This is a genomic window from Pseudomonas sp. P5_109 (assembly GCF_034009455.1).
In the GTDB taxonomy this organism is placed as follows: Bacteria; Pseudomonadota; Gammaproteobacteria; order Pseudomonadales; family Pseudomonadaceae; genus Aquipseudomonas.
In genome coordinates this window covers 117,501-232,843 of record NZ_CP125380.1, presented here as the reverse complement: position 1 = coordinate 232,843, position 115,343 = coordinate 117,501, and the positions used below count along the sequence as shown (strand labels likewise).

Below are 115,343 nucleotides of genomic sequence, written 5' to 3'. Positions count from 1 at the left end.
CTCAGCCGTTGAAGGCTTCTCCCAAAGATTGATCCCGCCCTCCTGGGCAAACCGGTCAATCTCCGCCAGTTCTTCTGCACTGAAGCTCAGGTTCTTCAACGCCCCGACGTTCTCGATGATCTGCTCCGGCCGGCTCGCGCCGATCAGTGCCGAGGTCACCCGAGGATCGCGCAGGGTCCAGGCCAGCGCCAGTTGCGCCAGGCTCTGGCCACGGCGCTTGGCGATTTCGTTGAGTGCCCGCACCTGGGCGATGTTGGCCTCGGACAAGTGCGACGCCTGCAACGAACCACCACCCGGTCGATTGACCCGCGCATCCGCCGGCACGCCGTTGAGGTACTTGTCGGTCAGCAGCCCCTGCGCCAGCGGTGTGAAGGCAATCACGCCGGTGCCGAGTTCGTCGGTGGTATCCAGCAGGTCTTTTTCCACCCAGCGATTGAGCAGGTTGTAGGCCGGCTGATGAATCAGCAACGGCACTTTCCATTCTTTGAGCAATGCCGCCATTTCCCGGGTTTTCACCCCGGAATAGGACGAGATGCCGATGTACAACGCCTTGCCCTGCTGCACTGCTGTGGCAAGTGCGCTGGCGGTTTCTTCCAGTGGCGTGTCCGGATCGAAACGGTGGGAGTAGAAGATGTCGACGTAGTCCACGCCCAGGCGTTGCAGGCTCTGGTCGAGGCTGGCCAGCACGTACTTGCGCGAACCGCCGCCCTGACCGTAAGGGCCGGGCCACATGTCCCAACCGGCCTTGCTGGAAATGATCAATTCGTCGCGGTACTGCTTGAAGTCTTCGCGCAGCAAACGGCCGAAGTTGATCTCGGCGCTGCCGTACGGTGGGCCATAGTTGTTGGCCAGGTCGAAATGGTTGATGCCCTGGTCGAACGCCGTGCGCAGCAATGCGCGCTGGGTATCGATCGGCGTGCTGTCGCCAAAGTTGTGCCACAGGCCCAACGACAGCGCCGGCAGCACCAGCCCGCTGCGGCCCACGCGGCGGTAAGGGATGGAGTCGTAGCGGTTTTCGGCAGCGGTGTAAGTCATCGAATCCTCTCTTGTCGGTCTTGAATCTGGTATCGACTGCTTCGCCAGTCGCCCAGCATACGCCCGGACAGAGGCCAAAAAACCCGGGATTCGACTAAATGCTGAAACGTTTCACAAAAATTTGATCGGTGCGCGGAATTCAACAAATCAACGATAGGCTTGCGTGATCAGGCACGGCAGGAACAAAGTCGCAAAAGCAACGAAGAGGCGACACCGATCGCAGGGATGGAGTAAGCCATGCATACCACAATCATCATCACCTTCGGCCTGGTCCTGCTCGCGATGATGCTGTTCATCGGCGAGAAAATCGGCTTCAGCCGTCAGACCCTCACCTACAGTTTCGTGATCCTGTGGCTGGCGTTGACGGTGATCAACGGCGCCATCGGCATCGTGTCCGCCGGTCAATCGCTGAGTACGGAACTGGGGATAGGCACGATGGTGTTCAGCATTCCGGTGGCGGCGCTGGTGTTGTTCATGGTGCTGAGCGCCGAGAACTGAAAAGCCCCGGCGCCCTGCCCGCGATCAACGCACCAGATGCAGGAACTGCATGTGCCGTTCGTACTGGTCGAGGATGTCGTTGATGATCTGCTCCTTGGTGTAGCCCACCAGATCGTAGTCCTGACTGCCCTCGCTCAAGTGCACTTCGGCCCGGTAGTAACGGCGATTGTTGAGCTGCTTGGAACCCATGCCGCCACGGGCAAACGATGGCGTGAAATAACCGCGCATCTGCACCTGATAAACAAACGGATGTTGATCACCGTGACCGATTTCCAGGCTGACGCTGTCATGGGCCGGGTCCGGGTGCAGGGCCACGTGCAAGCCCTTTTCGCGGAACACCGCAGACACTTCGTCAATCGCCGGGCGCACCGTGGTGTCGAGGAAACGATAAACCTCATCCCGCGACGGGAAATGCACGGCCTGACTCAAGCGTTGCCGCCAACCGCCGCGCCGTGATCCGGACACCGGCGCCAGGGAATGCATCTGTGCAATCTGCTTCTGCGATTCCAGATAAAACGCCTTGTGCAGCCCCCACATCATCAACAACAGAATCAGCGAGAACGGCAGCGAGGTCAGCACCACCGCCGACTTCAACGCATCGATGCTGCCGGAGAACAGCAGCGCGCTGGTCACCAGCGCAGTCATTGCGCCCCAGAACACTCGCAGCCATTTCGGCCCGTCTTCATCGGGATTGCCGCCCTTGGCGGACAGCGTCGAGAGCACCACGGTGCCGGAGTCGGCAGAGGTGACGAAGAACACGAAGCTGATGAACACCGTGACCGCGATCACGGTTTTGCTCCACGGGTAGGTTTCCAGCAGCAGGTAGAGCGTCATCGACGGGTTGTCGATGGCCGACATGCCAAGCGCGCTCATGCCGTGATTGAGTACCTGGTCGATGGCGCTGTTGCCGAAGATCGACATCCACGCCAGGGTGAAGCCGAGCGGAATCAGCAGCACGCCGAAGACGAATTCGCGGATGGTGCGGCCACGGGAAATCCGTGCGATGAACAAGCCCACGAACGGCGACCATGCGATCCACCATGCCCAGTAGAACACCGTCCAGCCGCCCAGCCAGTCGCTGGGTTTGTCGTAGGCGTACAGGTCGAAACTCTTCATCGGCAAGGCGCCGAGGTAATCGCCGAGGTTCTGGATCAGGGTATTGAGCAAGTGCTGGGTAGGGCCTGCGAACAGCACGAACAGCAACAGCGCGCAGGCCAGCAGCATGTTGATGTCGGACATGACCCGCACGCCCTTGTCGACGCCGGATACGGCAACGATGATCGCCGCACCCATCATCAAGGTGATCAGGCCGACCTGAATCCATTGGGTGTGGGCGATGCCGAACAGGTAGTCCAGGCCCGAGTTGAGGTGCAACACGCCGAAACCCATGTCGGCACCGAGGCCGAACACCGTGGCGATGATGCCGAAGCCGTCCACCGCGTAACCGATGGGACCATTGATGCGCTTGCCGATCAGCGGATACAGCGCCGAGCGCAGGGCCAGTGGCAGGTTATGCCGGTAGGCAAAGTAGGCCAGCGCCATGCCGACAAAGGCGAACACGCCCCAGCCATGCAGGCCCCAGTGCAGAAACAGAATCTGCATCGCCTGGCGCGCCGCATCCGCCGTCCCGGCCTCGCCTTGGGGCGGTTGCAGCATGTGGGTCAGGGGCTCGGACACGCAGAAGAAAAACAGGGTGATGCTGATCCCGGCGGCGAACAGCATGCCGGCCCAGGACAGATAACTGAATTCGGGCTCGTCGTGGTCGGCACCGAGTTTGATCTTGCCGTAGCCAGACAAGGCGGTGACCACCACGAAGACCAGATACAGGGTCATCGCCAGCAGGTAATACCAGCCGACCGTATTGGCCGCCCAGTTTTGCGCCGCCAGCAACCAGGCACCGGCCTGCTCGGGCATGGCGATGACAACGACACCAAACAACAGAATGAAACTCGCCGAGAACCAGAACACTGGCGGATTCATGCGGACCAGACCGCTTGGAGGGATGGACGATGCACTCATGTACGGTGCACCTCGAAGGGGAAAAACGTGGCTGTAGAAATCGGACTCAGCAAAGGCAAGCCTCCTGTTGTGAGCGGGCAGCGAACCACCGGTTTAACTTGAATGAACGTTCAAGTTAAACATGGATAGGGGGCTAAGGACTAATCGCAGGGCTCGGCGGTACTGGTTGTACGCTAGCTCAAGGGAGGAAATTTGGTGGATATAAAAGCTTCGCGAGCAAGCCCGCTCCCACAGGGGAACGCATTCCAATGTGGGAGCGGGCTTGCTCGCGAAGAGGCCAGTACAGTCAGCGAAGAGTCAGAAACCTACTTCTGAGCCCCATCATCATGCTGCAGGTTCGCCTGGGTCAGGTTACTGCCCGCCGGCACGCTGCGGGTCAGCCAGACGTTGCCGCCGATGGTCGAGCCCTGGCCGATGGTGATCCGCCCCAGAATCGTCGCACCGGCATAAATCACCACGTCATCCTCGACAATCGGATGCCGCGGCTGGCCTTTCTGCAACTGACCGTCTTCGTCCGCCGGGAAGCGCTTGGCACCCAGGGTCACCGCCTGATAAATCCGCACGCGCTCGCCGATGATCGCCGTCTCGCCAATCACCACACCTGTACCGTGGTCGATGAAGAAACTGCGGCCAATCTGCGCGCCGGGGTGGATGTCGATGCCGGTGGCCGAGTGGGCGATTTCCGCACTGATCCGCGCCAGCAACGGCAGCCCGGCGCGGTACAAATGGTGGGCCAGGCGATGATGAATCACCGCCAGAATCCCCGGGTAGCACAACAGCACTTCATCGACACTACGCGCCGCCGGGTCACCGTGATAAGCCGCCAACACGTCGGTGTCCAACAGGCTGCGCAACCCCGGCAGGGCGAGGGCGAAGTCTTGAATGATCTGGATGGTCTTGGCTTCGACCTCGGTCTCGGCCTGGGCACTGTGGCGCGCGGCGTAGCGCAACTCGAGTCGCGCCTGGGCCAACAGCGCGTTCAGCGCCACATCCAGGGTATGGCCGACGTAGAAGTCTTCGCTCTCCTCGCGCAGGTCAACCGGCCCCAGGCGCATCGGGAACAGTGCGCCGCACAAGGCTTCGAGAATCTCCGCCATCGCCGCCCGGGAGGGCAGCTCGCGACCGCCCTGCTCGGTACTGGCACGGCCATTTTGTACACGCCACTGTTCACGTGCCGTGCGCAGCTGGCTGACGATGCTCTGCAATTGCCAATGGCTGGAACGCTCACTCACGGTAAAAAACTCCTCACGGGCGACCGGACTGTCTGGCCGCACTGACGGCGATTACTTTACGGCAAGGGTCGCGAGGCAAATTAAGAACCAATAGTGCTGTACTCAGTACGATTAGCTATAAGCGATTGGCGGTTGCCCAGGCTTTGGGGCGTGCCTATAGTCCTGAGATCTTCAACGGCCAGTACGGACCCATGATCAAACAACAGCTCGCCCGCTTTAACCGCCTCGACCTGCTCGGTCAGCCAACCGCCCTGGAAAAACTCGAACGCCTGTCGACCTGGCTGGGCCGAGACCTGTACGTCAAGCGCGATGACCTGACGCCGCTGGCGATGGGCGGCAACAAGCTGCGCAAACTCGAGTACCTGGCCGCCGATGCGCTGGCCCAGGGCGCCGACACCTTGATTACCGCCGGCGCGTTGCAATCGAACCATGTGCGCCAGACCGCGGCCATTGCGGCCAAACTGGGCTTGGGCTGCGTAGCCCTTCTGGAAAACCCCCTCGGCACCAATGACAGCAACTACACCGGCAACGGCAACCGACTACTGCTCGACTTGTTCGATGCCAAGGTCGAACTGGTGGAAAACCTCGACAACGCCGACGAGCAATTGCAAGCCCTGGCCAGCCGTCTGCGCAGTAACGGCAAGAAGCCGTACGTGGTACCGATCGGTGGCTCCAATGCGCTGGGCGCCCTGGGCTATGTGCGCGCCGGGCTGGAACTGGCCGAGCAGATCAAGGACACCGGCCTGACCTTCGCCGCCGTGGTTTTGGCCTCGGGCAGCGCCGGTACCCACAGCGGTCTGGCACTGGCCTTGAGTGAAGCACTGCCGGATCTGCCAGTTATCGGCGTGACGGTTTCGCGCAGCGATGAAGACCAGCGACCGAAAGTTCAAGGCCTGGCCGAACGCACCGCCGAGTTGCTGGGTGTGAGCCTGCCGGATGCATTCAAAGTCGAGTTGTGGGATGAATATTTCGCCCCGCGCTATGGCGAACCGAATGCCGGGACACTGGCGGCGGTGAAGCTGCTGGCGGGTCAGGAAGGCTTGCTGCTGGACCCGGTCTACACTGGCAAGGCCATGGCAGGATTGCTGGACGGGATCGGGCGTCAGCGTTTCGACGAAGGCCCGATTATCTTCCTGCACACCGGCGGGGCTCCGGCGTTGTTTGCCTATAAGGATTATCTGACTGGCTGACGCACTTTTTGTGGAGCGGGGCTTTTGTGGCGAGGGGGCTTGCCCCCGTTGGGGTGCGAAGCGCCCCTGAAACCTGCAACTGTGTAGTTTCAGAATTTACGACTGCTGCGCAGCCGAGCGGGGGCAAGCCCCCTCGCCACAAAGGATCGCATGCATATTCCGTAATTGCATAACAAACAGAATATTTATTATTTTCCTATCTAACGACGCCATCTTATAGTCACGCCGCAGGCGAATTTGCAGCGAGACGCATAAGCTGCATTAGGGCAGGATATCGCAGTCGTCCGAATCCCGAATTTGCCAACTTTCCTTAAGCGTCTTCCATAAGAAAACACAGGGGCTTGTCATGAATTTTTCCGCACTACGTCGCAATCTGCTGGTGGGCTCGCTGGGCCTGGCACTGAGCGCTGGCCTGATTGGCCAAGCCGTTGCCGGTGAGCAACTGCAAAAGATCAAAGACGCCGGCGTGATCAACGTCGGCCTGGAAGGCACCTACCCACCGTTCAGTTTCGTCGACGCCGACGGCAAACTGGCCGGCTTCGAAGTCGAATTCTCCGAAGCCCTGGCCAAAGAGCTGGGCGTGAAGGTCAAGCTGCAACCGACCAAATGGGACGGCATCCTCGCTGCCCTGGAATCCAAGCGCCTGGACGCAGTGATCAACCAGGTGACCATCTCCGAAGAGCGCAAGAAGAAGTATGACTTCTCCGAGCCCTACACCGTTTCCGGGATTCAGGCGCTGGTGCTGACGAAGAAGGCCGCCGAGCTGAACATCAAGTCCGCCGCTGACCTGTCTGGCAAGAAAGTCGGCGTAGGCCTGGGCACCAACTACGAAGAGTGGGTCAAGGCCAATGTGCCGACCGCTGACATCCGCACCTACGAGGATGATCCGACCAAGTTCCAGGACCTGCGTGTCGGCCGTATCGACGCCATCCTGATCGACCGCCTGGCCGCGCTGGAATACGCCAAGAAAGCCAAGGACACCACCGCCGCCGGTGATGCGTTCTCCCGTCAGGAAGCCGGCATTGCCCTGCGCAAAGGCGAGCCTGAACTGCTGGCCGCGGTGAACAAGGCAATCGACAAGCTGCGCGCCGATGGCACCCTGAAAAAGCTCTCGGAAAAATACTTCAACGCTGACGTCACTCAATAATGGAAGAAGCTTTTCAACTCGCGCTGGACTCCGCGCCCTTTCTGCTCAAGGGCGCGTACTACACGGTGATCCTCAGCCTGGGCGGGATGTTCTTCGGCCTGGTGATGGGGTTCGGCCTGGCGCTGATGCGCCTGTCGCGCTTCAAACTGGTGAGCTGGATCGCCCGCATCTACGTGTCGTTCTTTCGCGGCACGCCGTTGCTGGTGCAACTGTTCGTGATCTATTACGGCTTGCCGCAATTGGGTCTGGAACTTGATCCGCTGCCGGCGGCCTTGATCGGCTTCTCGCTGAACATGGCCGCCTATGCCTGTGAAATCCTGCGTGCCGCGATCAGTTCCATCGAGCGCGGCCAGTGGGAAGCCGCTGCCAGTATCGGCATGACCCGCGCGCAAACCCTGCGCCGGGCCATCCTGCCGCAGGCGATGCGCACCGCATTGCCGCCGCTGGGCAACAGCTTCATTTCACTGGTCAAGGACACCGCGCTGGCCGCCACCATCCAGGTGCCGGAACTGTTCCGCCAGGCGCAATTGATCACCGCACGAACCTTCGAAATCTTCACCATGTATCTTGCCGCCGCACTGATCTACTGGATCCTGGCCACGGTGCTGTCGCACCTGCAGAACCAGCTGGAAGCGCGGGTCAATCGGCACGACCAGGAGTCCTGACCCAATGATTGTCGTGGAAAAACTGACAAAGCAGTTCAAGGGTCAAGTCGTGCTCAACGGCATCGATCTTGAGGTCAAGGAAGGCGAGGTGGTGGCGATCATCGGCCCCAGCGGTTCGGGCAAGACCACCTTCCTGCGTTGCCTGAATTTCCTGGAAGAACCCACCAGCGGCCGGATCAAGGTCGGCGATATCGAAATCGATACCAGCCGCCCCCTGAACCAGCAACAGAGCCTGGTGCGCCGTTTGCGCCAGCATGTGGGTTTCGTCTTCCAGAACTTCAACCTGTTCCCCCATCGCACGGCGCTGGAAAACGTCATCGAAGGCCCGATCGTGGTCAAGAAGACTCCACACGCCGACGCCGTTGCCTTGGGTAAAAAGCTCTTGGCCAAGGTTGGCCTGGCAGGCAAGGAGGATGCTTACCCACGTCGCCTCTCCGGAGGCCAGCAACAGCGCGTGGCGATTGCCCGGGCGCTGGCGATGGAACCGGAAGTGATCCTGTTCGACGAACCAACCTCGGCCCTCGACCCGGAGTTGGTGGGTGAGGTGCTGGCGACCATTCGCGGCCTGGCCGAAGAGAAGCGCACCATGGTGATCGTCACCCACGAAATGGGTTTTGCCCGGGACGTGGCCAACCGGGTGGTGTTTTTCGACAAAGGCGTGATCGTCGAGCAAGGCGAAGCGAAGGCGTTGTTTGCCAACCCGAAAGAAGAACGGACCAAACAGTTCCTGAGCAAATTCCTGAATAACGCTCATAACTAACAACCTGCGCAACAACGGCAAACTTCCAAGGATGGAAGTTACCCCACCATCAAAACACCCCTCATTAGTACCAAACTAAATTTTTCCGTTCGACATGCCTATCTTGTACGCACGCGCGCTACATATATATGCATCACAACAATTAAACAGCGCTAATCGAATCAGATCATCCGTCGCAGAGCGGAGCCGAAGACTTGCGCAAACCAGCCAGTATCACTCGGCTTTGAGCAGATAAAGTCGACAAGCAGGCATGGTTTACTTACTTGAAGCCGTAGGAACTTTCTGAATAGCACAACACACCACCCACAACTAACAAATCCTGTTGACACTTGATCTCCTTAACTCTTATCTAGTCTCCAACCAGCGACATTCATCACGCTTCAATCATTATTTCAACTCAAACTAATGATTGAATTTTCTGTTCGAATTTAGTTTTTGATATTCCAGAAACGGACTTCGTTGCAAGACTTCAAGGAGACTTCATGAACAGCACCCCGAACAAATCCGGGCTTGCAGCCCCGACCCTGGCGCAATCCAACAAGACCGGCATCAACGTCACTTGCGCGGCGCACCTGCTGATCGACGTGGCGCCCTACCCCACGATGGACACCGGTGACCTGATCGAACTGTTCTGGGACAACTGCTACGTGGCCTCGCGCGTGCTGACGGCCAATGATGTCGGGCAATCGGTACAACTGCGTGTGCCTGAAAGTTTTGTCGCTAACGGGACTTCGCGCATTCACTACCGGGTCATGCAGGTTGGCCTGGGTCCGGCGATATCGGCCAGCCGCAACGTGCAGATCAAACTCGACTGTCCCGGCGGCCAACCCTCCGCGCTATGCGGCGATGAAAACCAGTGCCTGGCACCCGTGGGTTTACCCGACGCGATTCGCCGTCATGGGGTGAATCCGAATCAGATCAAACGCGGCGTTCCCTTGACCATCGAGCCGTACCTGAACATGGCCGTCGACGACGAAATCACCCTGCGTTGGGGGGATGTGCGCATGGATCTGCCACGGCTCAAGTCCGCCGATGTGGGCCAGCCGATCCAGGTCTGGATACCACCGGCCATCATTCTTGAAGCCGGCGAAGACCTGCGGCTGGAAGTGACGTACTGCATTCTCGACAGGGTGGGCAACAACTCCCGCTGGGCACCGGCCCGTACGCTGAAGATCGGATGTGCCAATCCTTATCTGAGAGTCCCCCCGAAGCAGTGTCTCAAAGCGGCTGAATCGCGCAAGCAATGAGCACCGCTTCTGGGCGAGGGGGCTTGCCCCCGTTCGGCTGCGCAGCAGTCGTAAATTCTGTAACCGTGGTTCATCTGAAACAACGCGGTGGCAGAAATGGGGGGCGCTGCGCACCCCAACGGGGGCAAGCCCCCTCGCCACAGGGATTGCGTTCCCCCCCGAGAACACCCTTCTATACATATTCCTAAAAGTTAGTTCATAAATTTTTTATACACGTTTAGGGTATATGCACCGGACCACCGGACATTCTTGTTTTCCTGCGCGGCCACAAGCGGCGCTTCCATGAGATGTGAGGTAGGTATGGTCCGGAACACAATCACCCCAGTGCAGATCGCCAGGGCATTGCGTGCAGCCAAGGAGCGGCACTGATGTCCAGTCTGGCAGATGCAATCGTCCAGAGTGACCTGGACATCGCCCCGTTGTTGTTGCCCGCACAAGTCTTGAGCAACGATGCCCAAGCCATCACGGCGGCCCACGAACTGGCGCAAGTCGCGCGCCTGCAAGCGGGCAAACGCGACCGGCAGCGCAAGCTCCCCTGGTCTGAAATCGAACAGTTCACCCGCAGCGGCCTGGGCAGCATTTCCATTCCCCGCGAGTACGGTGGCCCGCAGGTTTCGTTCGTCACCCTGGCCGAGGTCTTCGCGATCATTTCCGCCGCCGACCCGGCACTCGGGCAGATCCCGCAAAACCAGTTCGGCATTCTCAACCTGATACTCGGCAGCGCCACCGAAGCGCAGAAAAGACAACTGTTCAAAAGCGTCCTCGAGGGCTGGCGCATCGGCAATGCCGGACCGGAACGCGGCACCAAAAACACCCTGGAACTGAAGGCGCGCATCACCGCTGACGGCGTCCTCAACGGCCAGAAGTTCTATTCTACCGGTGCACTGTTCGCCCATTGGGTCGCGGTCAAAGCATTGAACGACGACGGCAAGCAAGTGCTGGCATTCATCCGTCGCGGCACGCCGGGATTGCGCATTGTCGACGACTGGTCCGGCTTTGGTCAGCGCACCACCGCCAGCGGCACGATTTTGCTCAACAACGTGCAGGTCGACTCCGAACTGGTTGTGGATAACTGGAAGATCAACGACACGCCGAACATCCAGGGTGCCGTCTCCCAGCTGATTCAAGCGGCCATCGACGCCGGTATCGCCCGAGGCGCCATCGACGACGCCATCGATTTCGTGAAAACCCGCGCCCGTCCATGGATCGACGCCAATGTCGAACGGGCCAGCGATGACCTGTACGTGATCGCCGACATCGGCAAGCTGAAAATCGAATTGCACGCCGCCGAAGCGTTGCTGCGCAAGGCCGGGCAGGTGCTCGATCAGGTCAATGCCGCGCCGCTCACCGCCGAGTCGGCCGCCCGTGCCTCGATTGCCGTCGCCGAAGCCAAAGTACTGACCACAGAGATTTCGTTGCAGGCCAGCGAAAAGCTCTTCGAACTGGCCGGCAGCCGCGCGACCCTCGCTGAATTCAACCTCGACCGCCACTGGCGCAACGCACGGGTGCACACCCTGCACGATCCGGTGCGCTGGAAGTACCACGCCATCGGCGCCTATCGCCTCAACGGCACGCTGCCTAATCGCCATTCCTGGATTTAACGACCAGACATCTGGAGAAGCATATGAGCATTTCTCACCCCGTCGCGGTCATTACCAGCGATGAGCAAGCCCTGATCATTGCCAGCGACCTGGCCGAAGACTTCAAACGCGACAGCGCCCTGCGCGACCGCGAGCGCCGTTTGCCGCACCCGGAACTGGAAGTGTTTTCCCGCTCGGGCCTGTGGGGCATCAGTGTGCCGAAAGAATACGGCGGCGCTGGTGTTTCCAACGTCACTTTGGCCAAGGTCATCGCCTTGATCGCTCAAGCCGACGGCTCGCTCGGGCAGATCCCCCAGAACCATTTCTACGCCCTCGAAGTGCTGCGCGTGAACGGCTCACACGAGCAGAAAAAACGTCTTTATGGCGAAGTACTGGCCGGCCAGCGCTTCGGTAATGCCCTCGCCGAACTCGGCACCAAAACCGCACACGATCGCGTCACCAGCCTGACTCGCGACGGCAGCGGCTATCGCATCAACGGTCGCAAGTTCTACGCCACGGGCGCGATCTATGCCCAGCGCATTCCCACCTCGGTGGTGGATGAAAATGGCGTGCAGCAACTGGCGTTCGTGCCGCGCGACAGCAAGGGCCTGAGCGTGATCGACGACTGGAGCGGCTTCGGTCAGCGCACCACCGGCAGCGGTTCGGTAGTGTTCGAAGACGTCTACGTCGCGGCCGAGGATGTCATCCCCTTTCAAAGTGCCTTCGAGCGTCCGACCCCGGTCGGCCCGCTGGCGCAGATTCTCCATGCCGCCATCGACACCGGTATCGCCCGCGCCGCCTATGAAGATGCGCTGCACTTCGTGCGCACGAAAACCCGGCCGTGGATCGACGCCACCCACGAAAAGGCCACGGACGACCCACTGACCCTCAAGAGCTTCGGCCACCTGAGCATTCGCCTGCACGCCGCCGAAGCGCTTCTGGATCGGGCCGGTGAGTACCTCGACAAGGCCCAGGCCGAGACGAATGCCGAGACCGTCGCGGCCGCATCGATTGCCGTCGCCGAAGCCCGCGCCCTGAGCACCGAAATTTCCCTGGCCGCCGGCAGCACGCTGTTCGAACTGGCCGGAAGCCAGGCGACCTTGATCGAACACGGCCTCGACCGCCACTGGCGCAACGCCCGGGTGCATACCCTGCACGACCCGGTGCGCTGGAAGTACCACGCCGTCGGCAATTACTACCTCAACGATGAAAACCCGCCACTGCGGGGGACCATTTGATGACCGCCGCGAAAAAGAAAATCCTGCTCAATGCCTTCAACATGAACTGCATCGGGCACATCAACCATGGCTTGTGGACGCACCCGCGCGACACGTCAACGCGCTACAACACAATCGAATACTGGACCGAACTGGCGCAGTTGCTGGAGCGCGGGCTGTTCGACGGCCTGTTCATCGCCGACATCGTCGGGGTCTACGACGTCTACCAGAACTCGGTGGACGTGCCGTTGAAAGAGTCGATCCAGTTGCCGGTCAATGATCCGCTTCTACTGGTATCCGCGATGGCTGCGGTGACGAAAAACCTCGGTTTCGGCCTGACCGCCAACCTCACCTACGAGGCGCCGTACCTGTTCGCCCGACGCCTGTCGACCCTGGATCACCTGAGCCGTGGCCGGGTCGGCTGGAACATCGTCACCGGCTATCTCGACAGCGCCGCCAAGGCCATGGGCCTGAACGAACAGGTCGAACATGACCGGCGCTACGACCAGGCCGACGAGTACCTGGAGGTGCTCTACAAACTTTTGGAAGGCAGCTGGGAAAACGGCGCGGTGTTGAACGATCCTCAGCAGCGGATCTACGCGCAGCCTGAGAAAGTGCACAAGGTCGAGCACAAGGGCGAGTTCTATCAAGTCGAGGGCTATCACCTAAGTGAACCCTCGCCGCAGCGCACGCCGGTGCTGTTCCAGGCCGGCAGCTCGGATCGCGGCCTGTTGTTCGCCGGGCGACATGCCGAGTGCGTGTTCATCAGTGGCCAGACCAAGGCGTCGACCAAGGTGCAGGTGGACAAGGTGCGCGCCAGCGCCATCGAAGCCGGGCGCAACCCCGAGGACATCAAGGTGTTCATGGGCTTGAACGTGATCGTTGGCGCAACCGAAGAGCTGGCCTGGGCCAAGCACGCCGAATACCTCAGCTACGCCAGTGCCGAAGCTGGCGTGGCGCATTTCTCGGCGTCCACTGGGATCGATTTTTCCCAATATGAAATCGACGAACCGATCCAGTACGTGAAGAGCAACGCGATCCAGTCCGCCACCAAGCACCTGCAAAACAACGACTGGACCCGACGCAAGTTGCTGGAGCAACACGCCCTCGGCGGTCGCTACATCACCGTGGTCGGTTCACCTGAACAGGTGGCCGATGAGCTGGAATCCTGGATAGCCGAAACCGGGCTGGATGGCTTCAACCTGACCCGCATCGTCACGCCGGAAAGCTATGAGGATTTCATCGAGCTGGTGATCCCCGAGTTGCAACGTCGCGGGTCGTACAAGACAGCGTACGACAGCGGCACCTTGCGCGAAAAGCTGTTTCAGCGCGAAGCGCATTTGCCTGAGCAACATACCGGTTCGGCTTACCGCCGCTAAAAGCTTCGCGAGCAAGCCCGCTCCCACAGGGGAATGCATTCCAAATGTGGGAGCGGGCTTGCTCGCGAAGAGGCCCCACCAGACACCAAAAAATTAATGCACTGACTGGATTACTCATCATGAAAAAGCACTACCTCTCTCACCCAGTCAAAGCACTGGCCCTGGCCCTCGGCCTGTTCAGCTCGATGACCTTCGCCGCCGACGCCCCCCTGAAAATCGGCACCACCGCCGCCTTCGCCATCCCCCTGGAAGCAGCGGTTGAAGAAGCTGGCAAACAAGGCCTGAAAGTCGAACTGGTGGAGTTCACCGACTGGATCGCGCCGAACGTCAGCCTCGCCGCCGGCGACATCGACGTGAACTACTTCCAGCACATCCCGTTCCTGGAAAACGCCAAGGCTGCGTCCGGTTTCGACCTGGTGCCGTTCGCGCCGGGGATCATCAACAACGTCGGCCTCTACTCGAAGAAATACAAAAGCTTCGACGAACTGCCGCAAGGCGCCAGCGTGGCCATCGCCAACGACCCGATCAACAGCGGTCGCGGCCTGCAGCTGCTGGCCAAGGCCGGCCTGATCACCCTCAAGCCGGGCGTCGGCTACAAGGCCACCGAAGAAGACATCATCGCCAACCCGAAGAAAATCAAGATCCTCCAGGTCGAAGCGGTGCAACTGGTGCGCGCCTATGACGACGCCGATCTGGTGCAGGGTTACCCGGCCTACATCCGCTTGTCGAAAACCTTCGATGCCGGTTCCGCGCTGCTGTTCGACGGCCTGGATCACAAGGAGTACGTGATCCAGTTCGTGATCCAGCCGAAGAGCAAAACCGACCCGCGCCTGATCAAGTTCGTCGACATCTACCAGCACTCACCCGCTGTGCGCGCCGCGCTGGATAAAGCCCACGGCAAGCTCTACCAAGCCGGTTGGGAAAGCTGAACATGACCGCCGCCATCCAACGGCGACTGGATATTCCAGAGCCGCAAAGCGCCGAGCGCACTGAGCTGCATCCCGAACTCAAGCATGCCCACGTGCGCTTCATCGGCCTGGGCAAAACCTACAACGGCCAGCAAGGACCGGTGGCCGCATTGCATGGCATCGACCTGGCGATCCAGCGCGGCGAAGTGTTCGGCATCATTGGTCGCAGCGGCGCCGGCAAGTCGTCGCTGATCCGCACCATCAACCGCCTGGAACAGCCGAGCAGCGGTCGGGTGCTGATCGACCAAGTGGACATCGGCGAGTTCGATGAGGACCGCCTGGTGGCGCTGCGTCGGCGCATCGGCATGATCTTCCAGCACTTCAACCTGATGTCGGCCAAGACCGTTTGGCAGAACGTCGAGTTGCCTTTGAAAGTCGCTGGCGTGCCCAAGGAAAAACGCGAGCAAAAAGTTCGCGAATTGCTGGAACTGGTCGGCTTGCAGGCCAAGCACAAGGCTTATCCGGCGCAGTTGTCCGGCGGGCAGAAACAGCGCGTAGGCATTGCCCGGGCGCTGGTGCATGACCCGGAAATTCTGCTGTGCGACGAAGCCACCTCGGCACTGGACCCCGAAACCACGCAGTCGATACTCGGCCTGTTGCGCGAGATCAATCAGCGCCTGGGCCTGACCATTGTGCTGATCACCCACGAGATGGCGGTGATCCGTGAGATCTGTGATCGCGTGGTTGTCCTGGAACACGGGCGCATCGTCGAGCAAGGGCCGGTGTGGGAAGTGTTCGGCAATCCGCAGCACGAGGTCAGCAAGACACTGCTGGCCCCGTTGCAACATGCATTGCCCAAAGAGCTGCAAAGCCGTTTGCAGCCGCAGCCATCGTCCTCCGACGCAGCCGTAGTCCTGCGCTTGCAGTTCACCGGTAGCCAACGCGACGAACCGGACCTGGCCGCACTGTTCAGCGCCCTGGGTGGGCGAGTGCGACTGCTGCAAGGCGGCGTGGAACGGATTCAGGGCCATGCGCTTGGGCAACTGCTGCTGGCGGTGACCGGCTCGTCCCTCGATGCCGAGGAGTTGTGTCTACGCGCCTCCCAATGGGCGCAACAGGTGGAGGTACTGGGCTATGTGGTTTGATCGCTTGCTGCAGGGTTTCATCGACACGTTCTTGATGGTCGGTGTGTCGTCGTTGATTGCACTGTTGGCGGGCATTCCGCTGGCGGTGATCCTGGTTACCAGCTCCAAGGGTGGGATCTACGAAGCCCCGGCGTTGAACCGTGTGCTAGGCGCCTTCGTGAACCTGTTTCGCTCGGTTCCGTTTCTGATTCTGATGGTGGCGCTGATTCCGTTCACCCGATTGATCGTCGGTACCACCTACGGCGTTTGGGCGGCCGTGGTGCCGCTGACCATCGCCGCCACGCCGTTCTTTGCGCGCATTGCCGAGGTCAGTTTGCGCGAGGTCGATCACGGACTGATCGAAGCGGCGCAAGCCATGGGTTGCCGGCGCTGGCACATCGTCTGGCATGTGCTGTTGCCGGAAGCACTGCCGGGGATTGTGGGTGGGTTCACCATTACCTTGGTGACCATGATCAACTCATCGGCCATGGCCGGGGCGATTGGTGCGGGCGGGCTGGGGGACATTGCGTATCGGTATGGGTATCAGCGGTTTGATAGCCAGATCATGCTGACGGTGATTGTGTTGCTGGTGGTGTTGGTGGCGGTGATTCAACTCGGTGGGGATCGGTTGGCTCGGGGGTTGAACAAGCGCTGACGAGCTGAAGGTCACCATGCTTTTGTGGCGAGGGGGCTTGCCCCCGTTGGGGCGCGAAGCGGCCCTAAAACCATTCAATGAGCTGTGTCAGAAAAAACGAGGCCGCTGGTTTTACGACTGCTGCGCAGTCGAACGGGGGCAAGCCCCCTCGCCACAAAAGCGCCCTCGCCACAGGTGATCACCACCCCTGACAGGGAAGTTTTCGTACAGGGAAATCAGCCTTTCCGCAGGCCTGTTCCCTTTCCTTTGCAGGACATTTCCTAGATCATTTCGCTCGCTTGCGCCTGCCGAATTCCGTGGCTAGTCTCGGCCCGTCACTACTCATCAGTGATCGGGTTTAGTCGCCCGGATCTTTCCAGGCGCACAGCGCCACCTCATTCCAGGTGTTTCATTGCCTGAAAGTTATGGTGGCTGTGCGCAGGGCACCCTCGGGTGCGCCGGTATTGCCTGGAGACCGGTCGACTAACCTGCGTGCAGCCGCCACCCCGTTCGTTTAGTCGCGACATCGGTTGGCTCCAATTATTCCAGGAGTTTTACCAATGAAGAAACCCGTTCCCGATCCACCTCCCGAAAACCCTACCAACGAAACCGTCACCGACGATTTGCTCAGGGATCGATCAGCGCTCTACCGAGCCATCGATTTCCACCTCACCGGCAAGCAACCCACACCCCCCGATGAAATGCGCTTCTACAACGTCAGCAAGGACGTGAGCTTTGAAGACACCCAGCTCTATGTCGCCGACCTGCTGCGTTGTGCTTCGGTCACGGCGTATCAGTGTGGTGACCAACTGAAGGGTGCCGACCGGGCGATGGTGTACTCGATCTGGCATTTGCTGGAGATTGCCAAGGCGATGGTGGATCACTCCATTGAGTGTTTGGGGATGAAAAAAGGTTGAATCAGGCTTTAGTCATCCGTTGTCAGTGATGCAGCTTTCGCGAGCAAGCCCGCTCCCACATTTGATCTCTGGCGAACACAAACCAATTGTTCGACTCGGTTAAATGTGGGAGCGGGCTTGCTCGCGAATGGCTGCGAAGCAGCCCCCAACCTGATGGCGTATATTGGCCAAATCTCTATTGCCTGCGCAGCCCGACGATGAAACAGACGCCAGACGACCTCGAACAGATCACCACCACGACCCTGGGCCATTACAACGCGGTCGCTGAAGACTTTCGTGAAGGCACGCGCGATCACGATGTCAGCCAGAACATCGATGCCCTGTTGCGGCACATTCAAGGTGAGGCGCCTTTCGACATTCTCGATTTTGGCTGCGGGCCGGGACGTGATCTGCAGACGTTCACCCGCATGGGGCACAAGGCGGTCGGCCTCGACGGTTCGGAAAGGCTTGCGCAGATGGCGCGAGACGACAGCGGTTGCGAGGTGTGGCAGCAGGACTTCCTGAAGCTTGATCTGCCAACCGAGCGTTTCGACGGGATTTTTGCCAATGCGGTGCTGTTTCATGTTCCGCGTCAGGAATTACCGCGGGTGTTGAAGCAGTTGTGGGGAGCGTTGAAACCGGGTGGGGTGTTGTTCAGTTCCAATCCCCGTGGCGAGAATCAGGAAGGCTGGAACGGGCCGCGTTATGGCTCGTACCACGACCTGGCGGCCTGGCAGCAATTGTTGGTCGAGGCGGGGTTTGTGGAGCTGGAACATTACTACCGGCCGGCAGGGCTGCCGCGGGAGCAGCAGCCTTGGTTGGCGAGTGTTTGGCGTAAGGTGTAATGCCAACAAATTTTCAGCGTTTGTTCTGACGTCTTCGCGGGCAAGCCCGCTCCCACAGTTGACCGAGTTGTTCAGGAATACTCGGTTCCCTGTGGGAGCGGGCTTGCCCGCGATGAGCGCGCAGCGCTCGCCTTACTGCGCCTCTTTCTTCGGCTCGCGAATCTTGTACCAGGCCACATACAGCGCCGGCAAAAACAGCAGCGTCAGCAAGGTGGCGATGACGATCCCGCCGATCATCGCGTAGGCCATCGGCCCCCAGAACACTTCCCGGGCAATCGGGATCATCCCCATGCTTGCCGCCGCGGCGGTCAGCAGAATCGGCCGACGTCGATGCTCGGTCGCCTGCACCACCGCATCCCACGGCGTATAGCCCTTCTGCTCGTACTCGTCGATCTGGGTCACCAGGATCACCGAGTTACGGATGATGATACCGATCAGCGCGAGAATCCCGAGGATCGCCACGAAGCCCATTGGCGTACCGGTAGGCACCAGCGCGAGGACCACGCCGATCAGCCCCAGCGGCGCGACACTGGCCACCAGGAACAGCTTCTGCACGCTGTGCAGCTGGATCATCAGGAAGGTTGCCATCATGAACAGCATCAGCGGCACAACCTTGGCAATCGGCCCCTGGGCCTTGCCGCTTTCCTCCACCGTACCACCGGTGGCGACTTTGTAGCCCGCCGGCAGTTTGGCTGCGAAAGCATCGATGGACGGCTTGAGGATTTTCACCAGGTCCGTCGGCTGGATCTCATCACGAATCGCCGCCTTGATGGTGATGGTCGGCAAACGATCCCTACGCCATACCAACGGCTGCTCCAGTTCATAGCGCACCGTGGCGAACGCCAGCAACGGAATCGACGTGCCGCTCGGCGTGACGATTTGCAGGTTCTGCAGGGTTTCCGGCGTACCGCGCTCGGAGTCCACCGCACGACCGACGACGTTGATCAGGTAAATGTCGTCATCGACCTGGGTCACCGACTGGCCGCTGACGATGCCGTTCATCAGGTTGGCCACATCCTCGGAAGACAGCCCCAACTGCCGCGCCTTGTCCTGGGCGATGTCGATGCGCAGGACTTTGCCCGGCTCGTTCCAGTCGTAGATGATCTCGCCGATGTGCGGGTTCTTGTCCAGCTCCGTGGCCAGGTCGATGGCATGTCGACGCACCTGGTCGATGTCCTTGCCGCTGACCCGGTACTGGATCGGACGCCCTACCGGCGGGCCCATTTCCAGCGCCTGGACATAACCGCCGATGCCGACGAAGTCGTTGCGCAAGCGCTCGCGCAGCTTCTGCATCATGGCCTCGCGGGTATGGCCTTTGCTGACGATCACCAACTGCGCGTAGAACGGGTTTTGCAGTTGCTGGTCCAGAGGCAGGTAAAAACGGATGGCGCCCTGACCAATGTAGGTGCTCCAGCGCACGATGTCCGGATCATCCTTGAGCGTGGCTTCGAGACGATCGACCGCCCTTCGGGTTTCGTCGATCGAGGAGTTTTGCGGCAGGTTCAGGTCCACCAGGATTTCCGGGCGATCCGAAGACGGGAAGAACTGGTTCTGCACGTAGCGCATGCTGAAGAGCGCCAGCACAAAGCACAGCACCGTAATGCCGATGGCCCACCAGCGATTGCGCATGCACCACAGCAGTCCGCCGTTGAACGCCTTGCCGATGCGCCCGGGTTCGCCTTCGTGGGGTTTTACCTTGGTGCTGAGAATGTGCACGCCGATCACCGGCGCAAACAGCACCGCCACCACCCACGACACCAGCATCGCACAGGCAATCACCGCAAACAGGGTGTAGGTGTACTCACCGGCGGAGCTGGCGTTCAAGCCGATCGGCACGAAGCCCGCGACCGTCACCAGCGTACCGGTGAGCATCGGGAACGCCGTGGAGGTGTAGGCGAAGGTTGCCGCCTGCTCCTTGGTCTCGCCCATTTCCAGGCGCGTGACCATCATTTCCACAGTGATCATCGCATCGTCCACCAGCAGGCCGAGGGCGATGATCAGTGCACCGAGGGAAATCCGCTGCATGGTGATGCCGCTGTATTCCATGAACACGAACACCATCGCCAGCACCAGTGGGATCGAGCACGCCACCACCAGCCCGGCGCGCACGCCGAGGCTGACGAAGCTGACTAGCAGCACGATCACTACCGCTTCGAACAAGGCACTGGTAAAGCCGCCCACGGCTTCTTCCACCACCACGGCCTGGTCGGAAACGTTGTAGATGCCGACCCCCACCGGCAGGTCGGCGGTCAACTGTTCGATACGGGTGTGCAGCGCCTTGCCGAACGCCTGGACGTTGCCACCCTTCTGCATGGCAATCGCCAGGCCGATGGCCGGTTTGCCGTTGATGCGGAATTCCGGCGAGGCCGGATCGACATAGCCGCGACTGATTTCGGCAATGTCGGCCAGACGATAGTAGCGGTCGTTGAGCTTGAGGTTGACCTCGGCGAGGTCTTTCTCCGAAGCGAACTTCCCTGAAGTGCGCACCGAAATCCGCTCCGGCCCGGCCTCGATGACACCCGCCGGGGTCACGGCGTTCTGGGTTTGCAGGCTCTGCACCACCTGACGCTCATCGATGCCCAGCGCTGCGAGTTTGCGTGTGGAGAAGTTCAGGTACAGCACTTCGTCCTGCTGGCCGACCATCTCGATCTTGCCCAGCCCCGGCACGCCGCGAATTTCCATGCGCGCCTGTTCCACGTAGTCGCGCAGCTGACGCATGGTCAGGCCGTCGGCGGTGAAGGCGTAGATCGACCCGAAGACGTCACCGAACTCGTCGTTGAACGACGGCCCCTGTATGCCCTGCGGGAACTGGTACTTGATGTCGTTGATCTTCTTGCGCACCTGGTACCAGATTTCCGGGATGTCCTTGGCACTGGTGGTGTCGCGCAGGTACACGTACACCGTCGATTCGCCGGGGCGCGTGTAGCTTTTCACGTAGTCGAGGGAGTCGAGTTCTTCGAGCTTCTTCTCGATCCGGTCGGTGATCTGCTTGAGGGTTTCCTCCTGGGTCGCCCCCGGCCATTTGCTCTGGATCACCATGGTCTTGATGGTGAACGAAGGGTCTTCTTCGCGACCCAGGTTGAAGTACGAGAACACACCCATCAGCAACGCGACGAACATCAGATACCAGATGAACGACTGATGCTTGAGGGCCCATTCCGAGAGGTTGAAAGGCCCTTTCATTGACTGTCCTCGTCGATTTTCACTTTTTGCCCCGGCTTGAGGCTGTTCACACCGGCACTGACCACCCGCTCGCCGTTTTTCACGCCGCCGGCCAGCACCACGGTGCTGTCGGTGCGGCTGATCACGGTGATGTCACGGGGAGAGACGGTTTTACTCTGTGCATCGATCACCCAGATGCGCGGCTTGCCATCGACCACCTGCAGCGCGGTGACCGGCAGTTCGATGCGCGGCTTGATCGCCGAGCTCAGGGTGACGCTGATGGCCGTGCCCAGGCGAAAGCCTTCTGGCGTTTCGGCCAGGGTCAAGCGAGCGCGACGGGTGCGCGTGGCGCTTTGAGCCTGAGGCTCGATTTCACGGATGATCGCGGTGGTGTTGATGCTCGGATTGAGTTGCGCCGCGACCAAAAACACCACATCGCTGGGCAGTTGGTCGACCAGGGTATCGGGAAGATCGATCACCGCCTCCTTGATGTCCGGTTGCGCCAGGGTCACCACTTGCTGACCCGCCGACACCACTTGCCCGGCCTCGGCGCTCCACGCAGTGACCACGGCTTTATGGTCGGCGCGCAGCTCGGTGTAGCCCAGTTGGTCCTTGCTCTGGTTGACGGCCGCCCGGGCCTGATCAAGGGAGGCCTGGGTGGTTTTCAGGTCCGTGTTGGCCTCATCCAATTGCGCCTGCGCGCCGACCCCGCGGTCAAACAAGGCTTGCTGACGCTGGGCGGTGGCTTTGGCGTTGATCAGTTGCGCCTGGATTTTCGCCAGATCGCCCTGGGCCGAACGCAATTGGTTCTGTTGATCCGAAGGATCGAGGGTGGCGAGCAACGTGCCCTTCTCGACCTCGGTGCCGACATCGACGTTACGGCTGGCGATTCGCCCGCCCACACGGAAGCCGGTATCGGTTTCATAGCGTGCCTGGATACTGCCGGCAAAGCGGCCCAGGTCCTCTTCGCTCAAGGCCTGGACCTTGATCGACAGCACCGGTCGCACCGGCTCCGGCGGCGGTTCGCTTTTGGAACAGGCGCTCAGCACCAGCCCGATGGACAACGCCCATAAAGGCTTCATGGCTTTGCTCCCCACGTCAGATCCTTGTAAGTGTTTTCGGCAATCTCGACTTCCATGTCCGGGTGCAAGAGTTGTCCACCGGCGACGATGACTTTGTCGCCGTCCTTCAAGCCGCCGCTAACGATGATCTTGCCGGTCAGGTAGCGGCTGACCGTCACCGTATGCAACTGGGCCTTGCCCTTGTCGTCGACAATCCAGACCGCAGGTTCACTGATGTTTTTGGTCAGTGCCGACCACGGCAACTCGATAACCGACTTGCCCGATCCCCTGGCCGTGGCGCTCACCACCGAGCCCAGTTGCATGCCGTCGGGCAGGCTGTTGAGGCCGACCTTGACCTGCACGGTGCCCGATTGCGCCGACACCGACGGGGTGACTTCACGTACGGTGCCAGTGGTCTTGATTGCCGGGTTGTCGAGCAGGCTCAGGACAATGGTCTGATCCTTGGGCTTCTCCGCCAGCAGCGATTCATAGACGTTGAATACCGCATCGCGGTCGCCGTCCCGGGCCAGGCTGAAGATCGGCATCGTCGCCTGCACCACCTGGCCGACTTCCGCCTGGCGCTCGGTAATGATCCCCGGCGCATCGGCGATCAACGCGGTATAGCTCAACTGATCCTTGGCGTTGGCCAACTGCGCCTGGGCGGCGCTCAAGGCACTCTGACTACTGTGCAAGGCGGCCTGGGCCGAGTCGTATTCACTCTGGCTGGTGTAACCCTTGGGCAGGAGTTTTTGCTGACGCACGAATGCCGCCGCGCTCTGCTTCACCCGCGCCTGTTCAGCGACCACTTGTGCCTGGGCCGAGTCGACGTTGGTCTGCAGATCCTTTGGGTCGAGCCGGGCGAGCACTTGCTTGGCGGTCACACGATCGCCAACGTCTACCGAGCGCTGGATGATCTTGCCACCGACGCGAAAGGACAGTTCCGTCTGTACCCGCGCCTGGATATCACCGGTGAGGGTGACCGAGGCCGCGTAATCCGCTGGCTTGACGACCTGCACGAAAACCCGTGGCAGGTATTCCTGCACGGGCTTTTTCTCGTCGCAAGCCGTCAGCAGGGTGACGACACTCAAGGCCATTACTACTTTCAATCCGGGAACCACCATGCAATCTCCTTGGCCTTTTTCATGTACAACACGACAGAGAGCTTAGAACAGGATTGGAACCTTGCACGAGCGTCTTATGAAGAAAAAACTCACACCTTGTTACCCTTGAAACAGTTGCAATAGACACCTGCGCATGCCTGACAATGAGTCCTGGTCGATCCCGCCTCAGGAACTCACATGCTCAAAACCCTCGCGGTGGCCAATTACCGCTCGATCAACAAACTGGTGATCCCGCTGGGCCGGCTGAATCTGATTACCGGGCCCAACGGCAGCGGCAAATCCAACCTGTACCGCGCGCTGCGCCTGCTGGCGGAAACCGCCCAGGGCGGCGTGGTCAATGCCCTGGCCCGTGAAGGCGGTCTGGATTCGACCTTCTGGGCCGGCCCGGAAACCATTTCCCGGCGCATGCGCACTGGCGAAGTCCCCATCGAGCCCACCGTGAACCAAGGCGTCAAACGCCTGCGCCTGGGGTTTGCGGGAGACGATTTCGGTTACTCGATCAGCCTCGGCCTGCCGGATTCCAATGGTCATTTCATGCTGCCCGGGCACCGCTGGCCGATCCCTTCCCGTTTCAGCCTCGACCCGCAGATCAAGCGCGAATGCCTGTGGGCCGGGGCGTTCTATCGCCCGGCCAGTCTGCTGGTCGACCGTGACGGTCCGATGATCCGTACCCGCGCCAACCGCAAGTGGGATGTACTGGCGCAGCACACGCCGATGTTCGACAGCCTGTTCGACCAGGTCGGCAGCCTGCGCAGCTCTCCGGAAGTGCTGGAAATGCGCGAGTTCATCCGCCGCTGGCGCTTCTACGATCACTTTCGCAGCGATGCCGACGCACCCGCGCGCCAACCGCAACTGGGCACCCGCACGCCGGTGCTGCATCACGACGGACGCGATCTGGCGGCGGCCTTGCAGACGATCATCGAAATCGGCGATCAGGAGGCATTGCAGGCCGCCATCAGCGATGCCTTCCCCGGCGCGCGCCTGAACATCGAACCACTGCCGGGAGGTCGCTTCGCCATCGAGTTTTTCCAGGAAGGTTTGTTACGACCACTGTCGGCCGCCGAGTTGTCGGACGGAACCTTGCGTTACCTGCTGTTGGTCGCGGCACTGCTGACACCTCGGCCGCCGACACTGATGGTGCTGAACGAGCCGGAAACCAGCCTGCATCCGGACCTGCTGGCGGCACTGGCACGCTTGATCATCCGCGCCTCAGAGCAGTGCCAGGTGTGGGTGGTATCTCATGCCCGGCGCTTGATTTCGGCATTGCAGCAAGACCCGGATTGCAACTGCATCGTGCTGGAGAAGAACCTCGGGCAAACCGGGATTGTCGGCCAACGCATGCTGGATGAGCCGGCATGGTATTGGCCGGAATGAACGACAAGTGATTTGCCGGGACGATGGAAGACGTCTATTTTCCCCTGCGACGTAGGAAGGATCTTTTTTTCGAACCACAACTCCAAGGACGAACCACTTTTGGCCAGACTCCCGGCCAAAACCTCACAAGGACGAGAACATGGCAGACGCACAAACGCCGCAACGGCTGGATCCGCAGGACATTCTGAAACTCTTGATGGCGTTGCGCAGGGCCTTGGAGGCCAAGCCGGCCTGAGTGCTTTTGATCTTGTGGCGAGGGGGCTTGCCCCCGTTGGGCTGCGAAGCGGCCCCATGTAACCTCCCAAAAATCTTAATGACGCACCTCGGGCGAATGCTGCGCATTCGAACGGGGGCAAGCCCCCTCGCCACAAAAGCGTCCTCGCCCCTGGCAAACCAACACACATAAAAAAACGCCGACGCTAAATCAGCCGTCGGCGTATGAAACCTTGAAGGGGTTTGCTTCGCGAATCAGAACGCTGGCAGTACCGCGCCGCTGTACTTCTTCTCGATGAATGCTTTCACTTCCGGGCTGGTCAGGGCTTTGGCCAGTTTCTGGATGGCAACGCTGTCCTTGTTGTCCGGACGGGCCACCAGGAAGTTCACGTAAGGCGAATCGGCACCTTCGATCACCAGTGCGTCTTTAGCCGGGTTCAGACCCGCTTCCAGCGCGTAGTTGGTGTTGATCATGTCCAGGTCGACCTGATCCAGCACGCGCGGCAGCATGGCCGACTCAAGTTCCTTGAACTTGAAGTTGTGCGGGTTCTTGGCGATGTCTTTCGGGGTGGCCAGGGCGTTTTTCGGGTCTTTCAACTCGATAAGGCCAGCCTTCTGCAGCAGGATCAGGGCACGGCCGCTGTTGCTGCCTTCGTTCGGGATGGCGATGGTCGCGCCGTCTTTCAGTTCAGCCAGGGTTTTGACTTTCTTCGAGTAGCCGCCGAAAGGTTCAACGTGTACGCCGATCACGGTGACCAGGTTGGTACCTTTGCCTTCGTTGAAGCTTTTCAGGTACGGCAGGGTCTGGAAGTAGTTGGCGTCCAGGCGCTTCTGGTCGACCTGCACGTTCGGCTGAACGTAGTCGGTGAAGACTTTGATTTCCAGGTCCACACCTTCTTTGGCGAGGGTTGGCTTGATCAGCTCAAGGATCTCGGCGTGTGGAACCGGGGTTGCCGCAACCACGAGTTTTTCGCCAGCCTGGGCCAGGCCCGCGGAGAGGGCCGCCGCCAGTGCGGTGAACAACAGAACCTTTTTCATGCAGTGTCCTTATCGAAAATCACAGTCGCTTGTGGCGACGGCTTGAAAACGAGAGTGCCAGTGAAGTGCTATCGCTGGCGTGAAGCGGACAATACCGGGATTTTTTATTCCCGAACAATAACCTTTATTCAGCTTCATATTCCATTTTGTTCATACAGATCTAATCCGCACCTGACCCTGTAGGAGCGAGCCTGCTCGCGATGATCGCCAGGACAACGCGGGCATTCAGGAAACCCGCATCATCGTTGAAGACCATCGCGAGCAGGCTCGCTCCTACAGCAGGCCGGCGCCTTTAAGTATTTGTTTCAAGGCGACTTTTTCTGCGTCGGAACCGTTGCCAAGAATCTGCTTGATCTGCCGTTCGATCTGTCCCAGACCTTCATCAGGCAGGTTCAGATGCTCCGGCAAAATCTCGTCGCCCGTGCTCACCAGCAGCGCAAAGTGAATGATGTTCTCCAGCTCGCGGGTATTGCCCGGCCAACTGTGACGTTCCAGCACAAGCTGCGCCGCTTCACTGATCAGCGGCACCGGCAGGTCGAGGCGCTGGCTGTAGATGCCGAGGAAGTATTCGGCCAGCGACAGGATGTCACCCGTACGCTCGCGCAGCGCCGGCAGTTCGAGCGGGCCTTCGCTGAGGTAGTGATAGAGCCGCTCATGGAATTTCCCGGCGGCAACCGCCTGGGCCAGATTGATGCTGGTGGCCGCCACCAGCCGCACATCCACCGGGCTCGGCTGCTGGGCACCGACGCGGATGACTTCGTGGTTCTCCAGGGCGGCGAGCAGTTTGATCTGGATCGGCAGCGGCAGGTCGCCGATTTCGTCCAGGTACAACGTGCCGCCGTTGGCCGAGCCGAACCACCCGGCACGACTGCTCGCCGAGCCGCTGTAGCTGCCCGCCGCATAGCCAAACAACTCGGCATCGGCGTAAGTCGGGCTGATCGCGCCGCAGTTGACCGACACGAATAACCCGCCGCGATCACTGGCGCGGTGGATGTGGCGCGCCAGCAATTCCTTGCCGGTACCGGTTTCGCCACGGATCAGCACGGACACCGAACGCGTGGCCAGTTGCTCAAGGTCTTCACGTAATTGCCGTGAACGCGGATCGACAAACACCAGCGCCTTGGCGCGGATGCTCAGGGGACTTTTTTCGGCATCGGGAAAGGTCAGCAGCGGCTGACCGAAGGTTTCAAAGCTCATGGCAGACTCCCGCCCAAAACCGCCGGGAGACGGGGGCGTTAAATAAAGAAAGTGTTCAAGCGCGGCGCAGGGCGTGGTGTTCCATGCGGTTCTGCAAGCGATAGAGATAGGCAAACCCCTGCTCCCAGCGCTGATGGCCGGACTTCACGTTGATATGCCCCGCCCCCGCCAGGATTCCCGCCTCGGCACCCCAGTTGCGCGCCAGTTCCAGGGCCCGCGGCGCACTGACGGCGCTGTCGTTGTCGGAGCTGACGACCTGGCTCGGGAATGGCAGCAGGTCCGTCGGGATTGGCGCGAAATTGCGCAGGGCCGGCGCGCAGGCCGGGCGTTCGACATCCGCCGGTGCGACCAGCAGGGCGCCGCGCACTTGCCGCAAAAACTGCACGGGAGCGGTCGCTGCCCAATGGGCGATGGTGATGCAACCCAGGCTGTGGGCGATCAGGATGACCGGCGTGCTGTCGGCGGCAATCGCCTCGGCCAGCGCTGCGACCCAGTCCTCTCGACGTGGCGTCAGCCAGTCGGCCTGCTCCACCCGCGCACTGTTCGGCAGGCTGTTCTGCCAGTGGCTTTGCCAATGATCTTCCGGCGATCCTTGCCAGCCCGGCACAATCAGGTAGCGAATTGATTCGTTGCGCATGGGGGAGCTCTCCTGCTGCGTGTCTGTTCCCGGTCGAGTATAGGGAGAGGATTTATATTCGTTAAGGAATAAGAAGCTATTTATTAAGATCTACATCGAATAACAAATTTCGACCTGTAGGAGCTGGCTTGCCAGCGATGGCGCCCTTCCAGTCGATGAAGATGTTGCCTGTCCCACCGCTATCGCTGGCAAGCCAGCTCCTACAGGGGGTTGTGGCGCTGCTGAATTCGAGGCAAAAAAAAGGGCCGCACCCTGCCAAGGAGACGGCCCCGGAAAACGAAAATCTGTTAACGCGCAGTAATCACCGACAGCTTGGTAATCCCTGCCCGCTCGATCGACGCCATGGCCCGCGCCACTTCGCCGTAATTCACCCCATCGTCTGCCTGCAGCTGCACACGCACCTCGGGGTCCTTGGCCTTCGCCGACTTGAGGTTGAACTCCAGCAAGTCCGGCTGTATCTCGTCCTTGTTGATAAACAGTTTGCCGGCCCCGTCGATGCTCACCACCAACGGGTCTTTCTGCTCCACCGGCGCCACCGCTTCGGTCTTGGGCAGGTTGATCGGAATCGCGTTGGTCAGCAGCGGTGCGGTGACGATGAACACCACCAGCAACACCAGCATCACATCCACCAACGGCGTCACGTTGATCTCGCTGAGCACCTCATCGGTGTCTTGCGTGGAGAAGGCCATATCAGGACGCCTCCTTCACTTTCGGCGCGCTGCCTTGGGCCGCTGCCTTGTGCGCCGTCGGGTGGATCAGCACGCGGAACGAACTCTTCTGCGCCAGGCTGTAGAAGTCGTGGGCAAAGTCATCCAGGTCCGCCGCCGTCAGTTTCAAACGGCGCAAAAAGTAGTTGTAAACCAGTACCGCCGGCACCGCGACGGCGATCCCAACGCCCGTGGCGACCAGTGCCGCGCCAATCGGCCCGGCGACCGTTTCCAGGCTTGCCGAGCCCGCCGCGCTGATGCCTTTCAACGCCTCCATGATTCCCCACACCGTGCCGAACAAACCAATGAACGGCGAGGTGCTGCCAATGCTCGCGAGCACCGCCAAGCCGGTTTCCAGTGACCGCCGCTCACGCACGATCTGCTGACGCAAAGCCCGCTCCAGACGATCCTGATGGTTGATCGCCTGGCTCAAGTCCGCCGCCTGCGGCGCCTCGCCCACCTGGATGGCCGCGTAACCGGCCTGGGCAACCCGGGCGGCCGCGCCGGGCCGGGTTTCGCTCAGTTCGGCCGCCGAATCGAGACTCGAAGCGGCCCAGAACTGTTGATGAAACTTTCGATCCTGTGCCTTGAGGCGCCCGAACTGCACGCCCTTGAGCAATGCCAAACCCCAGGTCGCGACGGAAAAAACCACCAGCAGCCAGATCACCGCGCTTTCGATGGATTCAAGTGGAGATGCCAGTAACGTCATGGTGTATTCCTCGTGTAAACGTTTCGCGCGAAATTGGTTTCGGTTTAATGAATCTTGAAATCGATAGGCACGCTGACCCAGCCGTCCTGGGCCACATCGCCTTGCTTGGCTGGCACGAAACTCCAGCGTTTCACCGCGTTCAGCGCTGCTTCGTCGAGCGCATCGCGACCGCTGCTTTTCTGGATCTGGATCTCACCGGGCTTGCCGCTGGCCAACACATGCACGCGCAACAACACCGTGCCTTCCCAGCCGCGACGCTGGGCCAGCGACGGGTATTCCGGCGCCGGGTTTTTCAAATAGCCGGCCGTGGCGGAGGCCGGTGTCACAGGTGCGGGCGCCGGCGGTGCAGGTGCTGCCGGGGCCGCGACGGGTGCTGCCGGTTTCGTTGGCGCGGGGGGTTGCTCAACTGCTTTTGGCGCCGGTTTCGGTTGCGGTTTGGCGACCGGTTTGGGCTTGGGCACCGGCTTCGGTGGAGGCGGCTTCACGGCCAGTTCGTCTTCCACGGGCGGTGGTGGCTCCACCACAGGCTGGACAGGTTGCGGTGGCGGCGGCTCGACCACCGGTGGCGCCGGACGCGAGAACTCGATGGTCATCGGCGGGACTTCCGGCGGCACGATCGGCAGCACCGGGGTCGGTTGCTGATTGACCCAATAAATCACCGCGCCATGCACCAGCAACGCCAGCACGCCGAGCACGATCGCTTCCCGTCGGCGCAGGACGCCCTTGGGTGCACGCTGCAAACGCAACTGGCCCAAGGGCAACCGGTGCGGTCGGCCGAGGTCGACCAACTCGCCACCGGGTGCCTGGCGCCACAGCACTTCATGTGCACTGACGGCGGTCTGGACATTGCCCATTGCTTCACTCCCTGCGGTCTCTTAGCGGATAACCCGAAACGTCGACTTGAACATCCCCCCGACGACATCGCGGTGGAGAAATCATTGGCCGGAACGCTTAGTTCTTAAAGTAATTTTTAATCTAATACTTAGACCATAAATGCATATGCGAAACCTTCGTCTACCGCCAGAGCCCGCAATACAAGGGCTCTGGCCCGATGGCGAAAAACCAATGCCTTGCCTGCATTGAAAGTATTCATTCGAGGCATGCTTTTTCGCCGTCAGAAGTCATATCGACCGGTCACGCCCAGCGTCCGGGGGGTGCCGAGCAGGCCTTCATAACCACCGTTGGCAGCCGTCCACAGCGTCGTGTAGTAGGTTTTGTCGAAGGCGTTTTTCAGCCACAGCGAAACGTCCCACTGCCCCTGGTTGAAGTCGCCGCGCAAACCGGTGGACAGGTTGACCACCGCATAACTCGGGATCTGCCCGAAGTCGGAGTCTTCCACCGTGCCCACCGCTTTGGAGCGGAACGCATAGCTGGCAGTGACGTATTCCTCGAAGCCGTTGCTCAGGTTCCACTTGTATTCGCCGTTGGCGTTGCCGATCCATTTCGAGGCGCCGACCACTTGATGGCCACTGAGGTCGCAAGACGCCGGAGCGCCCGGCGCCAGGCTGACTTCCGGCGGGCACGGCGCATCCTTGTACGAGAGGTAGCTGACATCGTTGTACGAGCCGTTGATGTTCAGCGTCAGGCCGCGCAGCGGGATCAGGGTGCTTTCGAACTCCACGCCACGGGAGCGCACCGAGCCGGCGTTGGTCAGGTACTGCACGCGGTTGACGTCGTCGTAGGCGTTGGTCTGATAGCCGTTGACCTGGGTCCAGAAGACGTTGGCGTTGAGTTGCAGGCGGCGGTCCCACAGGGTGCTCTTGAAACCGAGCTCGGCGTTGTTGGCGCGCTCGGTGCCGATCAGCAGTGAGTCGGCACCCGCCACCGGCGCCGTACCGACCGCCAGGTTGACCCCGCCTGATTTTTCGCCATGGGACAACGTAGCGTAGGTGAGCAGGTCGTCGGTGAGGCGGTAGCTGAGGTTCAGCAGGCCCGAGGGACTGGAGCTGTACTGGTTCAGATCGCCGGAATCGTAGGCCCCCGCGCGCGCACGTCGTGACGCGGCCGCCGCACCGGTGACCGCGACACCACCGGCGGGTGCATTGCGGGTCACCCAGGCGTTTTTCTCTTCATAGGTGCCCCGCAGGCCGGCGGTGAAATCCAGGCGCTCGGTCAGGTGCCAGGTGCCCTGGGCGAACAGCGCGAAGCTGTTGGTTTCGATATGACCGTTGCCGACACTGTCGATGTTGTTCAGCGCACCAGTGGGCGTGCCACTCCAGATGTCCGCTTGCGGGCCGTAGAAGGTGAAGGATTTGTTGTCCAGGTTGGAGCCGAAGTAGTAGGCGCCCAGCACGTAATCGAAGAATCCGCCGGTAGGCGACGCCAGGCGAAACTCCTGGGAATACTGCTTATCCTCCACCGAAACGCCGGCGTTGTAGAAGGCGGTTGCGTTCAGGCCGTCATCATTGCGCGGGGTGAAATTCCACCAGCGATAGGAGCTGATGGACGTCAGGGTGAAGTCGCTCGGCAGCGTCCAGTTGGCCTCGACTGACGTACCGCCCTGATGCACGGTGACGTGCTGGTCGTTGTTCAGGTTGACCTTGCGGTGCGTGCCGTCAACCAGGGTCGCGCCAGCCGCATTGGCCCGGGCCTGGTAAAGGTTGGTGCCATTGATGGTCGGCCCGGTGTTGAACAACACCCGGGTGCCGGCGCTGGAATCCTCCTCGTTGTAGTCGCCGATCCAGCGCAGGTTGAATGACTCGTTGGGCTTGAACAGCAACTGGCCACGGAAGCCATCGCGCGAGCCGCCGTTCAAATCGTGGCCGTCGAATTCGTTCTTGATGTCACCGTCGCTGCGGGTGCGATACGCAGAAAAGCGCCCGGCCAGTTCGTCATTCAGCGGGCCGGAAATCGTGCCCTTGGTCTGGAAATAACCGTCCTCGCCTACCGAAGATTCGATGCTGCGTTCCGGGGTAAAGGTTGGCGCACGCGTGCTGATGTTGATCACACCGGCGGTGGTATTTTTACCGAACAGGGTGCCTTGCGGACCGCGCAGCACTTCGAGCTGCTCGATGTCCATCAGGTCGAACACGGCCATGCCCGGCCGGCCGAGGTAAACGTTGTCGATGTACAGGCCGACACTGCCTTCCAGGCCATCGCTGGCCGGGTTGTTGCCCAGGCCACGAATCGACACGCTGGACTGGCGCGCATGCATGTAGGCGACGTTGACGCTGGGCACCAGTTGCTGCAGATCCTGAATGCGATAAACCCGCTGGGCTTCCAGGGTCTGGCCACTGACCACGCTCATGGGCGTCGGTACGTCCTGCGAACTTTCTTCGCGGCGGCGGGTGGTCACGGTCACGGTTTCCAGTTGCGCACTGTCGGCCGTGGCGGATTTCACGGGGGTGGTTGCAGGGGTGGCGCTGTCGGCTGCATAGCCTTGGGTCCAACCGGCGCTTCCTGCCAGTAACAGGGCCAGAGGCAGGCGTTTGAGCCGTTGGGGTGACGAGGTTTGAGCAAGGTGCAACGGACTCATAAGGCGGGGTTCCCGATCAGAAGAAGTTCTTTATTGCTTGTCAGGCCGCCTTCGCGAGCAAGCCCGCTCCCACAGGGGATCTCCACCTGTGTGGGAGCGGGCTTGCTCGCGAAGGCGTCGCCTCAGACGCCGCCGATATCCGGCCCTTTCACGGTCCGGCTGACCTGCCCATTCACACCCACCGGCACTTCGCCCTTGAGCGTCACCCGCCGCACGATCCGGTCCTGAGTGCCGTAGTCATCCACCGCGTAATGTTGGGTGGAGCGGTTGTCCCAGATCGCCACATCACCAGCCTTCCAGCGCCAGCGCACGATGTTTTCCTGGCGGATCACATGGCTTTGCAGCAAGCCGAACAGGTGCGCCGAATCGGCCTGGGAATAGCCCTTGATGCGTTTGACGAAATGCCCCAGCAACAGGCTCTTCTCGCCGCTGATCGGGTGCACGCGGACCACCGGGTGTTCGGTCTCGTAGACGGTCGAGGTGAAGATCTTGCGATAGCGCTCCAGCTTCTCGGCCGAGACGTCAGGCCGGGTGCCGGCGTAGTCGTATTCGTTGCTGTGCACCGCGACCAGTTTGTCGGCCAGCTCGCGCAGCTCCTCGGATAAGCCGCTGTAAGCGGTGGCGGTGTTGGCCCACAGGGTGTCGCCGCCGAAAGCCGGGGCCACCACCGAGCGCAGGATCGAGGCTTTCGGGTAGGCCTCGACGAAGGTCACGTCGGTGTGCCACGAGCTGGCGCGCTGGCCCTCGGCACCGTCCAGTTCCAGCAGAAAACGCGTGCCTTCGCGCACCGGTACGGTCGGGTGCGCCACCGGTTCGCCGAGCAGATGGGCGAACGCTTCCTGGCGCTGATCGTCGAGCTGGGTCTGCTCGCGGAAGAAGATCACTTTGTATTGCAGCAGTGCCTGTTGAATGGCTTCAACAGTGGCGGCATCCAGCTCGCCGGAAAGCTCTACGCCACGAATTTCGGCACCGATGCGACCGGCCACCGGGTGGATTTCAAGCGCATGGACAGCGGGTTTTACAGCGATAGCGGCATTGCTCATGGGTAGACCCTCATCAGACTGCTTGCGGTTGAACCGGCCGCGAAACACTGCTCTATCTATATTCTATTTAGATCTAATAGATATCTACATGCTTCGTTGACGGAATAAGAGGTTGCATTTAAAACCTCAGTCAACCCTCGTCGCAAATGCCTTCGAGCTATTTTTAGGATGCCGGAAAAGCATATGGATCTTCGCCAGTTGCGTTACTTCATCGCCCTCGACGAACACCGCAGTTTCGTGCGCGCGGCCGAGGCCATGGGCATTACCCAGCCGGCCTTCAGCCGCAGCATTCAGGGGCTTGAGCACGAGTTCGGCTGCGTCCTGGTGGACCGTGGCAACAAGGATTTGCGCCCCACCCCCGAAGGCCTGGTGGTGCTGCAACATGCCCGCAGCCTGGTGCAGGGTGCGGCGTTGCTCAGCAGTGAAGTGACGCAGATGACCAAGCTCGATGCCGGTGAGCTGCGCTTCGGCTGCGGCCCGGCCCCGGCAGTGAAACTGGTGCCGGATGCGGTGGCGCAATTCATCAACGCGCACCCGAAAGTGCGCACCTGCTTCGAGGTGGATAACTGGGAAAAACTCAGCCGCGCCCTGAACCGTGAAGAGATCGAATTCTTCATCGCCGACATCCGCCATTTCGAGTCCGACCCGAATTTCCAGACCCAGGCCCTGACGCCCAAGCGCGGCGTGTTTTTCTGCCGCCCCGGGCATCCGCTGCTGGCCAAGGAGAGCCTGTCGACCAACGACATGTTCGATTACCCGCTGGCGACCACGATGATCCCGCCAGGCATTCGCAAGCTGCTGGCAAACCTCAGCGGCCGGGTGGATTTTTCGCCGAGCATCCAGACCGAACATTTCCCGGCGCTGGTGAAGGTGGTGCTGCAATCCAACGCCATCGGCGTGGGCACGGAGGAGGCGTTCATCGAGGACATTGCCCAGGGATCGCTGGTGCTGCTGCACTGGCGTAATTTGCCGCAGAACATCGAGAGCATGAATGCACGCTGCGGGATCGTCAGTCGCACCGGGTTCCGGCTGTCACCGGCAGCGCGGGCGATGATCGAGACGTTGGTGGCGGTGGACGGGCAGCAGGTCAGCGTCGCGGTTTAGGGCCTCTTCGCGAGCAAGCCCGCTCCCACATTTGATTTCCAGCGAACACAAAATTTGTGTACGACGCAGAACCATTGTAGGAGCTGGCTTGCCAGCGATGAGGCGCCGCTCAGGCGCCGACAATTCAGAGCTTCGCCGCTGCCAATTCCGGCGCCACCCAATCACTGACTTTGAACGACTTGCGAATCAGCTTCTGCTGCGAAGCCAGGTCGACCGCATCCTGCAATTTACCCAGGAACACCGGATCAAGCGTCGAAGGGAACACCTCGCTCAATTTCTGATCCTTCAAATCCTGGCTGAGAATCACCGGCGGATAACTCGCCAGTCCCGATACCAGCTGAACGTAGGCGTCCTTGTTGCTGTCCTGGGTCAGCCAGGTCACCGCCTGCTGCTGAGCCTTGAGCAATGTCGCCACGGCCTCGGGGTGCTCGTCGACAAACTTCCCGGTCCCCACCAACACCGCCTGCACGCTACCGGCGCCGTTCAGGTCCTTGGTACTCAGTGGCAACTCGGCCAACCCTTTGGCCTGCAAGCCCGTGAGCCCGGAACCGCCCCACGAAGCATCGATCTGCTTCGCCGCCAGTGCCGCGACCGCCGCGTTGAAGTCCAGGTTGATGACTTTCACATCCTTCTCGCTCAACCCCTGGCTGGCCAGCGCCGCGTCGAAGGACAACTGGCTGGCGGTGCCACGGAAGATGGCCACGCGTTTGCCCTTGAGGTCCTGCAGGGTCTTGATCCCCGAACCCGGCACCACACCGAGGTAATGCTTGACCCCGCGCGCCGAAGCGCTGAGCAACCGCGTATCCAGGCCATTGGACTTGCCGATGATGGCCGCCAGATCACCCAAGTAGGCCAGGTCAACCTGACCGTTGGCGAACGCCTCGTTGATCACCGGGCCTGCGCCCTTGAAGAAGCTCCACTGAATCTTGATGCCTTGATCGGCGAACGCCTTTTCGAAGATCTGTTGATCACGCAGCACATCCACCACACCGCCACCACTGTGCTGGGTCCCGGCACTCAGGTCCGGCACGGCGATGCGGATTTCCTTGAGCTCACCAGCGTTGGCCGTGAAGACCAACAGGCCCGCCAGGGCCGGTGCGGCGAACAGGCTGATGACACGTTTGAAGGGAAGGTTCATGGGTGCGGCTCCTTGGGGCAACGGGCGTTGAGGAGCCGAAAGTAGGCTGAAGTAGAACCAGCACTTAAATACTATAAATTCACATTTTTAGATCATTTGGATCTATATCAACACGGGCGGGCCTCTCCGCCAGGTATGCCTTGGCAGCATCGAAAATATTCTTCGAATGCATTGGATACAGCGGCGGATGGCGGCCTTAAATGGTCTCGCTTATCTCCCAATAGCATTGATCTTAATTTTTATAGATCAATTTCGCATACACCTTAACCCCCTGTGGGAGCGGGCTTGCTCGCGAAAGCGGCGTGTCAGGCAACGATGAAGTGACTGTGACGCCCTCTTCTTCGCGAGCAAGCCCGCTCCCACAAAAGGCAGGCCTGTATTGCAACCCGACAACGGAGGTCACCCATGGCCCGTGTTTCCCTTCTGAGCCTGCCGCTGTCCGCACCTCGGCTTGATGGTCGACGGCATTGGCCGACGCTGAGCCAGCGGCTCTTGCCCTGGCTATTACCCGTCAGTCTGTTTGTGCTGTGGTGGCTCGCCAGCCGCAATCACTGGATGAGCGAGCAGATCCTGCCGGCGCCGAGCCTGGTCTGGAACAGCGCGGTCGAACTGTCCCAGGGCGAGTTGTGGAGCCACTTGTGGATCAGCCTGCAACGCCTGTTCTGGGGATTGCTTGCCGGGATCAGCGCAGGTGCTGTCTTGGGGGCGGCACTGGGTTTCAGTCGTCGCCTGGAGCGCCTGGTGTTTCCAACTTTCGCCGGATTGGCGCAAGTCCCGACCCTGGCCTGGATTCCATTGTTCATGGTGTTTTTCGGCATCGGTGAAGTGCTGAAGCTGGTGGTGCTGATCAAGGCCATCGTGGTGCCGGTGACCCTGCATACGCTGGTCGGTGTACGCGATGCACAACCCAGGCTGCGCGAAGCCGCCGCTGTATTGCGCCTGCCCAGGCACCTGTTGATCCGCCGCCTGGTGCTGCCAGCCGCGCTGCCGGCGTTCATGGCCGGCGTGCGCCTCGCACTGGCCGCCGGCTGGACCTCGCTGCTGGCTGTCGAGCTGCTCGCGTCGAGCGAAGGCATCGGTTACCTGATGGTCTGGGCGCGGCAGTTGTTCATGCTAGACATTGTGTTCGTGTGCATTGTGGTGATCGGCTTGATCGGCGTGGCGATGGATCGCGGCATCGGTCTTCTGGACAGGAAACTGGTGCACTGGCCGCACCCGGCCACCGCCGAAATCCGTCGCGGGCCGCGTTATCAAGGTTGGCAGCGCGTGCAACCGTGGCTGCTGCCGTTGGCGCTGCTGGCGTTGTGGCAACTGGCCTCGGATCAGCAGTGGGTTGACGCGAACATTCTGGTCAGCCCGCTGGCCGTCCTGCAGACCACCCGGGATGGCTTGCTCGACGGCACACTGCTTGGCGCCATGGCCCTGAGCCTGGGCCGAACCCTTGGCGGATTGCTGCTCGGTGGCGGGCTCGGGTTTGCCTTGGGCCTGCTGCTGGGGTTGTCGCGCACCAGTGAACGCGTGCTGGGCCCGACCCTCGCCGCCATCCGCCAGATCGCCATTTTTGCCTGGGTGCCACTGCTCACCGCGTGGTTCGGCCTGGGTGAACTGGCCAAGTGGGTGTTCATTGCCCTCGCCGCCTTTTTCCCGCTGTTCATCGCCACCCAACGCAGCGTCGCCCACCTGTCGCCGCAACTGAACGAGGCCGCGCAGGTGCTGCGCCTGAATCTGCGCCAGCGCCTCGGTCGACTGGTGTTGCCGGGGGCCGCACCAGGGATTTTTGCAGGACTTCGCCTGAGCCTGATCTACGCCTGGCTCGGCACCATCGGCGCTGAATATTTCATGCCGTCCAACGGTGGCATCGGCAGCCAGATGATCGGCGCCCAGCAACTGCTGCGCATGGACCTGATCATGGCCGGCATGCTGCTGGTGGGCCTGACCGGCGCCCTGCTCAACCTCATTGGCCAACGCCTGGAAATCCGCGCCACCCGCTGGAGACACGCATGAACGCACCCATTGTCAGCTTCAATCACGTAGGCAAAACCTTCGACGTCGACGGCTTCACACTCGAGGCCATTCGCGAATTCAACCTGGACATCGTCGAGGGCGAGTTCGTCGCCATCGTCGGCTCCAGCGGTTGCGGCAAATCCACTTTACTGCGGCTGCTGGTGGGCCTCGATACACAGTTTCGTGGACAGATCAGCGTGGACGGAAAAGCCGTCACCGGCATCGGCGGCGAGCGCGGCATCGTCTTTCAGGAACACCGCTTGTTCCCATGGCTGAGCGTCGCCGACAACATCGGCCTAGGCCTGGTCAACGAGCCGTTGAGCGCTGCGCAAAAGCACAAGCGCATCCATGACTTCATCGAACTGGTAGGCCTCGGTGACTTCGCCCGCGCCTATCCGCACCAACTCTCCGGCGGCATGGCGCAGCGCGTGGCCATCGCTCGCGGCCTGGTGGCCAGCCCACGGATTCTGCTGCTGGACGAGCCCTTCGGCGCCCTCGATGCGCTGACCCGCCAGCAGATGCAGGGCGAACTGTTGGCGATCCGCGCCCGGGCCAAAATCACCACCGTGCTGGTCACCCACGATGTCGAGGAAGCGATCTTCCTCGCCGACCGCGTGGTGGTGATGGAGCCGCGTCCGGGTCGGATCAAGCAAGTGGTCGACATCGCCCTGCCCCATCCACGCCAGCGCAGCAGTTTCGACTTCCACCAATTGCGCGAAGAACTGCTTCACGAACTCACCAGCGACGATCACTACCAGCCCCCCGTGCCGGTGCAGGTCCGCGATCTCCCGCTGTCATTCATTGCCTACTGAAAAAGGAAATCATTGATGCCGCAACGTCCCAACTTTCTCGTGATCCTGGCCGACGACCTGGGCTTTTCCGACCTCGGCGCCTTCGGTGGCGAAATCAATACGCCGAACCTCGATGCCCTGGCCAACAATGGCCTGCGCCTGACCGATTTTCACACCGCACCGACCTGCTCGCCGACCCGTTCGATGCTGCTCACCGGCACCGACCACCACATCGCCGGCATCGGCACCATGGCCGAAGCACTGACCCCGGACCTGATCGGCAAACCGGGTTACGAAGGACATTTGAACGACCGTGTGGTCGCCCTGCCCGAACTGCTGCGCGAGGCCGGTTACCAGACATTGATGAGCGGCAAATGGCACCTGGGCCTGACCGCGGAACTGGCGCCCCACGCCCGGGGTTTCGAGCGCTCGTTTTCGCTGTTGCCCGGCGCAGCCAACCATTACGGCTTCGAGCCGACCTACGATGAAACGACGCCACGACTGCTCAAATCCACCCCGGCGCTGTACATCGAAGACGACCAGTTCATCGACGAACTGCCCAAGGATTTCTATTCTTCCGATGCCTTTGGCGACAAGCTGCTGCAATACCTCAAGGAGCGCGACCAGACCCGGCCGTTCTTCGCGTACCTGCCTTTTTCCGCGCCACACTGGCCGTTGCAGGCACCCGCCGATGTGGTCGAGAAATACCGTGGCCGCTATGACGCCGGCCCTGAAGTATTGCGACTCGAGCGCCTGGAAAAGCTCAAGTCGCTGGGATTGATCGAAGCCGATGTCGAGCCGCATCCACTGATCCAGCTGACCGCACAATGGGATGCCTTGAGCGACGAACAGCGGCAGATTTCCGCACGGGCCATGGAGGTGTATGCGGCGATGGTCGAGCGCATGGACTGGAACATCGGCCGCGTCGTCGACTACCTGCGCCAGCAAGGGCAACTGGACAACACGTTTATCCTGTTCATGTCCGATAACGGTGCCGAAGGGGCGCTGCTGGAGGCCTTTCCGAAATTCGGCCCGCAGTTGCTGACCTATCTCAACCAGCATTACGACAACAGCCTGGACAACATCGGCCGCGCCAATTCCTACGTCTGGTACGGGCCGAACTGGGCGCAAGTGGCGACCGCGCCGTCGCGGCTGTTCAAGGCCTTCACCACCGAAGGCGGGATTCGCGTGCCGGCGCTGGTGCATTACCCGCAGCTGTCGCTCAAGGGACAGATCAGCCACGGTTTCGGCACGGTGATGGACATCACGCCGACCATTCTGGATCTTGCCGGCGTGCGCCACCCGGGCAAGCAATGGCATGGCAAACCCGTGGCGGAAGTCCGCGGGAAATCGTGGCTGGGGTTCCTGTCAGGCGAGACGGCGCAGGTGCATGACGAGCACACCGTCACCGGGTGGGAATTGTTCGGACGCCGGGCGATTCGGCAGGGGCAATGGAAGGCGGTATACATCCCGGGGCCGGTAGGGCCGGCGACCTGGCAACTGTATGACCTGGGCAGTGATCCGGGGGAGATTCATGACCTGGCGTTGAGCCAACCGCAGAAGCTGAATGCCTTGATCGAGCATTGGCAGAAGTATGTGGATGAGACCGGGGTGATCTTGAGCGAGTCGCCGTTTCAGCCGGATTAAACATTACCCCCCGTGGCGAGGGAGCTTGCTCCCGCTGGGTCGCGAAGCGACCCCCTTATCCCGAAAACGAAGGGGACTGCTGCGCAGCCCAACGGGAGCAAGCTCCCTCGCCACAAGTACGAGTCAGACTTGAGCGGTTTGTGTCCTAACACCTACCGCCTCGTCCTTGCGCACAAACCTGTTAGCCCGCGCAAACGTGCCGAAATCATTGAACCGCACACCCATCTCGCGCATCACCCTGTGCCCGACCGGCACGGTCAACTGGCGGATGTAGAACGGTTCCTTCACCACGAAATGATGGATCCCGTGACTACTGCCGAAATTGAAGCAGAACGCCTGCAACGGCCACAGCCACCGCGCGTTGAGCACCTGGCACTGCTGCATCACGTTGCCCGGTTCCACGTCACCGTAGTAGTGCATGTTCGAGCTGATGAAGTGCAGGCAGAACGTGCGCAACACGTTCGGGCCGATGATCACGACTGCCGCGATGTCGATCACCTGCATCACCGACAACGTCGTCGCCGACCACTCGATCGGTGCGCCCAGCAGATGCGCAACGCCGTTCGCTGCATGGAAACCGAGAAACACGTACCACGCGCCCCAATGCATCAGCGCCAGCGGTGCGTAGACCTTGAGCGTGCGGTAAATGATGCTGAACTTCATGGCCCAGGTCTTGGCCCGCAGCATGCGGATGAACGACGACATCATGTTGTCGCCAATCATCAGCAATCGCGCGAACCCCCATGGCTCGCCATTGGTGATGGCGCGCTCTTCCATGTCGGCTTCGGAGCCGGAGACCTTATGGTGGTTGAGGTGCAGGTGACGGCGAATCCACGGATTGATGGTGCTTGGCCGCGCCAGCCATACCAGGCCCATCATCAGGTTGTGCGGCACTTTCTGCTTGCGGAAGTACATGCTGTGGATCAGGTCGTGTTCCAGCTCATGGGTCAGCGAGGCGAAAAATGCGTTAAGCAGCAGGCATGCCCACCAGACCATGTGCCCGGTCATGTAGAGCGCGGCCGAGCCGACCATACCGGCGATGGCGAAGGTCAGAATACCCGCGCCGATGGCGTCCTGACGCTTGAGAATCGGGTAGCGCTCACGCAACTCGACGCCTTTGGCCAGTACCACTTCACGGATATGGGCTGATCGCTGTGATGCATTCAGTCGCTGGGGGCTTGCAGAAGTACCGCTCATGCTTCCATCCTCTGGTTATTGATGGTTGCATCCTGCCTTGCGGACCCTCGCAACGCGGTAGCCGAGAACGCCAACCTGTTGACCGGAAGCGCCAATCAGCATGACTGAACCGACCTCCCTCGCCAGCTGGACCCGCGCCCTGCGCAAGCAACTCGATGCCCTGGGCATCGACAGCACCGCCCTGTGCCAGCAAGCGGGGCTCGACCCACAACTGATGGACGACCCAAACGCGCGCTACCCGTTGTCGGGCACCACGCACCTGTGGAATCTGGCGGTGCAGGCCAGCGGCGACCCGGCAATTGGCTTACGGGTTTCGCGCTTCGTCAGCCCGACCACCTTCCATGCGCTGGGTTATGCACTGGTGGCCAGCGGCAGCCTGCGGGAAGTGTTCGAACGCATCGTGCGCTATCACCAGGTGGTCAGCGATGCCCTGGAACTGGAACTGACCCGCACCGATGATCGCTACTGTTTCCGCCTGAAAATTCCCGCCGGCAACCCGGCCCCGGCCTTCGAGGCCATCGATGCCTTCATGGCGATCTACGTGCGCACTTGCCGCAATCGCCTGGGTCGCGACTATGCGCCGCTGGCGACCTACCTGCGCCGCCCGGAACCGGAAGACGCGCACCAATGGCATAAAGTCTTTCGCTCGCCCGTGCACTTCGGCACCGACGAGGACCGCCTGGAGTTCGCCCTCATCGACTTCGACAGCCATCTGGACGACGCCAACCCGGAACTGGCCGAACACAACGAAACCGTGCTCAAGCGCACCCTGGCGCAACTCAAACCGCTGACGTGGGAGCGCAAGGTCCGCGACGCCATTGAAGAACAACTGCCCGAAGGCGAACCCAGCGCCGAACACATCGCCAAGGCCCTGCACCTGAGCCTGCGCAGCCTGCAACGGCACCTGGCCGATGAAGGCTACCGATTCGATACGCTGCTCAACGAAAGCCGCGAAAACCTCGCGCTGCTACACCTGCGAGACCCGCAGGTGTCGCTGAGCGAAATCAGTTATCTGCTCGGGTTTGCCGATACCAGCAGCTTCAGTCGCGCGTTCAAACGCTGGACGGGGATGACGCCTGGGCAGTTTCGGGATGGGTTGCGCTGATTGATCCAGATGGTGAGTTGGCCCCATCGCGGGCAAGCCCGCTCCTACAGGTTTTTCGGTGACCACAAATCTCTGATTTACGCAGATCCCCTGTGGGAGCGGGCTTGCTCGCGAAAGCGGTGTGTCAGTTGAAATTGATTGACCTGACCTGACGCGTTCGCGAGCAAGCCCGCTCCCACATTGGTTCGTGTCAGCGCCGTCAGATCGTGGCCAGTTCCCGCAATCGGGCAGCATCGAGGATTTCAATTTCGCCGTAACTCAGCCCGATGATCCCCTGCCCCTGCAACTCCTTGAGAATCTGGTTGGTGGTCTGGCGCGACAGCGACAACATGGCGGCAAGCTGCTCCTGGGGCAGTTGCAGGACGCGGCGTGGCTCGTCGAGTTCGCCATAGCCTTCGGCGATCATCAACAAGCGGTGCGCCAGCCGTGCCGGGGCCGGTAACAGGCTCAGTTGTTCGAGGTTGATGAAGGTCATGCGCAGTTTCTGGCTCATCAGCAACGCCAATTGCCGCCAGTGCTGCGGATGCTCGTCGAGCAGCGCCAGCAAGGTGTTCTGGGGGATGTGCAACAGCGTGCACTGGCCCACGCCGTAGGCATCGTGGGTGCGCGGCTGACCGTCGAACAGGCAGATTTCGCCGAACCAGTGCGGCGGCTCCACCAGGCTCAGCAACGCTTCCTTGCCCTGCTCGCTCACGGCACCGACGCGCACCGCGCCTTCCAGTACCGCGTACAGGCCACAGGGCGGATCGCCGCGTTTGAACAGCCGCTGGCCCGGGGTCAAGCGCCGCAGCCTGGCCGTCGACAGCAGGCTATTCTGTAGGGAAACAGGCAAATGGCTGAACCACTGACCGCTCATCAGGCGTGGACGCCAAACCTGCATATCCATGAAAACTCCTAGAGATTGTCGCCTGGCTGACAGAGCGAGAAGTGACCCCGGGGCATGATCAACCACCCCACAGGAGAACAACAATGAAAAGCCTCGTCGACCACCTCAGTCAATACGCCGCTTACCACCGTGACCCGCGCAACATCGCCTCGCACTTTATCGGCATTCCGCTGATCGTGGTGGCCGTCGCGGTGTTGTTGTCCCGGCCTGAATGGTCACTGGGCGGCGTGTGGCTGTCACCGGCGGTGCTCGTCTCGCTGGCATCGGCGTGGTTTTACCTGCGCCTGGAGTTGCGTCTTGGCGTGCTGATGACGGTATTGCTCGGGCTGTCCGTGTGGGCAGGCCATGCGCTGGCGCAGCAAAACACGCTGGTCTGGCTGGGCAGTGGCGTGGCGATGTTTGTGATCGGCTGGGCGATCCAGTTTGTCGGCCATCACTACGAAGGACGCAAGCCGGCATTTGTCGATGACGTGACCGGGTTGATTATCGGGCCGTTGTTTGTGGTGGCTGAACTGGCGTTCATGCTGGGGATGCGCCATGACCTCAAGGAGCAGATCGAGGCGCGAGCGGGGGGTGTGCGGGTCAATCCGAAGCGTGCAGCTGTCTAGATCGCATTCGCGGGCAAGCCCGCTCCCACAGTGGATTGGCGCCGAACACAAAAGTTGTGATCACCCCGAAACCTGTGGGAGCGGGCTTGCTCGCGAAGCTTTTGACTTTAAATATTGGCGACCTTCTGCCAGACCTTCGGCTTGAAGAACAGCGTCTCACCCTTCGCCAAACCAACCAGGCTGTCGTGATCCTTGACCACTTCGGCCTCGATCAAATCAGTCTGGCCCTCTACCTTCAGCGTCACTCGCGTCGTCGCGCCCAGCGGACGAATATCGCGCACCTCAGCCGCGTGATGGTCGTCCAGTTCATGGCGCGACAGCGACACCTCGTGCGGGCGGAACAGCACGTGGTTGTCCTCCCCCAAATGCAGACGGTTCGAATCACCGAGGAAGTGATAGACGAAATCGCTGGCCGGGTTTTCGTAGACGTCGCCCGGTGAACCGATCTGCTCGATCACACCCTTGTTCATCACCACGATGCGGTCGGCGACTTCCATCGCTTCTTCCTGGTCGTGGGTCACGAACACCGAGGTCAGGTTGATGTCTTCGTGCAGACGCGCCAGCCACCGACGCAGTTCTTTACGGACCTTGGCGTCGAGAGCGCCGAAGGGTTCGTCGAGCAGCAACACTTTCGGTTCCACCGCCAGCGCCCGGGCCAAGGCAATGCGTTGACGCTGACCACCAGAGAGTTGTTCCGGGTAGCGGTCCGACAGCCAGTCCAGTTGCACCATGTTCAGCAGTTCGTGGACTTTGGTGGCGATCTGGCTTTCGCTCGGGCGCTGGTTTTTCGGCTTCATGCGCAGGCCGAACGCGACGTTGTCGAACACCGTCATGTGGCGGAACAAAGCGTAGTGCTGGAACACGAAACCGACGTTGCGATCGCGCACGTCGTGGCCGGAAACGTCTTCACCGTGGAATACGATGTTGCCCTGGTCCGGAGTCTCCAGGCCGGCGATGATCCGCAGCAGCGTGGTCTTGCCGCAGCCCGACGGACCGAGCAACGCGACGAGTTCGCCGCTGTGGATGTCCAGGCTGATGTTGTCCAGCGCCTTGAACGCGTTGAAATTCTTGCTGACGTTACGCACTTCGATCGACATGAATTATTCCTCCGCGGCGCTGGCGCGCAGGCGGTTAATACGGTTTTCGCTCCACTGCTTGAGCAGCAGGATGAAGAGCGCCAGGATCAGCAACAGGCTCGCCACGGCGAACGCGGCCACGTGGTTGTATTCGTTGTAGAGGATCTCGACGTGCAGCGGCAGGGTGTTGGTCACCCCGCGAATGTGCCCGGAAACCACCGATACCGCACCGAATTCACCCATGGCCCGCGCGGTGCACAGCACCACGCCGTAGATCAGGCCCCATTTGATGTTGGGTACGGTGACGTGCCAGAACATCTGCCAGCCGTTGGCCCCGAGCAGACGTGCAGCCTCCTCTTCCTGAGTGCCTTGTTCCTGCATCAGCGGGATCAGCTCTCGGGCCACGAACGGCACCGTGACGAAAATCGTCGCCAGCACGATGCCCGGCAGGGCGAAGACGATCTGAATGTCGTGATCCTGCAGCCACGGGCCAAACAGGCCCTGGGCACCGAACATCAACACATAGACCAGACCGGCGATCACCGGCGACACCGAGAACGGCAGGTCGATCAGTGTCACCAGCATGCTCTTGCCGCGGAACGAGTATTTGCTCACGCACCAGGCGGCACTGACGCCGAACACCAGGTTCAGCGGCACCGAAATCAGTACGGCGATGACCGTGAGCTTCAGCGCCGACAGCGCGTCCGGCTCGAAGATCGCGGTGAAAAACGCCCCGAGACCGAGTTTCAGGCCCTGGGACACCACGATGAACAGCGGCAGCAGCAGGAACAGGGCAAAAATCAGCCAGCCAAGGCCGATCAGGACTCGCCGCGAAGTCGCACTGCCACGGCGGGCAGCGTTCGAGGAAGCGGCAGCAATAGACGATTGGGACATGGGTGCGCCTCCTTATGGGGTTTCGATGCGTCGCTGCAACAAGTTGATCAGCAGCAACAGGACGAAGGAAACCACCAGCATCAGTACACCAATGGACGTGGCGCCGGTGTAATCGTATTGGTCGAGCTTGACCATGATCAGCAGCGGCAGGATCTCGGTTTTCATCGGCATGTTGCCGGCGATGAAAATCACCGAACCGTACTCGCCGACCCCGCGGGCAAAGGCCAGTGCGAAGCCGGTCAGCCATGCTGGCAACAGTGCCGGCAGCAGGATATGGCGGAAAACCTGTAATGGTTTTGCACCCAGGCACGCGGCCGCTTCTTCGACCTCACGAGGGATATCGGCCAATACTGGCTGTACGGTACGTACTACGAATGGAAGTGTCACAAAAGTGAGGGCAAGGGTGATGCCCAAGGGGGTGTAGGCGATCTTGAAACCCAGATCCGCTGCAAACTGACCGACCAGGCCGGTAGGGGTGTACAACGCCGTCAGCGCAATACCGGCCACCGCCGTGGGCAATGCGAACGGCAAGTCGATCATTGCATCGATCACTTTTCGTCCAGGGAAGGTATAGCGCACCAACACCCAGGCCAGCAGCGTGCCGATGATGCCGTTGATGATCGCGGCACACAGGGCGGTGCCGAAGCTGAGCTTCAACGCCGCAAGCACCCGTGGCGCCGAGATGATTGCCCAGAACTGATCCCAGGTGAGTTGAGCGGCATGCACGAACATCGCCGCCAGTGGTATGAGCACAATCAGGCTGAGGTACACCAAGGTGTAGCCCAGCGTCAGCCCGAAGCCGGGTATGACGGGGGAGATACGACGCGACATAAAAGTCCTTGGTTAAAAAGCGATCAACTAAACCCATCCTTGTGGGAGCGGGCTTGCTCGCGAAGAGGGCGCATCAGTCAACATTGATGTCGTCTGACGCACCGCCTTCGCGAGCAAGCCCGCTCCCACATGTTATGCAGCTTAAGCCAGGTTATTGCGCCTGGTAGATCTGATCGAACACGCCTCCGTCATTGAAGAATTTCGGCTGTGCGGTTTTCCAGCCGCCGAAGTCCTTGTCGATGCTCACCAGTTCCAGTTTCGGGAACTGTTGGGCGTACTTGGCGGCCACGTCCTTGTCACGTGGACGATAGAAGTTCTTCGCCGCAATTTCCTGGCCAGCCGGGCTGTACAGGTGCTTGAGGTAGGCTTCGGCGATCTGCTCGTTGCCCTTTTTCTCGGCGTTTTTGTCGACCACAGCCACTGGCGGTTCAGCGAGGATCGACAGCGAAGGCACGACGATCTCGAACTTGTCGGCGCCGCCCTCTTCTTTCAGCGCCAGGAAGGCTTCGTTTTCCCAGGCCAGCAACACGTCGCCCTGACCGTTGTTGACGAAGGTAATGGTCGAGCCACGAGCGCCGGTGTCCAGCACTGGCACGTGCTTGAACAGGGTTTGTACGTATTCCTTGGCCTTGGCTTCATCACCGCCGTTGGCTTTGAGGCCATAGGCCCAGGCTGCGAGGAAGTTCCAGCGGGCACCGCCGGAGGTTTTCGGGTTCGGCGTGATCACCGAGACGTCATTCTTGACCAGGTCGCCCCAGTCCTTGATGCCTTTAGGGTTGCCCTTGCGCACCAGGAACACGATGGTCGAGGTGTAGGGAGTGCTCGCTTCCGGCAGGCGCTTTTGCCAGTCGGCCGGCAGGGTCTTGCCGAGCTTGGCGATTTCGTCGATGTCACCGGCCAGGGCCAGGGTCACGACATCGGCACGCAGGCCATCGATCACTGCCCGGCCTTGCTTGCCCGAGCCGCCGTGGGATTGCTGGACCTTCACGGTGTCGCCGGCATGATCCTTCTGCCAGAACTTGATGAATTCGGCGTTGTAGTCCTGGTACAGCTCGCGGGTCGGGTCATACGACACGTTGAGCAGCTCGTAATCCTTGGCTACCGCGGAACCGGCAAAAAGGGCGCTGGCCAGGGCGGCCAAAGCGAAGTGGCGAATCGACGACATGATGAAAGCTCCTGGAATTCTTGGTGTGTTGGCTTTTCTTATGGATAACGGGAACCGCGATGCCTGTTTCGCCTCAGCCCGGCTTGTTGCCCGGCTGCTGCAAACGGAATTTTTCTTTACGTTCGATCTGCACCACCTGGGCGTTGTGCACGGTGATTTCCACGGCACCAAAGCGCAGGTCGCGCAGGGCACTCTGGATTTCCCGCAGGATGGTGGCTTCGTCTTGACCGTCGACGCTACGCAGGGATGCGCTCATATTGCTGCTCCTTCAACTAAGAGGTTGCCTCGCAGTGTCGGCACTGCTTGCGGCTTGGGAGCAATACTAGAGAGGTGTGGATATTCTTAAAAAGACTATTTAAGAATGTTTATATAACCAGAAGAGATTACTTGAAGAGACAAGGGTTTGAGGTCAATAACCCTCTTTCAGGCAAACCAAAAACCCTGCGGGAGCGGGCTTGCTCGCGAAGAGGTCGGCACATTCAACACCCCTGTCGCCTGACAGTCCGCCTTCGCGAGCAAGCCCGCTCCCACAGGGTTTGCGCCTATCCGATCACCGGCGCATGCATCCAATCCAGCTGCACCGCCGGCACCGGCCGCCCAAACCAGTAGCCCTGACCCAGATCGCAATCGTGCTCGAGCAGAAATGCCGCCTGCTCAGCCTGCTCGATCCCCTCGGCATGCACCTGCATGCCCATGCTTTGAGCCAAGGCAATGATCACCCGCGAGATCGCCGCATCATCCTCATCCCACGGCAATCCGGCGACGAAGCCCTGGTCGATTTTCAGTTTCTGCACCGGCAGACGCTTGAGCCGCAGCAATGATGAGTAACCCGTACCGAAATCGTCGATGGCCAGGCGCACCCCCAACTCGCGCAGACGATGCATCTGCTCCAGCGCGACTTCCGGGTCCTCCATCACCGCGCTTTCGGTGACTTCCAGCTCAAGACAAGCCGGCTCCAGCCCGGTTTCGCGCAGCACCTGCGCCACCTGCTGATACAGCTCACGACGGGCGAACAGGCGCGAAGAAACGTTGACCGCGACGAATGACAGCACCACCCCGCCCTGCTGCCACTGACACATCTGCCGACACGCCTGTGCCATGACCCAGGCGTCGATTTCGGCGATCAAACCGGTTCGTTCAGCGACCGGAATGAACTCCGCCGGCGACACCAATCCCCGCTGCGGGTGTTGCCAGCGCACCAGCGCCTCGACACCAATCAGGCGACCGGCCTTGAGGTCGTGAACCGTCTGGTAATAAACCCGCAGCTCTTGCTGGTCCAGGGCGCGGCGCAATTCGAAGGCGATCTCGACCCGTTGCTGGGCGTGGGCCGTCAGCTCTTCGGTGTACAGGGCATAATCATTGCGCCCCGTGCTCTTGGCCTTGAACAGTGCCGAATCGGCATTACGCAGCAGTTGCTCGACGCTCAGGGCATCGCTGGGGAACAGGCTGATACCGATGCTGGTGTTGATGAACAACTGGTGCCCATCAATGAGGAACGGCTCTTTAAGGCCATCGATAATCCGCTGGGCCAACGCAGCGGCCTGAACCAGTTGCGGACAGCTTTCGGCGAGTACGGCGAACTCATCCCCACCCAGCCGCGCCAGGGTGATGCCAGGGCCGAACATGGCAGCCAGACGCCCGGCCACGGCCTTGAGCAACTGATCCCCGATGGTGTGCCCAAGGCTGTCGTTGATCATCTTGAAATGATCGAGATCGATCATCAGCAGCGCGCAGCCACGCTTGTGCACCTGTGCCGAAGCCAGGGCCTGTTCGGCGCGGTCGGTGAACAACAGGCGATTCGGCAGGTCGGTCAGCGGATCGTGGTGCGCCAGGTGCATCAACTCGTGCTCAGAGTTCTTGATGGCACTGATATCGGAAAACACCGCCACGAACTGGCTCGGCTGGCCGTAGTCATCGCGGATCAGGCGGATCGTTTGCCATTGCGGGTAAATCTCGCCGCTTTTGCGCCGGTTCCAGATTTCCCCGCTCCACTCCCCGTTGCTTGCAAGCGCGGCGAACATCGCCTGATAGAACTGCGCTGGATGGCGTCCCGACTTGAACATATTGGGCCGCTGTCCCAGTACGTCCTCAGAGCCGTAACCGGTGATTTCCATAAAGGCCCGGTTCACATGGACGATCACGCCTTCACGATTGGTGACCAGCACGCCTTCGCGGGTGCAGTCGAACACTGCCGCGGCCTGGCGCAGACGCTCGCGGTTGATACTGCGCTCGCGCAATGTGGCGCCGATTCCCAGACAGCGCAGCAACCGCGCCCGGGCAATGAAGATCAACCCGGCGCTGAACAGCACCCAGACATAACCGTTGATCAGTTGCCATCGCAGTCGCTCGGCGGAGTTATCGAAGAAACTGTTCAATAAATAGCCACTGATCTGCAGCCAAACCACAGAAAGCAACAGATAGAGCAGCGCTGCACGCAAGGCATCGCGATAGGTGGGAGACATCCGGCGATCCATGTCCTTACAAAAAGGTTGGAATTATAGTTTAAAGACACATCCAGCCACTCTTATCTGAAAGGGTGACTGGTTTTCTGTGTTGGCTTAGTGATAATGCAACGGCTGTTTTTTTCTTTATCGAGGGCCCTACAGCCTATGTGGTACGAAGGTTTTCTTGGCTTGTCCGCCTGGTCACTGGTGGCAGTCACCCTGCTGATGACCCACGTCACGATCATCGCCGTCACGGTCTATCTGCATCGTTACTCGGCCCATCGCTCCCTGGAGCTGAATGGGGGCCTCAAGCATTTCTTCCGTTTCTGGCTGTGGTTGACCACGGCGCAGAACACCCGCGAGTGGACCGCCATCCACCGCAAGCATCACGCCAAATGCGAAACCGTCGATGATCCGCACAGCCCGGTCGTCAAGGGATTGTCCACGGTGCTGCGCAAAGGCGCCGAGCTGTACCGCGCCGAAGCGGAAAACCCCGAGACCCTGCGCATCTATGGCAAGAACTGCCCCGAAGACTGGATCGAGCGCAACCTCTACAGCCGCTTCCCGCTGCTGGGCATCGCGATCATGGGCGTTATCGACGTGCTGCTGTTCGGCACCATCGGCATCACCATCTGGGCCATCCAGATGATGTGGATCCCGGTGTGGGCCGCCGGCGTGGTCAATGGCCTGGGCCACGCCATCGGGTACCGCAACTTCGAATGCCGCGATGCGGCGACCAACCTGGTGCCGTGGGGCATCCTGATTGGCGGCGAAGAACTGCATAACAACCATCACACCTACCCTAACTCGGCAAAACTGTCGGTGAAGAAGTGGGAATTCGACCTGGGCTGGGCGTGGATCAAAGTCTTCAGCTTCCTGCGCCTGGCCAAGGTTCAACGGGTTGCACCGATTGCCCACCGTGTCGAAGGCAAGGGCAACCTGGACATGGACACCGCCATGGCGATCCTCAACAACCGCTTCCAGATCATGGCCCAGTACCGCAAGCTGGTGATCGGCCCGCTGGTCAAGCAAGAACTGGAAAAGGTCGATCACTCGGTGCGCCACCAGTTCCACCGGGCCAAGCGCCTGCTTTCGCGGGAGACCAGCCTGCTGGATGACAAACACCATGTGCGCATCCAGAACATGCTCGAGCACAGCCAGGCACTGAAGGTAATTTACGAGAAACGCCTGGCCCTGCAGCAGATCTGGGTCAAGACCAGCTCAAATGGTCACGACATGCTGGCGGCCATCAAGGACTGGGTACACGAAGCCGAAGCCAGCGGGATTCAATCCCTGCGCGACTTCGCCGACCAGTTGAAAACCTACTCCCTGCGTCCAACCGCCGCCTGACCTTCGGGTGACGGGCTTCCTGTGGCGAGGGAGCTTGCTCCCGCTCGGCGGCGCAGCCGTCGCACACCTGACGACGCGTTTTAGCTGAAAAAACGCGTCGCCAGTACCGCCCGGCGGGAGCAAGCTCCCTCGCCACAAAAAGCGGGAACTTCGTCAAAAAAGCCCTATCTCAAAGACACTTCGCCACCCTCGTCGGGCTTGGTGCTGGCCGCTATCGAACACGCGGCGTGTCCTTTGAGATTTGTGTCGATGGCCCAAAAGAACCTGCAAGACTCATCTCCGTCACCTGGACCCGAGGCCGCGCAGACCCTGATAGCGCTGATGCACGCCCAAGGCGAAGTCGCACGCCTGACTGAACGCGAGCAGTTGTTCAGCACCATGCTGGCAAGCGTCAACGCGGTGCTGTGGACATTCAATTGGGAAACCCGCCAGGTGCTATACGTCAGCCCCGCCTATGAACGGATCTTTGGTCGTTCGGCTGATCGGCTGTTGGCCGACTGCAATCAATGGCGCGACAGCATCCATCCTGACGACCTGGACTATGCCGAACGCAGCCTGGCCGAAGTGCTGGACAAAGGGGCTGTCGAAGACCGCGAATATCGAATCATTGCCGCCGACGGCCAGGTGCGCTGGCTCAGCGACAAATGCTTCATCAACCGCCAGGCCGGGCCCGGGCAACCGGTGATCATCGTCGGCCTCGCCGAAGACATCACTGACAAGAAGCAGATGGAAACCGAGCTGCATCGGCTGGCCACCACCGATGCGCTGACCCAGAGCAGCAATCGTCGTCATTTCTTCGAATGCGCCCACCGCGCCTTCGCACACGCCCGGCAACAGGGCGAGCCGCTGTCGTTTCTGATGCTGGACATCGATGACTTCAAAACGATCAACGACACCTACGGTCATCAGGCAGGCGACCACGTGTTGCAACGCATTGCCGAAAGCGGCCGCGCAGCATTGCGCCGGGGCGACCTGTTCGGGCGCATTGGCGGTGAGGAGTTCGCAGCTGTGTTTCCCGGCTGTACGCCGCAGATGGCCCTGCAAGTGGCTGAACGCTTGCAACGGCAGATTCAGCGTCTGAGATTCAAGCATGAAGGCCAGACATTCGGCATCACCGTCAGCCAGGGCCTGACCAGCCTGAGCGCCGCGGACGAAAACGTGGAGCACCTGTTTTCCCGGGCGGATTCGGCGATGTATCAGGCCAAGCGCGAGGGCAAGAATCGGATTGTTGCTGCCTGAGATTTCGCTGGCACCACCGGATACCTGTGGCGAGGGGGCTTGCCCCCGTTGGGCTGCGAAGCAGTCCTGCATTTGGTGTTCCAGCATTGTCAGAACAACCGCATTCGCTGGTTTTGCGGCTGCTGCGCAACCGAACGGGGGCAAGCCCCCTCGCCACAAAGCCCGCTCCCACAGGGAATCGTGCTCGCCCTCATTGCCTGCGCAACCGCATCAACTCCGGCAAGCCAATCTTGAGCAACCGCGCCGTCCGGCTCTTCGCCAACTCCTCGATGCCTTCATGCTCGGTCAGGCGCGCCATTTGCGCCGCCATATTCATCACCAGCGCTTCGCGGGAATAAACCCCGCCACCGAGCTGGTAGGCCGCCGCAATCAGCTCCCGCAGCTCCAGTGGCAGACGCCAGCGTGTGCGCAGGGCCGAACCGTAGGCCGCGCCATACCCGGCCAGCGCTTCACCCACTTCCTCCAGCTCATCCAGTTCGCCGCCAGCCTGTTTCCATTCCTGCAAACAGCGCAGCAACGCCAGATCGCCGAGACGATGCAACATGCCGGCGCAATAGCAGCGCTCCTGATCCAGATCGAGCAACCGCGCCAGGGTTCGCGCATATTCGGCGGTGTGCAGTGACAGGCCCCAATAACGCTCGGCATAGTCGGCCAATTGCGGATCGCTGAGCCGGGCGCTGCGCTTGAGCGCCAGCCCGAGAATCAGGTTCATGCTCTGCCCGGTGCCCAGGCGATGCAGTGCCTGGGACAGGGTCTGCACAACGGCGCCGTTGTGGTGTGCCGCGCTGTTGGCGGCGGCGATCAGCACGGCGGTAACCTGCGGATCGGTGCGGATTTCGTCTTCCAGCATCGTCAGGTCGAGACCGTTGGGATTGAGGCTGCGTTTGACCGCCACTTGCACGTCGGTCATCAGCGGCGCGCCGTCAGCCAATTCACGCCGACGCTCCAGATACACCGACAGCGTCATGCCCGGCGCCAGCGCCGGCACTTCGCACGAGACTTCTTCGCCAGCGTTCAGCAGCAACCCCTGCAACCGATGGGTCAGGCTTTCCATGTTCAGGGGCTTGGTCAGGTACGCGGCCGGCGCCAGCGGCAAGGCCTCGCGCACGCTGGCACTGTCGTTGCGGCTGCTCATCAGAATGAACGGCAGGGGCGGATTGCGTTTGCGCTGGCGGATGCTGCGCAGGACATTCAGGCCATCGACGCCGGGCAACTCCCAGTCGGCGATGACCAGGTCATAGGGATTGGCCGCCAACAGCTCCAGCGCCTGCTGACCATCGGCGCACAAATCCAGCCGCGCATCGCAGCGTACGTTCAACAACACTTCCTTGAGCAGATCCCGGGACCAGGGGTCGGCCTCGGCAATCAGTACTCTCGGAACCGCGGGTAAAATGACGGTTGTCATACAGCTCTCCCTGGCAATGCAAGAACCTTAGCCAATGCTGGCCATTCGATACAGCGCTAATGCGCGGGATGTGTTTCAAGAGGCATGAAAAAACCCGCCGAAGCGGGTTTTTTGTGGATCAGGTCACACTGGGGATCACAGCTCGGAGAAGCACTCTTCGATGATCGCCAGGCCTTTGTCCAGTTGCTCGTCCGGCGAAGTCAGCGGCACCAGGACGCGCAGAACGTTGCCGTAGGTGCCGCAGGACAGCAGGATCAGGCCCTTGTCGCGAGCCTTGGCGACAACGGACGCCACGGCTGCAGCGTTCGGCTTGTGGCTGTCGCCGTTTTCGAACAGCTCGACAGCGATCATCGCGCCCAGGGCACGGACTTCGCCGATCACCGGGTACTTGGCCTGGATGGCCTTCAGGCCGGTTACCAGACGCTCGCCAACAGCCTTGCAACGATCCAGCAGGTTTTCTTCTTCGAACACTTCCATCACGGCCAGGGCCGCGGCGCAAGCGATCGGGCTACCGGCGTAGGTGCCGCCCAGGCCGCCTGGAGCGATGGCGTCCATGTATTCGGCCTTGCCGCACACACCGGCCAGCGGGAAGCCGCCAGCGATGGATTTGGCGAAGGTGGTCAGGTCGGCAGCAACGCCCATCTGTTCCATGGCGAAGAAAGTACCGGTACGGCCAGCGCCAGTCTGTACTTCGTCAGCGATCAGCAGGATGCCGTGCTGGTCGCACAGGGCACGCAGACGCTTCATGAACGCTGGAGGAGCGACGTAGAAACCGCCTTCGCCCTGAACCGGCTCGATGATGATTGCAGCGATGTCACGCGGCTCGGCATCGTTCTTGAAGATGCGCTCGATGCTGGCGATCGAATCGTCGATGCTCACACCGTGCAGCTCGTTCGGGTACAGAGCGCGGAACACGCCGCCTGGCATCAGGCCCATGCCGGCCGAGTAAGGCACGACTTTACCGGTCAGGCCCAGGGTCATCATGGTGCGACCGTGGTAAGCGCCGGTGAATGCGATCACGCCGGCACGGCCAGTGGCGGCACGGGCGATTTTCACGGCGTTTTCTACAGCTTCGGAACCGGTGGTGACCAGCAGGGTTTTCTTGGCGAAATCACCTGGCACCTTGGCGTTGATTTTTTCGCACACTTCTACGTACGGTTCGTAGGCCAGAACCTGGAAGCAAGTGTGGGTCAGCTTGTTCAGCTGCTCGGTCACGGCGGCGATGATTTTCGGGTGCACGTGGCCGGTGTTCAGCACAGCGATACCGCCGGCGAAGTCGATGAACTCGCGACCTTCAACGTCGGTTACGGTCGCGTTCTTCGCGGACTCGGCGAAGATCGGGTGAATCTGGCCAACACCACGTGGAACTGCATTGGTACGGCGGGCCATCAAATCAGCGTTAGTCTTGCTCATTACATTCCTCATTCGCCGCTCATCGGTCGGCGTGGTTCAAGGATAAAGCGACGGGGATCAACGGCGGCAGCATGCGATGATCGACTGCCACAGCGTTCCCGGTCACCGAGAATATTCCGGTTTGAAGCGGCGCAAAGGGACAGCGCTCTCGTGCCCTTTGCGCTTGAAGCCATGCTCTCCCCGGCTTAGATGCCCAGGCAGAGGTATTTGATTTCCAGGTAATCTTCGATGCCGTACTTGGAGCCTTCACGGCCCAGGCCCGAGGCCTTGATGCCGCCGAACGGCGCGACTTCGTTGGAGATCAACCCGGTGTTGACGCCGACCATGCCGTATTCCAGGGCTTCAGCCACACGGAACACACGACCCAGGTCGCGAGCATAGAAGTACGAGGCCAGGCCGAACTCGGTGTCGTTGGACATCGCGATCACATCGGCTTCGTCTTTGAAGCGGAACAGTGGAGCCAGTGGGCCGAAGGTTTCTTCCTTGGCCACGGCAGCGTTGTTCGGCACGTTGGTCAGGATGGTCGGCTCGAAGAAGTTGCCTTCCATCGGCTTGCCGCCGGACAACACGGTGGCGCCCTTGGAAATGGCGTCAGCGATGTGCTCCTGGACCTTGGCCACGGCTTTTTCGTCGATCAGCGGGCCAGTGGTGGTGCCGTCTTCCAGACCGTTGCCGATCTTGAGCTTGGCCACAGCCACTTTCAACTTCTCGGCGAACGCGTCGTAGACCGAATCCTGAATGTACAGACGGTTGGCGCAGACGCAGGTCTGGCCGTTGTTGCGGTATTTGGAAATGATCGCGCCTTCGACGGCCTTATCCAGGTCCGCGTCGTCGAACACGATGAACGGCGCGTTGCCGCCCAGTTCCAGGGACACTTTCTTGATGTCCTTGGCGCATTCCGACATCAGTTGACGACCGATTTCGGTCGAACCGGTGAAGGACAGCTTGCGCACGATCGGGTTGCTGGTCAGTTCGCTGCCGATGTCGCCGGCGCTACCGGAAACCACGCTGAACACGCCAGCCGGGATGCCGGCACGCTGAGCCAGTTCGGCCAGGGCGAAAGCGGAGAACGGAGTTTGCGAAGCAGGCTTGAGCACCATGGTGCAACCGGCGGCCAGGGCCGGGCCGGCTTTACGGGTGATCATTGCAGCCGGGAAGTTCCACGGGGTGATTGCAGCGGTCACGCCGATTGGCTGCTTGATCACGATCAGGCGCTTGTCTGGCTGGTGGCCCGGAATCACGTCACCGTAGATGCGCTTGGCTTCTTCGGCGAACCATTCGATAAAGGAAGCGGCGTAAACGATTTCGCCCTTGGCTTCGGCCAGTGGCTTGCCTTGTTCCATGGTCATCAGGCGAGCCAGGTCGTCCTGGTTCTCGATGATCAGCTCGTACCAGCGACGCAGCTTGTTCGCACGCTCTTTGGCGGTCAGTGCACGCCAGGCCGGCAGCGCTTTGTCAGCGGCTTCGATTGCACGGCGGGTTTCGGCAGCGCCCATTTTCGGCACGGTGCCCAGAATTTCGCCCGTTGCCGGGTTGTTGACCTTGATCGTCTGACCATTGTCCGCATCAACCCACGCGCCATCGATGAAGGCTTGCTGGCGGAACAACTGGGTGTCTTTAAGCTGCATGTCGGCTTTCCTTAACAGCACCGCATAAAGATGCGGAGCGAATTATGATTGTAGAAAGGCGCCTCGATAGGCTGCCGTCAGGGAAATCATTCACCGGGCTGAAGCACATAAAAAGCGCACTGATTCAAATCGTGCGGTTCAGCACCCAGACAAGAGCGTTTGAAATCTCAAACGAATCCTAGGATCAAAGGGGGTAAAGGACAATAGCCTGTTCGAAAAAAAGAACGAAAACGACGCTTTTGCCCGTATTTTCTGATCAACGTAGCAAACGCCCGTTACGCTTGTAATAAACGTAGGCGATTCAGCAGCATGGACGCCCGCAGTGCATATGAGTATCATGGCGCCCGCATTGCACCAGTAGCTCAGCTGGATAGAGTACTGCCCTCCGAAGGCAGGGGTCGTGGGTTCGAATCCCGCCTGGTGCACCATACGTTGTAACGAGAAAGCCTCAGGCCGTAGGGTCTGGGGCTTTTTTGTGGGTGTTGTTTTCAGGAAATCAAACCGACTCCGTTGGCGTCGGGCGAGCGGGCTGGCATAGAGCAGCGAATCCACATCTTCTCCAAAGTTTTCTTGGCCTTATCTTCTTGAGTTTGATTAAAATGATGGCACATTGCCTCAAATCACAATGGATTGTCCCGCTCGGGATTTCTTACGCTCATAGAGATATTGGAAATGATGATGTTAAAACGCTGCCTGGTGCTTTCGATTGCTGCTGTTCTCGCTGGTTGCCAAACGTCCGGTGAGGAGTATCAAGCAGATGTATTCGATGCCAGTCAGGTAAACACTCAGCAGGAAGCTAAAACCGTAAAAATCCTTACGATTTCGCCGAGCAAGATTAAAGTCAGCAACGAAAAGAACAAAAAAGCAGCCATGATGGCGGGCGGTGTACTGGGCCTGATCGGTGGTGCCGCACTGGGCAACACGAAAAACACTGACACGGCCATTGTTGGCGGTGTAGCCGGTGGCGCTGCAGGCGCCATGGCGGGCTCGTTGGTCAATGACACCACCCTGGTACCGGGCGTGCTGATTGGTTACTCCGAAAGCGGCAAGATTTACACGTCTACCCAGGTGGGTCGCCCTTGTGAGTTCAAGGTTGGCGAAATTTCCCTGATGGTGATGACGATCTCCAACGAAACACGCATTCAGCCGAATGCGACCTGTCCAGAACCCAAGAAAAGCTAAGGGGTCGGACATGAAACATATCGTTCTGGGCTCTGCTCTCGCACTGCTCACCGTGCCGGCATTGGCAGGCCAATTCGACAATCTGTATCAAATCGAACAGCAAACCAAACAGGCGCAAGCAAACGCGGAGGCCGAACGCCTGCGCCAGGCGGCAGCCGACCGGGCACGCGAGGAAGCTCGTAGCGCTGCGGATCGCAAGCAACGGGCAGTGGCACAGCAAGCTGCGCAGCAAAAGGCCCTTGAGCAGCGCAAGTCACAAGAACTTGAACACAAGCGTGTTCAAACCCGTGAAGAAGGCTACGAAGACGAGTTGCGCGCAATGGAACTGGAAGAGCGCCGCCTGGCACTCCAGGCCAAGCGCGCACGCACCGCACGCGCCAACGACTACATCGATGCGGAGTTGCGTGATAGCGCGGCACGCACCGACGTGATCCAGTCTGAAGCCGACTCGGCACGCAATGTGACCTCCGGTGCCAAGTCTCTGCTGGAGGATTCCGGCAAGGCTGAAGTCAACCGCTCCAGCCGCTTGTTCGGCGAGTAATCTTCCTATCGATCTGCCCCGGACCCAGGTCCGGGGCATCCGTTATCAGAGATGAATCCATATGCTGCGTATATGTACGCTGATTGCCGCAGGACTACTCCTGAGCGCCTGCTCCAAAGAAGACCCCAAAGCCCAGGTTCCAGCCGTCGATCTGCACGGCCGCCTGGTGGTGGATCAGGAGATGACTACCAGTCGTCAAGCCCAAGGCATCAATGGTGAGTATTACAAGCGCGTCCTCACCGTTAATGGCCAGGACATGGTCTTTGCCGATTTCATCAAGCAATTTTGCTCCGACGCCAACACCCGCGACGAAACTTGCTTGAAGGCCCTGCGCATCAAGAAAATCGATGATGTCAGCGGCGCGACCAAATTTCTTCCCAACGGGCTCTAGCGCTTGTAAGTACGCTAGCGGCGTCCGATGGCTTGTTAACCTATGAGGTCGCTTTCTATCGGTACTTGTTGGCGGGGACGCGGGTTCGAATCTCGCTTGAGCACAATACGTAGAAACGGAAAAGCCTCAGGCATTGGGATCTGGGGCTTTTTTGTGGGTGTTGTCTTTTAGGAAAAAAACTGACTCCGTTGGCGCCGGGCAAGCGGTAGTGGAGTATTGGTAAACATCGGCGTGAGTCCCATGACGTAGCCGATGGCATGCGGGCTAAAGAGTCAGTTGTAAACTTAATGTTGACTACTCCAGCAGTCGGCGAGCGGTAGGGGGGAAATCCAGACAATCCCTCCGGAGTTCTGTACCCCTGGCTACCCAAAGAAAGTAGCCTGTTGCTGGTGAATGCATGAGGTGATGATACGAGCAACCGTCAAGGACAACCTGACAGTTCGATTTCGCATAAATCTAAGGTATTTCGTAGTTTCTTAGGTAATCAGCAGCAGCTCACGCCCCCCCTCCGACAAATGTAAGCCCTACTCCCTAACTTCCATCCGCCCGCACGATACCCTTCCGCCGTCGCTGCCAATCAGGTATTACACGTCAGAAAAAGCTCGAGATTTTTTGGTAACTCTAACGAGCAAAGCTGCTCTATAGCGTTGATTTGCTCTGCTGTGAGCTGATAGTCATATACACAATCATCGTCCTTTACCCAGCCCATGATGGGCTTAAGATCTTGGACTGAAACCAAAATTTCCTTTTCATAGGATGCGAAATCCTCACCAGCAGGAACTCCCATAATCACATGCTTCATGGCTCTACACTCCTGGTTGGGTCGGCTGGCTTGCTTTGAGCACCTGTTTCGTGGTCAAACTCGCCGAGGTGCTTGCCGCGTTTATTGTATTTCTCAACGGCACCATGCTGAAAATCCCACTCGTAAATAGTACCGTCCCTGCTCTTCCAGCGAGGACGCAAGCCACCGCCGCCCTGGACTATTGTTTTCGACTTTGCCCATTTGGCGTCTGGGAACGCTGGTAGCACCTTAGGTTTAGGATGGTAGTTAGATCCGAGTACGCTCAACGAAATGTAAATCGGCTGAATGCCGGTGCTTGGAAACCAGATAATCGCGTCCTGGTAGTCCGGAGGGTGTACCGGGTTAACCAGGATCTTGTCCGCCTGCTCGGTCGCCGGGAACACCCATGCGGCGGGTTTGAGCGTGAACCCTTTCAGCGATGGAATGCCCAGTTCCGCGCTGGGGTCAGCTGCCGGGGTCCAAATGATCTTGATGCCGTCCCCCATGTCGGCCACCAGTTGATCGCCATCAGGGGTGGCGGCAATCACTTGCACTTTCTGCCACTCGGGCTTGGTCCCGGTATAAAACCCGTAGAGGCTCACCGCATTGTCGGGCAAATGTTTGACGTTCAACCGCACCCGCGTATTACCCTCGGTTAACTGGGCGTACTGTTCAGCGGTATAAAACGCGCTGTCGGATGAGGTTGCGTTCGGTATGAGAACGCCCACAAGCACTTTCACATGAGGCGGAGCGAGCGCGAACAAAGCACCGCCCAAACGCGTGGCCAACGCGGCGGCACTGGTAGAGCCCCCAACCCATTGCAGCGCCATGCCGCTTGTCGTTATAGCACTGGCGGTGCCCAGGACAGCGTACGCGCCGTACTCCTTTAACAACTCGACCGGTACAAAGCCTGTTGGGTTGTTGTAATTGATTATTCCGTCCGGCAGCGTGCAGGATTTGGCGAACACGCAGCCTTTTATCTCTGGAGGGGGCGCCTTTTTTGGTGGAGGGGGAATTTCTCTTGGTGGTACAGGTGCGGGCGGCTTTCGATGCTGCTCGAGTGCACGCAGCCTCTCTTTACGCGTCTTTTCTTTCATCGCGCTTTCGTAACACACCTTGCAGTGATGTCCTTGCCAAATCTCCCTTTCGGTCATGCTTGGATGTTCCTGCGGTGTGCGTCAAGACCGGGCATAGTGCGTGTGAGAGTGCGCGAGGATCAACGGGAAAACCGTTACAGCGTCTATCCGTTCGGAGCCCACGAGGCCAGCCGTGGAACTCTGATATCCGCTCGCGATCCTTTTTTGGTGAAACACTACCGTTCATAGGCGGTGCGAGGAGTTTCCGGTGAAACACGTTTTGGGCTGGAACACGTTGTGTATCACTATGGTCAAAACCGCACCCCATTAATATATCTAACAAATTCAATAGGTTGCTCAATCCGCAACACCTGAAACGCGTTTAATACCGTTTTTGAGTAGATACGGTATTTTCAGATCACCCCACTCCCCATTTATCGGTAATGCCATCAGCGCTGAAGATTGCTTCGCACCCGCTCAGGTTTTAGTAGTTTGAGCTTGAGCTGGAAACCCAGCTGAGTGCCGGGAACCCTGAAGAATTTCACTCGGTACGGGGCAGGAAACCCGCGTGATCTTGTTAGCAGAAAAACGCCCGACTTAGTGAACAGATGAATCGGATGAACTGCTGTTCACCAGTGCACTTGCAGTATGAGTTGGGAAGTCGCTGACCCACAAAAAAACCGCCGAAGCGGTTTTTTTCATTCTGTGGTCCAGTCGAACTCGTCGTACTCATCATCGTCCTCGTCGTCCTCGAAAAACTCCTCTTCAAGGTCGTCGTCTTCAACAACGTCTTCTTCCGGCTGATTCAGCAGAAAATCCTTGCGACTCTCGGTAATTGCTCGCCGTAGTTCTTCACCCTTTTGCGGGCAGTTGAGCATTTGGGCGATGCGGTCGATTTTTTTTGCCACGGCATCCTCCAACGCATCGGCTATAGCACTGATAGTGCGCGTTTTTGGGGGTGGATGCCAAATCCCCGGAATGCTGCGCACTTCAGTTTCTTACAAATCCGCCGGGGCGATCAGCTTTTAGCGGTGATAGCGGCGTACCACGCTGCTGTTCCGCAGGACGTGGCCTTTGATTTTTTCCAGCAACTGCGCACGGGTCAGGCCGGCGGGCAAGGCGTCCGGGGCCAGGTCCAGGGCGTAGATCTGGATGATGTAGTGGTGCGCGCTGTCGCCAACGGGCGGGCAAGGGCCGATGTAGCCGGTGGTTGCCTTGCTGTTGGTACCGCCGACACCCTCGAGGCCGGGTTTGCTCCCGGCACCGGCCGGAATCTGGTGGGTGGCGGCCTTGATGCCGTAATGCACCCACTGATCGATGCCCTGGCCCTTCTGGCCGTCCGGGTCGTGCATGACGATGGCGTAGCTTTGGGTGGCTGCCGGGCCGGCGTTCCAGTTCAATGCCGGGGAAATGTTATGCCCGCCACAACCGGCGGCATCACTGGCGGCAGCCAACGTGAACAGACGGTCATCGGAGACGCCGGGAATGTTCAGGGTGAAGCGTTCCTGGGCCTGCGCCGGGAACTGCACGCAAAGGGCGACAGCCAAGGCCGCGAGCCAAGTGTTGATTGAGGTCAATCGGGTCATACCGGAGCACCTTGTGCGTGTTGGGCCGTCGTCGGCGTGCAAACTATAGCCGGACCGTTCGCGCCTTGGCAGGGGGGAATTGGCTGAACCTCGCGATTAGCACCAGACTCATAAGTGAAACGTCAGTCTGGAGAGCAATCATGACTCTGCATCACGTTGCGCGTGTCGCCAATGTGCCCGAGGACCGGGGTCTGGAAGTGCAGGTCCAGGGCAGCAAGATTTTGCTGTTGCGGGCCGGCGAACAACTGCGCGCTTATCAGGCCGAATGCCCGCATGCCGGCGCCCCTCTGGCCGACGGCGCGGTATGCAACGGGCGCCTGACCTGTCCGTGGCACAAGGCACAGTTTCGGATCGAGGATGGCGGGCTGTGTGAGCCACCAGCCCTGGACAGCCTCAAGCGCTATCCCCTTGAAGTCCGAGACGGCGACATCTGGGTGGGCGACCAGCCGTTGCCGGACGCCCACACCCCACCGGCCGACGATTCGCGGACCTTTATCATTGTTGGCGCAGGAGCGGCGGGCACGGCGGCGGCAGCGGCGTTGCGCGAGAAAGGCTTCGGCGGCCGGCTACTGTTGATCGACCGCGAAGCCGAAGCCGGATACGACCGCACCGCGCTGAGCAAACACGTGATCGCCGGGGAGATGCCGCTGGACGAAGTTCCGCCGCTGCGGGACGAAGAGTTTTACCGTGAGCAGCGGATCGAGCGCCTGCAAGGTGAGGTGGCCAGCCTGGATGCACCAAACAGGACGCTGCGGCTGACTGACGGCCAGTCACTGACATACGACGCCGCGCTGCTGGCCACCGGCGGCGTTCCCAACCAACTGACGCTGCCCGGCGCCGACCTGCCGCAGGTGTTCGTTTTACGCTCAAAAGTCCATGCACAGCAGATTCTCGACAGCGTCAGCGCCGGCCAGCGAGTCGTGATCATCGGTGACAGTTTCATTGCCATGGAGTCCGCCTCGTCCCTGCGCCAGCTTGGCCTGAACGTAACCGTGCTGGCCCGCCACGAGGTGCCGTTTGCCAAACAGTTCGGTGACACGATCGGCAAAGCCATTCGCGCGCGACATGAGGCCAATTGCGTCGTGTTTCATACCCGCGGCAATGCGCTACAGATCGAAGGGGCAGACAAAGTCGAAGCCGTACGCCTGGACAACGGCCAACGCTTGCCGGCTGATCTGGTGCTGGTCGGCGTTGGCGTAACGCCAGCCACCGCGGCCTTTACCGGGTTGGCGAAAGAGCAGGATCACTCGCTGCGTGTCGACGGCGGTATGCGCGTGGCCGACGGCCTCTGGGCGGCTGGCGATATCGCCACGTTCCCGCTGAACAACCAGCACGTACGCATCGAACACTGGCGGCTGGCCCAACAACAGGCACGGATCGCTGCGGCCAATATGCTGGGTGGCGACGAGCATTACCTCGACGTGCCGTTTTTCTGGACCTGGCATTTCGGTAAGACCTACGACTACCTCGGGCATGCCGAGGCCTGGGACGAAGTCGAATTCAATGGCGACCCTTACGATCCGCCTTTCATCGGCCTGTTCGGAAAAAACGGCGTGGTGTCGGCGGCGGTAGCCTGCGAGATGGACCGGGCGATGGCGATGCTCGCCGAGCGGATGAAACAGCCGTTGCCGTGGGAAGAGGCATGGCGCCTGATCCGTGAAGTTACCTAGCGATGCCGGACAGCAAAACGCCCGGCGACTGCGCGATACAGTGGCCGGGCGTTACCGGGTAAAGGGCCGCCGTTATTCGGTGGCTTCAGCACCCGCGAACTTGCTCATGACAAAACCGGCAAACTCTTCGACGGTCATTTTCTGGCCGTTGAAGTCCACCTGATTGTTGGCGTAATGCAAGTTGGTGACGATGTTGTTGCCGTCCAGTTTTGCCAGTTGGCTGCCGACCGCCATGCTGCTGAACATGTCTGCGGTAGCGGTGGCCTGGTCGGCAATCAGCTTGGCGTCGGTCTGACCGTCGATTTGCGATTGCACGGTAAGCACATCGACCAGCATGGCCTTGGACACCTTCAGCTTGAAGTCCAGCAGCGCGATCAACTGCCTGACCAACTGCTCGGTCGGCAGGTCGATGGCCTGTGGCTTGGTCAGGTCGAGCACCAGATTGGCGCGGCTCTCACCGTTGGCGGTGTTGAACGACAGGTTTTCCACGGCCACCTGCGGACCGGCCGCCAGCAGTTTTTCCAGGCTGGACTTGAGCAGTGCTTCTTCGGCTTCGGTCAGTTTCAGCTCCGGTGCCGGCAGGCCCGCTGCCGTCGCTTCGGCCGCCGCCCGCTCATACGGCTGCAGTTTGCTCTGGTAGACCTGCATCAACGACAGGGTGGCCGGAATGTCGAGGTTCTTCAGGCTCATGGCCAGCGCACCGGAGCCGATGGTCTTGCCGTTCAGGGACACTTCGCCCACTTTGTAATCGGCGCGCCCGGAGGCGTTGCTGCCCTTTTCTTCGGTCAGGTTTTTCATCTCGAACTTCTTGAAGTCCAGCACCGACTGCTTGACGCCAAAGGTCGATTTACCGCTGGCCAGCTCAAGGACGTTCTCGCCGGTGTAGAAACCGTAGGTGCTTTTTGTCAGGTTGCTGGCCAGGGTCAGGCCATTCAATTCAACCTGCACCGGCGCCTGGTCTTCGGACACAGTGGTCACTTTCAGGCTGTCCATGTAGCCGTTGGCCTTGACCTTCTGCGCCTGGGCGCTGGCATCGACGTCGATGCTCAGCCCGGAGAATTTCATGCTCGACTTATCATCCAGCGCCATTTCCAGCGGCTGCAACTCAAGGGTGCCATTGGTAGCGTTGTCATAACCGATGTTGACCACGCCAGTCAGCGGCGATTTGTCCTTGGCGGCGGCAAACCACTTCTCGGTGAGCGGGGTCTTTTCCAGTTCGTAGTGACTGGTCGCCATGACCGGCAACCACTTCAGCGACATCAGCCGCGAGAACGGCAGCGGGCCGTGTTCGATGTGATCGACAAACAGCAGCTCGACCGGCGTTTCGCCGAACATTTCGCCTTCGCCCTTGAGGCGGTAGTGCGCGGTGCTGCTGAATACATGACGCTCCAGCGACACCAGTTCCAGCGACGCGGTGCCGCTGGAACCGACCATGGCCGCTTGCAGTTCCTTGTTGGCATCGGCAATCGAGGCGTTCAACACACCCTCGAGCTTGGTGCCGGTGAACCAGGCCCCGCCTGCGCTGATGGCACCGATTGCGACAACAATTCCCAGTAGCACGCCTGCTGATTTATTCATGTATGACCCGTTCAATGTCCGTTGTTGAAAGTGTGGTCGTCTTCCCTGAACCCATGACGGGTTGCGGCTCGACTGCGCTGAAAGTGGAATGGAGATTAGCATCAGGCGCGACGAACGGCCCAATGATTAAAGGTGAAAGAGTGTCTTGGGAGGGGTACACGGTTGAAGATATTCGCAGTCAATGCAATCGCCTTCGCGAGCAAGCCCGCTCCCACATTGGAATGCGTACTCCTGTGGGAGCGGGCTTGCTCGCGAAGGCGTCAGTCCAGTCAAAACACAATCAGGAATACTGGACCTCGATCTCATCCAGCTGATGATCAAAGCTTTTGAGCCGCGCAGTCCAGGTGTACACCAGCACTTCGAAGTCGCGGTTGATCACCGCACCGCCCATCACTTCCGCGCGCGGGTCGCAGACGTCCAGTTGATAGCGCTCGCGGGCCATGGCCGTGGCGACATCCGCCAGTTCCCGGGCATTGCTGAGCCAGTGCCGCCCGTCGTCAGCCACTTGCCGGTCCAGGGCCAGGCATTGTTTTTTCAGGCTTTCGAGGCTTTTTTCCAGCGGCGTGCCGGTCAATTCGCCCATGACTTCCTGAAACGTGCGCCCCGGTTGCCAGTAACTGCCCCAGAAATAGCGGTCGAACACTGTTTCGACACGACGCAGCGCCACCTTGGTATCCCAGATCAGGACCAGGGTCTTGCCTTGTTCGAGTTGTCTTTTCTTGATGCGCTGGTTCTGAACCGAGGCCCAGGCCACCACCGCAATGGACATCACCGCAATCAGCGCGACGGCACTGTCGAGGAACGCCAGAGCCTTGTCGATCTGGTGGGCCAGCATGATGCCGTAGAAATAGGTGGCCGACAGCAGCACTAATGCCACGAGGGCGCACCAGAAGCCGAGAGCATAAGGGTTTTTCATTATTGGTTTCCCCCTGACCTGCGCGAGCCTTGTGCGAAGAAAGGGCGCTTTGCACGGAGCGCCCCTCCAACACTTCAAAGCATAGCAACGGCCTCAGGGTTTGCCGGAGTTCGACGCTTGCGTTCGTCCGCTTTCCCAACCGCCGCCCAATGCGAGGAACAAATCGATCTGGCTGGCGGCAACCTGGGTGTTCGCGGCCGCCAGTTGCGCCGTGACATCGATGTACGTGCGGGTGGCTTGCAGGTCGGCCAGGAACGAGGCGCGACCGGCCTGGAAGAAGCGGTGGGTCTGGTCGGCGGCCAGTTTTGCCGATTGCTCGGCATCGGCCAGCGCATCGCGGCGCTGCAGCAATGCCGTGTACTGGGCGAGGCCGGTCTGGGTTTCACGAATGGCGTTGAGCACCACCCCATCGAAATGCGCCAGCGTCGCCTGGGTCACCGCTTCGGCTTCGCGGATGCGCGCCCGGGCGCCGTTGGTCGGCACGTTCCAGGTCAGCGACGGACCAAAACCCCAGCGATTAGTGGACGGGTCGCCGAGATCGTCGAGGATACCGACGGTACCGATGGTCGCGCCGATGCTGATGTTCGGGTACAGCTCGCCCGTGGCGACGCCAATACCGGCCGTCGCGGCCGCCAGCCGACGCTCGGCCTGCCGCACGTCAGGACGACGCTTGAGCAACGCGGCGCCATCGCCCACCGGAATCAATTGGGCGATTTTTGGCAACTCGTCGCAGGTGGCGGTGCCGGCCGGCAGTTGATCCAGCGGCTTGGCCAGCAACATCGACAAACGGTACAGCCCGGCCTGACGTGCCGCTTCATAACGCGGCATGTCGGCGCGCAGGGATTTGAATTGGGTTTGCGAACGGGTGACCTGGGTTTCGTCGCCACGCCCGGCATCGCGCAGGCGCTGGATCAGCGTGGTGCTCTGGGCTTGCAGGTCGAGGGAGTGCTGGGCAATTTCCCGCTCTTCATTGGCCGCACACACCTGGGTGTAGGCGCGAACCACGTCGGCCACTACGGTAATGCGTGCAGTATCGGCGGCGGCCTGCGTCGCATCGGCATTGGCCTTGGCCGCTTCGATACCGCGCTGCAAGGTGCCGAACAGGTCGAACTGGTACGACGCGCTGATGCCGATGTCGCCAATGTTGGCCACCGGTACTTTTTCCGGCAGCAGGAAGGCCTGGCCGGACTCCTGCAAGCGCTGGGCGCCCATCTTCACGCCGCCGCTCCAGCCGCCCGCTGCTTGCGCCTCGTCGACCTGAGCGCGAGACCGCAACAGGCTGGCCGCCGCCACACGCAAATCGGTGTTGGAGGCCATGGCCTGCTGCACCAACTGGTCGAGTCGCGGGTCCTTGTACAGGCGCCACCAATCAGCCGGCACCGGCGCGGACACCACCGTTTTACCGTCTACGGCCAGATCACCCTGCAAGTCCGGACGATGCACAGCCGCCTCTTCGGGCAAATGATAATCCGGCCCGACCATCTGACACGCCGACAGCAGCAAGCCTAATCCGGCGACCGCCAAACCCGAGGCCTTGCTCATTGCGCTGGCTCCCGGTTTTTGTCGTCGATGATCGATACGGTGGCGGTGCGCCCGGCGATCATGCGGAAATCCGCCGGTACGTCGTCAAAGGCAATCCGCACCGGAATCCGCTGGGCCAGCCGCACCCAGCTGAACGCCGGGTTGACGTTGGGCAGCAGGTTGTTGCCGCTTGTGCGGTCGCGGTCTTCGATACCGGCGACGATGCTTTCCACATGCCCGCGCAGGCGCGCATTGTCGCCGATCACCCGGATGTCGACGCTCTGGCCGATATGGATACCGTTCAGTTTGGTTTCTTCGAAGTAGCCGTCGATATGGAACGAGTTACTGTCGACCACCGACAACACCGGACGCCCGGCGCTGACAAACTCCTGGGCCCGTGGCGCGCGATCGTTGACGTAGCCGTCCACCGGGCTGCGGATCACCGAGCGGTCGAGGTTGAGTTGTGCGCTATCCACCGCCACCTGGGCTTCCATCAACGCCACTTGGGCGCGGGCCACTTTTGACTGGCTTTCTTCCAGTTGCTCACCCGGCACCAGGTTGCCGAGGCCCTTGTTACGCTTGGCCTCGCGCTGGGCCTGGGCCAGGGTTTCTTCACGGTCGGCGACGGCCGCTTTCGCCTGGCGCAGCGCCAGCTTGAAACGGTCCGGATCGATACTGAACAGCACCTGGCCGCGCTTGACCAACTGGTTGTCGCGCACCTCCACTTGCTGGATCAGCCCGGAGACGTCCGGGGCGATTTGCACGATGTCGGCACGGATGTGCCCGTCGCGGGTCCAGGGCGCGAACATGTAATACATCACCATGCGCCAGACCACGACAACGGCGAAGCTCACGATCAGCAGGGTCAACACCACGCGACCCAGGGTTAGAAACGGTTTTTTCATGTCATCAGGTATCGACTGAGTGAGTCCACGGCGCCAAGCAGCAGGGCGTAGAGGGCCACGTTGAACAATGCCCGGTGCCAGACCAGACGGTAAAAGTGCAGGCGCGTCAGCACCCCGTGCACCAACAGGTACAACACATACGTAATGCCCATCAGCACCAGCAGCGTGGGCAGGAACACCCCGCTCAGGTCGAGGTCACCGATCATAAAGGCGCTCCATCAATGCCATGGGGAAGCGGTTCTTCGGGTTCGGCGGAACCGACGAACTCAACGCCGGGCAACAGTGCCAGGCGCAGGCCGCTCAGGGCGTGCAGCAAATGCCGACGGGTTTCATCATCGCCGGCACCACTGAGGGCGCGACGGGTGCGGTCGAGGGTCATCAGCAGCGGGCTCGGCGCCTGCAAGCGTTCACCGGCCTTGAGGCAGGCCTTGAAGTACTCGCCCACCTCGGCCACTACCTGGCGCAACAGCACCTGCGGCACACCGAGGACCCGCGGCGTATAAGCGAGCAGGTCCAATAGATTCAGCGCCACTCGCACTTCGCGCAGCGCCACGCCGGAGTCCTGGCCGGTCATGGCCAGGCGCGGCAGATGCTGCATCAGCCGATCGAGCATCCGTATGCCCAGAAGCCGATGCTCGGACAACGTGGCCGGCTCGGCGAGGCTGACAATGTCACGCCAGCTGAAACGGGTCAGGCGCTTGGCTGCCAGTTCAGCACCGAACGGCCGGGCAATCAGGGTCCAGATGAACGCGAACAGCAGCCCCATGGGACCGGCCAGGTTGGAGTTGGCGAAACTGAGGAAGTCCGCGTCGTAGGCACCCTGAATGCTGATGAACGACGAAGTGTTGACCAGGGTCAGCAGCATGCCCAGGTAAAACTGCGGCTTGACCGTCAGGGTGCCAACGACGATGAACGGCACGGCAAACGCCAGCACCAGCATCGGAAAGTCATGCAGGTTGGGCAGCACCAGAAACAGATACAGGCTGGCGAACACCACCGACATCGCCGTCCAGAAAAAGAACCGGTAAATCTGCGGCGCCGGGTCGTCCATCGAGGCGAAGAAGCTGCACGCCACCGCCGCCAGGATCACTGCGCTGCCGCCATCGGTCCAGCCGAGCAGAATCCACAGCACCGAGGCCACGATAATCGCGGTGACGGTGGACGCCGCGGAATAGAACATCAGGCCGCGATCCAGGAACGGCGAGAGCCGTCCCAGCCGCCAGTGCCGATACACCGCGCGCCAGCTGTCCTGGCTTTCGCACTGGATGGCGTATTGCAGGCTGCGGCAGTCCTGCCACAAATCGATCCACTCGCCGAGACGGTAGATAGCGTTGGAGAACAGCAATTGCTTGCGGTCATCCAGCGCTTCGGGGGCAGGTTGCAGGGCCTCAAGTTGATCCTTCAGCGCATGCCAGCGCTCGAGATCGGCATCCTTGTGCTCGAGCCATTCGCAGGTGGCAGCCAACAACGGCGCGAACTTATCCACAAGCTCGGGGGTGCGCCGTTCCAGGGCGTAAAGCGCATCGTCGAGGGCATCGATGACCGGCAGCAGGTGAATCATCCGCCCGCGCAACTCCTTGGTGTTGCGCACCGTCTGCGGACGTGAGCCTTCGTGCGGCAACTGACCGATCATCAACTCCAGGGAGTTGAAGGTGGCGACCATCGATGCCCGCAACGCACTGACTTCTTCAGGCTGCACGCTGCGGCTGAGGAAGCGCAGGCTGTAGGTCGAGGCATCGGCAAACCATTTACTCACCGAATCATTGAACACCGGCGCCAGACGTCGGGGCCAGAACATCGCGCCAACCACTGCGGCCACGACGATGCCGAGGAAGATTTCTTCGGTCCGTGCTTCGGCCACGTCCCACACCCCCAGCGGGTTATTCACCACCGGCAGGGCAATCAGCGGCAAGGTGTAGCCGGCGAGCATCAAGGCGTAGTTGTTGGCGGTGCGCAAATGCAGGGACAGAAACAGCAGCGTGCCGGTCCACAGCGCAATCACTACTACCAGCACGTAGGGGCTCTGCACGAACATCGGCACAAACAGAACCGCCGCCGCAGCGCCGACAAAGGTGCCGATTGCCCGGTACAGAGCCTTGGAAGTGGTCGGCCCGAGGAATGGGTTGGAAACGATGTACACCGTGGCCATCGCCCAGTACGGACGCGGCATTTGCATGAGCAGGGCGATGTACAGCGCGATCATCGATGCGGCGAAGGTGCGGACTCCGTAGAACCAGTCCCGCGCCGGAGGCATGCCAGAGAAAAATCCGTTCAAGAGTTGGCCACCGATGGCGGCGTGGCCGCTTCAAATGCTCTCAGTACCCGCAGCGTAGCTTCCAGATCACTCTGGTCAATGCCTTCAAGTACTTCGTGGCGCAAGCGCACCAGCTCAACTTCGACCGCCTGCACCAGCTCACGACCGGTTGCGGTCAGGCTCAGGCATTTGGCGCGGCGGTCCTGCGCATCTTCGGTGCGGCAAACGTAGCCGCCATGGCACAACTGATCGAGTAGGCGTACCAGCGACGGGCTCTCCATCCCTGCTGCCTGGGCCACCGTCACCTGGCGCACACCCTCGCCCAGCCGCCCGATCATCAACAGCGGAACGGCGCATGCTTCGGAGATTCCATAGTTGGCCAGCGTGGTCTGGCAGATTTTGCGCCAATGTCTGGCGGCCACCACCATGGCGCTGCTGATGTTCATCTGGAGAACGTCGAGGTTATTCGGCACGAGGGAAAATACACACTGTTAGTTTGCTAACTATCAATATCGCATTTGAGGGGATTTTCCGTCAAGTTTTGAAACAATTACGTAATCGGGACCTGTCGAGAGCGATCAACGTTTCTTCGCGCGCTCATACACTTCGCTGCGCTCGCGCTTGCCTACTGCAACGACAGAAACGACGACACGCTCATCTATCACCTCGTAGACGAGTCGGTATCCAGATGACTTCAGTTTGATTTTGTAGCAGTCGGGCATGCCATGGAGTGAGTCAGACGGGATTCGAGGCAGCTCCAGCCGTTCGGCCAACTTCTTTTTGAATTGCACCCGTACCGTATGCCCCAACTTGTCCCACTCTTTGCGTGCGGACGGCAGAAACTCGAGCTTATATGTCATCCAGGGTTACCGGGATCGGCGTTTCATGACGACGAGAACGCACGATTTCCGCCAACTCCAGATCATCAAGGCGCTCCATCATGGCTTCGAACACATCGGCAGGAACCATGTAGCCCATGACGCGATTGTGATTGAGCACTGCGACGGGCCCTCCATGGGCGCCATTCAAAACGGCAGAGGGATTTTTCTTTAGTTCAGACACGCTGACAGCCATATCAGCCAAAACACTTTGCATAATTAAGACCTCAAATAAGGTCTTAATTCTGGTCAATTGTTTTGATCAGAGCAACCGCTGTGGATCACCGCCTATCAGTTTTTACACCCCCCGCCCCTTCCTCAACATCACATCCAGCTGATCCACCACTTCCGCCCAATCCGCGTCCTCGAGAATCTCGTCCCGCAGGAAGTCCGCCTGACACTTGCTCCAGAAAAACGCATCGGCCAGTTGCAGCTCCGGCTTTAGCGGTGAATGGGTGGCGATGAATTTATCGATGCTTTCGGCGTCGTCCGGCAGGCCGAGTTGTTTGAACAGGGATGGAAGGTTGTGGGTTGGGTTTTCCATGTCTAACTCCTGTAAACCGATTAAGAGACCGCTGCGCGGTCATCGCGGGCAAGCCCGCTCCTACAGGTCAATCGCAGTCCCTGTGGGAGCGGGCTTGCTCGCGAAGACGGCAGCATGGACAGTGCAAAACTCAATGACTCAACTCCCGCACCTCCGCATGCGGCACCATTTTCAGGAACTCGGGCATGTCCATGCGCACCAGGTTGACGTGGTTGCCGGCCTCCAGATAGATGTCTTTTTGCCGGGTCAGCAGCGGATCGATGACCACCTCCAACCCATAGGACTCGCCCAGCGCCGGTACGGCACCGCGTTCGCAATCATCGAACAGGTGCGCCAGATTGCTTTCGCGGGAAACCTGCCACTCACCGCTGCTGCGCACTTTACTCAGGTCAAGGTGACGGCTGGCGGGCAGCACGGCCATCAGGTAATGGCCATGGTGATCGTCGAGGATCACCGATTTGGCCACCCTTTCGGCAGGAATACCTGCGACCCGCGCCGTTTCAAGGCTGCTGGCCGAGTGTGGGTGGCTGACGACGTCGTAGTTGCATTGGGCCTTTTCCAGGCTTCGCTGCACAGTTCTTGCCATACGCATGATGCACCTCGGTGTCCGCCATGACCGCTGGCGGACGATGGTTAACGCTTTGCTTGCGTAGTGAAAGTCTAGGCCCGCCGACGGGTTCCGGCGGGAAATCCGCCCATCGGACGTCGTCGACAATTGAGCAAAATTCATACAGCTCGCGTGTCAACTAAACTGTCTACAGAGCCACCTCAAGACTCTCCCGGAGGGTCAAGTGAACACGCGTTGCTGTGCAGTTGCGTTGCTGTTGGCGTTGAGCGGATCGGCCTGCGCCGCCGACACGGTCGTGGTGCTGATGCCCAACCCCGTCGGAATCTGGCTGATCACCTTCGGCATCGCGTTCCTGATCGCCGAGGCGGCGCTGCCCAATTACGGCGTGATCGGCCTGGGCGGCATCGTGATGTTCGTGATCGGTGCGGTGATCCTGTCCAATACCGAAGTGCCCGTGCCGCTGATGATCGGCCTGGGACTGGTCAGCGCGCTGTTGCTGATCTACCTGGTGATTCACGCCCTGAAAACCCGACCGCGCCACACTGTCAGTGGTGATGCCGGGCTGCTCGGCAGCGTGACAGCGGTGACGTCATTGCAGGCCGGCAACGCCTATGGCGGCTGGGTGCATCTGCAAGGAGAACAATGGCAAGTGCTCAGCGCGACACCGCTGCAACCCGGGCAACAGGTGCGGGTGGTGGGGCGCAAGGGTTTGCTGCTGCAAGTGGCCGCGACTGACGCGGTGCCGGGCGGAGAATAGTCATGGGTTTGCAATTGGGTCTTGTCGCGCTCCTGCTGTTGCTGATCGCACTGGCGGGGGCGACGTTTCGCATCCTGCGCGAGTACGAGCGCGGGGTGGTGTTCCAACTCGGGCGCTTCTGGCAGGTCAAGGGACCCGGCCTGATCCTGCTGATTCCGGTGGTCCAGCAAATGGTCAGGGTCGATTTGCGCACCGTGGTGCTGGACGTGCCGCCGCAAGACGTGATCACCCGCGACAACGTGTCGGTGAAGGTCAACGCGGTGCTGTATTTCCGCGTGCTCGATCCGCAGAAGGCCATCATTCAGGTCGAGGACTTCCTGGCCGCCACCAGCCAATTGGCGCAAACCACGTTGCGGGCGGTGCTGGGTAAACACGAACTGGACGAATTGCTGGCCGAACGCGAACGGTTGAATCTGGACATCCAGCAAGTGCTCGACGCCCAGACCGACGCCTGGGGCATCAAGGTCGCCAACGTCGAGATCAAGCACGTGGACCTCAACGAATCGATGATCCGCGCCATCGCCAAGCAGGCCGAAGCCGAACGGGAACGGCGAGCCAAGGTGATCCACGCCGAGGGTGAATTGCAGGCCTCGGAAAAACTCATGCAGGCCGCCGAAATGCTTGGCCGCCAACCGGGGGCCATGCAGCTGCGCTACATGCAGACCCTGAGTTCGATTGCCGGCGACAAGAGCTCGACCATCGTCTTTCCGCTACCGATCGAGTTGCTCAAGGGCATGGCGGACTTGTCGTCGAAACCTTGAACACTGCGATGACGCCACTCATGGCCCGGTATTGCCGGACAGGTACAACCTCGCGGCAACACCACCGGCCTTCATCTGACGTGCGATATGCCATTGCACCGGCAACGGTGCGAACTCGTCAGGTACGTCGGCGGTGCCAATCAGCCAGATTCGCCCCGTGCCCTTGGGCAAATCGCTCAAGTGATCCAGATAAGTGTCTGGCGTCGTCAAGGTACCGAAACCATAGTCGTTCGGCCGGCTCGAAGTGCCATCGGCCCGTGGCGGGGTGTACAGCAGCGGCTGGGTATTGGTGCGGTTGTAGTAGACGTAACTCAAGTACCAGAGCATGTCGCTGGTGACGATCCGGTCACCGGGCTGAAAATGCAGATTGACGTCTTCCACAAGGACGTTGACCTGATCATGGACATCCACCGTCGCGTTGTTTTTCAGGCCCACCAGTTCCACACCAACGAACAGCACCAGCACCGTCAGGGCCAGCACCCGCGAGCCGTTGTACAGGCGGTCGATCGCCAATGCCGCCAACAACGGCAGGCCAAGCGCATACGCGGTGAGGTAGCGCTCGATGAATATCGGCGAAAAAAACGACACCGCAAACACCAGCAGCATCGGGACAAAGGTGTAGACCGCGAGCAACGCACTGCCGCGGAACACGCTTCGATCCCGTGCCAGCGCCACCCATGCCAACACCGGCAAGGTCACCGGCAAGGCAATAAACACCAGGGGAGGCAGGGTTTCTCCGTCGTCCTGGGTCAGCAACGACCAGACCATCGACGGCAAGGAGTCCAGGCTGACGGGCAATTCCCAGCCGACATCGCCATTGGCCTTGAGTTGGTCCAGGTGCCGTAACAGGTCGACGAACCCCGGTAACCACGGCAGATACAGCGCCACGATAGCCATGTTGGCCAGCCACCAGTCACCCCGCTGGATGTGCCGCAGACGATGACCCGGCTGCACACGGATGATCCCCAGGTACAACCAATAGCAGAGCACGCACAGGGCAGTGAAGTAATGCGTGTAAAACGCCGCGCTCATCAGCACGACATAGATCACCAGATAGCGCCGGCGCTGTGGCTTGCGGATCCAGTACACCAGCGCGATGGTTGCCCCCAGCAACCACAGTCCCAGTAACGAATACATGCGTACTTCCTGGCTGTAGCGCACCGCCGTGGGCAGCAGGGCCAACAGGACGCCGGCCAATATTGCGGCTCGGCGTGTGGCGAGCCGATCGACCAGCCATACGCCGAGCCCGACCGAGGCAATCCCCGGCAGGGCACTGAGGCAGCGGATCGACAATATGCCGTCGCCAAACATCGCGATCCAGCCGTGCAACAGCATGAAATACAGCGGTGGATGCACGTCGTAGGCGGCGTGCATCCAGATGTCAGGTACTGAGTAACGGGCCAGTAGCAGGCTGGAACCCTCGTCGCCCCAAATCGCGGCCGCGGTCAGATCGTAAAAGCGCACCAGCGCGGCCAATACCAGAATCGGCACCAGCCAATGCTCTCTCGCCCAACGGATCAACGGTTGCGCGCCCCTGGCGAAACCAGGATTGGCGTGCGGTCCCTGAGTGTCGCCCATCGGCGTTTCTCTGCGCGCCTCCATTGCCTCCCCTTGTGACGTTGAGTGAAGAGCCAGATTGATTACGCATCACTTTAGCCCTTCAAGCCGAGCAACGTCGATGCTGACCCGATAATGGAGCGATAGCCGGCGTCCGCACCGTCAGCGCTGCGCCGTCTGCGCCACGGGATACACTGACTGCCATCCGCCACCCAGCGCCTTGTACAACCCGACGGCCGCCAGAGACACGCCGGTCGAACTCTCGACCCACTGTTCCTGCGTGGCCAGCAACGCCCCTTGCACGGTGAGTACGTTGACGAAATCCACCACGCCCTCGACGTACTGCTGTTGCGCGGTGTCCAGCGCAATGCGGTTCTGGCGCACCGCTTCGGCCAGGCTGTCGCGGCGCAACTGGCTGGCGTTGTAGGCACTCAACTGGTCATCGATTTCATGCCAGGCGCGCAGCACGGTTTGCTGATAGGCGATAGCGGCTTCCTGTTGTTGCGCCTCACGCAGGTTCAACACTCCGCGCAAGCGGCCACCGTCGAACAACGGCAAGCTGAACTGCGGGCCGATGCCGAACGAACGCGAGCCCCAGGAGCCGAAATCGCTCAGTTGCATGGCCTGGGAACCGATGCTCCCCGACAAGGTGATGCGCGGATAGAAATCGCCCTTGGCCACGCCAATGCTGGCCGTGGCGGCATGCAGCCGTGCTTCGGCCTGGCGAATGTCCGGCCGCCGTTCAGCCAGTTGCGAAGGCAAGCCAATGGCAACCTGTCGCGGCGTTTGTGGCACCGGTGCGTCTGTGGATAACTCTGCGGCCAATGCCTGGGGCGGTTCTCCCATCAACAGACTCAGGGCGTTGATCAGTTGCCACTGGCGCTGCTCCAGCGCGGGCAGGCGCGATTCGATGGCCGCCACCTGCGCGGCGGCTTCGGCGACATCCAGATCCGTCGCGACGCCGTCGGCCAGGCGCAGCTGCGAAAGCTTCAGGCTGTGGCGGGCGACATCGAGGTTCTGCTCGGTGACGAGCCGGGTGTTCTGCACCCCGCGCAACTGAATGTAGTCCTGCGCGGTTTCGGCCAGCACCGACAGCAGCACACCGCGTCGGTCGTTCTCGGCGACTTCAAGGTTAGCGTCGGCGGCTTCGGTTTCCCGGCGCACGCGGCCCCAGAAATCCAGCTCCCAGGACGCGGAAAAGCCGGCGTTCCACAGATTGAAGGCCGATTGGCCATTGTGACCCGACGGGTCGCTCAGACCTTCAGCACTGTTGCGATTGCGCCCGTAACCGCCACTGGCGGCCGTGCTGGGGTAGCGGTCGGCAGTGATGACCTGGCGCACCGCACGACTTTGCTGCAAGCGGCTGCCGGCCAGCTTCAGGTCGAGGTTGTCGGTCAGGGCGCGCTGGCTCAAGGCCGAGAGTTTCGGGTCGTGGAACACTTCCCACCAACGCTCGTTCATTGATTCGGCGACGGCCTGGCTGGCGGCTGGCTTTGATGGTTTTGCCCATTCGGCGATTTGTGTGGTTTCGGGCTTTGGGAAATCGGGGCCTACGGTGCAGGCTGACAGGCTCAGCACAAGCAAGGCAGATAAAGTAAGGCGAGGCTGATGGCCTCTTCGCGAGCAAGCCCGCTCCCACAGGGGAATGCGGTCAACTGTGGGAGCGGGCTTGCTCGCGAAGGCGTCAGCACGATCAACGAAAATCTTCATCGCTGAACAACCTCTTTCGCCTTGGCGGTGGCCGTATCAATACTCGCCTCCACCGACATCCCCACCCGCAAGCGCTCGGCCAGCGATTGCCCCGGATCCAGCACGATCTTCACCGGTATCCGCTGCACCACCTTGGTGAAGTTGCCGGTGGCGTTGTCCGGCTTGATCGCGGCGAACGTCACCCCGGTGGCCGGTGCAATGCTTTCGACACGACCGTTGAGTGCCGCACCGCCCAGACTGTCAACGCGCACTTGCACAGCCTGCCCCGGCTGCACATCCGTCAGTTGGGTTTCCTGGAAATTGGCCATCACGTAAGCCTGTGCCAGCGGCACCACCGCGAGGATTTTGCTGCCCGGCGTGACGTAGGCGCCGACCCGCACCGCGCGTTCGCCAACCATGCCGTCCTGAGGCGCGACGATCCGCGTATAGGACAGCTCGTAGCTGGCCATTTCCAGCTTCGCCTGCGCCCGCTTCAGCCCCCCTTCGGCAGCATCGCGCTGGGCCGTGAGGATCTCCACTTGCTTACGCTCCGCCGCCAGCACCGCCGTGGCGTTGGCCAACCGCGCAGAGGCCTGGTCGATGCGCGTTTGTGCCTGCTGCGCATTTTGCACCGTGCCGGCGCCCACTCCGGCGAGGTGGTTGTAGCGGTTCAATTCATGCTCGGCAAAGGCCATTTCCGCCTTGGCCGAGACCACCGAGGATTGCGCCTGGGCAATCACCGAGGCCTGGCGCTCCAGGGTCGCCCGGGCGTTTTGCAGTTGCGCCCTGGCCACCAGTGTTTCGGCGTCGGCGGCCTGGGCGGCGGCGCGCAGATCCCGGTCATCGATCAGTGCCAGCAACTGCCCGGCCTTGACCTGCTGGCTGTCCTCGACCAGCACTTGCTGGATAAACCCGGCGACCCGCGGCACGACCAGGGTGTAATCCGCCGAGACATAAGCATCGTTGGTGTTCTGCTGGGTACGCTTGCCGAACAGGCCAGGCATCGCCAGGTACAGCAACACGCCGACGGCCAATGCGACGGCCACGGCAACCACGACTTTCTGCTTTGCTTGAGTGTTCATGAAAACCTTCTGTATCAGTGGAGCATTCAGGTCGGTGCGCGCGGCGGATAGATCCGCGTCGGCAGCCAGAAAATCAACAGGATCAAGGTCACGGCGATGCCCGCCATGCACAGGTAAAGATCAGAGGAAGTGAGCACCAGCGCTTGCTCATGCAGGCGATGAGCAAGGCTTGCGCTGTCGCGCTCGACCAGAGGCGAGTTGCCGAGGCGATCGACCAGCATGGTCGAGTGAAAATGCAGGCGTGCCGTGGTCAGCGCTTCGATCACCCCGGTGGCGATGACCGCCGACAGGCCTTTGACGGTGTTGAACCAGGCCGATGCGAACGGCCCTTGCATCGGGTTGATGCTGCCGGTGGACAGCATCAGTAGCGGCAGCACCGCCATGGGCTGGCCGAAAATCTGCAGCCATTGCAGCACGTAGAAATCGTCACGAATCCACGCGGACGTCAGTTGCGAGCCACCGACGCACGACAGCGCCAGCATGCTCAGGCCGATGCCCAACACCCAGCGGCAATCGACCCAGCGAAAGTTGCACAGCGCCGCCACCAACGGCAGCGCAATCAATTGCGGCAGCGCCGCCAGCAGCATGATCGGCGCGGTCTGCACCGGGCGATAACCCTGGACCTGCGCCAGGTAGCTGGACGGAATGATGATCACCGCCTGCAACACCACCAGCACGCCCGCCAGGGTCAGCAGGGCGAAAGACAGGTTACGGATGCCGAGCATCTGCATCTTGAAAAAGGGTATCGGCTGCGAGCACTCGCCGGCCAAAAACAGCACCAGTAACAACAGCCCGCCACCGAGCAGCCCGCAGATCAGGCTGGATTCGAACCAATCCAGGCGGTTGCCTTGCAGGATGCCGATCACCAGCATGCAGATGGCGGGAAAACCCAGCAGCACACCGCGCCAGTTGAAAGACTTGAAGCGTTCCAGGCGCAGCGGGTCCCGGGGCAAGCCATACGCCACCGCAGCCATGGCAATCAGGCACGGCGCAACGATTTGCCAAAAGGTCCACTGCCAGCCGACATACTCGGTCCACAAGCCGGCCAATGGCGTGCCCAGACCCGGGCCGAATGTCGCCGTCAGGGCATAACCGGCCAGGCCATACAACTTCACATTGGCCGGCAGAAACCGCAGGGCTACGGTCATCAGCATGGGTGGCAATGCCCCGCCCGCCAGGCCTTGCAAGGTACGCAGCAACAACAGGCTTTCGTAATTCGGGGCGAAGGGGCACAACACGCCCAACAGGGTGAACAGGCCGATGGCGCACAGGGTGAAACGCCGCAACGAGAACGTCACCGCACACCACGGCGCGAAGGCCATGGCCGCCACGGACGTCGCGGTGTAACAGGCGACCAGCCAGGTGCCTTCGTCGTAGCCGATGGCCAACGCACCGCGGATGTCGGCCAGGGCGACTTTGGTCACCATCTCGTTCAGGCCCGATACCAGCACCGCCAGCAGCACGCCTATCAGGCCGATGATGATCCGTGGGCCGAAGACGGGCGGAGCGGCTGCCGCAACAGGTGCGGTGGCCGTAAGGGAAGTCATGTACTGCAAGCTCCGGTGTGGAAATACCGAAGCATTCTAGGAAGCGTTATGCCTGACGAAAATCAACTTATTGGCAGGTTATAAGTGCGCCAGACGCAACAATACAAAACCCTGTGGGAGGTCAGCGGTGAATTTCAGGTTGTGCGGCCAGCCACGTTTCTTCGCAGCAGGCTTTCAGCGTTTCACGCAGCCAGCGGTGCGCTGGGTCCTTGTCGAAGCGCGGGTGCCAGGCCTGGGTCAGCATCAGGGTCGGCAAAGGAATCGGCAGGTCGAACGAGCGCAGCTTCAACCCCAGCCGCCGCACACTCAGCAAGGCTTCCTTCGGCACCGGCAGAATCAGGTCGGAATCGGGCAGGGCAAACATCGCCGCATGAAAGCTTGGCGCGATCACCGCCACTCGCCGCTCCAGCCCCAGGGCATTCAGCGCGGTATCGATCGGACCACGGGCAATGCCACGCCGGGACATGCTGATATGGGAATAACCGGCATAGCGCTCTGCCGTGATCTCCTCGTCCAGCAGCGGATGATCCTCGCGCACCAGGCCGACGAAGTGGGTGGAAAACAGGTTCTGAACCTTCACTTCCGGGGTCAATGGCCGGGTGTTGCTGACGCTCAGATCGATCCGCCCTTCGCGCAATGCCTCATCATCGCCATCGCCTTCCGGGACGAAACGCAACTCGCAGTGCGGCGCCTGCCGGTCAAGGGTGGCGAACAGCTTGCCGCCGTAAACGCCGACAAAGAAGTCGTTGGCCCGAATGCTGAACCGCCGCCGCAGAGAACTCAGTTCCACCGTATCGGCCGAACGAAACAGCAGCCCGGCCTGCTCGACCACACTGCGCACCTGTTCGCGCAACGCCAGCGCCTTGGGGGTCGGCACCAGGCCACGGCCGGCGCGCACCAGGATCGGATCGCCAATGGCTTCGCGGATGCGCGCCAACGTCCGGCTCATGGCCGCCGGGCTCAGGTTCATCCGCCGCGCGGCGCCCACCACGCTGCCCTCATCGAGCAAGGCGTCGAGGGCGACCAACAGGTTCATGTCCGGGAGTTGCATGGCAAGCACTCATATCTGATCAGGATTGATTCAAGTGCAATGCTAGCAAACATCCCTTCTGGATCAGTGATGATGGGTCGGCTGCCTTCGCGAGCTGCTCGCGATTGGCGATTTTTCTACCGTACCATCCCCCACCGTTTCACCGTCACCCGTTCCAACGAATCAAACACCAGGTTCTCCACCAGCAACCCAATCAGAATCACCACCGCCAGGCCAGCAAAGACCTTGTCCGTGTACAGCTCATTGCGATTCTGGAAAATGTACCACCCCAGCCCGCCCTTCCCACTGGTCGCACCAAATACCAGCTCCGCAGCAATCAACGTGCGCCAGGCAAACGCCCAGCCGATCTTCAGGCCGGCAAGGATCGATGGCAATGCTGCCGGGATCAGGATGAACAGCACAAAACGCATGCCCTTGAGGCCGTAATTGCGCCCGGCCATGCGCAGGGTTTCCGAAACGCCGAGGAATCCGGCGTAGGTGTTCAACGCCAAGGCCCAGAGCACCGAATGCACCAGCACGAAAATCAGGCTGTTCTGACCCAGGCCGAACCACAGCAGCGCCAGCGGCAGCAGCGCAATCGCCGGCAACGGGTTGAACATCGAGGTCAGGGTGCTGAGCAGATCGCGCCCAAACTGGGTCGACACTGCCAACGTGGTCAGCGCAAACGCGAGGACGATGCCGATCAGGTAACCCTTGAGCAACACCACCAGGGAAATCCACACCTTGCCGAGCAATTCGCCGCTGAGCAGGCCGTCGTACAGGGCATGAGTGGTCTGAAGAAAACTTGGCAGCAGCAGGTCGTTATTCTGATACCGGGCAACGGCCTCCCACAGCACAGCAAGCAAAATCAGGATCAGGCTTTTACGCAACCAACTTTGCTGCCACAAGCGTTGACCGATGGGTAACTCACGCTCCAGCGGCACGCTGGTCAGTGGCTGCAAAACCGTTTCGAACTCTTCACGCGGGGATGATAAATGGCTCATCGGGCCCTCCTCTCAACTGGCTCAATAAGCAATACGGATGTCGGCGAAGTCCAGCTCATGCTCGGCTTGCGCTGATTGGCCTTCATCGAACAACAACCGATGGATGCGCCGTGCCGACTCCTGAAACGCCGCACCGCCAAGGCTGTGCAAATCGTATTGATGGCTGTGGACTTCCGCCCGCACTCGCCCTGGATGCGGTGACAGCAACAGAATGCGGTTGCCCACCACCAGTGCCTCTTCGATGGAGTGCGTGACGAACAGCAGCGTGAAGCGCACTTCCTCCCAGAGCAGCAACAGTTCCTCCTGCATCTTGCGTCGGGTCAGCGCATCGAGGGCGGCGAAGGGTTCGTCCATCAGGAGGATTTTCGGCTGCATCGCCAACGCCCGGGCAATGGCAACCCGTGCCTTCATGCCGCCGGACAGGGTATGCGGATAAGCATCGGCAAACGCTGCCAAACCCACCTTCTCCAGATAATGCAGCGCCCGCTCCTCGGCCTCTTTGCGCTTGAGGGTTTTCGAGGCCAGCAGCGGAAACATCACGTTCTGTTTAACGGTTTTCCACGGCGGCAGTTGATCGAACTCCTGGAACACCACGATCCGGTCCGGCCCCGGCGCATCGACGCGCCGACCTTGCAGACGGATCTCACCTTCCACGGGCTGGATGAATCCGGCGGCGGCCTTGAGCAATGTCGACTTGCCGCAACCGGACGGCCCGAGCAGGACAAAACGGTCCGCCGGGTCGATCTCGAAACTCACTTGATGGGTCGCCCGCACCACACGCTGCGGCGTGCGGTATTCGAGGCTGACGTTATCGACCGACAGCAGCGCCTGGGCTGCCGCGATCGGTTTGCTGACCGTGTGGCCTTGCAAAGGGGCATTCATTTCGGTCAGCTCCCTTGCAGTGGCTTGGCGTCCTGGAAGAAGTAGTCCTTCCACGACTCCGGTTTGTTCTTGATCGCGCCAACGCGGTAGAGGAACTCGGCCAACGGGTAAGTATTTTTCGGCGTGACGCTGAATTCGAACTGCGGGTTGTCGATGATTTTCAGCAATGCGGCGCGGTCGATTTTGGCCTTGGTGACGCGGATGTAAGTGTCCGCCGCCGCACCTTTGTCGTTCTGGGCAAAGGTTGCCGCTTCGGTCAGCGCATCAATGAATGCTTTGTAGGTTTTCGGGTTCTCATTGCGGAATTTCTCGGTAGCGAACAGCACCGTCGGCGAGTTCGGCCCGAGCAGGTCATAGGTGTTCAACACCACATGCACATTGGGATTGGCCAGCTCCTGATCCTGGAATGGCGGGTTGGAGAAGTGCCCGCTCAGCTCGGTGCCGCCGGCCACCAACGCCGCTGTCGCGTCGGGGTGCGGAACCGCGATGGTGTACTTGTCGAGGCGATTGAAGTCCTTGTCACCCCACTGTTTGGCGGCTGCGTATTGCAGGAAACGCGACTGCACCGAAACACCCACGGCCGGCACCGCGATGCGGTCCTTCTCGGTGAAGTCGGCGATGGTCTTGACCTTGGGGTTATTGCTCACCAGGTAGTACGGGAAGTTGCCGAGGGAAGCCACGGCCTTGACGTTCTGCTTGCCATGGGTACGGTCCCAGATGGTCAGCAACGGACCGACGCCGGCACCGGCAATGTCGATGGAGCCGGACAGCAACGCATCGTTGACCGCCGCCCCGCCAGAGAGCTGGGTCCAGTCGACCTTGATGTCGATACCTTCCTGCTTGCCGTACTTCTCGATCAGGTTCTGATCGCGTACCACGTTCAGTAGCAGGTAGACGATGCCGAATTGTTCGGCGATGCGGATTTCACCTTCGGCGTGGGCCACGGTCGGCGCCACCAGGCTGCCGGCGATCAGGCTGAAACCCAGGCCAATGGCGGCGGCCAGGGGTGCAAAGGGCAGACGTTTGGACATGGTCAAATCTCCGACAAATCAGAAAGGCGCGTCGCCCTGGATGGTGGTGCGATACAACTTGCGGCGCAGATGGCTGGGGCATCCGGCGGCGAGGTGGATCAGCGAACGGTTGTCCCAGAACACCAGGTCATGGGGCTGCCATTGATGGCGATAGATGTTTTGCGGCAGTACGCTGTGGGCGTAGAGCTCGGTCAGCAGTTGTTGGCTCTCGTCTTCCGGCAGGCCAACGATGCGGGTGGTGAACCCTTCACTGACGAACAGGGCCTTGCGGCCGTTTTCCGGGTGGGTACGCACGACCGGGTGCACCACTTCCGCAACCTGGGCCAGTTGCTCCTGGGTCAGGGTCGGGCGCCAGTTGCCTTCGAATTTGGTCTCGCTGTAACGCGCCGTGTAGGAGTGCGCGGCCGAGCGGCCTTCCACCGCTGTGCGCAGCGCCTCGGGCAGGTTGTCCCAGGCTTTGTGCATGTCGGCGAACAGCGTGTCGCCGCCCTCCGATGGCAGCTCCTGGGCGTGCAGCATCGAACCCAGGCTCGGCAGCTCCTTGTAGGAGAGGTCGGAGTGCCAGAACTTGCCGGCATCGCCCAAGCCAATGTTCTGGCCGTTTTCGACGACGTTGGAAACGATGAGGATTTCCGGATGCCCTGCCAGCAGGAACTGCTTGAGCACATGAATCTGCAACACGCCAAAACGACGGCTGAAGTCGATGTGCTGTTCGGGGGTGATGCGCTGGTCACGGAACACCACCACATGATGGTCCAGATGCGCGCGGTGAATGCGTGCGAAGTCCTGATCATTGATTGGGCGGGACAGGTCGAGACCGATGATTTCGGCACCCACCGCACCGCTGAATGGGCGGACTTCAAAGAATTGTGGCGCAATGCTTGGCGAAGCTGAAGCTGCAGACATAAATCACTCCCACGCACGGCACGCTCAAAGGCGCGCGCGTCGATCAGAAACTCACGGAGATCCCGTGTTGGTTCGTGTCGTGCGGCGCGCCGATTGGTCGGCAGGTACGCAGGGGATTAACTTTATAGATATAAGAATTGAAATTTAAATACCGTTAATGAATAACGATATGGCGATTGAGAAGGGACTGAGCGAACGGCAGAGTGACGTTTTTTGTCACTTACTGACAGGGTTGAGGTGTTTTGACTGACGCCATCGCGGGCAAGCCCGGCTCCCACAAGGTTCTTTGTTGAAGCACGATCATGTGTTCGACACAAAAACCTGTAGGAGTCGGGCTTGCCCGCGATGGGGCCAGTGAATCAACTAAAGATCTAGCGCTCGTGCAGCGCCTCGGCCCGCGCCTTGATGATCGGCTTGATCAGATAGCTGAGAATGGTCTTCTTGCCGGTAATGATGTCCACCGAGGCCACCATCCCAGGAATGATCAGCAACGGCTTTTCATCGGTACCCAGGTGGCTGCGGTCGGTGCGCAGCTTGATGAGGTAGTAGGTAGTTTTCTTGTCTTCGTCGGTAATGGTATCGGCGCCGATCTGCTCCAGCTTGGCCTTCATCCCGCCGTAGATGGTGTAGTCATAGGCGGTAAATTTCACCGTCGCTTCCTGCCCCGGGTGCAGGAACGCGATGTCCTGCGGGCGGATCTTCGCCTCGACCAGCAAGGTGTCGTCCAGCGGTACGATTTCCACCAGGTCGCTGCCTGGCTGGATAACCCCGCCGATGGTATTGACCAGCAACTTGTTGACGATACCGCGCACCGGCGAAGTGACCAGCGTGCGACTGACCCGGTCTTCCAGGGCCTTGCCGGTGGCCTGGGCCTTGTTCAGATCGGTACGTGCTTCATTGAGCTGGGTCAGGGCATCGCTACGGAACTTGCCGCGGGTTTCGTCGATCTTGCGCTGTACTTCCTTGATCGCCGATTCGGCTCGCGGAATAGCCAGGGTGGTGGCGTCGAGCTGGCCACGGGTCTCCGCTTCGGCACGCCTGAGGCGCAAGACTTCCACCGGGGATACCGCGCCCTGGGCCACCAACGGCTCGGACATGTTGATTTCCTGACGCTGGAAGCCCAATTGCTGGCGATACTGCGCCTGCTTGGAGGTGAATTCGCGCAGCTCTTGCTGGCGCTGGATCAGTTGCTCCTGCAAGCCGCCAATCTCGTCATGCAACTGCTGGCGGCGGCTGATATAGAGCGACTCTTCGCTCTTGGCCTGACCCGGCACGGCCTTGAGCACATCCTCGGGAAAGTTCAGCGGGCGATCATCGACTTCGGCGCTCAAGCGCTCGACCCGCAGCACCATCGACATCCGGTCGGCCTCGGTTTCGCCGACGTTCGAAGCAAATCGCGTGTCGTCCAGGCGAAGCAGCGGTGCGCCAGCTTCGACGATCTGGCCTTCCTTGACGAACAGTTCTGAGACGATACCGCCTTCAAGGTTCTGGATTTTCTGGATCTTCGACGAGGGAATCGCCTTGCCGTCGCCCTTGGTCACTTCGTCGATGACCGCGAAGTTGGCCCAGAGCATCAGGAATACAAAGAACGCGATGATCGCCCAGATCGTCAGCCGTACCACCCGTGGCGCATCCTCGATCAGCGCCTTGTTGACCTCCGGCAGCGGCTGGCCCTGCAGCGAAGCAGAGCCTTTGAAGTAGCGAAGGATCGAACCCTTACCCGACTTAAGCAACACTGATCTGCCCCTTCTTCAACGCTTCCATCACCGCGGCTTTCGGGCCATCGGCGAGTATCTGCCCGCGGTCGATCACGATCAGTCGATCGACCAGCGACAACAGCGATGCCCGGTGCGTCACCAGCACCATGGTCTTGTTCTCGATCACCGCCGCCAGGCGCTGCTTGAGGCGCTCTTCGCCAGTGTTATCCATGGCACTGGTCGGCTCGTCGAGCAGCAGGATCGGCGGGTTGAGCAACAGTGCACGGGCCAGGGCAACGTTCTGCCGTTGACCGCCGGAAAGGTTCTGCCCGCGCTCACCCACTTGCAGCTCATAACCCTGCGGATGCAGGCGCGCATATTCGTGGACACCGGCCAGCTCGGCCGCTTGCAGCACCAGTTCGTCCTCGACATACCGCGCGCCGGAAACCAGGTTGTCGCGCAAGGTGCCGGCGAGCAACTGAATGTCCTGAGGCACGTAGCCGATGTTGTAACGCAGCTCGCTGACGTCGATCTGACGGATATCCACACCATCGACCAACAGCGAGCCGTCATCCGGCTGATACAGCCCCACCAGCAATTTCGCCAGCGAGCTCTTGCCCGAGCCGCTTCGACCAATGATCCCGACTTTCTCGCCGGGAAGAATCGACAGGTTGATGTTCTTCAGCGCCGGGTTCTGCTGTTGCGGGTAGGTGAAGTTGAGCTGGCGGCACTCAATACCGCCCTGCAGCACCTTGCGGCTGAGCGGACGCTCCTCGAAATTGCGTTCCTGGGGCAGCTCCATCATCTGGTCGACCGAGGTCATGGTCACCCGCGCCTGCTGATAGCGGGTCAACAACCCGGACAATGACGCCAGCGGGCTGAGCGCACGGCCACTAAGCATGTAGCAAGCCACCAGGCCACCCATGCTCAGGTGACCGTCGATGATCTGGTACACGCCGAAGACGATCATGATCACCCCGGCCAGCTGCTGGATCAGCAAGGTGATGTTCATCGCCAGGCCGGACAGCATCTTCACCCGCAACTCAAGGCGGCTGAGGGTGCCGATGGTCTGTTCCCACTGATACTGGCGTTCGCTTTCGGCGTTGTTGACCTTCACCGCATCCAGGCCAGCCAGGGTTTCGATCAGGCTCGACTGCCGCTCGGCCCCCAGCGCCATGGTCCGCTCCATGGTCGCCACCAGGGGTTTCTGCAGGGCGTAGCCGATGGCCAGGGCAATCGGGAATGCCAGCACCGGGATCCACACCAGATGCCCGCCGAGGATCGCGATGACGAGGAAAATCAGGAGGGTGAACGGCAGGTCGATCAGGCTGGTGAGGGTCAGCGAGGCGAGGAAATCGCGCAGGCTCTGGAACTCGTGGATGTTCTGGGCAAAGCTGCCGACCCGCGCCGGCCGATACTTCATGGCCATGCCGACGATGCGCTCGAACAGCGTGGCCGAGATGATCAGGTCGGTTTTCTTGCCGGCCAGATCCAGGCACAGGCTGCGCAGGCTTTTCAGGATCAGGTCGAAGAGATAGGCGCCAGAGATGCCGAGCGCCAGCACCCACAACGTCGCCTCAGCCTGGTTCGGCACGACGCGGTCGTAGACGTTCATCACGAACAATGGCGCGGCCATGGCAATGATGTTGATCAGGAAACTGGCGGCGATGGCGTCGGCGTACAGCCAGCGCGAACGCTTGAGGGTGTCGCGGAACCACGAGCGCGCACGCGGGATCAGCGTGCCGTGATTGACGTCGAATTTGTGCTGGGGCTGGGCGAAAAAGACCTTGCCGGTATAGTCGTCAGCCAGCAGCTCGCGGCTGACCAGGGATTCGCCGCCATCGCTTTCGCTGAGCAGCACCCGCACCTGATCTTCGCCTTGCCAGCCAAGCAGGACGGCACTGCGACCGTCCTTGAGCAGCAACAATGCCGGCATGGCAATCGCCGGAATATCTTCCAGCTTGCGTTGCAGCACCCGACCTTGCAGCCCCGCGCGAGCGGCCGCACGTGGCAGCAACTCGACACTCAAGCGTTGCTCGGGCAGCGGCAGGCCGGTGGTGAGCATTGCCGCGCTGGCAGGCTTCTGGTGCAGCATGCAAAGAGCGAGCAGGCCATCCAGTAGCGGATCGTCATGCAACGCGCGCGGATCATGAATGAGTTGAACCCGACTGACTTCTGATTCCACGCTCGGCACTCTTGGCTAACAATTGAACAATGAAGGTCCTGCTCAATTCATACCGGGCAATTGGACCTTGGGCTTCACGTCGTTCTGCACAACGGATGCCAATGGTGCGACCACTCCCTGGCTCTTGAGCAACTCGCCCATGGTCGCCTTGATTCGGTACTGAGTAAATAACTGAATGTTCTTGATCTCCGCCAGGCGGCGAGAAGAGCTGAACAGTTCGTTCTCGCTGTCGAGCAAATCCAGCAGGGTGCGCTCGCCAAGGCTGAACTGACGCTGATAAGCGGTACGCACGGCGGTGCTATGATCGACGTATTGCTGGGCGATCGGCACCTGCGCGTTGGCATTGTTCAGGGCGTTCCAGGCCAGGCCCAGTTCTTCGTTCAATTGGCGCAAGGCGTTGTTGCGGATATCCAGCGCCTGGTTCGACAGGTAGGACTTGGATTCCAGATCAGCCTTGTTGCTGCCGCCGGAATACAGGTTGAAGCGCATGCGCAGCATGGCTTGCCATTCGTTGTTGTGACCGTTCTGGCCATCAATGTCGTTGTCCGCGGTACGACCCAACTCAGCATCGAAGCGTGGGTAGAACGTCGACTTGGCCGTGTCGTACTGCTTCTCTGCAGCGGCAATATCGGATTCGGCCGAGCGCAGGATCGGGCTGTTTTCCAGCATCTGCGCACGGGCTTCATTCAGATTGGCCGGCATCAGCGCCAAGAAACTCGCCGGGCGCTCCAGTTGATCGGGCATCTGGCCGACCGCCGAGAGGTAGTTGGTTTCGGCATCAGCCAGATTGGTCTGCTCGGTGATCAGGTTGTTGCGCGCCTGGGCCATCCGCGCCTCCGCCTGATCGAGGTCGGCGCCGCTGCCGACGCCGCGCTGGGTGCGCAGCTGGATCTGGTCGTAAATGCGTTGGTGGCTCTTGAGGTTGTCCTCGGCCAGACGCACGAACTCACGACGGGTCAGCACGTCGAGATAAACCTGGGCCACGGTCAACCCGGTACGCTCGGAAGTACTCAGCAGCGAATAGGCGCGGGAGTTGACGGTGGCTTGTTGACGCCCTACTTCGCTGGACGTCGCAAAACCGTCAAAGACCATTTGGGTCAGTCGCAAGCTCGACTCGCTGCGATTCAGGGTTTCGTAGTGGTTGTTGCTGCCGTCCCGCGTTGTCACGCTATCGGTACCTTCACGACCATAACCGCCCAGCAGGTCGACCCGTGGCAAGTACCCACCCTTCGCAGCCTTCAACTGATAATCGGCAGCCAGTCGGCTGTTGACGCCAGCCTGGACCTCCGGATGGACATCCAGCGCTTGTTGCATGGCTTCTGGTAAGGATTGCGCCTGGACGAAAGACGCGGCGAGGGCGAAAGGTATAGCCATGAACAAAGGCGAACGCATTGTAGGAATTTCCCAGGACTTCTTGTCTTGAATCACGGCTGAAAAACGCGCCGTGTCGGAAGATGGCAAGCCGAATGACCGTATGTCGGAAAGTTCAAAAGCGGAACTGGATCACATACCGAGGACAGGGTCACAGCTCAAATATCAATGTGACATTACTGGGACGATTGTTTAGGATGGCCTCAAGAAGGTCAATAGTTTGGCATAAAGTTAATAGCGAAAAAATATAGCCAAATTATTGACGAATTAACGCGTCAAACTTGTGCATCTATTTTGCAATGTACGTCCAGACTGGTCGGCGCAAACGCCATCAGGCCTATGGAAGTCAACTGAACGTGACACCCCGGAGAGTCTTCAATGAGCAGTGTTGTGGCCATCGTCAAAAGCATTGTCGGTCAAGTTTTCGTGGTGTCCCCAGAGGGCGTCCGCCGCGTTCTCGTTGAAGGCGACAAGCTGTTCGCCGGTGACCAGGTCGACACCGGCCTTTCCGGTGCCGTGTCCCTGGAACTGGCCGATGGCCGCACCCTCGATCTGGGCCGTGACACTCAGTGGAGCGCCGACGCTCCGGACTCCAGTGCTGACCTGGCAGCCGCCACCGCACAAGCCGCGCCTTCGGTAGAAGAACTGCAACAAGCCATCGCCGCCGGTGCTGACCCGACAAAAGACCTTGAAGCCACCGCTGCAGGCCCGACGGCGGCAGGCTCTGCTGGCGGTGCCGCCGGGGGCGGTCACAGCTTCGTGATGCTCGACGCCACCGCTGGCCGCGTCGACCCGACTATTGGCTTCCCAACCAACGGCCCTGATTCCACTGCTACCCCCACTACGCTCGATACCGGCAACCAGACCACCACGACCGTCACGAATGTCGCGACCGTCAATGCTCCGAGCGTACTGGCCGCTGATACGGGCACCCTGGCCGAAGACAGCGTCGCAACGGGCAACGTACTGACCAACGATAGCGATGCCCAGACGCCGCTCAGCGTCACCGGCTTCACCATCGCCGGCGTGACCGGCAGCTTCACCGCAGGCCAGACAGCGACCATCGTCGGCGTCGGTACGTTGACCATCGGTGCCGATGGCAACTACACCTTTACTCCAGACGCCAACTACAACGGTGCTGTACCGCAAGTTACGTACACCACCAACACCGGCTCCAGCAGCACACTGGATCTCACCGTGACGGCGGTCGATGATCCAAGCGTTTTGACTGCCGACACCCAAGTCACTGCTGAAGACACCGCTGCGACCGGCAACGTGCTGAGCAACGACAGCGATATCGACAACGTGCTGAGCGTGGTTACTTTCACCATTGACGGCGTCAATGGCACGTTCACCGCGGGCCAGACTGCGACCATCGCCAATGTCGGTACCCTGGTCATTGGTGCCAATGGCGCCTACACCTTTACCCCAGACGCCAATTACAACGGCAGCGTGCCAACGGTCAGCTACACCGTCACCGACGGTTCGGGCACCGACGTCACTTCGACCCTGAACATCAACGTCACCCCGGTCGACGACAGCTTCACCGACATCAGCGAAAACGTGAGCACCGCAGAAGACACGGCCGTCACCGGCAGCGTCCTCACTGGCACGAGCAGCGTTGATGGCCCGGTCAGTGTGGTCAACTTCACAATCGGTGAAACCACCTACGCCGCTGGCAGCACGGCCACCATTGCCAACGTCGGTACCCTGGTGATCGGCGCAAACGGTTCTTACATCTTTACCCCGGCCGAGAATTACAACGGTACGGTGCCAACCGTGAGCTACACCGTCACTGACGGCTCGGGCAGCAACGTCACTTCGACGCTGAACATCAACGTCACCCCGGTCGATGACAGCTTCACCGACATCAGCGAACGCGTGACCACCAACGAAGACACCGCCGTGACCGGCAGCGTCCTCACTGGCACGAGCAGCGTCGATGGCCCGGTCAGCGTGGTTAACTTCACCATTGGTGAAACCACCTACGCCGCTGGCAGCACAGCCACTATCGCCAATGTCGGCACCCTCGTGATCGGCGCCAACGGGACTTACACCTTTACTCCGGACGCCAACTACAACGGCAGCGTGCCGACGGTCAGCTACACCGTCACCGACGGTTCGGGCACCGACGTCACCTCGACGCTGAATATCAGCGTCACGCCGGTCGACGACAGCTTCATCGATGCCAGTGAAAGCGTGACCACCAACGAAGACACCGCCGTAACCGGCAGCGTCCTCACTGGCACGAGCAGCGTTGACGGTCCGGTCAGTGTGGTCAATTTCAGCATTGGCGAAACCACCTACGCCGCTGGCCAGACCGCGACCATTGCCAATGTCGGCACCCTGGTGATCGGCGCCAACGGCGCTTACACCTTCACGCCTGCCGAGAATTACAACGGCACGGTGCCAACCGTGAACTACACCGTCACTGACGGCTCGGGCAGCAATGTCACCTCGACCCTGAATATCAACGTCACCCCGGTCGATGACAGCTTCACCGACATCAGCGAAAGCGTGACCACCAGCGAAGACACCGCCGTGACCGGCAGCGTCCTCACTGGCACGAGCAGCGTTGACGGCCCGGTCAGCGTGGTTAATTTCACCATTGGTGAAACCACCTACGCCGCAGGCCAGACCGCAACCATTACCAACGTCGGCACCCTGGTGATTGGCGTAAACGGTTCTTACATCTTCACGCCTGCCGAGAATTACAACGGTACGGTGCCAACCGTGAGCTACACCGTCACTGACGGCTCCGGCAGCAACGTCACTTCGACCCTGAACATCAACGTCACCCCGGTCGACGACAGCTTCACCGACATCAGCGAAAACGTGAGCACCGCAGAAGACACGGCCGTCACCGGCAGTGTGTTGACGGGCACCTCGAGCGTCGATGGCCCGGTCAGCGTGGTCAATTTCACCATCGGTGAAACCACCTACGCCGCTGGCAGCACGGCCACCATTGCCAACGTCGGTACCCTGGTGATCGGCGCTAACGGCTCTTACACCTTCACGCCTGCCGAGAATTACAACGGCACGGTGCCGACGGTGAGCTACACCGTCACCGACGGTTCCGGCACTAACGTCACCTCAACCTTGAACATCAGCGTGACGCCGGTCGACGACAGCTTCACCGACATCAGCGAAAGCGTGACCACCAGCGAAGACACCGCCGTGACCGGCAGCGTCCTCACTGGCACCTCGAGCGTCGACGGACCAGTCAGCGTGGTGAACTTCACCATCGACGGCGTCAATGGCACTTTCACAGCGGGCCAGACTGCAACCATCGCCAACGTCGGTACCCTGGTCATTGGTGCCAATGGCGCCTACACCTTTACCCCAGACGCCAATTACAACGGCAGCGTGCCAACGGTCAGCTACACGGTCACCGACGGTTCGGGCACCGACGTCACCTCGACCCTGAACATCAGCGTCACCCCGGTCGACGACAGCTTCATCGATGCCAGTGAAAGCGTGACCACCAACGAAGACACCGCCGTAACCGGCAGCGTCCTCACTGGCACGAGCAGCGTTGACGGCCCGGTCAGTGTGGTCAATTTCAGCATTGGCGAAACCACCTACGCCGCTGGCCAGACCGCGACCATTGCCAATGTCGGCACCCTGGTGATCGGCGCCAACGGCGCTTACACCTTCACGCCTGCCGAGAATTACAACGGCACGGTGCCAACCGTGAACTACACCGTCACTGACGGCTCGGGCAGCAATGTCACCTCGACCCTGAATATCAACGTCACCCCGGTCGATGACAGCTTCACCGACATCAGCGAAAGCGTGACCACCAGCGAAGACACCGCCGTGACCGGCAGCGTCCTCACTGGCACGAGCAGCGCTGACGGCCCGGTCAGCGTGGTTAATTTCACCATTGGTGAAACCACCTACGCCGCAGGCCAGACCGCAACCATCGCCAACGTCGGCACTCTGGTGATCGGCGCTAACGGTGCTTACACCTTTACCCCGGCCGAGAATTACAACGGCACAGTGCCGACGGTGAGCTACACCGTCACTGACGGTTCGGGCACCGACGTCACCTCAACCCTGAACATCAACGTCACCCCGGTCGACGACAGCTTCACCGACATCAGTGAAAGCGTGACCACCAACGAAGACACCGCCGTGACTGGCAGCGTCCTCACGGGCACGAGCAGCGTTGACGGCCCGGTCAGCGTAGTTAATTTCACCATTGGTGATACCACCTACACCGCTGGCAGCACCGCGACCATCGCCAACGTCGGCACCCTAGTGATTGGCGCAAACGGCGCTTACACCTTCACACCGGCCGAGAATTACAACGGCACAGTGCCGACGGTGAGCTACACCGTCACTGACGGTTCGGGCACCGACGTCACCTCAACCCTGAACATCAACGTCACTCCGGTCGACGACAGCTTCACCGACATCAGTGAAAGCGTGACCACCAACGAAGACACCGCCGTGACTGGCAGCGTCCTCACGGGCACGAGCAGCGTTGACGGCCCGGTCAGCGTAGTTAATTTCACCATTGGTGATACCACCTACACCGCTGGCAGCACCGCGACCATCGCCAACGTCGGCACCCTAGTGATTGGCGCAAACGGCGCTTACACCTTCACACCGGCCGAGAATTACAACGGCACGGTGCCAACGGTGAGCTACACCGTGACCGACGGCTCGGGCAGCAATGTCACCTCAACCCTGACCATCAACGTCACGCCGGTCGATGACAGCTTCACCGACATCAGCGAAAGCGTGACGACCGCTGAAGACACCGCCGTGACCGGCAGCGTCCTCACTGGCACCTCGAGCGTCGACGGCCCGGTCAGCGTGGTTAACTTCACCATCGGTGAAACCACCTACGCCGCTGGCAGCACAGCCACCATCGCTAACGTCGGCACCCTGGTGATTGGTGCAAACGGTTCTTACATCTTTACCCCGGCCGAGAATTACAACGGTACGGTGCCAACCGTGAGCTACACCGTCACTGACGGCTCGGGCAGCAACGTCACTTCGACGCTGAACATCAACGTCACCCCGGTCGATGACAGCTTCACCGACATCAGCGAAAACGTGAGCACCGCAGAAGACACGGCCGTCACCGGCAGTGTGTTGACGGGCACCTCGAGCGTCGATGGCCCGGTCAGCGTGGTCAATTTCACCATCGGTGAAACCACCTACGCCGCCGGCCAGACCGCAACCATTACCAACGTCGGTACCCTGGTCATTGGCGCCAACGGCGCTTACACCTTCACGCCTGCCGAGAATTACAACGGCACGGTGCCAACCGTGAGCTACACCGTCACTGACGGCTCGGGCAGCAATGTCACCTCGACCTTGAACATCAGCGTCACGCCGGCCGACGACAACTTCACCGACATCAGCGAACGCGTGACCACCGCAGAAGACACCGCCGTGACCGGCAGCGTCCTCACCGGCACCTCGAGCGTCGACGGGCCGGTCAGCGTGGTGAACTTCACCATCGGTGAAACCACCTACGTCGCCGGCAGCACGGCCACCATCGCCAACGTCGGCACCTTGGTCATCGGCGCCAACGGCGCTTACACCTTCAGCCCAGACGCCAACTACAACGGCAGCGTGCCGACGGTGAGCTACACGGTCACCGACGGTTCGGGCACCAACGTCACCTCGACCCTGAACATCAGCGTCACCCCGGTCGACGACAGCTTCATCGACGCTAGCGAACGCGTGAGCACCGCCGAAGACACCGCCGTGACTGGCAGCGTCCTCACTGGCACCTCGAGCGTCGATGGCCCGGTCAGCGTGGTTAACTTCAGCATCGACGGCGTTACCGGCACTTTCACAGCGGGCCAGACCGCAACCATTACCAACGTCGGCACTCTGGTGATCGGCGCGAACGGGGCTTACACCTTCACCCCAGACGCCAACTACAACGGCCCAGTGCCGACGGTCAGCTACACCGTCACCGACGGTTCCGGCACCAACGTCACCTCGACCCTGAACATCAGCGTCACCCCGGTCGACGACAGCTTCATCGACGCTAGCGAACGCGTGAGCACCGCCGAAGACACCGCCGTGACCGGCAGCGTCCTCACTGGCACCTCGAGCGTCGACGGCCCGGTCAGCGTGGTTAACTTCAGCATCGACGGCGTTACCGGCACTTTCACAGCGGGCCAGACCGCAACCATTACCAACGTCGGCACTCTGGTGATCGGCGCAAATGGTGCTTACACCTTCACCCCAGACGCCAACTACAACGGCCCAGTGCCGACGGTCAGCTACACCGTCACCGACGGTTCCGGCACCGACGTCACCTCGACCCTGAACATCAGCGTCACCCCGGTCGACGACAGCTTCACCGACATCAGCGAACGCGTGACTACCAACGAAGACACGGCCGTCAGCGGCAGTGTGTTGACGGGCACCTCGAGCGTCGATGGCCCGGTCAGCGTGGTCAATTTCACCATCGGTGAAACCACCTACGCCGCTGGCCAGACCGCAACCATCGCCAACGTCGGCACCTTGGTCATCGGCGCCAACGGCGCTTACACCTTCACGCCTGCCGAGAATTACAACGGCACGGTGCCAACCGTGAGCTACACCGTCACTGACGGCTCCGGCAGTAACGTCACCTCGACCCTGAACATCAGCGTCACCCCGGTCGACGACAGCTTCACCGACATCAGCGAACGCGTGACCACCGCTGAAGACACCGCCGTCAGCGGCAGTGTGTTGACGGGCACCTCGAGCGTCGATGGCCCGGTCAGCGTGGTCAATTTCACCATCGGTGAAACCACCTACGCCGCTGGCAGAACGGCCACCATCGCCAACGTCGGTACCCTGGTGATCGGCGCGAATGGTGCTTATACCTTCACGCCTGCCGAAAATTACAACGGCACAGTACCGACGGTGAACTACACCGTCACCGACGGTTCCGGCACCGACGTCACCTCGACCCTGAACATCAGCGTCACCCCGGTCGATGACAGCTTCACCGACATCAGCGAACGCGTGAGCACCGCTGAAGACACCGCCGTCAGCGGCAGCGTCCTCACTGGCACGAGCAGCGTCGACGGCCCGGTCAGCGTGGTTAACTTCAGCATCGACGGCGTTACTGGCACTTTCACAGCGGGCCAGACCGCAACCATTACCAACGTCGGTACCCTGGTGATCGGCACCAACGGGACTTACACCTTTACCCCGGACGCCAATTACAACGGCACGGTGCCGACCGTGAGCTACACCGTCACCGACGGTTCGGGCACGGACGTCACCTCGACCCTGACCATCAACGTCACGCCGGTCGATGACAGCTTCACCGACATCAGCGAACGCGTGACCACCGCCGAAGACACCGCCGTCAGCGGCAGCGTCCTCACCGGCACCTCGAGCGTCGACGGCTCAGTCAGCGTGGTTAACTTCACCATCGGTGATACAACCTACGCCGCTGGCCAGACCGCAACCATTACCAACGTCGGTACCCTGGTGATCGGCACCAATGGGACTTACACCTTCACCCCGGCCGAAAATTACAACGGCACGGTACCAACCGTCAGCTACACCGTCACCGACGGCTCCGGCACGGATGTCACCTCGACCCTGAACATCAGCGTCACCCCGGTCGATGACAGCTTCACCGACATCAGCGAACGCGTGACCACCGCAGAAGACACCGCCGTCAGCGGCAGCGTCCTCACCGGCACGAGCAGCGTTGACGGCCAGGTCAGCGTGGTGAACTTCAGCATCGACGGCATTACTGGCACTTTCAACGCCGGCCAGACCGCGACCATTGCCAACGTTGGCACCCTTGTCATCGGCGCCAACGGCGCTTATACCTTCACGCCTGCCGAAAATTACAACGGCACGGTACCGACCGTGAGCTACACCGTCACCGACGGTTCGGGCACCGACGTCACCTCGACCCTGACCATCAACGTCACCCCGGTCGATGACAGCTTCACCGACATCAGCGAACGCGTAACCACCGCCGAAGACACCGCCGTGACCGGCAGCGTCCTCACTGGCACGAGCAGCGTCGATGGACCAGTCAGCGTGGTGAACTTCACCATTGGTGATACCACCTACACCGCTGGTCAGTCCGCAACCATTACCAACGTCGGCACCCTGGTCATCGGCACCAACGGCGCTTACACCTTCACCCCAGACGCCAACTACAACGGCACAGTGCCAACGGTCAGCTACACCGTCACCGACGGCTCGGGCAGCAATGTCACCTCGACCCTGAACATCAGCGTCACCCCGGTCGACGACAGCTTCACCGACGCCAGCGAGCGCGTGACCACCGCCGAAGACACCGCCGTGACTGGCAGCGTCCTCACGGGCACGAGCAGCGTCGATGGACCAGTCAGCGTGGTGAACTTCACCATTGGTGATACCACCTACACCGCTGGTCAGTCCGCAACCATTACCAACGTCGGCACCCTGGTCATCGGCACCAACGGCGCTTACACCTTCACCCCAGACGCCAACTACAACGGCACAGTGCCAACGGTCAGCTACACCGTCACCGACGGCTCGGGCAGCAATGTCACCTCGACCCTGAACATCAGCGTCACCCCGGTCGACGACAGCTTCACCGACGCCAGCGAGCGCGTGACCACCGCCGAAGACACCGCCGTGACCGGCAGCGTCCTCACCGGCACCTCGAGCGTCGACGGCCCCGTCAGCGTGGTGAACTTCACCATCGGTGAAACCACCTACGCCGCCGGCCAGACCGCAACCATTGCCAACGTCGGCACTCTGGTGATCGGCACCAACGGCGCTTACACCTTCACCCCGGCCGAGAATTACAACGGCACAGCGCCGACCGTGAGCTACACCGTCACCGACGGTTCGGGCACCGACGTCACCTCGACCCTGAATATCAGCGTGACGCCGGTCGACGATAACTTCACCGACATCAGCGAACGCGTAACCACCGCCGAAGACACCGCCGCCAGCGGCAGCGTCCTCACTGGCACGAGCAGCGTCGACGGCCCGGTCAGCGTGCTCAACTTCACCATCGGTGAAACCACCTACGCCGCCGGTACCACCGCCACCATCGCCAACGTCGGCACCCTGGTCATCGGCACCAACGGGACTTACACCTTTACCCCGGCCACCAACTACAACGGCACGGTGCCAACCGCCAGCTACACCGTCACCGACGGTTCGGGCAGCAATGTCACCTCGACCCTGAACATCAGCGTCACCCCGGTCGATGACCCGAGTGTCCTGGTCGCGGATACCAAGACCGTCGATGAAGACCACGCTGCAACCGGCAACGTGCTTGGCAATGACATCGATGTCGATAACGCTCTGAGTGTCGCGACATTCACCATACAAGGCGTCCCCGGCTCCTTTACCGCGGGTCAAGTCGCGACTATCACCGGCGTCGGTACGGTGACTATCGCCACCAACGGCGATTACAGTTTCACCCCTGCCGCAAACTGGAACGGCGCGGTTCCACAGGTCAGCTACACCACCAACACCAACTCCACCAGCACGCTGGACATCACGGTCAACCCGGTCAACGACGCTCCGACCGTTAACTCCACCTCGGCCAGGGGTGATGAAGATCATGTGATCGCCGTGCAGCTCGGCGGCAGTGACATTGACGGCAGCGTCAACCACTTCACCCTGACCAGCCTGCCGGCCAATGGCAAGTTTTACGCAGACGCCGCCGGGACCATCGAGCTCACCAGCAGCAGCGTGATCTCCGCGACGGCCAATGGCGCGACGGTTTACTTCAAGCCCACCGGCGACTGGAGTGGCACCACCAGCTTCACCTACAGCTCGACCGACAACGGGGGCATGCCTTCTGCCAATTCGGCGACCGGCACCATCGTCGTTGCGCCAGTGACCGATACCCCGAGCCTGTCGCTGACCGGTGGCGGCATGGTTGCCTCGACCGACTTCCAGGAAGTCGCTGTGAGCGGTTCGACCATCGACCTCGATGTCAGCAAGCTCGGCAACGGCGTCTGGCACACTGATAACCGCGGGGGCGCGGTCGAAATCGGCAAGGCCAGCGTCTACGGTGCCGGTGGCGATAACCAGGTCATCGAACTTGAGCGCAATACCGGTGATGCGAGCAACCTCTACACCACTATCGATGCGAAGGCCGGCACCACGTACAACGTGTCGCTCGACTATGCACCGCGTGCCGGCGTAGATAATTCGCTGATCAACGTGTACTGGGGCGGCCAGCTCATTGGCACCCTGAACACCTCGACCCCGGGCATGCAGCACTACAGCTTCGACGTTCCGGTCACTGCCGATGGCAACCAGAAACTCGAGTTCCGCGCCGGGGACAGCAACAGCCTGGGCGGCGTGCTGGACAACATCAATGTCACTCAGGTGCTCAACTCGGGCCTTGAAGACAACGCGATCCTGTTGTCCACCATCCAGGCCCACACCAATGACGTCGACGGTTCGGAAACGCTAACCCTCACACTGAGCGGCTTGCCGGCGGGTACCAAGCTCACCGATGGCACCCACATCTTCAATGCTGCCGACGGCTCGACGTCGGTGGACATTACGGGTTGGAACCTGGCCACGCTCAAGCTGACACCGCCGACGAACTTCAATGGCGACATCCCCCTGACCGTGACGGCCACTGCCAAAGACGGCGATGCCCCAAGCGCCAGCACCTCGCTGCCACTGGTGGTGCACGTTGCTCCCGTCGATGACGCCAGCGTGCTGCAGGCGGACAGGATCACCGTCGAAGAAGATCACAACGCGGTCGGCAACGTGCTGACCAACGACCACGATGTCGATAATGTCCTGAGCGTCGCAAGCTTCAGCGTGAACGGAGTGTCTGGCACTTTCAGCGCTGGTCATACCGCGACCATCGCGGGTGTCGGTACGCTGATCATTGGCAGCAACGGCGACTACACCTTCAAGCCGGCTGCCGACTGGAATGGCGATGTTCCACAGGTGACATACACCACCAATACCGGCTCGAGCAGTTCGCTGAACATCAGCGTTACGCCGGTCAACGACAACTTCACCGACGCTAACGAAACGCCCTCCACACTGGAAGACACCGCCCTCAGTGGCAGCGTCCTTACCGGCACGAGCAGCGTCGACGGCCCGGTCAGCGTGGTCAACTTCACCATTGGTGATACCACCTACGCCGCTGGCAGCACGGCAACCATCGCCAACGTCGGCACCCTGGTGATCGCGGCGAACGGCGCCTATACCTTTACTCCGGCCGCCAACTACAACGGCACGGTGCCGACTGTCACCTACACCGTCACCGACGGTTCGGGACCCAACGACACCTCGACCCTGAACATCAGCGTTACGCCAGTCAACGACAACTTCAGCGACGTCAGCGAAACGGTCTCGACCCTGGAAGACACCGCCCTCAGCGGCAGCGTCCTTACTGGTACGAGCAGCGTCGACGGCCCGGTCAGCGTGGTCAACTTCACCATCGGTGCGACCACTTACACCGCCGGCACCACGGCGACCATCGCCAACGTTGGTACCTTGGTGATCGCGGCGAACGGGGCCTACACCTTCACCCCGGCTGCCAACTACAACGGCACGGTGCCGACCGTCACCTACACCGTCACCGACGGTTCGGGCCCTAACGACACTTCGACCCTGAACATCAGCGTCACGCCGGTCGACGACAGCTTCAGCGATGCCAGCGAAACGGTATCGACCCTGGAAGACACTGCCTTGAGCGGCAGTGTCCTCAGCGGCACCTCGAGCGTCGATGGCCCGGTCAGCGTGGTCAACTTCACTATCGACGGTGTGACTGGCACGTTTACCGCCGGCCAGACCGCGACCATCGCCAATGTTGGCACCCTGGTCATCGGCGCTAACGGCGCTTACACCTTCACACCGGCTGCCAACTACAACGGCACGGTGCCAACGGTCACCTACACCCTCACCGACGGTTCGGGAACTAACGACACCTCGACGCTGAACATCAGCGTTACGCCGGTCAACGACAACTTCAGCGACGCTAACGAAACGGTCTCGACCCTGGAAGACACCGCCCTCACCGGCAGCGTCCTCACTGGCACGAGCAGCGTTGACGGCCCGGTCAGCGTGGTCAACTTCACCGTCGGTGCGACCACTTACACCGCCGGCACCACGGCGACCATCGCCAATGTCGGTACCCTGCTGATCGCAGCCAACGGCACCTACACCTTCACCCCGGCCGCCAACTACAACGGCACGGTGCCGACTGTTACCTACACCGTCACCGACGGTTCCGGCACAGACGACACTTCGACCCTGAACATCAGCGTCACGCCGGTCAACGACAATTTCGCTGACGCCAGCGAAACGCTATCGACCCTGGAAGACACCGCCCTCAGCGGCAGCGTCCTCACTGGCACGAGCAGCGTTGACGGTCCGGTCAGCGTGGTCAACTTCACCATCGAAGGTGTGACTGGCACCTTCACCGCCGGCCAGACCGCGACCATCGCCAATGTTGGTACCCTGGTGATCGCAGCGAACGGGGCTTACACCTTTACCCCGACCGCCAACTACAACGGCACGGTGCCGACCGTCACCTATACCGTCACCGACGGTTCGGGACCCAACGACACCTCGACCCTGAACATCAGCGTTACGCCGGTCAACGACAACTTCACCGACGCCAACGAAACGGTCTCGACTCTGGAAGACACCGCCTTGACCGGCAGCGTCCTCAGCGGCACCTCGAGCGTCGACGGACCGGTCAGCGTGGTTAACTTCACCATCGGTGAAACCACCTACTCCGCCGGCAGCATGGCAACCATTGCTAACGTCGGCACCCTGGTGATCGCAGCCAACGGGGCCTATACCTTCACCCCGTCCGCCAACTACAACGGCACGGTACCGACCGTCACCTACACCGTCACCGACGGTTCCGGCACAGACGACACGTCGACCCTGAACATCAGCGTTACGCCGGTCAACGACAACTTCACCGACATCAGCGAAAGCGTGACCACCGCTGAAGACACCGCCTTGACCGGCAGTGTCCTCAGCGGCACCTCGAGCGTTGACGGCCCGGTCAGCGTGGTCAACTTCACCATCGGTGCGACCACTTACACCGCTGGCACTACGGCGACCATCGCCAATGTCGGTACCTTGGTGATTGCGGCGAACGGCGCTTACACCTTTACCCCGGTTGCCAACTACAACGGCACGGTACCGACTGTCACCTACACCGTCACCGACGGTTCGGGACCTAACGACACCTCGACCCTGAACATCAGCGTCACTCCGGTCGACGATAGCTTCACCGACGCCAACGAAACGGTCTCGACCCTGGAAGACACCGCCCTCACCGGCAGTGTGTTGGCCGGCACCTCGAGCGTCGATGGCCCGGTCAGCGTGGAGAGCTTCACCATCGGTGATACCACCTTCGCCGCCGGCAGCACGGCAACCATCGCTAACGTCGGCACCCTGGTGATCGGTGCCAACGGCGCCTATACCTTCACACCGGCCGCCAACTACAACGGCACGGTGCCGACTGTCACCTACACCGTCACCGACGGTTCGGGACCTAACGACACCTCGACCCTGAACATCAGCGTTACGCCGGTCAACGACAACTTCAGCGACGCCAACGAAACGGCGTCGACCCTGGAAGACACCGTCCTCAGTGGCAGCGTCCTCACTGGCACGAGCAGCGTTGACGGCCCGGTCAGCGTGGTCAACTTCACCATCGACGGTGTGACTGGCACGTTTACCGCCGGCCAGACCGCGACCATCGCCAACGTCGGTACCCTGCTGATCGCAGCTAATGGGGCTTACACCTTCACCCCGACTGCCAACTACAACGGCACGGTACCGACTGTTACCTACACCGTCACCGACGGTTCCGGCACAGACGACACTTCGACCCTGAACATCAGCGTTACGCCAGTCAACGACAACTTCACCGACATCAGCGAAAGCGTGACCACCGCTGAAGACACCGTCTTGAGCGGCAGTGTCCTTACCGGCACGAGCAGCGTTGACGGCCCGGTCAGCGTGGTGAGTTTCACCATCGAAGGTGTTACAGGCACTTACAACGCCGGCCAGACCGCGACCATTGTCAACGTCGGCACCCTTGTCATTGCTGCCAACGGCGCCTATACCTTCACACCGGCCGCCAACTACAACGGCACGGTGCCAACCGTCACCTACACCGTCACCGACGGTTCGGGACCGAACGACACCTCGACCCTGAACATCAGCGTTACCCCGGTCAACGACAACTTCACCGACGCCAACGAAACGGTCTCCACCCTGGAAGATACGGCCCTCAGCGGCAGCGTGCTCACCGGTACGAGCAGCGTCGACGGCCCGGTCAGCGTGGTCAGCTTCACCATCGGTGCGACCACTTACACCGCCGGCACCACGGCGACCATCGCCAATGTCGGCACCCTGGTGATCGGCGCGAACGGTGCTTACACCTTCACCCCGGCCGCCAACTACAACGGCACGGTGCCGACCGTCACCTACACCGTCACCGACGGCTCCGGTACAGACGACACCTCGACCCTGAACATCAGCGTTACGCCGGTCAACGACAACTTCACCGACGCCAGCGAAACCGTCTCGACCCTGGAAGACACCGCCCTCACCGGCAGCGTCCTCACTGGCACGAGCAGCGTCGACGGCCCGGTCAGCGTGGTCAGTTTCACCGTCAGCGGGACCACTTACACCGCCGGCACCACGGCGACCATCGCCAATGTCGGTACCCTGCTGATCGCAGCCAACGGCGCCTACACCTTCACCCCGGCCGCCAACTACAACGGCACGGTGCCGACCGTCACCTACACCGTCACCGACGGTCTGGGACCCAACGTCACCTCGACCCTGAACATCAGCGTCACCCCGGTCGACGATCCGAGTGTGCTGGCTGCCGACCTCAAAACCTCCCTCGAGGACAAGGTCGCCACCGGCAACGTACTGACCAACGACCGCGATGTGGATAACGCCCTCACCGTGACCAAATTCACAATCGGGGGCACCGAGTACACCGCAGGGGGCACTGCCACCATCGCAAACGTGGGCAAGCTGACGCTGGGCGCCAACGGCGAATACAGCTTTACCCCGGCCGACAATTGGAGTGGCAAGGTTCCGACGGTGACCTACACCACCAATACCGGTTCAAGCACCACGCTGGACATCAGTGTGACCGCGGTTGCGGATACACCGATCGTGACCTCCTCCGCGACTCAGGTGGCCGAGAACAGCAGCATTGCGTTGGGCTTGAAGGTAACGTCGGCGGACACCGATGGCTCTGAAACCCAGACCATTACCTCGATCGGCGGCATCCCGGCAGGTGCGACCCTGACCGATGGCACGCACACCTTTACCGGCACAACCGGTAACGGCGTCGTCGACCTCAGCGGGTGGGATGTGAGCAAGTTGAGCTACACCCCGGCACCGTACGCCACCGGCACCAACACGCTGACAGTTACGGCAGTCTCGACCGAGAGCCAGGGTGATTCGGCCAGCAACACGACGCAGATTCCGATCACGATCAATCCGGCGGTGTACAACCCGCTCACTGCCACCTCAGGCAACGACACAGTCACCGGCACCAGTGGCAATGACATCGTGGTGTCGGATATCGGTGGGCTGACGGTCACACCAGGCCAGAACTACAACATCGCCTTCATGGTCGACAGTTCGGGCAGTATGGGCGACAGCGCCATGGCGGCGGCGAAGAAGTCCCTGGAAGCGGTGTTCACTTCGCTGATCGCCAGTGCGACTTCGAAAGACGCGAACCCGGGCGTTGTGAAAGTGTTCCTCGTCGACTTCGACACGACGGTCAAACAATCGATTTCGATCGACCTGTCCAGCAAGGATGCCCTGGCGAACTTGAAGTCGGTTCTCGACGGCATGAAATCGGGTGGCTACACCAACTACGAGGACGTGTTCAAGACCACCGCCAACTGGTTCTACAGCACTGATGCGAAGAGCAACCCGAACGCGATCAATCTCACCTACTTCATTACCGACGGTGAGCCGACCGCTTATACCAGCAGTGAGCAGACCAACCCGGTCGTCGTCGACTACAAGTCGAACAACGTCACGGACCTGACTCTGGACAGCCTTTTGAAGGTGGGTGACTACAAGCCTGGCTATGCGTTCTCCAAAGTGATCGACGGTGTCTCCCGCTTGTTGGTCGATGCGAGTGGCGCCGTTTACAAATGGAGTGTGGACAACAAGAACAACTGGACCTCTTCCAAGATCAGTGGCGTAACACTTCATGCGCAAGGTGACGGCACTTATGAGCTGTCGGCCAACGATGGCGATGGTTACGTTGACTGGACCAGTGCCTCGAATGCCGCAGCGGCATTTGCCCTTCTGGCGGCTGCCAACTCGACTGTTCAGGCCATCGGCCTGAACAACGATGTCAAGGAAAGCGATCTGGCCCCCTACAACACCACCGACGGCAAGCCGCTGGCCAATATCAATCCTGCGGATCTGGCCAACGCGATCCTCGGCCACAGCGAGGCCACGCTACCGGGCAAAGACACCGTCAACAGCGGTGATGGCAATGACATCATCTTCGGCGACCTGGTGAGCTTCAACAGCGTCACCGGCGAGGGTTACGCCTCGCTGCAGGCTTTTGTCGGGCTGCAAACCGGGGTCGAAACCAACCAGGTCACACCAAGCAACGTGCACCAGTACATCACCGAGCACTACACCGTGTTCGATGTGTCTGGCGCTCAAGACGGTGCCGATACACTGCTGGGCAATGCCGGCAATGACATCATCTTTGGCCAGGGCGGCGACGACAAACTCTACGGCGGCGCCGGCAATGACATCCTGCTCGGCGGGACCGGAAACGACTTGCTGGACGGTGGTGACGGCAATGACCTTCTCCTGGGCGGAAAGGGCAATGACATCCTGACTGGCGGTTCCGGTGGCGACACCTTCGTCTGGAAAGCGGGCGACACCGGTAACGACGTGATCAAGGACTTCAAGGCCAGCGAAGGTGACCGGATCGACTTGCGCGATCTGTTGCAGGGTGAAACCGGCAGCACCATCGACAACTTCCTGAAGATCTCCACGGTCGATGGCGTGTCGTCGCTGCAGGTCAGCACAACCGGCCAGTTCAACTCTGGCAACGCGGCCGCCGCCACGCCTGACGTGACGATCAAACTGGAAGGCAACAACTGGTCGAGCGCCAACCTACACAACCTGATTGCCGGTAGCGACCCGACTATCAAGATCGATCACAACAACAGCTGATGCACGAAAACGGCCGCCCTTATGGGGCGGCCGTCACGTTTGTGTCCACTGCCCGGTGACGATTTCGTCGCCGCGCCACATACTGGCGCGCAGTTGACCTATGCTGCTGACAGCACGACGCTGGTTCAATTCCGAGGGATGCTCAATGTTTTACGTGCAACGCGATGCGCAGGGCCTGTTGGTACGCGTGGAACCCGCCGCCTATGCCGAGGCCACGGAAACGCTGCCGGCCGACCATCACGAGATCCAGGCCTGGTTTGCCAATGCAGCGGTGGAGAACAGCCTCAAACAGCTCAAGCAGAGCGACTTTGAAATGATTCGGGTACTCGATGACCTGATTCAAGTGCTGACCCAGAAAGGCGTGATCCGCGTCACCGACCTGCCACCGGCGGCCCAGGCCAAACTGATGGACCGGACCCAGGCGCGTGAGGCGTTGGGTGGGTTGAGTCAGTTGATCGATGAGAATGAAAGCGGATTGATCTGATCATTGATCTTCAGTGACTGGTCCAGCGGCATCGCGGGCAAGCCCGCGATGCCGGCGTCACTGACAACTCGTCTCCAAGAGTCATTTCCAGGGCTTGGGTTCGCCGAACAGCTGGCCCTGCACACCGTATAACCCCATCTCGCGAATCACCGCCAACTCACCCTCCGTCTCGACCCGCTCGGCAATCAGCGGCAAATCAATGCTGTGCGCCGCTCGCTGGATCGCCTCGATGAACAGGCGTTTGTCACTTTCCAGATCGATCGAGCGAATGTAGCTGCCGTCGATCTTCAGGTACGCCAGCCCCAGCCGTGCCAGGTTGCCGATCATGCTGAAGCGTCCGCCAAAACGTTGCAGGCTCAGGGAGAAGCCGAGTTCGCGCAGGCGCCGGGTCAGTTGTTCCAGTACTGCCTGGTCAGGCAGTTGCTCTTCGCCAATCTCCAGGGTCAGACGCGGACCGAGGTTGGAGTGCGCACGCAGTATCTCGAAGATTTTGTTTTGCGCCTGCGGGTCGCCCAGGGTCGCCGACGAAAGATTCAGCGCCAGCGACTCTTCATGCCCGCTCATTTGCTCCAACACCCGCTCGAGCATCAGCCGATCCAGGCGCGCAGTCCAGCCGAAGCGCTCCAGCCAAGGCAGAAAGCGCCCGGCGGGGATAGTCTGGCCGTGTTCGTCGAGCAGGCGTGACAGCACTTTGTAATGCAGCACCAGTTGCGTGTCTTGAGCGGCCACGACCGGTTGGAAATACAGCTCGAAACGTTGCTGAGTCAGCGCCTGGTCGAGCATGAGATGCCAAGCGTGGTGATCGTCGCCGACACTGGCCGCGAGGCTGTGCTCGATACAGGCCCAGTTCTGCTCGCCCTGGCTTTCGGCCTGCGCCAGCGCCTGATCGCCGAGGCTGAGCACGGTTTGCGGTGAGTCGCCGTGAGCAAAGGGGGCCAGACCGATAGAAGCCACGGCAGCCACATCGGTGGCGCCGGTAGCGTGAAGACTGGCCAAGGCACTGTCGAGGTTCTGTGCCAGTTGCAAAGCTTCTTCGCGCACCAGTCCCGGGGCCAGCACGGCAAATTCGCCACCGCGGATACGGGTCACCAGGTTCTGGGTTTCCGGGTATTTGGCGCACTCGCGAGACAGTTGCTCACCGACGGCCTTGAGCACTTCATCGGTGCGCTGGCCACCGAGACGCTGGTTGAGCCCGGCCAGATCCTTGACCCGCAACAGCAGCAGGTAACCGGAACTGGCCTGTTCCGGGTTGCTGACCCGCGCATTCAGCTGCATCTCGAAATAACGCCGGTTGGCCAACCCGGTCAACGAGTCCTGATAGGACTCGACCCGCAGTTTTTCACTGCGCTCGGCCTGCTCCTGGAACAACGCCTTGAGCTTCTCGACCATCTGGTTCATGGCCTGTACGACCCGACGAAGCTCGGGAGTGCGCGGCAGTTGCGGCAGGCTGAGGAATTCCCGCCGGGCAATAGCGTGAGATTGTTGAACCATGTAATCCAGCGGTCTCAGTTGCTGACGCAGTAACAGCGCGCCGAGTACCGCGCTGACTGCGCCGCATAGCAGCAACCAGCCCAGACTGCCCAAAGCGCTTTGCCACAACTTGGCCAGCGCAAACATCGGGTGGCTGACCACCTCGACCCGGGCAGCCTGCTCCCAGCCCCGGCTGACGATCGCATCACCACCGGCGGGCTCCAGGCCAATCAGTTTGACGAACCAGTCCGGAACGTTGTTGACCGCCGGAATGCCCGTGCGCTCAACCAGGGTCTGGTCGGTCTTCAAATCAACCACGCGTATGCTCGCGTAGTAACCGCTGTCGAAGATCGAGCTGACCAGCAACTCGACCATCGCCGGGTCGTCGAGATTCGGGGTCAGGGAAAGCGCCAGCGCCGTCGCGGCGTCCTGGGCATGAGAGCGCAACTGGTTGACGTACTGAGTGCGCGAGCTCTCCAGACTGACCATGAAGCTGCCGGTGAAGGCGACCACCAGGAACAGACAGATAGCGATCAACAGTTGTTTGAACAAGGACATCTGAGCACGTGCTCCTAGTTAGTCGTCTCGACCGGGAATCCTTCGGCCTGCATTTTCTTCAACACATCCTGCCAACGTGACAGACGCTTGGTATCGCCGACCTTTTTGTTGCCCTTGGCACCCGGCAACCACAATCCCTCTGCATTGAAAGAGTAGACCGGCAGCAAATCCTTTCGTTGGCTGGCCGGCTTGATTGCTTCAATCAGGCTGTCGAGCACCAGGGGCTCGGCTTCCGGACTCGAGTAGTAGGTCAACACCATGTGCGCGCGGTTCTGGGTCAGTGCCTTGACGTAGGTAATACGCAGCTTTTCACTGGAGACACCGAGGTGACGCAGGCTGAAGTACTTGGCAATAGCGTAGTCTTCACAGTCACCCGCGCCTTTCCAGAGGGCTTCGATCGGGGTTTCCCAATAATCGACTTCATGCCACAGATCGATGTCTTCAACGTATCGCAGCTGTTTGTTGAAGAAGCGATTGACCACGTTGAGCTGTTCCAGCTCGCCGAGCTGCTTCTGGCTGGCCAGCAAGTATTGCCAATCATTAATGCGCTGCTGACCTTCTCCCAAAGGCCCGTACAATGCCTGCGCCCGCCGGCTGATCAGGGAAAAGTCCCAATCGGCACTCAAGCTGCCCAGCATCACGCCAGCCAGCAGCAATGCGCTGCACAGCCAGCGTAAAATCCGGGGGATCGTTAAACATGCCGCCAATGCGAGGCATCCTGGGTGGGCAGGAGGGAGTCGTTCGAATGGTGAAGGTTAGACCGGAAAAAGACAATGGCACGGTGAGATCACTGGCGGCGCGCTAAACTGCAAGAAAGGTACTCGTTCGCTTGTTTGACAAGCTGTCAGGCAGTTACTACTGTCATTTGGATCCAAAAAATTCATCACTCAGGGTGCGTTTAGTGACACAAAAGCCCAACCCTCTCAGCAGTATCAAGGTCAACGGGCCAATTCCCGCACATCTGGCTCGCTCGGTGATCGAAGAAACCCTGCGCTCGGCGATACTTGACGGGCGAATTCCCTGCGGTGCAGCCCTACGCCAACAAGACCTCGCCGACCTGTTCGGCGTCAGCCGCATGCCCGTACGCGAAGCCTTGCGCCAGCTCGAAGCACAATCGCTGCTCAACGTGATTGCTCATAAGGGAGCTGTGGTCGCGCCGCTGGTCCAGGGCGACGCCGTGGAAACCTATGCGCTGCGCATCCTGCTGGAATCCGAAGCCTTGCGTCTCTCCGTGCCACTTCTCCAGGATGAGGATCTCGAACAGGCCGCTCATTACATCGACGAACTCGAAACGCAAAGTGACTACAGCGAAATCGGCCGGCTCAACCGTCTGTTCCACATGGCGCTTTATAGCCGGGCGCCCAACCGTCGGCTGTTGAGACTGGTCGAAGACGGGCTGAACGAGGAAGAACGCTTCCTGCGTTTCAACCTGGAAGCCATGGGCCTGGGCAAACTGTCCCAGGACGACCACAAGGCACTGTTACGGGCCGCCGAAGACCGGGACGTCGAACGCTCCGTAAAGCTGCTAGAACATCACCTGAACCGCGCGGTCGAGGTCATTACGCGCTACCTCAACAACCCTGAAGTCCAGACCAAAAACACGGCAACGTGATCCGCAGCGGCAGCCCGGGGAGGCGCACTGCAGAGTTCGATCGCTTCATCCCGGCCTTTTCAGTACCCCTGAAACGACAAAACCCCTGTCTGCGTTAGCAGACAGGGGTTTCGGAATTCAATCTTGACGATGACCTACTCTCACATGGGGAAACCCCACACTACCATCGGCGATGCATCGTTTCACTGCTGAGTTCGGGATGGGATCAGGTGGTTCCAACGCTCTATGGTCGTCAAGAAATTCTGTGTGCCAGTCCGTCTGTAGCGACGTGCCAGCGAATTCTTGATGTTTCTACTTTAAAGACAAAACCCCAACTGCTTTCGCAATTGGGGTTTCGGAATTTAATCTTGACGATGACCTACTCTCACATGGGGAAACCCCACACTACCATCGGCGATGCATCGTTTCACTGCTGAGTTCGGGATGGGATCAGGTGGTTCCAACGCTCTATGGTCGTCAAGAAATTCGGGTACTGAGTCGTGGCCAGTTGGCCGCGCTTCAGCAAATTGGGTATGTGATAGCTTGGTGTTTTGTGAGTATTTCGAACTTTCGGTTCTTTCGTCTTCACACACCGCAATCTGATGCTCTTTCGAGTAGTCAAATTGCTTGGGTGTTATATGGTCAAGCCTCACGGGCAATTAGTATTGGTTAGCTCAACGCCTCACAGCGCTTACACACCCAACCTATCAACGTCGTAGTCTTCGACGGCCCTTCAGGGGACTCAAGGTCCCAGTGAGATCTCATCTTGAGGCAAGTTTCCCGCTTAGATGCTTTCAGCGGTTATCTTTTCCGAACATAGCTACCCGGCAATGCCACTGGCGTGACAACCGGAACACCAGAGGTTCGTCCACTCCGGTCCTCTCGTACTAGGAGCAGCCCCTCTCAAATCTCAAACGTCCACGGCAGATAGGGACCGAACTGTCTCACGACGTTCTAAACCCAGCTCGCGTACCACTTTAAATGGCGAACAGCCATACCCTTGGGACCGGCTTCAGCCCCAGGATGTGATGAGCCGACATCGAGGTGCCAAACACCGCCGTCGATATGAACTCTTGGGCGGTATCAGCCTGTTATCCCCGGAGTACCTTTTATCCGTTGAGCGATGGCCCTTCCATACAGAACCACCGGATCACTAAGACCTACTTTCGTACCTGCTCGACGTGTCTGTCTCGCAGTCAAGCGCGCTTTTGCCTTTATACTCTACGACCGATTTCCGACCGGTCTGAGCGCACCTTCGTACTCCTCCGTTACTCTTTAGGAGGAGACCGCCCCAGTCAAACTACCCACCATACACTGTCCTCGATCCGGATAACGGACCTGAGTTAGAACCTCAAAGTTGCCAGGGTGGTATTTCAAGGTTGGCTCCACGCGAACTGGCGTCCACGCTTCAAAGCCTCCCACCTATCCTACACAAGCAAATTCAAAGTCCAGTGCAAAGCTATAGTAAAGGTTCACGGGGTCTTTCCGTCTAGCCGCGGATACACTGCATCTTCACAGCGATTTCAATTTCACTGAGTCTCGGGTGGAGACAGCGCCGCCATCGTTACGCCATTCGTGCAGGTCGGAACTTACCCGACAAGGAATTTCGCTACCTTAGGACCGTTATAGTTACGGCCGCCGTTTACCGGGGCTTCGATCAAGAGCTTCGCGTTAGCTAACCCCATCAATTAACCTTCCGGCACCGGGCAGGCGTCACACCCTATACGTCCACTTTCGTGTTTGCAGAGTGCTGTGTTTTTAATAAACAGTCGCAGCGGCCTGGTATCTTCGACCGGCGTGGGCTTACGCAGTAAATGCTTCACCCTCACCGGCGCACCTTCTCCCGAAGTTACGGTGCCATTTTGCCTAGTTCCTTCACCCGAGTTCTCTCAAGCGCCTTGGTATTCTCTACCCAACCACCTGTGTCGGTTTGGGGTACGGTTCCTGGTTACCTGAAGCTTAGAAGCTTTTCTTGGAAGCATGGCATCAACCACTTCGTGTTCTAAAAGAACACTCGTCATCAGCTCTCGGCCTTAAGATCCCGGATTTACCTAAGATCTCAGCCTACCACCTTAAACTTGGACAACCAACGCCAAGCTGGCCTAGCCTTCTCCGTCCCTCCATCGCAATAACC

General features: G+C 60.5%; 87 protein-coding genes, 1 tRNA gene and 3 rRNA genes (2 of these 91 cut by a window edge). 33 read left to right on the top strand and 58 right to left on the bottom strand.

Features of this window, described 5'->3' with window-relative positions; genetic code table 11:
- Positions 1-1,035: the 5' portion of an L-glyceraldehyde 3-phosphate reductase gene (mgrA, locus tag QMK54_RS01035; protein WP_110660828.1), read on the bottom strand. The gene continues 3 nt to the left of window position 1, outside the view; 1,035 of the gene's 1,038 nt are visible here — the first part of the coding sequence; the start codon lies at positions 1,033-1,035; its stop codon lies off the left edge, out of view.
- 237 nt (positions 1,036-1,272) lie between these two features.
- Here mgrA and QMK54_RS01030 point away from each other — a divergent pair, with 237 nt between their 5' ends.
- The gene (locus tag QMK54_RS01030; protein ID WP_320401884.1) at positions 1,273-1,533 is read left to right on the top strand and encodes a hypothetical protein; all 261 of its coding nucleotides are present in this window, start codon (positions 1,273-1,275) and stop codon (positions 1,531-1,533) included.
- A 24-nt stretch (positions 1,534-1,557) separates the two neighbouring features.
- Here the strand turns inward: QMK54_RS01030 and betT are convergent, their stop codons facing one another.
- Positions 1,558-3,513 (bottom strand): choline transporter BetT, encoded by a 1,956-nt coding sequence (gene betT, locus QMK54_RS01025; RefSeq protein ID WP_181432081.1) that lies wholly within the window; start codon positions 3,511-3,513, stop codon positions 1,558-1,560.
- Positions 3,514-3,857: 344 nt separating this feature from the next.
- Positions 3,858-4,784, bottom strand: a complete 927-nt coding sequence (epsC, locus tag QMK54_RS01020; RefSeq protein ID WP_103396840.1) for a serine O-acetyltransferase EpsC — start codon at positions 4,782-4,784, stop codon at positions 3,858-3,860.
- A gap of 191 nt (positions 4,785-4,975) precedes the next feature.
- On the opposite strand from epsC, the gene QMK54_RS01015 reads away from it, so the two are divergent.
- The 13 genes from QMK54_RS01015 (at position 4,976) to QMK54_RS00955 (ending at position 18,376) form a co-directional block, all read left to right on the top strand.
- Positions 4,976-5,974, top strand: coding sequence for a D-cysteine desulfhydrase (locus QMK54_RS01015; RefSeq protein WP_223588907.1), 999 nt, complete (start codon positions 4,976-4,978; stop codon positions 5,972-5,974).
- A gap of 346 nt (positions 5,975-6,320) precedes the next feature.
- A complete protein-coding gene (gene tcyJ / locus QMK54_RS01010) occupies positions 6,321-7,121 on the top strand; it encodes a cystine ABC transporter substrate-binding protein (RefSeq protein WP_060543969.1) in 801 nt (266 codons plus the stop codon).
- Positions 7,121-7,786 (top strand): cystine ABC transporter permease, encoded by a 666-nt coding sequence (gene tcyL, locus QMK54_RS01005; protein WP_223588905.1) that lies wholly within the window; start codon positions 7,121-7,123, stop codon positions 7,784-7,786. The genes tcyJ and tcyL overlap by 1 nt, the downstream gene beginning before the upstream one ends.
- A gap of 4 nt (positions 7,787-7,790) precedes the next feature.
- Entirely contained in the window at positions 7,791-8,546 is a 756-nt protein-coding gene (gene tcyN / locus QMK54_RS01000) for an L-cystine ABC transporter ATP-binding protein TcyN (protein WP_110662675.1), read from the top strand.
- Positions 8,547-9,028: 482 nt separating this feature from the next.
- A complete protein-coding gene (locus tag QMK54_RS00995) occupies positions 9,029-9,793 on the top strand; it encodes a hypothetical protein (RefSeq protein WP_110662676.1) in 765 nt (254 codons plus the stop codon).
- A gap of 368 nt (positions 9,794-10,161) precedes the next feature.
- Positions 10,162-11,394 (top strand): SfnB family sulfur acquisition oxidoreductase, encoded by a 1,233-nt coding sequence (locus QMK54_RS00990; RefSeq protein WP_110662418.1) that lies wholly within the window; start codon positions 10,162-10,164, stop codon positions 11,392-11,394.
- A gap of 23 nt (positions 11,395-11,417) precedes the next feature.
- Positions 11,418-12,611, top strand: a complete 1,194-nt coding sequence (locus QMK54_RS00985; RefSeq protein ID WP_320401883.1) for an SfnB family sulfur acquisition oxidoreductase — start codon at positions 11,418-11,420, stop codon at positions 12,609-12,611.
- Positions 12,611-13,969, top strand: coding sequence for an LLM class flavin-dependent oxidoreductase (locus QMK54_RS00980; protein ID WP_320401882.1), 1,359 nt, complete (start codon positions 12,611-12,613; stop codon positions 13,967-13,969). The genes QMK54_RS00985 and QMK54_RS00980 overlap by 1 nt, the downstream gene beginning before the upstream one ends.
- Positions 13,970-14,088: 119 nt before the next feature.
- Entirely contained in the window at positions 14,089-14,898 is an 810-nt protein-coding gene (locus tag QMK54_RS00975; RefSeq protein ID WP_320401881.1) for a MetQ/NlpA family ABC transporter substrate-binding protein, read from the top strand.
- A gap of 2 nt (positions 14,899-14,900) precedes the next feature.
- Positions 14,901-16,022, top strand: a complete 1,122-nt coding sequence (locus QMK54_RS00970) for a methionine ABC transporter ATP-binding protein (protein WP_320401880.1) — start codon at positions 14,901-14,903, stop codon at positions 16,020-16,022.
- Positions 16,012-16,656, top strand: coding sequence for a methionine ABC transporter permease (locus QMK54_RS00965; RefSeq protein ID WP_320401879.1), 645 nt, complete (start codon positions 16,012-16,014; stop codon positions 16,654-16,656). The genes QMK54_RS00970 and QMK54_RS00965 overlap by 11 nt, the downstream gene beginning before the upstream one ends.
- Positions 16,657-17,195: 539 nt before the next feature.
- The gene (locus tag QMK54_RS00960; protein ID WP_110663024.1) at positions 17,196-17,552 is read left to right on the top strand and encodes a DUF6124 family protein; all 357 of its coding nucleotides are present in this window, start codon (positions 17,196-17,198) and stop codon (positions 17,550-17,552) included.
- Positions 17,553-17,749: 197 nt separating this feature from the next.
- Positions 17,750-18,376 (top strand): class I SAM-dependent methyltransferase, encoded by a 627-nt coding sequence (locus tag QMK54_RS00955; RefSeq protein ID WP_320401878.1) that lies wholly within the window; start codon positions 17,750-17,752, stop codon positions 18,374-18,376.
- A 132-nt stretch (positions 18,377-18,508) separates the two neighbouring features.
- Here QMK54_RS00955 and QMK54_RS00950 read toward each other — a convergent pair whose 3' ends face one another.
- Genes QMK54_RS00950 through QMK54_RS00940 form a run of 3 tightly spaced genes read right to left on the bottom strand, consistent with a single transcriptional unit; the run spans position 18,509 to position 23,720 of the window.
- Positions 18,509-21,559: an efflux RND transporter permease subunit gene (locus QMK54_RS00950; RefSeq protein WP_320401877.1), complete on the bottom strand. Its 3,051-nt coding sequence runs from the start codon at positions 21,557-21,559 to the stop codon at positions 18,509-18,511.
- Positions 21,556-22,620, bottom strand: a complete 1,065-nt coding sequence (locus tag QMK54_RS00945; protein WP_223588884.1) for an efflux RND transporter periplasmic adaptor subunit — start codon at positions 22,618-22,620, stop codon at positions 21,556-21,558. Before QMK54_RS00945 ends, QMK54_RS00950 begins: the two co-directional genes overlap by 4 nt.
- A complete protein-coding gene (locus tag QMK54_RS00940) occupies positions 22,617-23,720 on the bottom strand; it encodes an efflux RND transporter periplasmic adaptor subunit (RefSeq protein ID WP_110662948.1) in 1,104 nt (367 codons plus the stop codon). Before QMK54_RS00940 ends, QMK54_RS00945 begins: the two co-directional genes overlap by 4 nt.
- Before the next feature lie 177 nt (positions 23,721-23,897).
- On the opposite strand from QMK54_RS00940, the gene QMK54_RS00935 reads away from it, so the two are divergent.
- A complete protein-coding gene (locus QMK54_RS00935) occupies positions 23,898-25,094 on the top strand; it encodes an AAA family ATPase (protein WP_320401876.1) in 1,197 nt (398 codons plus the stop codon).
- Between the two features lie 468 nt (positions 25,095-25,562).
- Here the strand turns inward: QMK54_RS00935 and QMK54_RS00930 are convergent, their stop codons facing one another.
- From QMK54_RS00930 to QMK54_RS00895, 8 genes are all read right to left on the bottom strand, one after another.
- Complete coding sequence (locus QMK54_RS00930) at positions 25,563-26,345, bottom strand: MetQ/NlpA family ABC transporter substrate-binding protein (RefSeq protein WP_110663217.1); 783 nt, start codon at positions 26,343-26,345, stop codon at positions 25,563-25,565.
- A gap of 273 nt (positions 26,346-26,618) precedes the next feature.
- On the bottom strand, positions 26,619-27,542 hold the full coding sequence (locus tag QMK54_RS00925) for a sigma 54-interacting transcriptional regulator (RefSeq protein WP_320401875.1): 924 nt from the start codon (positions 27,540-27,542) through the stop codon (positions 26,619-26,621).
- 55 nt (positions 27,543-27,597) lie between these two features.
- Complete coding sequence (locus QMK54_RS00920; protein ID WP_320401874.1) at positions 27,598-28,179, bottom strand: alpha/beta hydrolase; 582 nt, start codon at positions 28,177-28,179, stop codon at positions 27,598-27,600.
- Positions 28,180-28,466: 287 nt separating this feature from the next.
- Positions 28,467-28,868 (bottom strand): ExbD/TolR family protein, encoded by a 402-nt coding sequence (locus QMK54_RS00915; RefSeq protein WP_007972930.1) that lies wholly within the window; start codon positions 28,866-28,868, stop codon positions 28,467-28,469.
- A gap of 1 nt (position 28,869) precedes the next feature.
- Positions 28,870-29,595: a MotA/TolQ/ExbB proton channel family protein gene (locus QMK54_RS00910; RefSeq protein WP_223588875.1), complete on the bottom strand. Its 726-nt coding sequence runs from the start codon at positions 29,593-29,595 to the stop codon at positions 28,870-28,872.
- A 44-nt stretch (positions 29,596-29,639) separates the two neighbouring features.
- The gene (locus QMK54_RS00905; RefSeq protein WP_320401873.1) at positions 29,640-30,449 is read right to left on the bottom strand and encodes an energy transducer TonB; all 810 of its coding nucleotides are present in this window, start codon (positions 30,447-30,449) and stop codon (positions 29,640-29,642) included.
- 260 nt (positions 30,450-30,709) lie between these two features.
- Positions 30,710-33,070, bottom strand: a complete 2,361-nt coding sequence (locus QMK54_RS00900) for a TonB-dependent receptor (RefSeq protein ID WP_110660780.1) — start codon at positions 33,068-33,070, stop codon at positions 30,710-30,712.
- Between the two features lie 122 nt (positions 33,071-33,192).
- Positions 33,193-34,113, bottom strand: a complete 921-nt coding sequence (locus QMK54_RS00895; RefSeq protein ID WP_110660779.1) for a TauD/TfdA dioxygenase family protein — start codon at positions 34,111-34,113, stop codon at positions 33,193-33,195.
- Positions 34,114-34,296: 183 nt separating this feature from the next.
- Here QMK54_RS00895 and QMK54_RS00890 point away from each other — a divergent pair, with 183 nt between their 5' ends.
- The gene (locus QMK54_RS00890) at positions 34,297-35,217 is read left to right on the top strand and encodes a LysR family transcriptional regulator (RefSeq protein ID WP_223588873.1); all 921 of its coding nucleotides are present in this window, start codon (positions 34,297-34,299) and stop codon (positions 35,215-35,217) included.
- Positions 35,218-35,341: 124 nt separating this feature from the next.
- Here the strand turns inward: QMK54_RS00890 and QMK54_RS00885 are convergent, their stop codons facing one another.
- Positions 35,342-36,355, bottom strand: coding sequence for an ABC transporter substrate-binding protein (locus QMK54_RS00885; protein WP_320401872.1), 1,014 nt, complete (start codon positions 36,353-36,355; stop codon positions 35,342-35,344).
- Between the two features lie 405 nt (positions 36,356-36,760).
- On the opposite strand from QMK54_RS00885, the gene QMK54_RS00880 reads away from it, so the two are divergent.
- From QMK54_RS00880 to QMK54_RS00870, 3 genes are read left to right on the top strand one after another with little or no spacing between them, the layout of a single operon-like run.
- Positions 36,761-38,359: an ABC transporter permease gene (locus tag QMK54_RS00880; RefSeq protein ID WP_320401871.1), complete on the top strand. Its 1,599-nt coding sequence runs from the start codon at positions 36,761-36,763 to the stop codon at positions 38,357-38,359.
- Positions 38,356-39,171, top strand: a complete 816-nt coding sequence (locus tag QMK54_RS00875; RefSeq protein ID WP_320401870.1) for an ABC transporter ATP-binding protein — start codon at positions 38,356-38,358, stop codon at positions 39,169-39,171. The genes QMK54_RS00880 and QMK54_RS00875 overlap by 4 nt, the downstream gene beginning before the upstream one ends.
- A 15-nt stretch (positions 39,172-39,186) precedes the next feature.
- Positions 39,187-40,797: an arylsulfatase gene (locus tag QMK54_RS00870; protein ID WP_110660487.1), complete on the top strand. Its 1,611-nt coding sequence runs from the start codon at positions 39,187-39,189 to the stop codon at positions 40,795-40,797.
- A gap of 123 nt (positions 40,798-40,920) precedes the next feature.
- On the opposite strand, the gene QMK54_RS00865 is transcribed toward QMK54_RS00870, so the two are convergent.
- Positions 40,921-41,994 (bottom strand): fatty acid desaturase, encoded by a 1,074-nt coding sequence (locus tag QMK54_RS00865; RefSeq protein WP_320401869.1) that lies wholly within the window; start codon positions 41,992-41,994, stop codon positions 40,921-40,923.
- A 100-nt stretch (positions 41,995-42,094) separates the two neighbouring features.
- Between QMK54_RS00865 and QMK54_RS00860 the strand changes: the two genes are divergently transcribed.
- Entirely contained in the window at positions 42,095-43,099 is a 1,005-nt protein-coding gene (locus QMK54_RS00860) for an AraC family transcriptional regulator (RefSeq protein WP_320401868.1), read from the top strand.
- Between the two features lie 199 nt (positions 43,100-43,298).
- Here QMK54_RS00860 and QMK54_RS00855 read toward each other — a convergent pair whose 3' ends face one another.
- The gene (locus QMK54_RS00855; RefSeq protein WP_320401867.1) at positions 43,299-43,985 is read right to left on the bottom strand and encodes a Crp/Fnr family transcriptional regulator; all 687 of its coding nucleotides are present in this window, start codon (positions 43,983-43,985) and stop codon (positions 43,299-43,301) included.
- Between the two features lie 83 nt (positions 43,986-44,068).
- Here QMK54_RS00855 and QMK54_RS00850 point away from each other — a divergent pair, with 83 nt between their 5' ends.
- Positions 44,069-44,593 carry a DUF962 domain-containing protein gene (locus tag QMK54_RS00850; protein ID WP_320401866.1) on the top strand — a complete coding sequence of 175 codons (525 nt, stop codon included), beginning with the start codon at positions 44,069-44,071 and terminating at the stop codon, positions 44,591-44,593.
- A 107-nt stretch (positions 44,594-44,700) separates the two neighbouring features.
- Here the strand turns inward: QMK54_RS00850 and QMK54_RS00845 are convergent, their stop codons facing one another.
- The 6 genes from QMK54_RS00845 to dibA all read right to left on the bottom strand — a co-directional run bounded on the left by QMK54_RS00845 (position 44,701) and on the right by dibA (position 51,021).
- Positions 44,701-45,690 (bottom strand): sulfate/molybdate ABC transporter ATP-binding protein, encoded by a 990-nt coding sequence (locus QMK54_RS00845; RefSeq protein ID WP_223588860.1) that lies wholly within the window; start codon positions 45,688-45,690, stop codon positions 44,701-44,703.
- A 3-nt stretch (positions 45,691-45,693) separates the two neighbouring features.
- Complete coding sequence (gene cysW, locus QMK54_RS00840) at positions 45,694-46,563, bottom strand: sulfate ABC transporter permease subunit CysW (protein WP_008068643.1); 870 nt, start codon at positions 46,561-46,563, stop codon at positions 45,694-45,696.
- Between the two features lie 12 nt (positions 46,564-46,575).
- Positions 46,576-47,394, bottom strand: coding sequence for a sulfate ABC transporter permease subunit CysT (cysT, locus tag QMK54_RS00835; protein WP_007972956.1), 819 nt, complete (start codon positions 47,392-47,394; stop codon positions 46,576-46,578).
- Between the two features lie 151 nt (positions 47,395-47,545).
- Positions 47,546-48,559 carry a sulfate ABC transporter substrate-binding protein gene (locus QMK54_RS00830; RefSeq protein WP_103396806.1) on the bottom strand — a complete coding sequence of 338 codons (1,014 nt, stop codon included), beginning with the start codon at positions 48,557-48,559 and terminating at the stop codon, positions 47,546-47,548.
- Positions 48,560-48,632: 73 nt separating this feature from the next.
- Positions 48,633-48,815 carry a sulfur starvation response protein OscA gene (oscA, locus tag QMK54_RS00825; protein ID WP_007975618.1) on the bottom strand — a complete coding sequence of 61 codons (183 nt, stop codon included), beginning with the start codon at positions 48,813-48,815 and terminating at the stop codon, positions 48,633-48,635.
- A 286-nt stretch (positions 48,816-49,101) separates the two neighbouring features.
- Complete coding sequence (gene dibA / locus QMK54_RS00820) at positions 49,102-51,021, bottom strand: phosphodiesterase DibA (RefSeq protein ID WP_320401865.1); 1,920 nt, start codon at positions 51,019-51,021, stop codon at positions 49,102-49,104.
- Between the two features lie 147 nt (positions 51,022-51,168).
- Here dibA and desA point away from each other — a divergent pair, with 147 nt between their 5' ends.
- Together desA and QMK54_RS00810 are read left to right on the top strand one after the other, a co-directional pair.
- Positions 51,169-52,353 carry a delta-9 fatty acid desaturase DesA gene (desA, locus tag QMK54_RS00815; protein WP_320401864.1) on the top strand — a complete coding sequence of 395 codons (1,185 nt, stop codon included), beginning with the start codon at positions 51,169-51,171 and terminating at the stop codon, positions 52,351-52,353.
- 249 nt (positions 52,354-52,602) lie between these two features.
- Positions 52,603-53,592 carry a sensor domain-containing diguanylate cyclase gene (locus QMK54_RS00810; protein WP_320401863.1) on the top strand — a complete coding sequence of 330 codons (990 nt, stop codon included), beginning with the start codon at positions 52,603-52,605 and terminating at the stop codon, positions 53,590-53,592.
- Positions 53,593-53,782: 190 nt separating this feature from the next.
- On the opposite strand, the gene QMK54_RS00805 is transcribed toward QMK54_RS00810, so the two are convergent.
- From QMK54_RS00805 to gabD, 3 genes are all read right to left on the bottom strand, one after another.
- Complete coding sequence (locus QMK54_RS00805; protein WP_110660878.1) at positions 53,783-54,997, bottom strand: HDOD domain-containing protein; 1,215 nt, start codon at positions 54,995-54,997, stop codon at positions 53,783-53,785.
- Positions 54,998-55,132: 135 nt separating this feature from the next.
- Complete coding sequence (gene gabT, locus QMK54_RS00800; protein ID WP_150716098.1) at positions 55,133-56,410, bottom strand: 4-aminobutyrate--2-oxoglutarate transaminase; 1,278 nt, start codon at positions 56,408-56,410, stop codon at positions 55,133-55,135.
- Positions 56,411-56,595: 185 nt separating this feature from the next.
- Positions 56,596-58,038, bottom strand: coding sequence for an NADP-dependent succinate-semialdehyde dehydrogenase (gabD, locus tag QMK54_RS00795; protein WP_223593254.1), 1,443 nt, complete (start codon positions 58,036-58,038; stop codon positions 56,596-56,598).
- A 351-nt stretch (positions 58,039-58,389) separates the two neighbouring features.
- On the opposite strand from gabD, the gene QMK54_RS00790 reads away from it, so the two are divergent.
- The 4 genes from QMK54_RS00790 to QMK54_RS00775 all read left to right on the top strand — a co-directional run bounded on the left by QMK54_RS00790 (position 58,390) and on the right by QMK54_RS00775 (position 60,152).
- Positions 58,390-58,466 (top strand) — tRNA-Arg (locus tag QMK54_RS00790).
- 244 nt (positions 58,467-58,710) lie between these two features.
- Complete coding sequence (locus QMK54_RS00785; protein ID WP_110660875.1) at positions 58,711-59,220, top strand: hypothetical protein; 510 nt, start codon at positions 58,711-58,713, stop codon at positions 59,218-59,220.
- Positions 59,221-59,230: 10 nt separating this feature from the next.
- On the top strand, positions 59,231-59,761 hold the full coding sequence (locus QMK54_RS00780; RefSeq protein WP_223593264.1) for a DUF5384 family protein: 531 nt from the start codon (positions 59,231-59,233) through the stop codon (positions 59,759-59,761).
- A gap of 61 nt (positions 59,762-59,822) precedes the next feature.
- Complete coding sequence (locus QMK54_RS00775) at positions 59,823-60,152, top strand: hypothetical protein (protein WP_110660873.1); 330 nt, start codon at positions 59,823-59,825, stop codon at positions 60,150-60,152.
- Between the two features lie 577 nt (positions 60,153-60,729).
- Here QMK54_RS00775 and QMK54_RS00770 read toward each other — a convergent pair.
- The 4 genes from QMK54_RS00770 to QMK54_RS00755 form a co-directional block, all read right to left on the bottom strand.
- Complete coding sequence (locus QMK54_RS00770) at positions 60,730-60,954, bottom strand: hypothetical protein (protein WP_320401862.1); 225 nt, start codon at positions 60,952-60,954, stop codon at positions 60,730-60,732.
- Entirely contained in the window at positions 60,951-62,087 is a 1,137-nt protein-coding gene (locus QMK54_RS00765) for a colicin E3/pyocin S6 family cytotoxin (protein ID WP_320401861.1), read from the bottom strand. The genes QMK54_RS00770 and QMK54_RS00765 overlap by 4 nt, the downstream gene beginning before the upstream one ends.
- Before the next feature lie 620 nt (positions 62,088-62,707).
- The gene (locus QMK54_RS00760) at positions 62,708-62,998 is read right to left on the bottom strand and encodes a hypothetical protein (protein WP_320401860.1); all 291 of its coding nucleotides are present in this window, start codon (positions 62,996-62,998) and stop codon (positions 62,708-62,710) included.
- Positions 62,999-63,034: 36 nt separating this feature from the next.
- Positions 63,035-63,595 (bottom strand): YbhB/YbcL family Raf kinase inhibitor-like protein, encoded by a 561-nt coding sequence (locus QMK54_RS00755; protein ID WP_110660872.1) that lies wholly within the window; start codon positions 63,593-63,595, stop codon positions 63,035-63,037.
- A gap of 140 nt (positions 63,596-63,735) precedes the next feature.
- Here QMK54_RS00755 and QMK54_RS00750 point away from each other — a divergent pair, with 140 nt between their 5' ends.
- A complete protein-coding gene (locus QMK54_RS00750) occupies positions 63,736-65,265 on the top strand; it encodes an FAD-dependent oxidoreductase (RefSeq protein ID WP_320401859.1) in 1,530 nt (509 codons plus the stop codon).
- A gap of 72 nt (positions 65,266-65,337) precedes the next feature.
- Here the strand turns inward: QMK54_RS00750 and QMK54_RS00745 are convergent, their stop codons facing one another.
- The 11 genes from QMK54_RS00745 to QMK54_RS00695 all read right to left on the bottom strand — a co-directional run bounded on the left by QMK54_RS00745 (position 65,338) and on the right by QMK54_RS00695 (position 74,453).
- Positions 65,338-66,843: a YdgA family protein gene (locus QMK54_RS00745; protein ID WP_320401858.1), complete on the bottom strand. Its 1,506-nt coding sequence runs from the start codon at positions 66,841-66,843 to the stop codon at positions 65,338-65,340.
- 280 nt (positions 66,844-67,123) lie between these two features.
- Positions 67,124-67,759, bottom strand: coding sequence for an NADH:ubiquinone oxidoreductase subunit N (locus tag QMK54_RS00740; RefSeq protein WP_320401857.1), 636 nt, complete (start codon positions 67,757-67,759; stop codon positions 67,124-67,126).
- Between the two features lie 93 nt (positions 67,760-67,852).
- Positions 67,853-69,301: an efflux transporter outer membrane subunit gene (locus tag QMK54_RS00735; RefSeq protein ID WP_223593273.1), complete on the bottom strand. Its 1,449-nt coding sequence runs from the start codon at positions 69,299-69,301 to the stop codon at positions 67,853-67,855.
- Entirely contained in the window at positions 69,298-70,185 is an 888-nt protein-coding gene (locus QMK54_RS00730) for an HlyD family secretion protein (RefSeq protein WP_110661444.1), read from the bottom strand. The genes QMK54_RS00735 and QMK54_RS00730 overlap by 4 nt, the downstream gene beginning before the upstream one ends.
- Entirely contained in the window at positions 70,182-70,391 is a 210-nt protein-coding gene (locus QMK54_RS00725; RefSeq protein ID WP_007987399.1) for a DUF1656 domain-containing protein, read from the bottom strand. Before QMK54_RS00725 ends, QMK54_RS00730 begins: the two co-directional genes overlap by 4 nt.
- Positions 70,388-72,460: an FUSC family protein gene (locus tag QMK54_RS00720; RefSeq protein WP_223593276.1), complete on the bottom strand. Its 2,073-nt coding sequence runs from the start codon at positions 72,458-72,460 to the stop codon at positions 70,388-70,390. The genes QMK54_RS00725 and QMK54_RS00720 overlap by 4 nt, the downstream gene beginning before the upstream one ends.
- Positions 72,457-72,885 carry a MarR family winged helix-turn-helix transcriptional regulator gene (locus tag QMK54_RS00715; protein WP_181432019.1) on the bottom strand — a complete coding sequence of 143 codons (429 nt, stop codon included), beginning with the start codon at positions 72,883-72,885 and terminating at the stop codon, positions 72,457-72,459. The genes QMK54_RS00720 and QMK54_RS00715 overlap by 4 nt, the downstream gene beginning before the upstream one ends.
- A gap of 132 nt (positions 72,886-73,017) precedes the next feature.
- On the bottom strand, positions 73,018-73,299 hold the full coding sequence (locus tag QMK54_RS00710; RefSeq protein ID WP_223593278.1) for a type II toxin-antitoxin system RelE family toxin: 282 nt from the start codon (positions 73,297-73,299) through the stop codon (positions 73,018-73,020).
- Entirely contained in the window at positions 73,289-73,534 is a 246-nt protein-coding gene (locus QMK54_RS00705) for a type II toxin-antitoxin system prevent-host-death family antitoxin (RefSeq protein WP_110659015.1), read from the bottom strand. Before QMK54_RS00705 ends, QMK54_RS00710 begins: the two co-directional genes overlap by 11 nt.
- A gap of 81 nt (positions 73,535-73,615) precedes the next feature.
- Complete coding sequence (locus QMK54_RS00700; RefSeq protein WP_110659013.1) at positions 73,616-73,861, bottom strand: DUF2789 domain-containing protein; 246 nt, start codon at positions 73,859-73,861, stop codon at positions 73,616-73,618.
- A 130-nt stretch (positions 73,862-73,991) separates the two neighbouring features.
- Positions 73,992-74,453, bottom strand: a complete 462-nt coding sequence (locus QMK54_RS00695) for an aminoacyl-tRNA deacylase (RefSeq protein WP_223593282.1) — start codon at positions 74,451-74,453, stop codon at positions 73,992-73,994.
- A 199-nt stretch (positions 74,454-74,652) separates the two neighbouring features.
- On the opposite strand from QMK54_RS00695, the gene QMK54_RS00690 reads away from it, so the two are divergent.
- On the top strand, positions 74,653-75,186 hold the full coding sequence (locus QMK54_RS00690) for an NfeD family protein (protein ID WP_320401856.1): 534 nt from the start codon (positions 74,653-74,655) through the stop codon (positions 75,184-75,186).
- A 2-nt stretch (positions 75,187-75,188) separates the two neighbouring features.
- Positions 75,189-75,947, top strand: a complete 759-nt coding sequence (locus QMK54_RS00685) for a slipin family protein (protein WP_110659007.1) — start codon at positions 75,189-75,191, stop codon at positions 75,945-75,947.
- An 18-nt stretch (positions 75,948-75,965) separates the two neighbouring features.
- On the opposite strand, the gene QMK54_RS00680 is transcribed toward QMK54_RS00685, so the two are convergent.
- The 12 genes from QMK54_RS00680 to QMK54_RS00625 all read right to left on the bottom strand — a co-directional run bounded on the left by QMK54_RS00680 (position 75,966) and on the right by QMK54_RS00625 (position 91,949).
- The gene (locus tag QMK54_RS00680; RefSeq protein ID WP_320401855.1) at positions 75,966-77,549 is read right to left on the bottom strand and encodes a glycosyltransferase family 39 protein; all 1,584 of its coding nucleotides are present in this window, start codon (positions 77,547-77,549) and stop codon (positions 75,966-75,968) included.
- Between the two features lie 117 nt (positions 77,550-77,666).
- The gene (locus QMK54_RS00675; protein WP_320401854.1) at positions 77,667-79,214 is read right to left on the bottom strand and encodes an efflux transporter outer membrane subunit; all 1,548 of its coding nucleotides are present in this window, start codon (positions 79,212-79,214) and stop codon (positions 77,667-77,669) included.
- Positions 79,211-80,275: an HlyD family secretion protein gene (locus tag QMK54_RS00670; RefSeq protein ID WP_320401853.1), complete on the bottom strand. Its 1,065-nt coding sequence runs from the start codon at positions 80,273-80,275 to the stop codon at positions 79,211-79,213. The genes QMK54_RS00675 and QMK54_RS00670 overlap by 4 nt, the downstream gene beginning before the upstream one ends.
- 26 nt (positions 80,276-80,301) lie before the next feature.
- Positions 80,302-81,822, bottom strand: a complete 1,521-nt coding sequence (locus QMK54_RS00665) for an MFS transporter (protein ID WP_320401852.1) — start codon at positions 81,820-81,822, stop codon at positions 80,302-80,304.
- Positions 81,823-81,943: 121 nt separating this feature from the next.
- A complete protein-coding gene (locus tag QMK54_RS00660; protein WP_223593293.1) occupies positions 81,944-82,873 on the bottom strand; it encodes a LysR family transcriptional regulator in 930 nt (309 codons plus the stop codon).
- 116 nt (positions 82,874-82,989) lie between these two features.
- Positions 82,990-83,856 (bottom strand): ABC transporter permease, encoded by an 867-nt coding sequence (locus QMK54_RS00655; RefSeq protein ID WP_223593295.1) that lies wholly within the window; start codon positions 83,854-83,856, stop codon positions 82,990-82,992.
- Between the two features lie 21 nt (positions 83,857-83,877).
- On the bottom strand, positions 83,878-84,738 hold the full coding sequence (locus tag QMK54_RS00650; RefSeq protein WP_223593297.1) for an ABC transporter ATP-binding protein: 861 nt from the start codon (positions 84,736-84,738) through the stop codon (positions 83,878-83,880).
- A 5-nt stretch (positions 84,739-84,743) separates the two neighbouring features.
- Positions 84,744-85,769 carry an ABC transporter substrate-binding protein gene (locus tag QMK54_RS00645; protein ID WP_110658991.1) on the bottom strand — a complete coding sequence of 342 codons (1,026 nt, stop codon included), beginning with the start codon at positions 85,767-85,769 and terminating at the stop codon, positions 84,744-84,746.
- An 18-nt stretch (positions 85,770-85,787) separates the two neighbouring features.
- On the bottom strand, positions 85,788-86,675 hold the full coding sequence (locus tag QMK54_RS00640; RefSeq protein ID WP_110658989.1) for a TauD/TfdA dioxygenase family protein: 888 nt from the start codon (positions 86,673-86,675) through the stop codon (positions 85,788-85,790).
- Positions 86,676-87,046: 371 nt separating this feature from the next.
- Positions 87,047-88,411 carry an HlyD family type I secretion periplasmic adaptor subunit gene (locus tag QMK54_RS00635; RefSeq protein ID WP_223593306.1) on the bottom strand — a complete coding sequence of 455 codons (1,365 nt, stop codon included), beginning with the start codon at positions 88,409-88,411 and terminating at the stop codon, positions 87,047-87,049.
- Complete coding sequence (locus tag QMK54_RS00630; RefSeq protein ID WP_223593308.1) at positions 88,401-90,557, bottom strand: type I secretion system permease/ATPase; 2,157 nt, start codon at positions 90,555-90,557, stop codon at positions 88,401-88,403. The genes QMK54_RS00635 and QMK54_RS00630 overlap by 11 nt, the downstream gene beginning before the upstream one ends.
- Before the next feature lie 42 nt (positions 90,558-90,599).
- Positions 90,600-91,949 (bottom strand): TolC family outer membrane protein, encoded by a 1,350-nt coding sequence (locus QMK54_RS00625; RefSeq protein ID WP_110661656.1) that lies wholly within the window; start codon positions 91,947-91,949, stop codon positions 90,600-90,602.
- Positions 91,950-92,306: 357 nt separating this feature from the next.
- On the opposite strand from QMK54_RS00625, the gene QMK54_RS00620 reads away from it, so the two are divergent.
- Positions 92,307-109,106, top strand: a complete 16,800-nt coding sequence (locus QMK54_RS00620; RefSeq protein WP_320401851.1) for a retention module-containing protein — start codon at positions 92,307-92,309, stop codon at positions 109,104-109,106.
- A 145-nt stretch (positions 109,107-109,251) separates the two neighbouring features.
- Complete coding sequence (locus tag QMK54_RS00615) at positions 109,252-109,590, top strand: tryptophan synthase subunit beta (protein ID WP_110661292.1); 339 nt, start codon at positions 109,252-109,254, stop codon at positions 109,588-109,590.
- Positions 109,591-109,671: 81 nt separating this feature from the next.
- On the opposite strand, the gene lapD is transcribed toward QMK54_RS00615, so the two are convergent.
- Positions 109,672-111,618 carry a cyclic di-GMP receptor LapD gene (gene lapD / locus QMK54_RS00610; RefSeq protein WP_320401850.1) on the bottom strand — a complete coding sequence of 649 codons (1,947 nt, stop codon included), beginning with the start codon at positions 111,616-111,618 and terminating at the stop codon, positions 109,672-109,674.
- Positions 111,619-111,632: 14 nt separating this feature from the next.
- Positions 111,633-112,325, bottom strand: coding sequence for a cysteine protease LapG (lapG, locus tag QMK54_RS00605; RefSeq protein ID WP_110661294.1), 693 nt, complete (start codon positions 112,323-112,325; stop codon positions 111,633-111,635).
- A 194-nt stretch (positions 112,326-112,519) separates the two neighbouring features.
- On the opposite strand from lapG, the gene QMK54_RS00600 reads away from it, so the two are divergent.
- The gene (locus QMK54_RS00600; RefSeq protein ID WP_110661295.1) at positions 112,520-113,230 is read left to right on the top strand and encodes a GntR family transcriptional regulator; all 711 of its coding nucleotides are present in this window, start codon (positions 112,520-112,522) and stop codon (positions 113,228-113,230) included.
- A 121-nt stretch (positions 113,231-113,351) separates the two neighbouring features.
- Here the strand turns inward: QMK54_RS00600 and rrf (QMK54_RS00595) are convergent.
- The 3 genes from rrf (QMK54_RS00595) to QMK54_RS00585 all read right to left on the bottom strand — a co-directional run.
- Positions 113,352-113,467: ribosomal RNA gene (gene rrf / locus QMK54_RS00595) — 5S ribosomal RNA — on the bottom strand.
- Positions 113,468-113,575: 108 nt separating this feature from the next.
- Positions 113,576-113,691 (bottom strand): 5S ribosomal RNA (gene rrf, locus QMK54_RS00590).
- 156 nt (positions 113,692-113,847) lie between these two features.
- A 23S ribosomal RNA gene (locus QMK54_RS00585) occupies positions 113,848-115,343 on the bottom strand (it continues 1,396 nt past the right edge of the window).

Bases quoted from the DNA above. Each gene is read 5' to 3' on its own strand.
- QMK54_RS00905 (WP_320401873.1), bottom strand. From the start codon at position 30,449: ATGGGCAATGTCCAGACCGCCGTCAGTGCACATGAAGTGCTGTGGCGC.
- QMK54_RS00985 (WP_320401883.1), top strand. From the start codon at position 11,418: ATGAGCATTTCTCACCCCGTCGCGGTCATTACCAGCGATGAGCAAGCC.
- QMK54_RS00945 (WP_223588884.1), bottom strand. From the start codon at position 22,620: ATGAAGCCTTTATGGGCGTTGTCCATCGGGCTGGTGCTGAGCGCCTGT.
- QMK54_RS00910 (WP_223588875.1), bottom strand. From the start codon at position 29,595: ATGACGTTACTGGCATCTCCACTTGAATCCATCGAAAGCGCGGTGATC.
- oscA (WP_007975618.1), bottom strand. From the start codon at position 48,815: ATGAGCGCATCCCTGCGTAGCGTCGACGGTCAAGACGAAGCCACCATC.
- QMK54_RS00875 (WP_320401870.1), top strand. From the start codon at position 38,356: ATGAACGCACCCATTGTCAGCTTCAATCACGTAGGCAAAACCTTCGAC.
- QMK54_RS00890 (WP_223588873.1), top strand. From the start codon at position 34,297: ATGGATCTTCGCCAGTTGCGTTACTTCATCGCCCTCGACGAACACCGC.
- QMK54_RS00675 (WP_320401854.1), bottom strand. From the start codon at position 79,214: ATGAAGATTTTCGTTGATCGTGCTGACGCCTTCGCGAGCAAGCCCGCT.
- dibA (WP_320401865.1), bottom strand. From the start codon at position 51,021: ATGTCTCCCACCTATCGCGATGCCTTGCGTGCAGCGCTGCTCTATCTG.
- QMK54_RS00935 (WP_320401876.1), top strand. From the start codon at position 23,898: ATGCTCAAAACCCTCGCGGTGGCCAATTACCGCTCGATCAACAAACTG.
- lapD (WP_320401850.1), bottom strand. From the start codon at position 111,618: ATGTCCTTGTTCAAACAACTGTTGATCGCTATCTGTCTGTTCCTGGTG.
- QMK54_RS00925 (WP_320401875.1), bottom strand. From the start codon at position 27,542: ATGAGCTTTGAAACCTTCGGTCAGCCGCTGCTGACCTTTCCCGATGCC.
- QMK54_RS00710 (WP_223593278.1), bottom strand. From the start codon at position 73,299: ATGACATATAAGCTCGAGTTTCTGCCGTCCGCACGCAAAGAGTGGGAC.
- QMK54_RS00665 (WP_320401852.1), bottom strand. From the start codon at position 81,822: ATGACTTCCCTTACGGCCACCGCACCTGTTGCGGCAGCCGCTCCGCCC.
- QMK54_RS00975 (WP_320401881.1), top strand. From the start codon at position 14,089: ATGAAAAAGCACTACCTCTCTCACCCAGTCAAAGCACTGGCCCTGGCC.
- gabD (WP_223593254.1), bottom strand. From the start codon at position 58,038: ATGCAGCTTAAAGACACCCAGTTGTTCCGCCAGCAAGCCTTCATCGAT.
- QMK54_RS00920 (WP_320401874.1), bottom strand. From the start codon at position 28,179: ATGCGCAACGAATCAATTCGCTACCTGATTGTGCCGGGCTGGCAAGGA.
- QMK54_RS00730 (WP_110661444.1), bottom strand. From the start codon at position 70,185: ATGAAAAAACCGTTTCTAACCCTGGGTCGCGTGGTGTTGACCCTGCTG.
- QMK54_RS00680 (WP_320401855.1), bottom strand. From the start codon at position 77,549: ATGGAGGCGCGCAGAGAAACGCCGATGGGCGACACTCAGGGACCGCAC.
- QMK54_RS00640 (WP_110658989.1), bottom strand. From the start codon at position 86,675: ATGTCTGCAGCTTCAGCTTCGCCAAGCATTGCGCCACAATTCTTTGAA.
- QMK54_RS00990 (WP_110662418.1), top strand. From the start codon at position 10,162: ATGTCCAGTCTGGCAGATGCAATCGTCCAGAGTGACCTGGACATCGCC.
- QMK54_RS00715 (WP_181432019.1), bottom strand. From the start codon at position 72,885: ATGAACATCAGCAGCGCCATGGTGGTGGCCGCCAGACATTGGCGCAAA.
- QMK54_RS00755 (WP_110660872.1), bottom strand. From the start codon at position 63,595: ATGACCCGATTGACCTCAATCAACACTTGGCTCGCGGCCTTGGCTGTC.
- QMK54_RS00650 (WP_223593297.1), bottom strand. From the start codon at position 84,738: ATGAATGCCCCTTTGCAAGGCCACACGGTCAGCAAACCGATCGCGGCA.
- QMK54_RS00855 (WP_320401867.1), bottom strand. From the start codon at position 43,985: ATGGATATGCAGGTTTGGCGTCCACGCCTGATGAGCGGTCAGTGGTTC.
- QMK54_RS00745 (WP_320401858.1), bottom strand. From the start codon at position 66,843: ATGAATAAATCAGCAGGCGTGCTACTGGGAATTGTTGTCGCAATCGGT.
- QMK54_RS00685 (WP_110659007.1), top strand. From the start codon at position 75,189: ATGGGTTTGCAATTGGGTCTTGTCGCGCTCCTGCTGTTGCTGATCGCA.
- QMK54_RS00615 (WP_110661292.1), top strand. From the start codon at position 109,252: ATGTTTTACGTGCAACGCGATGCGCAGGGCCTGTTGGTACGCGTGGAA.
- QMK54_RS01030 (WP_320401884.1), top strand. From the start codon at position 1,273: ATGCATACCACAATCATCATCACCTTCGGCCTGGTCCTGCTCGCGATG.
- QMK54_RS00970 (WP_320401880.1), top strand. From the start codon at position 14,901: ATGACCGCCGCCATCCAACGGCGACTGGATATTCCAGAGCCGCAAAGC.
- QMK54_RS00995 (WP_110662676.1), top strand. From the start codon at position 9,029: ATGAACAGCACCCCGAACAAATCCGGGCTTGCAGCCCCGACCCTGGCG.
- QMK54_RS00940 (WP_110662948.1), bottom strand. From the start codon at position 23,720: ATGGTGGTTCCCGGATTGAAAGTAGTAATGGCCTTGAGTGTCGTCACC.
- QMK54_RS00880 (WP_320401871.1), top strand. From the start codon at position 36,761: ATGGCCCGTGTTTCCCTTCTGAGCCTGCCGCTGTCCGCACCTCGGCTT.
- betT (WP_181432081.1), bottom strand. From the start codon at position 3,513: ATGAATCCGCCAGTGTTCTGGTTCTCGGCGAGTTTCATTCTGTTGTTT.
- QMK54_RS00780 (WP_223593264.1), top strand. From the start codon at position 59,231: ATGAAACATATCGTTCTGGGCTCTGCTCTCGCACTGCTCACCGTGCCG.
- QMK54_RS00765 (WP_320401861.1), bottom strand. From the start codon at position 62,087: ATGACCGAAAGGGAGATTTGGCAAGGACATCACTGCAAGGTGTGTTAC.
- QMK54_RS00870 (WP_110660487.1), top strand. From the start codon at position 39,187: ATGCCGCAACGTCCCAACTTTCTCGTGATCCTGGCCGACGACCTGGGC.
- QMK54_RS00750 (WP_320401859.1), top strand. From the start codon at position 63,736: ATGACTCTGCATCACGTTGCGCGTGTCGCCAATGTGCCCGAGGACCGG.
- QMK54_RS00845 (WP_223588860.1), bottom strand. From the start codon at position 45,690: ATGTCGATCGAAGTGCGTAACGTCAGCAAGAATTTCAACGCGTTCAAG.
- QMK54_RS00735 (WP_223593273.1), bottom strand. From the start codon at position 69,301: ATGAGCAAGGCCTCGGGTTTGGCGGTCGCCGGATTAGGCTTGCTGCTG.
- QMK54_RS00625 (WP_110661656.1), bottom strand. From the start codon at position 91,949: ATGCGTTCGCCTTTGTTCATGGCTATACCTTTCGCCCTCGCCGCGTCT.
- QMK54_RS00885 (WP_320401872.1), bottom strand. From the start codon at position 36,355: ATGAACCTTCCCTTCAAACGTGTCATCAGCCTGTTCGCCGCACCGGCC.
- gabT (WP_150716098.1), bottom strand. From the start codon at position 56,410: ATGAGCAAGACTAACGCTGATTTGATGGCCCGCCGTACCAATGCAGTT.
- tcyJ (WP_060543969.1), top strand. From the start codon at position 6,321: ATGAATTTTTCCGCACTACGTCGCAATCTGCTGGTGGGCTCGCTGGGC.
- QMK54_RS00670 (WP_320401853.1), bottom strand. From the start codon at position 80,275: ATGAACACTCAAGCAAAGCAGAAAGTCGTGGTTGCCGTGGCCGTCGCA.
- QMK54_RS00965 (WP_320401879.1), top strand. From the start codon at position 16,012: ATGTGGTTTGATCGCTTGCTGCAGGGTTTCATCGACACGTTCTTGATG.
- tcyL (WP_223588905.1), top strand. From the start codon at position 7,121: ATGGAAGAAGCTTTTCAACTCGCGCTGGACTCCGCGCCCTTTCTGCTC.
- QMK54_RS00645 (WP_110658991.1), bottom strand. From the start codon at position 85,769: ATGTCCAAACGTCTGCCCTTTGCACCCCTGGCCGCCGCCATTGGCCTG.
- QMK54_RS00900 (WP_110660780.1), bottom strand. From the start codon at position 33,070: ATGAGTCCGTTGCACCTTGCTCAAACCTCGTCACCCCAACGGCTCAAA.
- tcyN (WP_110662675.1), top strand. From the start codon at position 7,791: ATGATTGTCGTGGAAAAACTGACAAAGCAGTTCAAGGGTCAAGTCGTG.
- QMK54_RS01015 (WP_223588907.1), top strand. From the start codon at position 4,976: ATGATCAAACAACAGCTCGCCCGCTTTAACCGCCTCGACCTGCTCGGT.
- QMK54_RS00740 (WP_320401857.1), bottom strand. From the start codon at position 67,759: ATGAAAAACCCTTATGCTCTCGGCTTCTGGTGCGCCCTCGTGGCATTA.
- desA (WP_320401864.1), top strand. From the start codon at position 51,169: ATGTGGTACGAAGGTTTTCTTGGCTTGTCCGCCTGGTCACTGGTGGCA.
- QMK54_RS00770 (WP_320401862.1), bottom strand. From the start codon at position 60,954: ATGAAGCATGTGATTATGGGAGTTCCTGCTGGTGAGGATTTCGCATCC.
- QMK54_RS00705 (WP_110659015.1), bottom strand. From the start codon at position 73,534: ATGCAAAGTGTTTTGGCTGATATGGCTGTCAGCGTGTCTGAACTAAAG.
- QMK54_RS00695 (WP_223593282.1), bottom strand. From the start codon at position 74,453: ATGCGTATGGCAAGAACTGTGCAGCGAAGCCTGGAAAAGGCCCAATGC.
- QMK54_RS00620 (WP_320401851.1), top strand. From the start codon at position 92,307: ATGAGCAGTGTTGTGGCCATCGTCAAAAGCATTGTCGGTCAAGTTTTC.
- QMK54_RS00860 (WP_320401868.1), top strand. From the start codon at position 42,095: ATGACTGAACCGACCTCCCTCGCCAGCTGGACCCGCGCCCTGCGCAAG.
- QMK54_RS00955 (WP_320401878.1), top strand. From the start codon at position 17,750: ATGAAACAGACGCCAGACGACCTCGAACAGATCACCACCACGACCCTG.
- QMK54_RS00960 (WP_110663024.1), top strand. From the start codon at position 17,196: ATGAAGAAACCCGTTCCCGATCCACCTCCCGAAAACCCTACCAACGAA.
- QMK54_RS00915 (WP_007972930.1), bottom strand. From the start codon at position 28,868: ATGGCCTTCTCCACGCAAGACACCGATGAGGTGCTCAGCGAGATCAAC.
- cysW (WP_008068643.1), bottom strand. From the start codon at position 46,563: ATGTCCCAATCGTCTATTGCTGCCGCTTCCTCGAACGCTGCCCGCCGT.
- QMK54_RS00865 (WP_320401869.1), bottom strand. From the start codon at position 41,994: ATGAGCGGTACTTCTGCAAGCCCCCAGCGACTGAATGCATCACAGCGA.
- QMK54_RS00850 (WP_320401866.1), top strand. From the start codon at position 44,069: ATGAAAAGCCTCGTCGACCACCTCAGTCAATACGCCGCTTACCACCGT.
- QMK54_RS00805 (WP_110660878.1), bottom strand. From the start codon at position 54,997: ATGACAACCGTCATTTTACCCGCGGTTCCGAGAGTACTGATTGCCGAG.
- QMK54_RS00930 (WP_110663217.1), bottom strand. From the start codon at position 26,345: ATGAAAAAGGTTCTGTTGTTCACCGCACTGGCGGCGGCCCTCTCCGCG.
- QMK54_RS00830 (WP_103396806.1), bottom strand. From the start codon at position 48,559: ATGTCGTCGATTCGCCACTTCGCTTTGGCCGCCCTGGCCAGCGCCCTT.
- QMK54_RS00810 (WP_320401863.1), top strand. From the start codon at position 52,603: ATGGCCCAAAAGAACCTGCAAGACTCATCTCCGTCACCTGGACCCGAG.
- QMK54_RS00775 (WP_110660873.1), top strand. From the start codon at position 59,823: ATGCTGCGTATATGTACGCTGATTGCCGCAGGACTACTCCTGAGCGCC.
- QMK54_RS00700 (WP_110659013.1), bottom strand. From the start codon at position 73,861: ATGGAAAACCCAACCCACAACCTTCCATCCCTGTTCAAACAACTCGGC.
- QMK54_RS00725 (WP_007987399.1), bottom strand. From the start codon at position 70,391: ATGATCGGTGACCTCGACCTGAGCGGGGTGTTCCTGCCCACGCTGCTG.
- QMK54_RS00660 (WP_223593293.1), bottom strand. From the start codon at position 82,873: ATGCAACTCCCGGACATGAACCTGTTGGTCGCCCTCGACGCCTTGCTC.
- QMK54_RS00950 (WP_320401877.1), bottom strand. From the start codon at position 21,559: ATGAAAGGGCCTTTCAACCTCTCGGAATGGGCCCTCAAGCATCAGTCG.
- cysT (WP_007972956.1), bottom strand. From the start codon at position 47,394: ATGTCGCGTCGTATCTCCCCCGTCATACCCGGCTTCGGGCTGACGCTG.
- QMK54_RS00655 (WP_223593295.1), bottom strand. From the start codon at position 83,856: ATGAGCCATTTATCATCCCCGCGTGAAGAGTTCGAAACGGTTTTGCAG.
- QMK54_RS00895 (WP_110660779.1), bottom strand. From the start codon at position 34,113: ATGAGCAATGCCGCTATCGCTGTAAAACCCGCTGTCCATGCGCTTGAA.
- QMK54_RS00980 (WP_320401882.1), top strand. From the start codon at position 12,611: ATGACCGCCGCGAAAAAGAAAATCCTGCTCAATGCCTTCAACATGAAC.
- QMK54_RS00785 (WP_110660875.1), top strand. From the start codon at position 58,711: ATGATGATGTTAAAACGCTGCCTGGTGCTTTCGATTGCTGCTGTTCTC.